The organism is Pseudomonas sp. xss_4, assembly GCF_043104125.1.
Taxonomy (GTDB): Bacteria; Pseudomonadota; Gammaproteobacteria; order Pseudomonadales; family Pseudomonadaceae; genus Aquipseudomonas; species Aquipseudomonas parafulva_B.
On record NZ_JBICKJ010000090.1, the window covers coordinates 55,564 to 168,592 of the forward strand.

Annotated in this window: 107 protein-coding genes and 1 pseudogene (1 of these 108 cut by a window edge); 55 read left to right on the forward strand and 53 right to left on the reverse strand. The window is 61.5% G+C overall.

Features of this window, described 5'->3' with window-relative positions; all coding sequences use genetic code 11:
- Window positions 1–53: 53 nt before the first annotated feature.
- The 12 genes from ndk to ACF8GB_RS19420 all read left to right on the forward strand — a co-directional run bounded on the left by ndk (window position 54) and on the right by ACF8GB_RS19420 (window position 12,149).
- Window positions 54–479: a nucleoside-diphosphate kinase gene (ndk, locus tag ACF8GB_RS19365; protein ID WP_023533373.1), complete on the forward strand. Its 426-nt coding sequence runs from the start codon at window positions 54–56 to the stop codon at window positions 477–479.
- Between the two features lie 28 nt (window positions 480–507).
- On the forward strand, window positions 508–1,653 hold the full coding sequence (gene rlmN, locus ACF8GB_RS19370) for a 23S rRNA (adenine(2503)-C(2))-methyltransferase RlmN (protein WP_078479078.1): 1,146 nt from the start codon (window positions 508–510) through the stop codon (window positions 1,651–1,653).
- A 13-nt stretch (window positions 1,654–1,666) separates the two neighbouring features.
- On the forward strand, window positions 1,667–2,428 hold the full coding sequence (pilW, locus tag ACF8GB_RS19375) for a type IV pilus biogenesis/stability protein PilW (RefSeq protein WP_058637458.1): 762 nt from the start codon (window positions 1,667–1,669) through the stop codon (window positions 2,426–2,428).
- The gene (locus ACF8GB_RS19380) at window positions 2,425–3,435 is read left to right on the forward strand and encodes a RodZ family helix-turn-helix domain-containing protein (RefSeq protein ID WP_078479077.1); all 1,011 of its coding nucleotides are present in this window, start codon (window positions 2,425–2,427) and stop codon (window positions 3,433–3,435) included. The genes pilW and ACF8GB_RS19380 overlap by 4 nt, the downstream gene beginning before the upstream one ends.
- 3 nt (window positions 3,436–3,438) lie before the next feature.
- Window positions 3,439–4,548, forward strand: coding sequence for a flavodoxin-dependent (E)-4-hydroxy-3-methylbut-2-enyl-diphosphate synthase (gene ispG / locus ACF8GB_RS19385; RefSeq protein ID WP_058637460.1), 1,110 nt, complete (start codon window positions 3,439–3,441; stop codon window positions 4,546–4,548).
- Window positions 4,549–4,573: 25 nt separating this feature from the next.
- Window positions 4,574–5,863 carry a histidine--tRNA ligase gene (hisS, locus tag ACF8GB_RS19390; RefSeq protein WP_058637461.1) on the forward strand — a complete coding sequence of 430 codons (1,290 nt, stop codon included), beginning with the start codon at window positions 4,574–4,576 and terminating at the stop codon, window positions 5,861–5,863.
- A 39-nt stretch (window positions 5,864–5,902) separates the two neighbouring features.
- Window positions 5,903–6,544: a tetratricopeptide repeat protein gene (locus ACF8GB_RS19395; RefSeq protein WP_058637462.1), complete on the forward strand. Its 642-nt coding sequence runs from the start codon at window positions 5,903–5,905 to the stop codon at window positions 6,542–6,544.
- Window positions 6,545–7,687, forward strand: a complete 1,143-nt coding sequence (gene bamB, locus ACF8GB_RS19400; RefSeq protein ID WP_058637463.1) for an outer membrane protein assembly factor BamB — start codon at window positions 6,545–6,547, stop codon at window positions 7,685–7,687.
- A gap of 115 nt (window positions 7,688–7,802) precedes the next feature.
- Window positions 7,803–9,266: a ribosome biogenesis GTPase Der gene (der, locus tag ACF8GB_RS19405; protein WP_023533412.1), complete on the forward strand. Its 1,464-nt coding sequence runs from the start codon at window positions 7,803–7,805 to the stop codon at window positions 9,264–9,266.
- Window positions 9,267–9,534: 268 nt separating this feature from the next.
- A complete protein-coding gene (locus ACF8GB_RS19410) occupies window positions 9,535–10,083 on the forward strand; it encodes a hypothetical protein (RefSeq protein ID WP_392527493.1) in 549 nt (182 codons plus the stop codon).
- 138 nt (window positions 10,084–10,221) lie between these two features.
- Window positions 10,222–11,370 carry a pyridoxal phosphate-dependent aminotransferase gene (locus tag ACF8GB_RS19415; RefSeq protein WP_058637465.1) on the forward strand — a complete coding sequence of 383 codons (1,149 nt, stop codon included), beginning with the start codon at window positions 10,222–10,224 and terminating at the stop codon, window positions 11,368–11,370.
- Entirely contained in the window at window positions 11,358–12,149 is a 792-nt protein-coding gene (locus ACF8GB_RS19420) for an amidohydrolase (protein WP_058604374.1), read from the forward strand. The genes ACF8GB_RS19415 and ACF8GB_RS19420 overlap by 13 nt, the downstream gene beginning before the upstream one ends.
- A 58-nt stretch (window positions 12,150–12,207) precedes the next feature.
- Here the strand turns inward: ACF8GB_RS19420 and ACF8GB_RS19425 are convergent, their stop codons facing one another.
- From ACF8GB_RS19425 to ACF8GB_RS19450, 6 genes are all read right to left on the reverse strand, one after another.
- A complete protein-coding gene (locus ACF8GB_RS19425; protein ID WP_392474868.1) occupies window positions 12,208–14,763 on the reverse strand; it encodes a PepSY domain-containing protein in 2,556 nt (851 codons plus the stop codon).
- Between the two features lie 190 nt (window positions 14,764–14,953).
- Window positions 14,954–16,117, reverse strand: coding sequence for a type III PLP-dependent enzyme (locus ACF8GB_RS19430; RefSeq protein ID WP_058637467.1), 1,164 nt, complete (start codon window positions 16,115–16,117; stop codon window positions 14,954–14,956).
- A gap of 468 nt (window positions 16,118–16,585) precedes the next feature.
- Entirely contained in the window at window positions 16,586–17,743 is a 1,158-nt protein-coding gene (locus ACF8GB_RS19435) for a betaine/proline/choline family ABC transporter ATP-binding protein (RefSeq protein WP_058637468.1), read from the reverse strand.
- Complete coding sequence (locus tag ACF8GB_RS19440) at window positions 17,740–18,393, reverse strand: ABC transporter permease (protein ID WP_023533317.1); 654 nt, start codon at window positions 18,391–18,393, stop codon at window positions 17,740–17,742. The genes ACF8GB_RS19435 and ACF8GB_RS19440 overlap by 4 nt, the downstream gene beginning before the upstream one ends.
- Complete coding sequence (locus ACF8GB_RS19445) at window positions 18,390–19,301, reverse strand: glycine betaine ABC transporter substrate-binding protein (RefSeq protein ID WP_058637469.1); 912 nt, start codon at window positions 19,299–19,301, stop codon at window positions 18,390–18,392. The genes ACF8GB_RS19440 and ACF8GB_RS19445 overlap by 4 nt, the downstream gene beginning before the upstream one ends.
- Window positions 19,302–19,314: 13 nt before the next feature.
- On the reverse strand, window positions 19,315–20,028 hold the full coding sequence (locus ACF8GB_RS19450; protein WP_027913703.1) for an ABC transporter permease: 714 nt from the start codon (window positions 20,026–20,028) through the stop codon (window positions 19,315–19,317).
- Between the two features lie 768 nt (window positions 20,029–20,796).
- On the opposite strand from ACF8GB_RS19450, the pseudogene ACF8GB_RS19455 reads away from it, so the two are divergent.
- The 5 genes and pseudogenes from ACF8GB_RS19455 to ACF8GB_RS19475 form a co-directional block, all read left to right on the forward strand.
- A pseudogene (locus ACF8GB_RS19455) lies at window positions 20,797–20,985 on the forward strand (Arm DNA-binding domain-containing protein); the annotation flags it as partial.
- Between the two features lie 173 nt (window positions 20,986–21,158).
- Window positions 21,159–22,007, forward strand: coding sequence for a tyrosine-type recombinase/integrase (locus ACF8GB_RS19460; RefSeq protein WP_392527520.1), 849 nt, complete (start codon window positions 21,159–21,161; stop codon window positions 22,005–22,007).
- Window positions 22,008–22,106: 99 nt separating this feature from the next.
- A complete protein-coding gene (gene tnpB / locus ACF8GB_RS19465; RefSeq protein ID WP_029614001.1) occupies window positions 22,107–22,466 on the forward strand; it encodes an IS66 family insertion sequence element accessory protein TnpB in 360 nt (119 codons plus the stop codon).
- A gap of 18 nt (window positions 22,467–22,484) precedes the next feature.
- Window positions 22,485–24,029, forward strand: a complete 1,545-nt coding sequence (tnpC, locus tag ACF8GB_RS19470; RefSeq protein ID WP_392527494.1) for an IS66 family transposase — start codon at window positions 22,485–22,487, stop codon at window positions 24,027–24,029.
- A 55-nt stretch (window positions 24,030–24,084) separates the two neighbouring features.
- Entirely contained in the window at window positions 24,085–24,345 is a 261-nt protein-coding gene (locus ACF8GB_RS19475; RefSeq protein WP_193754979.1) for a hypothetical protein, read from the forward strand.
- A gap of 15 nt (window positions 24,346–24,360) precedes the next feature.
- Here ACF8GB_RS19475 and ACF8GB_RS19480 read toward each other — a convergent pair whose 3' ends face one another.
- From ACF8GB_RS19480 to ACF8GB_RS19490, 3 genes are all read right to left on the reverse strand, one after another.
- Window positions 24,361–24,945, reverse strand: a complete 585-nt coding sequence (locus ACF8GB_RS19480) for a hypothetical protein (RefSeq protein ID WP_392527496.1) — start codon at window positions 24,943–24,945, stop codon at window positions 24,361–24,363.
- Window positions 24,946–25,017: 72 nt separating this feature from the next.
- A complete protein-coding gene (locus tag ACF8GB_RS19485; RefSeq protein WP_392527497.1) occupies window positions 25,018–25,860 on the reverse strand; it encodes an abortive infection family protein in 843 nt (280 codons plus the stop codon).
- 120 nt (window positions 25,861–25,980) lie between these two features.
- Window positions 25,981–26,538 (reverse strand): hypothetical protein, encoded by a 558-nt coding sequence (locus ACF8GB_RS19490; RefSeq protein ID WP_206597709.1) that lies wholly within the window; start codon window positions 26,536–26,538, stop codon window positions 25,981–25,983.
- Window positions 26,539–26,878: 340 nt separating this feature from the next.
- On the opposite strand from ACF8GB_RS19490, the gene ACF8GB_RS19495 reads away from it, so the two are divergent.
- Entirely contained in the window at window positions 26,879–28,468 is a 1,590-nt protein-coding gene (locus ACF8GB_RS19495; RefSeq protein ID WP_058637475.1) for a peptide chain release factor 3, read from the forward strand.
- Between the two features lie 109 nt (window positions 28,469–28,577).
- On the opposite strand, the gene ACF8GB_RS19500 is transcribed toward ACF8GB_RS19495, so the two are convergent.
- From ACF8GB_RS19500 to ACF8GB_RS19515, 4 genes are all read right to left on the reverse strand, one after another.
- Window positions 28,578–29,657 (reverse strand): polyamine ABC transporter substrate-binding protein, encoded by a 1,080-nt coding sequence (locus tag ACF8GB_RS19500; RefSeq protein ID WP_027913706.1) that lies wholly within the window; start codon window positions 29,655–29,657, stop codon window positions 28,578–28,580.
- Between the two features lie 51 nt (window positions 29,658–29,708).
- Entirely contained in the window at window positions 29,709–30,050 is a 342-nt protein-coding gene (locus ACF8GB_RS19505) for a cupin domain-containing protein (protein WP_058604382.1), read from the reverse strand.
- A gap of 28 nt (window positions 30,051–30,078) precedes the next feature.
- Window positions 30,079–31,485: an FAD-binding oxidoreductase gene (locus tag ACF8GB_RS19510; protein WP_196126873.1), complete on the reverse strand. Its 1,407-nt coding sequence runs from the start codon at window positions 31,483–31,485 to the stop codon at window positions 30,079–30,081.
- A gap of 63 nt (window positions 31,486–31,548) precedes the next feature.
- Window positions 31,549–32,349 carry an AraC family transcriptional regulator gene (locus ACF8GB_RS19515; RefSeq protein ID WP_058637477.1) on the reverse strand — a complete coding sequence of 267 codons (801 nt, stop codon included), beginning with the start codon at window positions 32,347–32,349 and terminating at the stop codon, window positions 31,549–31,551.
- Window positions 32,350–32,560: 211 nt separating this feature from the next.
- Between ACF8GB_RS19515 and ACF8GB_RS19520 the strand changes: the two genes are divergently transcribed.
- Window positions 32,561–33,460, forward strand: a complete 900-nt coding sequence (locus ACF8GB_RS19520; protein ID WP_078479070.1) for a hypothetical protein — start codon at window positions 32,561–32,563, stop codon at window positions 33,458–33,460.
- A gap of 221 nt (window positions 33,461–33,681) precedes the next feature.
- Here ACF8GB_RS19520 and ACF8GB_RS19525 read toward each other — a convergent pair whose 3' ends face one another.
- From ACF8GB_RS19525 to ACF8GB_RS19565, 9 genes are all read right to left on the reverse strand, one after another.
- On the reverse strand, window positions 33,682–34,650 hold the full coding sequence (locus ACF8GB_RS19525) for a peptide ABC transporter ATP-binding protein (RefSeq protein WP_058604386.1): 969 nt from the start codon (window positions 34,648–34,650) through the stop codon (window positions 33,682–33,684).
- Window positions 34,650–35,618, reverse strand: coding sequence for an ABC transporter ATP-binding protein (locus ACF8GB_RS19530; RefSeq protein ID WP_058637479.1), 969 nt, complete (start codon window positions 35,616–35,618; stop codon window positions 34,650–34,652). The genes ACF8GB_RS19525 and ACF8GB_RS19530 overlap by 1 nt, the downstream gene beginning before the upstream one ends.
- Window positions 35,619–35,629: 11 nt before the next feature.
- Complete coding sequence (locus ACF8GB_RS19535; protein ID WP_144964415.1) at window positions 35,630–36,556, reverse strand: ABC transporter permease subunit; 927 nt, start codon at window positions 36,554–36,556, stop codon at window positions 35,630–35,632.
- 9 nt (window positions 36,557–36,565) lie between these two features.
- Window positions 36,566–37,576: an ABC transporter permease subunit gene (locus ACF8GB_RS19540; RefSeq protein WP_058637549.1), complete on the reverse strand. Its 1,011-nt coding sequence runs from the start codon at window positions 37,574–37,576 to the stop codon at window positions 36,566–36,568.
- 88 nt (window positions 37,577–37,664) lie between these two features.
- A complete protein-coding gene (locus ACF8GB_RS19545; protein ID WP_058637481.1) occupies window positions 37,665–39,275 on the reverse strand; it encodes an ABC transporter substrate-binding protein in 1,611 nt (536 codons plus the stop codon).
- 69 nt (window positions 39,276–39,344) lie between these two features.
- On the reverse strand, window positions 39,345–40,724 hold the full coding sequence (locus ACF8GB_RS19550; protein ID WP_392527498.1) for an OprD family porin: 1,380 nt from the start codon (window positions 40,722–40,724) through the stop codon (window positions 39,345–39,347).
- A gap of 161 nt (window positions 40,725–40,885) precedes the next feature.
- Window positions 40,886–42,478 carry an ABC transporter substrate-binding protein gene (locus ACF8GB_RS19555; protein ID WP_392474871.1) on the reverse strand — a complete coding sequence of 531 codons (1,593 nt, stop codon included), beginning with the start codon at window positions 42,476–42,478 and terminating at the stop codon, window positions 40,886–40,888.
- A 138-nt stretch (window positions 42,479–42,616) separates the two neighbouring features.
- Window positions 42,617–44,242 carry an ABC transporter substrate-binding protein gene (locus ACF8GB_RS19560; RefSeq protein ID WP_197844010.1) on the reverse strand — a complete coding sequence of 542 codons (1,626 nt, stop codon included), beginning with the start codon at window positions 44,240–44,242 and terminating at the stop codon, window positions 42,617–42,619.
- 374 nt (window positions 44,243–44,616) lie between these two features.
- Entirely contained in the window at window positions 44,617–45,333 is a 717-nt protein-coding gene (locus tag ACF8GB_RS19565) for an SIMPL domain-containing protein (protein ID WP_058604393.1), read from the reverse strand.
- Between the two features lie 201 nt (window positions 45,334–45,534).
- Here ACF8GB_RS19565 and ACF8GB_RS19570 point away from each other — a divergent pair, with 201 nt between their 5' ends.
- The 4 genes from ACF8GB_RS19570 (at window position 45,535) to ACF8GB_RS19585 (ending at window position 49,939) form a co-directional block, all read left to right on the forward strand.
- Complete coding sequence (locus ACF8GB_RS19570) at window positions 45,535–46,791, forward strand: ATP-binding protein (RefSeq protein WP_058637485.1); 1,257 nt, start codon at window positions 45,535–45,537, stop codon at window positions 46,789–46,791.
- Window positions 46,791–47,351, forward strand: a complete 561-nt coding sequence (locus tag ACF8GB_RS19575) for a response regulator transcription factor (RefSeq protein WP_058637486.1) — start codon at window positions 46,791–46,793, stop codon at window positions 47,349–47,351. Before ACF8GB_RS19570 ends, ACF8GB_RS19575 begins: the two co-directional genes overlap by 1 nt.
- Window positions 47,352–47,579: 228 nt before the next feature.
- Entirely contained in the window at window positions 47,580–48,521 is a 942-nt protein-coding gene (locus tag ACF8GB_RS19580) for an AEC family transporter (protein WP_058637487.1), read from the forward strand.
- A 56-nt stretch (window positions 48,522–48,577) separates the two neighbouring features.
- Window positions 48,578–49,939, forward strand: a complete 1,362-nt coding sequence (locus ACF8GB_RS19585) for an amino acid permease (protein WP_145255758.1) — start codon at window positions 48,578–48,580, stop codon at window positions 49,937–49,939.
- A 15-nt stretch (window positions 49,940–49,954) separates the two neighbouring features.
- On the opposite strand, the gene ACF8GB_RS19590 is transcribed toward ACF8GB_RS19585, so the two are convergent.
- The 5 genes from ACF8GB_RS19590 to gatC form a co-directional block, all read right to left on the reverse strand.
- Complete coding sequence (locus ACF8GB_RS19590) at window positions 49,955–50,998, reverse strand: calcium/sodium antiporter (RefSeq protein ID WP_392527521.1); 1,044 nt, start codon at window positions 50,996–50,998, stop codon at window positions 49,955–49,957.
- 59 nt (window positions 50,999–51,057) lie between these two features.
- Complete coding sequence (locus tag ACF8GB_RS19595; protein ID WP_078479061.1) at window positions 51,058–51,432, reverse strand: septal ring lytic transglycosylase RlpA family protein; 375 nt, start codon at window positions 51,430–51,432, stop codon at window positions 51,058–51,060.
- A gap of 121 nt (window positions 51,433–51,553) precedes the next feature.
- Entirely contained in the window at window positions 51,554–52,999 is a 1,446-nt protein-coding gene (gene gatB, locus ACF8GB_RS19600; protein WP_058604399.1) for an Asp-tRNA(Asn)/Glu-tRNA(Gln) amidotransferase subunit GatB, read from the reverse strand.
- Window positions 53,000–53,010: 11 nt separating this feature from the next.
- On the reverse strand, window positions 53,011–54,462 hold the full coding sequence (gatA, locus tag ACF8GB_RS19605; RefSeq protein ID WP_058604400.1) for an Asp-tRNA(Asn)/Glu-tRNA(Gln) amidotransferase subunit GatA: 1,452 nt from the start codon (window positions 54,460–54,462) through the stop codon (window positions 53,011–53,013).
- Window positions 54,463–54,477: 15 nt separating this feature from the next.
- Entirely contained in the window at window positions 54,478–54,765 is a 288-nt protein-coding gene (gene gatC / locus ACF8GB_RS19610) for an Asp-tRNA(Asn)/Glu-tRNA(Gln) amidotransferase subunit GatC (protein ID WP_023533299.1), read from the reverse strand.
- Between the two features lie 206 nt (window positions 54,766–54,971).
- Between gatC and mreB the strand changes: the two genes are divergently transcribed.
- The 8 genes from mreB (at window position 54,972) to tldD (ending at window position 66,111) form a co-directional block, all read left to right on the forward strand.
- Window positions 54,972–56,009 carry a rod shape-determining protein MreB gene (gene mreB / locus ACF8GB_RS19615; protein ID WP_003255163.1) on the forward strand — a complete coding sequence of 346 codons (1,038 nt, stop codon included), beginning with the start codon at window positions 54,972–54,974 and terminating at the stop codon, window positions 56,007–56,009.
- Between the two features lie 206 nt (window positions 56,010–56,215).
- On the forward strand, window positions 56,216–57,247 hold the full coding sequence (gene mreC / locus ACF8GB_RS19620) for a rod shape-determining protein MreC (RefSeq protein ID WP_392527523.1): 1,032 nt from the start codon (window positions 56,216–56,218) through the stop codon (window positions 57,245–57,247).
- A complete protein-coding gene (gene mreD, locus ACF8GB_RS19625) occupies window positions 57,247–57,735 on the forward strand; it encodes a rod shape-determining protein MreD (protein WP_058637491.1) in 489 nt (162 codons plus the stop codon). The genes mreC and mreD overlap by 1 nt, the downstream gene beginning before the upstream one ends.
- A gap of 33 nt (window positions 57,736–57,768) precedes the next feature.
- On the forward strand, window positions 57,769–58,398 hold the full coding sequence (locus ACF8GB_RS19630) for a Maf family protein (RefSeq protein ID WP_392527499.1): 630 nt from the start codon (window positions 57,769–57,771) through the stop codon (window positions 58,396–58,398).
- A gap of 55 nt (window positions 58,399–58,453) precedes the next feature.
- On the forward strand, window positions 58,454–59,911 hold the full coding sequence (gene rng / locus ACF8GB_RS19635; RefSeq protein ID WP_058604402.1) for a ribonuclease G: 1,458 nt from the start codon (window positions 58,454–58,456) through the stop codon (window positions 59,909–59,911).
- An 82-nt stretch (window positions 59,912–59,993) separates the two neighbouring features.
- Window positions 59,994–63,803: a YhdP family protein gene (locus ACF8GB_RS19640; RefSeq protein ID WP_392527500.1), complete on the forward strand. Its 3,810-nt coding sequence runs from the start codon at window positions 59,994–59,996 to the stop codon at window positions 63,801–63,803.
- A 14-nt stretch (window positions 63,804–63,817) separates the two neighbouring features.
- Entirely contained in the window at window positions 63,818–64,669 is an 852-nt protein-coding gene (locus ACF8GB_RS19645; RefSeq protein WP_392527501.1) for a carbon-nitrogen hydrolase family protein, read from the forward strand.
- Window positions 64,670–64,671: 2 nt separating this feature from the next.
- Window positions 64,672–66,111 (forward strand): metalloprotease TldD, encoded by a 1,440-nt coding sequence (gene tldD, locus ACF8GB_RS19650; protein ID WP_058604405.1) that lies wholly within the window; start codon window positions 64,672–64,674, stop codon window positions 66,109–66,111.
- A 35-nt stretch (window positions 66,112–66,146) separates the two neighbouring features.
- Here the strand turns inward: tldD and yjgA are convergent, their stop codons facing one another.
- Window positions 66,147–66,668 (reverse strand): ribosome biogenesis factor YjgA, encoded by a 522-nt coding sequence (yjgA, locus tag ACF8GB_RS19655; RefSeq protein ID WP_023533376.1) that lies wholly within the window; start codon window positions 66,666–66,668, stop codon window positions 66,147–66,149.
- Between the two features lie 109 nt (window positions 66,669–66,777).
- Here yjgA and pmbA point away from each other — a divergent pair, with 109 nt between their 5' ends.
- The 6 genes from pmbA to ACF8GB_RS19685 all read left to right on the forward strand — a co-directional run bounded on the left by pmbA (window position 66,778) and on the right by ACF8GB_RS19685 (window position 72,013).
- Entirely contained in the window at window positions 66,778–68,124 is a 1,347-nt protein-coding gene (gene pmbA / locus ACF8GB_RS19660; RefSeq protein ID WP_144964403.1) for a metalloprotease PmbA, read from the forward strand.
- 156 nt (window positions 68,125–68,280) lie between these two features.
- Window positions 68,281–68,700, forward strand: a complete 420-nt coding sequence (locus tag ACF8GB_RS19665; protein WP_058637550.1) for a hypothetical protein — start codon at window positions 68,281–68,283, stop codon at window positions 68,698–68,700.
- Window positions 68,675–70,051, forward strand: a complete 1,377-nt coding sequence (locus ACF8GB_RS19670) for a lyase family protein (RefSeq protein WP_058637498.1) — start codon at window positions 68,675–68,677, stop codon at window positions 70,049–70,051. The genes ACF8GB_RS19665 and ACF8GB_RS19670 overlap by 26 nt, the downstream gene beginning before the upstream one ends.
- Window positions 70,052–70,078: 27 nt before the next feature.
- Window positions 70,079–70,501, forward strand: a complete 423-nt coding sequence (locus ACF8GB_RS19675; RefSeq protein ID WP_058637499.1) for a hypothetical protein — start codon at window positions 70,079–70,081, stop codon at window positions 70,499–70,501.
- A 1-nt stretch (window position 70,502) separates the two neighbouring features.
- Window positions 70,503–71,114, forward strand: coding sequence for a superoxide dismutase (locus tag ACF8GB_RS19680; RefSeq protein WP_058637500.1), 612 nt, complete (start codon window positions 70,503–70,505; stop codon window positions 71,112–71,114).
- An 11-nt stretch (window positions 71,115–71,125) separates the two neighbouring features.
- The gene (locus ACF8GB_RS19685; protein ID WP_078479449.1) at window positions 71,126–72,013 is read left to right on the forward strand and encodes a ZIP family metal transporter; all 888 of its coding nucleotides are present in this window, start codon (window positions 71,126–71,128) and stop codon (window positions 72,011–72,013) included.
- Between the two features lie 85 nt (window positions 72,014–72,098).
- On the opposite strand, the gene ACF8GB_RS19690 is transcribed toward ACF8GB_RS19685, so the two are convergent.
- The 10 genes from ACF8GB_RS19690 to ACF8GB_RS19735 all read right to left on the reverse strand — a co-directional run bounded on the left by ACF8GB_RS19690 (window position 72,099) and on the right by ACF8GB_RS19735 (window position 79,112).
- Complete coding sequence (locus tag ACF8GB_RS19690; RefSeq protein ID WP_058637501.1) at window positions 72,099–72,371, reverse strand: HPr family phosphocarrier protein; 273 nt, start codon at window positions 72,369–72,371, stop codon at window positions 72,099–72,101.
- A gap of 19 nt (window positions 72,372–72,390) precedes the next feature.
- The gene (rapZ, locus tag ACF8GB_RS19695) at window positions 72,391–73,245 is read right to left on the reverse strand and encodes an RNase adapter RapZ (protein ID WP_058637502.1); all 855 of its coding nucleotides are present in this window, start codon (window positions 73,243–73,245) and stop codon (window positions 72,391–72,393) included.
- Window positions 73,246–73,247: 2 nt separating this feature from the next.
- On the reverse strand, window positions 73,248–73,712 hold the full coding sequence (gene ptsN / locus ACF8GB_RS19700; protein ID WP_027913742.1) for a PTS IIA-like nitrogen regulatory protein PtsN: 465 nt from the start codon (window positions 73,710–73,712) through the stop codon (window positions 73,248–73,250).
- 12 nt (window positions 73,713–73,724) lie between these two features.
- Entirely contained in the window at window positions 73,725–74,033 is a 309-nt protein-coding gene (gene hpf, locus ACF8GB_RS19705) for a ribosome hibernation-promoting factor, HPF/YfiA family (RefSeq protein ID WP_058604411.1), read from the reverse strand.
- 81 nt (window positions 74,034–74,114) lie between these two features.
- Window positions 74,115–75,608 (reverse strand): RNA polymerase factor sigma-54, encoded by a 1,494-nt coding sequence (locus tag ACF8GB_RS19710; protein ID WP_058637503.1) that lies wholly within the window; start codon window positions 75,606–75,608, stop codon window positions 74,115–74,117.
- Window positions 75,609–75,783: 175 nt separating this feature from the next.
- Entirely contained in the window at window positions 75,784–76,509 is a 726-nt protein-coding gene (gene lptB / locus ACF8GB_RS19715; RefSeq protein WP_058604413.1) for an LPS export ABC transporter ATP-binding protein, read from the reverse strand.
- Window positions 76,510–77,034: a lipopolysaccharide transport periplasmic protein LptA gene (lptA, locus tag ACF8GB_RS19720; RefSeq protein WP_058637504.1), complete on the reverse strand. Its 525-nt coding sequence runs from the start codon at window positions 77,032–77,034 to the stop codon at window positions 76,510–76,512.
- Entirely contained in the window at window positions 77,021–77,593 is a 573-nt protein-coding gene (gene lptC, locus ACF8GB_RS19725) for an LPS export ABC transporter periplasmic protein LptC (protein ID WP_196121712.1), read from the reverse strand. The genes lptA and lptC overlap by 14 nt, the downstream gene beginning before the upstream one ends.
- 8 nt (window positions 77,594–77,601) lie before the next feature.
- Complete coding sequence (locus ACF8GB_RS19730) at window positions 77,602–78,126, reverse strand: HAD family hydrolase (RefSeq protein ID WP_027913745.1); 525 nt, start codon at window positions 78,124–78,126, stop codon at window positions 77,602–77,604.
- A gap of 11 nt (window positions 78,127–78,137) precedes the next feature.
- Window positions 78,138–79,112: a KpsF/GutQ family sugar-phosphate isomerase gene (locus tag ACF8GB_RS19735; RefSeq protein ID WP_058637505.1), complete on the reverse strand. Its 975-nt coding sequence runs from the start codon at window positions 79,110–79,112 to the stop codon at window positions 78,138–78,140.
- Window positions 79,113–79,359: 247 nt separating this feature from the next.
- On the opposite strand from ACF8GB_RS19735, the gene ACF8GB_RS19740 reads away from it, so the two are divergent.
- From ACF8GB_RS19740 to ACF8GB_RS19795, 12 genes are all read left to right on the forward strand, one after another.
- A complete protein-coding gene (locus tag ACF8GB_RS19740) occupies window positions 79,360–80,169 on the forward strand; it encodes an ATP-binding cassette domain-containing protein (RefSeq protein ID WP_023533446.1) in 810 nt (269 codons plus the stop codon).
- Complete coding sequence (gene mlaE, locus ACF8GB_RS19745; protein ID WP_058604415.1) at window positions 80,169–80,966, forward strand: lipid asymmetry maintenance ABC transporter permease subunit MlaE; 798 nt, start codon at window positions 80,169–80,171, stop codon at window positions 80,964–80,966. Before ACF8GB_RS19740 ends, mlaE begins: the two co-directional genes overlap by 1 nt.
- The gene (gene mlaD, locus ACF8GB_RS19750) at window positions 80,966–81,451 is read left to right on the forward strand and encodes an outer membrane lipid asymmetry maintenance protein MlaD (protein ID WP_023533426.1); all 486 of its coding nucleotides are present in this window, start codon (window positions 80,966–80,968) and stop codon (window positions 81,449–81,451) included. The genes mlaE and mlaD overlap by 1 nt, the downstream gene beginning before the upstream one ends.
- Before the next feature lie 9 nt (window positions 81,452–81,460).
- Entirely contained in the window at window positions 81,461–82,108 is a 648-nt protein-coding gene (locus ACF8GB_RS19755) for a phospholipid-binding protein MlaC (RefSeq protein ID WP_058637506.1), read from the forward strand.
- A complete protein-coding gene (locus tag ACF8GB_RS19760; RefSeq protein WP_058637507.1) occupies window positions 82,105–82,410 on the forward strand; it encodes a lipid asymmetry maintenance protein MlaB in 306 nt (101 codons plus the stop codon). The genes ACF8GB_RS19755 and ACF8GB_RS19760 overlap by 4 nt, the downstream gene beginning before the upstream one ends.
- A gap of 117 nt (window positions 82,411–82,527) precedes the next feature.
- Window positions 82,528–82,767: a BolA family protein gene (locus ACF8GB_RS19765; RefSeq protein WP_058637508.1), complete on the forward strand. Its 240-nt coding sequence runs from the start codon at window positions 82,528–82,530 to the stop codon at window positions 82,765–82,767.
- Window positions 82,768–82,790: 23 nt separating this feature from the next.
- Entirely contained in the window at window positions 82,791–84,056 is a 1,266-nt protein-coding gene (murA, locus tag ACF8GB_RS19770; RefSeq protein WP_058604417.1) for a UDP-N-acetylglucosamine 1-carboxyvinyltransferase, read from the forward strand.
- A 121-nt stretch (window positions 84,057–84,177) separates the two neighbouring features.
- Window positions 84,178–84,813, forward strand: coding sequence for an ATP phosphoribosyltransferase (gene hisG / locus ACF8GB_RS19775; protein WP_058604418.1), 636 nt, complete (start codon window positions 84,178–84,180; stop codon window positions 84,811–84,813).
- A 126-nt stretch (window positions 84,814–84,939) separates the two neighbouring features.
- On the forward strand, window positions 84,940–86,265 hold the full coding sequence (hisD, locus tag ACF8GB_RS19780) for a histidinol dehydrogenase (RefSeq protein WP_326383352.1): 1,326 nt from the start codon (window positions 84,940–84,942) through the stop codon (window positions 86,263–86,265).
- Between the two features lie 2 nt (window positions 86,266–86,267).
- Window positions 86,268–87,314: a histidinol-phosphate transaminase gene (hisC, locus tag ACF8GB_RS19785; protein WP_196126881.1), complete on the forward strand. Its 1,047-nt coding sequence runs from the start codon at window positions 86,268–86,270 to the stop codon at window positions 87,312–87,314.
- A gap of 121 nt (window positions 87,315–87,435) precedes the next feature.
- Window positions 87,436–88,716 carry a CynX/NimT family MFS transporter gene (locus ACF8GB_RS19790; RefSeq protein WP_392527503.1) on the forward strand — a complete coding sequence of 427 codons (1,281 nt, stop codon included), beginning with the start codon at window positions 87,436–87,438 and terminating at the stop codon, window positions 88,714–88,716.
- Window positions 88,717–88,791: 75 nt separating this feature from the next.
- Window positions 88,792–89,277: a nuclear transport factor 2 family protein gene (locus ACF8GB_RS19795; protein WP_392527504.1), complete on the forward strand. Its 486-nt coding sequence runs from the start codon at window positions 88,792–88,794 to the stop codon at window positions 89,275–89,277.
- Here ACF8GB_RS19795 and ACF8GB_RS19800 read toward each other — a convergent pair.
- Window positions 89,256–90,128 (reverse strand): hypothetical protein, encoded by an 873-nt coding sequence (locus tag ACF8GB_RS19800; RefSeq protein ID WP_058637513.1) that lies wholly within the window; start codon window positions 90,126–90,128, stop codon window positions 89,256–89,258. The genes ACF8GB_RS19795 and ACF8GB_RS19800 overlap by 22 nt on opposite strands.
- Window positions 90,129–90,164: 36 nt before the next feature.
- Between ACF8GB_RS19800 and ACF8GB_RS19805 the strand changes: the two genes are divergently transcribed.
- Window positions 90,165–90,500: a GIY-YIG nuclease family protein gene (locus ACF8GB_RS19805; protein ID WP_230375190.1), complete on the forward strand. Its 336-nt coding sequence runs from the start codon at window positions 90,165–90,167 to the stop codon at window positions 90,498–90,500.
- Here ACF8GB_RS19805 and yejK read toward each other — a convergent pair.
- Window positions 90,481–91,488 (reverse strand): nucleoid-associated protein YejK, encoded by a 1,008-nt coding sequence (gene yejK / locus ACF8GB_RS19810; protein ID WP_023533422.1) that lies wholly within the window; start codon window positions 91,486–91,488, stop codon window positions 90,481–90,483. The two genes, ACF8GB_RS19805 and yejK, sit on opposite strands and share 20 nt — an antisense overlap.
- Before the next feature lie 371 nt (window positions 91,489–91,859).
- Here yejK and ACF8GB_RS19815 point away from each other — a divergent pair, with 371 nt between their 5' ends.
- A complete protein-coding gene (locus ACF8GB_RS19815; protein WP_003255106.1) occupies window positions 91,860–92,141 on the forward strand; it encodes an HU family DNA-binding protein in 282 nt (93 codons plus the stop codon).
- A 50-nt stretch (window positions 92,142–92,191) separates the two neighbouring features.
- On the opposite strand, the gene rlmF is transcribed toward ACF8GB_RS19815, so the two are convergent.
- The 5 genes from rlmF to ACF8GB_RS19840 all read right to left on the reverse strand — a co-directional run bounded on the left by rlmF (window position 92,192) and on the right by ACF8GB_RS19840 (window position 98,780).
- Window positions 92,192–93,145: a 23S rRNA (adenine(1618)-N(6))-methyltransferase RlmF gene (gene rlmF, locus ACF8GB_RS19820; RefSeq protein WP_058637514.1), complete on the reverse strand. Its 954-nt coding sequence runs from the start codon at window positions 93,143–93,145 to the stop codon at window positions 92,192–92,194.
- Window positions 93,146–93,320: 175 nt separating this feature from the next.
- Entirely contained in the window at window positions 93,321–96,167 is a 2,847-nt protein-coding gene (locus ACF8GB_RS19825) for a valine--tRNA ligase (RefSeq protein WP_196124871.1), read from the reverse strand.
- Window positions 96,168–96,456: 289 nt separating this feature from the next.
- Window positions 96,457–96,804, reverse strand: coding sequence for a DNA polymerase III subunit chi (locus ACF8GB_RS19830; protein ID WP_197844003.1), 348 nt, complete (start codon window positions 96,802–96,804; stop codon window positions 96,457–96,459).
- A gap of 5 nt (window positions 96,805–96,809) precedes the next feature.
- Window positions 96,810–97,238: a DNA polymerase III subunit chi gene (locus ACF8GB_RS19835; RefSeq protein WP_058604426.1), complete on the reverse strand. Its 429-nt coding sequence runs from the start codon at window positions 97,236–97,238 to the stop codon at window positions 96,810–96,812.
- Between the two features lie 48 nt (window positions 97,239–97,286).
- Window positions 97,287–98,780, reverse strand: a complete 1,494-nt coding sequence (locus ACF8GB_RS19840) for a leucyl aminopeptidase (protein ID WP_078479044.1) — start codon at window positions 98,778–98,780, stop codon at window positions 97,287–97,289.
- Between the two features lie 301 nt (window positions 98,781–99,081).
- On the opposite strand from ACF8GB_RS19840, the gene lptF reads away from it, so the two are divergent.
- Together lptF and lptG are read left to right on the forward strand one after the other, a co-directional pair.
- Window positions 99,082–100,197, forward strand: coding sequence for an LPS export ABC transporter permease LptF (gene lptF / locus ACF8GB_RS19845; RefSeq protein WP_058604428.1), 1,116 nt, complete (start codon window positions 99,082–99,084; stop codon window positions 100,195–100,197).
- Entirely contained in the window at window positions 100,190–101,251 is a 1,062-nt protein-coding gene (gene lptG, locus ACF8GB_RS19850) for an LPS export ABC transporter permease LptG (RefSeq protein WP_023533306.1), read from the forward strand. The genes lptF and lptG overlap by 8 nt, the downstream gene beginning before the upstream one ends.
- A gap of 94 nt (window positions 101,252–101,345) precedes the next feature.
- On the opposite strand, the gene ACF8GB_RS19855 is transcribed toward lptG, so the two are convergent.
- The 5 genes from ACF8GB_RS19855 to gcvH all read right to left on the reverse strand — a co-directional run bounded on the left by ACF8GB_RS19855 (window position 101,346) and on the right by gcvH (window position 106,948).
- The gene (locus tag ACF8GB_RS19855) at window positions 101,346–101,834 is read right to left on the reverse strand and encodes an RDD family protein (RefSeq protein ID WP_058637520.1); all 489 of its coding nucleotides are present in this window, start codon (window positions 101,832–101,834) and stop codon (window positions 101,346–101,348) included.
- Between the two features lie 89 nt (window positions 101,835–101,923).
- Window positions 101,924–102,136 carry a cold-shock protein gene (locus tag ACF8GB_RS19860; protein ID WP_058637521.1) on the reverse strand — a complete coding sequence of 71 codons (213 nt, stop codon included), beginning with the start codon at window positions 102,134–102,136 and terminating at the stop codon, window positions 101,924–101,926.
- A gap of 358 nt (window positions 102,137–102,494) precedes the next feature.
- Window positions 102,495–103,616, reverse strand: coding sequence for a glycine cleavage system aminomethyltransferase GcvT (gene gcvT / locus ACF8GB_RS19865; protein WP_196126950.1), 1,122 nt, complete (start codon window positions 103,614–103,616; stop codon window positions 102,495–102,497).
- 81 nt (window positions 103,617–103,697) lie between these two features.
- Window positions 103,698–106,553, reverse strand: coding sequence for an aminomethyl-transferring glycine dehydrogenase (gene gcvP, locus ACF8GB_RS19870; protein WP_196124868.1), 2,856 nt, complete (start codon window positions 106,551–106,553; stop codon window positions 103,698–103,700).
- Window positions 106,554–106,564: 11 nt separating this feature from the next.
- Window positions 106,565–106,948, reverse strand: a complete 384-nt coding sequence (gcvH, locus tag ACF8GB_RS19875) for a glycine cleavage system protein GcvH (protein WP_058637524.1) — start codon at window positions 106,946–106,948, stop codon at window positions 106,565–106,567.
- Between the two features lie 555 nt (window positions 106,949–107,503).
- On the opposite strand from gcvH, the gene ACF8GB_RS19880 reads away from it, so the two are divergent.
- Both ACF8GB_RS19880 and ACF8GB_RS19885 read left to right on the forward strand, forming a co-directional pair.
- The gene (locus ACF8GB_RS19880; RefSeq protein WP_392527506.1) at window positions 107,504–109,489 is read left to right on the forward strand and encodes an S-type pyocin domain-containing protein; all 1,986 of its coding nucleotides are present in this window, start codon (window positions 107,504–107,506) and stop codon (window positions 109,487–109,489) included.
- Window positions 109,482–109,748 (forward strand): bacteriocin immunity protein, encoded by a 267-nt coding sequence (locus ACF8GB_RS19885; RefSeq protein WP_078479038.1) that lies wholly within the window; start codon window positions 109,482–109,484, stop codon window positions 109,746–109,748. The genes ACF8GB_RS19880 and ACF8GB_RS19885 overlap by 8 nt, the downstream gene beginning before the upstream one ends.
- Before the next feature lie 79 nt (window positions 109,749–109,827).
- Here the strand turns inward: ACF8GB_RS19885 and gltS are convergent, their stop codons facing one another.
- From gltS to ACF8GB_RS19900, 3 genes are all read right to left on the reverse strand, one after another.
- Window positions 109,828–111,027: a sodium/glutamate symporter gene (gene gltS, locus ACF8GB_RS19890; protein ID WP_078479037.1), complete on the reverse strand. Its 1,200-nt coding sequence runs from the start codon at window positions 111,025–111,027 to the stop codon at window positions 109,828–109,830.
- A 164-nt stretch (window positions 111,028–111,191) separates the two neighbouring features.
- Complete coding sequence (locus ACF8GB_RS19895; RefSeq protein ID WP_326384299.1) at window positions 111,192–112,700, reverse strand: sigma-54-dependent transcriptional regulator; 1,509 nt, start codon at window positions 112,698–112,700, stop codon at window positions 111,192–111,194.
- A 71-nt stretch (window positions 112,701–112,771) separates the two neighbouring features.
- On the reverse strand, window positions 112,772–113,029 hold the 3' portion of the coding sequence (locus ACF8GB_RS19900; protein ID WP_392527507.1) for a DUF5064 family protein. It continues 111 nt past the right edge of the window; only the last 258 of its 369 coding nucleotides appear in the window; its start codon lies off the right edge, out of view; it ends in the stop codon at window positions 112,772–112,774.

Below are 113,029 nucleotides of genomic sequence, written 5' to 3' on the forward strand. Positions count from 1 at the left end.
GCGTATAATTCGCGGGTTTAATTTTTCGTAACACTCATATTCTGGAGTTTTCCATGGCTGTTCAACGTACTTTCTCCATCATCAAGCCTGACGCCGTTGCCAAGAACGTCATCGGCAAGATCACCACTCGCTTCGAAGAAGCCGGCCTGAAAATCGTTGCCTCGAAAATCAAGCAACTGTCCAAGGCCGAGGCCGAAGGCTTCTACGCCGAGCACAGCGAGCGCGGCTTCTTCGGTGACTTGGTTGCCTTCATGACTTCCGGTCCGGTTGTCGTTCAGGTCCTGGAAGGCGAGAACGCCATTGCCAAGAACCGTGAGCTGATGGGCGCTACCAACCCTAAAGAAGCAGCTGCCGGCACCATCCGCGCCGACTTCGCCGAGTCCATCGACGCCAACGCCGTTCACGGTTCGGACTCCGAAGCTGCTGCCGCTCGCGAAATCGCTTACTTCTTCGCTGCTACCGAGGTAACCACTCGCTAAGCGAAAGCTTACGGGTGAGGGTGAATCCATGACGACATCGACTGACAAAATCAACCTGCTGGGTTTGACCCTGCAGGAAATGGAACAATTCTTCGATTCCATCGGAGAGAAGCGCTTCCGCGCCGGTCAGGTGATGAAATGGATTCACCACTTTGGCGTCGATGATTTCGCCGCCATGACGAACGTCGGCAAGGTCTTGCGTGAAAAGCTCGAGGCCGTTGCCGAAATTCGCCCGCCGGAAGTGGTCAGCGAAGACATTTCCGCAGACGGCACCCGCAAGTGGGTGATCCGCGTTGCCTCTGGCAGCTGCGTCGAAACCGTCTACATTCCCACCGACGATCGCGGCACCCTGTGCGTGTCGTCGCAAGCCGGTTGTGCCCTGGACTGCAGCTTCTGCTCCACCGGTAAACAAGGCTTCAACAGCAACCTCACCGCCGCCGAAGTGATCGGCCAGGTGTGGCTTGCGAACAAATCCTTCGGGACCGTGCCTGCCAAGATCGACCGCGCTATCACCAACGTGGTCATGATGGGCATGGGCGAACCCCTGCTCAATTTCGACAATGTCATCGCCGCCATGAAGATCATGATGGAAGATCTGGGCTATGGCATCTCCAAGCGTCGCGTCACCCTGTCCACCTCGGGTGTCGTGCCGATGATCGACGAGCTGGCCAAGCACATCGATGTGTCCCTGGCCTTGTCGTTGCATGCGCCCAATGACGAGCTGCGCAACAAGCTGGTACCGATCAACAAGAAGTACCCGCTCAAGATGCTGCTTGACTCGTGCATGGGTTACATGGCGACCCTGGGTGGCAAGCGTGTGCTCACCATCGAGTACACCCTGCTCAAGGACGTCAACGACCAGCCCGAGCATGCGGCGCAGATGATCGAACTGCTGCGCGACGTGCCGTGCAAGATCAACCTGATTCCATTCAACCCGTTCCCGCACTCCGGTTACGAGCGCCCCAGCAACAACGCCATTCGTCGTTTCCAGGACCTGCTGCACCACGGCGGCTACAACGTGACGACGCGCACCACCCGCGGTGATGACATCGATGCAGCCTGCGGTCAGCTGGTGGGGCAGGTCAATGACCGCACCCGGCGCAGCGAACGTTACATCGCCGTCCGGCAGCTGTCGGCAGACGCCGAGCGGTCGGACAGCCCGGCCGCCCACTGACCGGAGCTGGCCTATGAACCTGCGCGCTGCGCTGCCGATCCTTGCGCTTTCGCTGCTCGCCGGCTGCATGTCGGGTGGAGGGAGCGATGCGCAGGTGGCTGAACAGCGCAGGGTCGAGGCCGGGCGCGCTTATGTGCAACTGGGGCTGGGCTACCTGCAACAGGGGATGCTAGGCCAGGCCAAGGCGCCCTTGGCAAAGGCATTGGCGCTGGATGGCAACGATGCCGACGCGCATGCAGCCTTGGCATTGGTCTATCAGGCCGAAGACGAGCCTTTGTTGGCGGAGCGTCATTTCAAGCAAGCGCTCGCGGCGGGTGCCGGCACCACGCGAATTCGCAACAATTACGGCAGTTTCCTTTATGCTCAAGGGCGGTTTGCCGAAGCGCAGCAGATGTTTCGCCTTGCCAGCGCCGATACCCTGTATCCTGAGCGTTCACGGGTTTATGAAAACCTTGGCCTGACAGCCTTGAGGCTCGGCCAGCGCGATCAGGCCCACGCCTATTTGCAAAAAGCATTGCAGCTTAACCAGCGACAACCACAAGCGTTGCTGGAAATGGCTGAGTTGTCCTACGAAAACAGGCATTATGTGCCGGCCCGGGATTACTACGATCGTTTCAGCCGGTTGAGTGGCCACGATGCCCGGAGCCTGCTGCTGGGCAGCCGCCTTGCCAAGGTGTTCGACGAACAAGGCACGGTGGCCGAGTTGGGGCAGCAATTACAACGACTTTATCCCGGTACGCCGGAATATCAGCAATACCTGTCGGAGCAACGATGAACGCCGCGCATCCCGAAGTAGCTGTAGCGCCTGGCCAGAACCCTGGTGAGCTGTTGCGCCTGGCCCGTGAGAAACGGGGCTGGTCCCAAGCCGAGGTGGCCCGCAAGCTCAATCTTACTGTCAGCTCGCTCAACCATGTGGAAACCGGCGCCTTCGACAAGCTGCCCGGGCATACCTTCGCCCGAGGCTACATTCGCGCCTATGCCAAGTTGATGGAGCTGGACCAGGCCGCCTTGGTCGAAGCCTTCGATCGCTACACCGGCACTCACGCCAAAGGCAGCGACGTCCATTCGCTGGGGCGTATCGAAGAGCCTTCACGGTTGTCCCACAATATCCTGCGCGGGGTCAGCCTGTTGTTGCTGCTGGCTGTGGTGGGTGGCGGTTTCGTCTGGTGGCAGGACCAGGGCAGCATGCGCGGCAAGGACCTCTCTAGCGTTGCCCTTGAGCATGTTGAGGTCGAAAGCGCCGACGGCACCACCCAGATTCACCCGCTTGACGAACCCGAAGACCAAGCCGTCTCTGCCGCCCAGCAACCTGAAAGCGCCCCCCTGCCGCTGGCTCAGAGCACCGACGAGCAGCAGGCTGCAAGTACCAGTCAGGCACCGGCGGCCGACACGCCAGCCGCTGGGTCGGCTCCGGTAACTGGCACCGCAACGCCTCAGCCGGCTCCGGTGCCGGCCACTGCTACCCCTGTTGTCAGCGCGCCGACGGCAGCCACACCTGCGACAAGTGCAGACGCAGCCGAGCCCGCAGCTGCGCCAGCGGGCAGCGGCAAGGTCGCGATTGAGTTCGTCGCCGATTGCTGGACCCAGGTTTCCGATGGCAACGGCAAGGTGCTGTTCAGCGGCATCAAGCGCAAGGGGGATAACCTCGAGCTGACTGGCAAGGCGCCCTTTGCGCTACGCCTGGGCTTTGCCCGTGGCGCCAAGGTCAGCTACAACGGCCAGTCCGTCGACGTTGCCCCGTTCACCAGTGGCGAAACCGCTCGCCTGAAGTTGGGACAGTAATTCATGCACGGCCAATCCCCGATCAAACGTCGCGAATCCCGCAAGATATGGGTCGGCAATGTGCCGGTGGGTGGTGATGCGCCCATTGCAGTGCAGAGCATGACCAACACCGATACCAATGATGTCGCCGCCACGGTGGGGCAGATCCAACGTCTGGTCGATGCCGGTGTGGACATCGTTCGCGTCTCGGTACCTGACATGGACGCCGCCGAAGCCTTCGGCCGCATCAAGCAGCAGGTCAGTGTGCCGCTGGTCGCCGACATTCACTTCGACTACAAGATCGCCTTGCGCGTGGCCGAGCTGGGTGTGGACTGCCTGCGCATCAACCCCGGCAACATCGGTCGTGAAGACCGGGTCAGGGCCGTCGTGGACGCCGCTCGCGACCGCGGTATCCCGATTCGTATCGGGGTCAACGCAGGCTCACTGGAAAAGGACCTGCAGAAAAAGTACGGCGAGCCTACGCCCGCTGCCCTGGTCGAATCGGCGCTGCGTCATGTGGAGCACCTTGATCGCCTCGACTTCCAGGATTTCAAGGTGAGCGTCAAGGCGTCGGACGTGTTCATGGCCGTCGAAGCCTATCGCCTGCTGGCGCGGCAAATCGTGCAACCCCTGCACCTGGGGATCACCGAAGCCGGTGGCCTGCGTTCGGGTACGGTGAAATCTGCCGTTGGCCTAGGTATGCTGCTGGCCGAAGGCATTGGCGATACCATCCGCATTTCGCTGGCGGCAGACCCGGTGGAGGAGGTCAAGGTAGGCTATGACATCCTCAAGTCCCTGCATTTGCGTTCACGAGGCATCAACTTCATCGCCTGCCCGAGCTGCTCGCGGCAGAATTTCGATGTGGTAAAAACCATGAACGAGCTCGAAGGGCGCCTCGAGGACCTGCTGGTACCGTTGGACGTGGCCGTCATCGGCTGTGTGGTCAATGGCCCGGGGGAGGCCAAGGAAGCGCATGTCGGCCTCACCGGTGGTACGCCCAACCTGGTCTACATCGACGGTAAACCTGCGCAGAAACTGACCAACGACAACTTGGTCGATGATCTCGAAAGGCTCATCCGACAGAAAGCGGCCGAGAAGGTCGAAGCCGACGCGGCACTGATCGTCCGTGGCTGATACACAGAATTCGTAAGGATCATTCGTGAGCAAATCGCTGCAAGCCATCCGTGGCATGAACGACATCCTGCCTGAGCAGTCGCCGTTGTGGCGCTATTTCGAAGGTACCGTTGCCGGCCTGCTGGACACCTACGGGTACAGCCAGATCCGCACGCCCATCGTGGAATTCACCGAGCTGTTCAAGCGCTCGATCGGTGAAGTGACCGATATTGTCGAAAAGGAGATGTACACCTTCGAGGACCGCAACGGCGACTCGCTCACGTTGCGTCCGGAAGGGACGGCGGCCTGCGTCCGCGCGGTGCTGGAGCATGGCATCACCGGTAATGGCCAGGTGCAGAAGCTGTGGTACATCGGGCAAATGTTCCGCCACGAGCGCCCCCAGAAGGGCCGCTACCGGCAGTTCCACCAGATCGGTGTGGAGGTGTTCAACCTCGATGGCCCGGACATCGATGCCGAGTTGATCATGCTGACCTGGCGCCTGTGGGGCTTGCTGGGTATTCAGGATGCGGTCAAGCTCGAACTCAACAGCCTTGGCACCAGCCAAGCGCGCGCCCGCTACCGCGACGCGTTGGTAGAGTTCCTGTCCGCGCGCCTGGAGCAACTGGACGAAGACAGCCAGCGCCGCCTCAAGAGCAATCCGCTGCGCATCCTCGACAGCAAGGACACCAATACCCAGGCGGTGCTGGTCGATGCGCCGAAGCTCGAAGATTACCTGGACGAAGAATCCCGTGCGCACTTCGTAGGCCTGAAGGCCCGCCTGGACGCTGCCGGCATTCCATTCGTGCTCAACACCAAGCTGGTGCGGGGGCTGGATTACTACAGCAAGACCGTCTTCGAATGGGTCACTGACAAGCTTGGCGCCCAGGGCACCGTATGTGCCGGCGGCCGCTACGATGGGCTGGTGGAGCAAATGGGCGGCAAGCCTACCCCTGGCGTTGGCTTTGCCATGGGTATCGAGCGTCTGATTCTGCTGCTCGAAACCCTGGGCAAGGTACCGGACTCCATCAGCCGTCAGGTCGATGTCTACCTCTGCGCGTTTGGCGAGCAGGCCGAGTTGGCGGGCCTGCGACTGTCCGAAGCGGTGCGTGACCGTCTGCCCGGCCTGCGTCTGGCCGTGAATGCGGGCGGGGGCAGTTTCAAGAGCCAGTTCAAGAAAGCCGACAAGAGCGGCGCGCTGTTCGCCTTGATTCTTGGCGATGACGAGTTGGCCAAACAGGAAGTCGGCTTCAAACCCCTGCGTGGTCAGGGCGAACAACAGAACATTGCCTGGGATGCCCTTGCAGGGCACCTGGAAACCGCGATCGCACACGCGTAACGCGGTTCAACGAGCGAATAGGCGAAAAGGAGTATTGGGGTGTCGAGTACCGATGATGATGACCTGGCAGGGGTCAAGGACTGGTGGAACCGTAACGGCAAGCCGCTGCTGACCGGCGCGCTGCTCGCCGGCGTGGTGGTGCTGGGGTGGAACACCTGGCACAAGTACCAGAACAACCAGTCGCAAGGTGCCTCGCAGCTGTATCAGGCGCTGTTGGAAACCAGCCTCACGCCTACGGGTCAGCCGGACGCCACCCGGGTTGCGGAACTGGCCGGCAAGCTCAAGAGCGAGTTCGGCGGCACGACCTATGCCCAGTACGGCAGCCTGTTCGTGGCCAAGGTAGCGGTCGAGAGCGGCAAGCTCGACGATGCCGCTGGCGAGCTCAAGGCTATTGTGGACAAGCCAGCAGACGCCACCCTTGGCGAGATCGCACGCCAGCGTCTGGCCCGTGTGCTGGCTGCCCAGAACAAGGCCGAGGATGCCCTCAAGTTGCTGGATGGGGATGCCGAGAAAGCCTTCCTCGCCAGTCGCGAGGAGTTGAAAGGGGACCTGCTGGTACAGCTGGGCCGCGCTGCTGACGCGCACGGTGCCTACGAAAAGGCCAAGGCTGCGTTGTCCGACGAGGCGGCAGTGGGTGGCTTGCAGTTGAAGCTCGATGATCTGGCCAGAGGGGACGCGTAAGTGATCGGTTGGAAACAAGCAGCAGTGCTGACCTTGGCGGTATTGGCCGCAGGGTGCAGCAGCAACAGCAAGAAGGAACTGCCTCCTGCCGAGCTGACCAAGTTCACCGAGGAAGTGGTGCTCAAGAAGCAGTGGAGCCGCTCCATCGGTGATGGCCAGGGTGAAACCTACAATACCCTCGTGCCGGCCATCGAGAATGACCGGATCTATGCCTCCGACGTCACTGGGGATGTCTATGCCCTGGACCGCATCACGGGCAACGTGGTGTGGAACAAGGACCTTGACCTGCCGGTTTCCGGTGCGGTTGGCGTAGGCTATGGCCTGGTGATGCTCGGCACCCTCAAGGGTGAAGTGATCGCCTTGGATTCGAGCACCGGTGAGGAGCGCTGGCGCGCCCGCGTGACCAGCGAAGTGCTGGCGCCTCCGGCCAACAACGGTGATGTGGTGGTGGTGCAGACCCAGGACGATCGCCTGATCGGGCTGGATGCCGCCACTGGTGACCGTCGCTGGATCTATGAAAGCACCCCGGCGGTACTGACCCTTCGCGGCACCGGCGCGCCCGTCGTGACCAACCGCCTGGCAGTCGCGGGCCTTTCCACCGGCAAGGTCGTGGCAGTCGACATCAGCAATGGCGTACCTGTATGGGAAAGCCGTGTGGCGATCCCGCAGGGCCGTTCGGAGCTTGAGCGTGTCGTCGACATCGACGGCGGCCTGCTGCTTTCTGGTGGTACCCTGTACGTCAGCACGTACCAGGGGCGCGTTGCGGGCCTGGACTTGGAAAGCGGCCGCGTGCTCTGGCAGCGTGATGCCTCCAGCTACGTAGGGGTCGCCCAAGGCTTTGGCAACGTCTACGTGAGCGAAGCCTCGGGTACCGTGGAAAGCGTCGATGAGCGATCCTCTAGCGCCTTGTGGTCCAACGATGCCATGGCCCGTCGCCAGCTGACCGCCCCCGAGGTGTACAGCAGCTACGTGGCAGTAGGCGACTTCGAAGGCTACCTGCACCTGCTCAGCCAGGTCGACGGTCGCTTCGTTGGCCGTGAGCGTGTCGACAGCAGTGGCCTGCGCGCACGGCCACTGGTGGTTGGGGATACCATCTATGTCTTCGGCAACAGCGGCAAGCTCGAGGCACTGACTATCCGCTGAAGCTATGCTTGAAGCCGTGCGGCTTCAGGCTGCGGCGTAGGACACGCCGCCCGAACTCCGGCCGCTGCCTTGCAGCGGCCTTTGTATTTTCAAGAATTCAAGAGTGGAGAGCCGAATGGTTCCCGTAATCGCCCTGGTGGGCCGCCCGAACGTCGGCAAATCCACCATGTTCAACCGCCTGACCAAGACCCGCGATGCCATCGTGGGTGACCTGTCGGGCCTGACCCGTGATCGCCAGTACGGCGATGCCAGCTGGCAGGGTCGCTCCTTCATCCTCATCGACACCGGTGGCATCACCGGTGATGAAGTGGGCATGGACGAAAAAATGGCCGAGCAGTCGCTCATGGCCATCGAAGAAGCCGACTATGTGCTGTTCCTGGTCGATGCCCGTGCAGGCATGACGGCGGCAGACCAAATGATTGCCGAGCACCTGCGCAAGCGCAACAAGGCGGCGATCCTGGTCGCCAACAAGATCGACAATATCGACGCTGACGTTGCCCGCGCCGAGTTCTCGCCGATGGGCATGGGCAATGCCATTCCGGTAGCAGGCTCCCAGGGTCGAGGTATCAATGCGTTGATGGAGGCCGTACTCGGCCACTTGCCGCGCGATGCCGAAGAAGAAGCCTTGGACCAGGATGTCGCCGAAGGCGAAGAGGCCGTGCGCATCCCTGGCCCAAGCGAAAAGGATGGCATCAAGATCGCCATCATTGGTCGCCCCAACGTCGGCAAGTCGACCCTGGTCAACCGCATGCTCGGTGAAGAGCGCGTGGTGGTTTACGACGAGCCGGGTACCACCCGCGACAGTATCTACATCCCGTTCGAGCGTGATGGTGACAAGTACACCTTCATCGACACCGCCGGTGTGCGCAAGCGCGGCAAGATCCACGAGGAAGTCGAAAAGTTCTCGGTGGTCAAGACGCTGCAGGCGATCAAGGACGCTAACGTGGTGATCTTCGTCATGGATGCTCGCGAAGGTGTGGTCGATCATGACCTGAACCTGCTGGGCTTTGCCCTGGAAGCTGGCCGCGCCATCGTCATCGCCCTGAACAAGTGGGATGGCATGGAGCCGGGTGAGCGTGCCTATGTGAAGACCGAACTGGAGCGCCGGCTGTTCTTCGTTGACTTCGCCGATATCCACTTCATTTCGGCCCTGCACGGCACCGGCGTGGGCAACCTGTACAAGTCGGTGCAGGCCGCATTCACCTCAGCTGTGACCCGCTGGCCGACCAGCCGTCTGACGCAGATCCTCGAAGACGCCGTCAGCGAGCACCAGCCGCCGCTGGTCAATGGCCGTCGCATCAAGCTGCGTTATGCGCACTTGGGTGGGGCCAACCCGCCGCTGATCGTGATCCACGGCAACCAGACCGACAGCATTCCCAAGTCGTACTCGCGTTACCTGGAAAACACTTACCGTCGCGTGCTCAAGCTGGTCGGCACGCCGATTCGCATCGAGTACAAGGGCGGTGAGAACCCGTACGAGGGCAAGAAGAACACCCTCACAGACCGGCAGGTCAACAAGAAGCGTCGCTTGATGTCGCATCACAAGAAGGCTGAGAAGAAACGTCGCGATAAGCGATAGGCGCCTGCTGGGCGCGTCACGCTGCCCGTTCCATGCTTCGCCCCCCGTGCCGCGCGTCTCCAGCGCCGCACCCTGTTTCCTGTTTCCTCACGAGTACGGCCATGCCGCCAAGCTCGGGAGGAAACATTGATCTATGCCGCCTTCCACTTTGCACCGGTAGTTTGTGTGCGGGTAGTGCACGAGGCGCTGAGTCTGTGCTCCTCATTGGTGGCTCATTGGCTATTCACGTACCTGTGAATGCTGTGCTGGATCAATCAAAGGGAACATCATGAACGATATCTTTTTACAAAAAGCCAAGGGTAAGCTCTATCTGCTCAAGGATGGCGAACGTCACGCAATTATCGTCAATCATTTGAATGAACTGCAGGTAGCCGGAACGCTTGATACGCCCGAGTGCTTCGACATCGGAATGCTCGCTCACCCATCGCTCGAGGGGGGTATGGCGTTTGAATTTCGAACGTCAGCAGGCAAGCAGGTTACTGGACGTGGTGGGCGTGTCCTTCATGCATCGGACACAGAGCTGGGCACGCCCGGTCCTGCCCTGCAAATTATCCACCTGGCCGGGAACATTGACGGCGAGCCCAATGTGAATCAGGTTCGATTGCAAACCCTCGATGCCCGCCATGTCTCGGCCCACGATCGCGTGTTAGTCGGCTACAAAAAAGTCCCAGTTGGCTGGACCTGGTTCAGCATCAAGCCTAATGATACGAAAAACATACCTGTCTGGGAGAGCCAGCCAAGCGACAGGTTGCGTTTCCATACTACGGATGTGGCGCCCGCAGCGACTTTCATACTGGAGTTCGTCACCCAGGCATAGGGTGGAGCTAGCCCCGACAGTGATCGTCGGGAAAGCTTGTGACGTGCGACTCACGCTCTGACCGGCTTCTTACCGACGAAACGATCCGCTATGCTCGTGCTTTCTTCCCGTGCCGGCTGCACCAGGAGCGAGGGCGCCATGATCCCCAGCAAATTGCCGAACGTCGGCACGACCATCTTTACCACCATGTCAGAGCTCGCCGCCCAGACCGGGGCGCTGAACCTTTCGCAGGGCTTCCCGGATTTCAACGGGCCCCAGGCCCTGCTCGAGTCGGTGGGCCGACATGTCATGGCGGGTCACAATCAATACGCGCCAATGTCGGGCCTTGCAGCCTTACGCCAGCAGGTGGCCTTGAAGGTCAAGCGCCTCTATGGTGCGACGGTAGACCCCGACCATGAAGTGACGATTACGCCCGGCGCGACGGAGGCGATCTTCTGCGCTATCCAGGCTGTTGTGCGGCCAGGGGACGAGGTCATCATCTTCGACCCCTGTTACGACAGCTACGCGCCCTCGGTGGCACTGGCCGGGGGCCGTTGCGTGCATCTGCAGCTGGACCCCAGCGACTTTGCCATCGATTGGCAGCAGTTCGCGGACGCACTTACGCCACGCACACGTCTGGTCGTGCTCAACTCGCCCCATAACCCAAGCGGTGCCTTGCTGTCCCGGAAGGATCTGGACCAGCTGGCGCAGCTGATCGCCAATCGAGACATCTACGTACTGAGCGATGAAGTCTACGAGCACCTGGTCTATGACGACGTGCAGCATGCTTGCGTACTGGCTCACGAGCAGCTCTACAGACGTGCGTTCGTGGTCAGTTCCTTTGGCAAGACATATCACGTCACCGGCTGGAAGACGGGCTATGTCATCGCACCGCCGGCCCTCACCACCGAACTGCGCAAGGTGCATCAATACGTCAACTTTTGTGGCGTGACTCCTTTGCAGTACGCCCTGGCTGACTTCATGGCCGAGCATCCCGAACATGTCGATGCGTTACCGGCTTTCTATCAAGCCAAGCGCGACCTGTGCTGCGGCTTGTTGCAAGATTCGCGATTCAGGTTCACCCCCACGGCCGGCACTTATTTTCAGCTGGTTGATTATTCGCATATTCGTCCGGACCTCGATGACGTGCAGATGGCGACGTGGTTGACCCGCGAGCATGGTGTGGCCACCATCCCGATCTCGGTGTTCTATCAGCAAGCTGTTCCCGGTCAACGGCTGCTGCGCCTGTGCTTTGCCAAACGAGAGGAGACGCTGCGTCAGGCAGCGGAGAAACTATGCGCGATCTAAGTACGCTGCCAGACCTCAGGCTGGCTCTGGTGCAGACCACCCTGGCCTGGCACGACCGGGAAGCCAATTTCGCCCATTTCGACGTGCTGCTTGAGCAGGTGGGCGAGGTGGACCTGGTGATCTTGCCGGAAATGTTCACCACCGGGTTTTCCATGCAGTCCGAAAGCCTCGCCGAGCCGGAGAATGGCCCCACGTACAAGTGGCTCAAGGCTCAAGCGCAGAAGTGCAACGCCGTGGTCACGGGCAGCGTGATCATTCAGGCAGCCGATGGCAGCCACCGTAACCGCCTGCTCTGGGCACGGCCTGATGGCGAGATCCTGCACTACGACAAGCGTCACCTGTTCCGCATGGCCGGTGAGCACGAGCACTACACGCCGGGCGAGCGGCAGGTGCAGTTCGAGCTCAAGGGCTGGCGCATTCGCCCGCTCATCTGCTACGACCTGCGCTTCCCGGTCTGGAGCCGGGATGCCACCGACACCGACCTGCTGTTGTACACAGCCAACTGGCCGGCGGCGCGGCGCCTGCACTGGAACCGCCTGTTGCCGGCGCGAGGGATCGAAAACCTGTGCTATGTGGCGGCGGTGAACCGGGTGGGCATTGACGGCAAGAGCTTCGCGTACAGCGGTGACAGCCAGGTGCTGGATTTTCAGGGCGAGAGCTTGCTCAGTGCTGGAGAGGCCGATGGCGTGTTCACCGTGGTATTGAGTGCCTCGGAACTGGCCGCTTACAGAGCCAAGTTCCCGGCCAACCTGGATGCCGATACCTTCGAGCTGCACTGATCGCAGCGCCGGCATCCTGGAGGATTACTGCCAGGACGCCGGCTTTGCCTGTTGCCGATCAGTACACATCCCGCCGGTATCGCCCCTCCTCGATCAGCCGTTGCACGGCAGCATCTCCAAGCAGGCCTGCAAGTGCCGCATCGACGCCAGCGGCCATGCCCTGCAGGCTGCCGCAGACGTATACGCAGGCACCTTCATTCATCCAGCGTTCAAACAGCGCGGCCTGTTGCAACAACACATCCTGCACGTAGATTTTTTCGGCTTGGTCGCGAGAGAACGCCAGGTCCAGCCGTGCCAGATCCCCAGCGGCGAGCAACCCTTGCAGCTCCTTGCCACACAGAAAATCATGGGCGCGATTGCGTTCGCCGTACAGCAGCCAGTTACGCCGCTCGCCCGCAGCGACGCGGGCCCTTAGCAGACTGCGCAGGCCCGCAAGGCCAGTACCGTTGCCGATCAGGATCATCGGTACATTGCCCTGGGGCATATGGAAGCCACTGTTGCGCTTTAGCCTCAGGCTCAGTGTGCCATCGAGCGGCAGGTATTCGGTCAGCCAACCAGAGCCTACGCCCAAGTCGCCACTTGGGTGTCGCTCCTGGCGCACGATCAGCTCCAGCACCCCGTCACTGGCAATCGAGGCGATGGAATAGTCGCGGCTGCCGAGCGGCACCAGTGCGTCCACCACCGCCTGGGCATGAAGCCCGACCAGATGCCCACCGACGGCAGGTAACTGACGGTCTGCGAGTGCCTGAGCAAGCCTGACTACCACCCCCTCGACCTGCACGTGCGTGTCGGCGTCCAGCCCCAGGTCTCTGACGAAGGCATCGACCCTTGGCCGACCGTTGAGCGGCATAATCTCCACCAGGTCGCCGGCTTCCCACACGGCAGGCTTCTGCGCCTGCAGGCCGAGCAGATACACCGGCTGGCCCTGGCTGCCAGGGTTGAGCAGTTCACGGCGGGTCAGCGACCAGTTGCCGAAACGGGGGGCTTGCCAAGCGGATACCGGCGCGGTGCCGGTCAGCAGTGCCAGCGCCTGATGCCATTGCTGAAGGGCCGCCTGATCGGCGTTGTCGACCTCCACGGGGCTAAATGCACAGTGAGCACCACGCTCGGTCAACCACGCCTGAAGCCGGCGGGCGAACCCGCAGAACTGTGGGTATTGACGATCACCCAGCGCCAGCAGGGCATAGCTGAGTGTTTGCAAGGGCAAAGGCTGACCCAGCACGTTGCGCTCAAAGCCTCGCGCGTTGTCAGGGGCTTCTGCATCCCCGAAGGTGCTGACGACGAACAACGCACGGCGTGCCGCACGCAGATCCTCTTCACACAACGTACCCAACGCCCTGACCTGCGCCGGCAAGCCTGCCGCCTGTAGTTGCCCGGCGCTTTGCCAGGCCAGCTGCTCGGCCATACCACTCTGGCTGGCGTAGCCGATCAGCCAGCTCTCGCTGTTGACTTCATCGGGGGTCACGTGGCGGCGGGCAGCCCTAACCTGACGTTTCTTGCGCCGTCGATCCAGGTAGAGCAGCCAGCCTGTGACGAAGAAGACCGGCATGGCAAGGCTGGCCAAGGTCAGGACGATGCGCCCAACCAGGCCGAAGTATTCCCCGACATGCAGTGCGTACACGCTCTGGAGCAATTGGGCCTTGAATGATTTATCACTGTAGCGTTCGTGAAGGCTGACCTTGCCACTGGCAGGGTCCAGGACCAAGGTGTCGAAGGCCCTGGGATGGTCGGCGTTATCCAGCAGATAGAACAGATTGGCAGGTTGACCGCCGACTGGGGGCAGGCGCAGGTTGTAACTGGCAAGGCGTGGACCTGCGGCGTTGCGCAGGCTGGCCCAGATGGCGTCGTAGTCGACGTTCAGCGCCGGTGCCTTTGGGTCGATAGACGCAGCTCCGGAGCGCCGGTCTTTTTTCAGTTGCGGCTGCGGCTGCCCGGCGACCGGCGGATCGGCCAGTAGCCGGTTCAGACCCTCCCGGTACCATTCGTAGGACCAGAACAGGCCCGTCAGGGCGAACAACAGGTAGAAGAGCAGGCACCAGGTGCCTGCTACGGCGTGCAGGTCCCAGTTGAACGCACGGCCTTTTTTGGCCCAATCCAGCGTCAGCCAGGTTCGCCAGTTTGTGGCATGGCGCGGCCACCGCAGGTACAGGCCCGACAGGCAGAAGAACACCAGCAGCAGCGTCGAGGCACCGGTGATCTGCCTGCCCGTGTCGCCCATGGCCAGAAAGCGGTGAAGCGTAAGCATGAGGGTGAAGAAGCCTTGCCCCGACACTTCGCCCAGCAGCTGGCCCGTATACGGGTCTGCGTAGCGCAACGGACCGCGCCGCTCGCCCGGTGCAGGGGTGAAAAAGATCCTGGCAGCTTCGCCTTCACGAACATCGACCCACAGCATGGCGACCTTGTCGTGTTGCTGGGCTTCGACACGTTGCACCAACTCAGCAGGCGGCAGCACGCCGTCAGGCCGTACCTCTACGCGCAGCACATCGGCATTGAGCGCGCTCAGCAGTTCGTCCTGAAACGAATAGAGCGCCCCAGTGATACCCATTACTGCAAGTACCAGCCCGGCCGTGATGCCGAATAACCAATGCAGCTGGAACAGCGTCTTCTTCAGCACCTTCGTTCACCTTGTATCGCCGCCGCACCCTGCGTAGCGCTGGCGGATGTTAATGGAAGCTCCTGCACGCGGCAATTGAGATTCGTTCACATTCACAAGGTGATTAGCTGCTGGTGTGACGCCGGGGATCGAGGTGCGGTCGGCTTTATTGCGCAGGCATGAAAACGGGGCCTTTGGGCCCCGTCATGGATTACAGATAGTAGGCTTTGAGCGGCGGGAACCCATTGAACTCCACCGCGCTGTAGCTGGTGGTGTAGGCACCGGTCGACAGCCAGTACAGGCGATCGCCGATTGCCAGGTTCAGCGGCAGACCATACTTGTAGTGCTCGTACATGATGTCGGCGCTGTCACAGGTAGGGCCGGCGATGACCACTTCCTCGGTTTCGCCCTTTTTCTCGGTCCAGATCGGGAACTTGATGGACTCGTCCATGGTTTCGATCAGGCCCGAGAATTTGCCGACGTCGGTGTAGATCCAGCGCTCGACGGCCGTGCGCGACTTGCGTGCTACCAGCACCACTTCGCTGACCAGGATGCCGGCGTTGGCAATCAGCGAACGGCCCGGCTCCAGGATGATTTCCGGCAAGTCGTCGCCGAAGTCTTCCTTGAGGAAGCGAATGATTTCCTCGGCGTAGGTTTCCAGGCTGTTGGTACGGGTGATGTAGTTGGCCGGGAAGCCGCCGCCCATGTTGATCAGCTTCAGTTCGATGCCGTCTTCTTCCTTGAGCCGCTCGAAGATCACCTTCACCTTGGCGATAGCGGCGTCCCACACGCTGATGTCGCGCTGTTGCGAGCCCACATGGAAGGAGATGCCATAGGGCACCAGGCCCAGGTCACGGGCGAGGATCAACAGGTCCATGGCCATGTCGGTCTGGCAACCGAACTTGCGCGACAGCGGCCAGTCGGCAGTGGTGGAGCCTTCGGTCAGGATACGCACATACACCTTCGAGCCCGGCGCGGCCTTGGCGATGTTGCGCAGGTCGGCCTCGGAGTCGGTGGCGTACAGGCGCACACCCTTCTCGAAGAAGTAACGAATGTCCTTGGATTTCTTGATGGTGTTGCCGTAGCTGATGCGATCGGCGCTGACACCCTGGTTCATCACCTTGTCCAGCTCGTAGATGGAGGCGATGTCGAAGTTCGAGCCCTTGTCCTTGAGCAGGTCGATGATCTCGACGGCTGGGTTGGCCTTGACGGCGTAGTACACCTTGGCGAATTCGAACCCCGCGCGCAGGTCGTCATAAGCCTTGCTGATCATCTGGGTATCGATGAGTACGAACGGCGTTTCCTGCTTGTCGGCAAACGCCTTCATCTTCTGGAAGGTGTCGCGTGCGAAATAGTCTTCGACCTGGATCGACATGCTCAGGGACTCCATGGGCAAACTGAAAATTTAAGTGGCTGCAAACTGAACGCCCTCCGTATCCCCACTTTGGTTCGCCTACTCAGTACTTGAGCCGGATGGATCGTTTCCAGCATGGACGTTCGGCGCGCACTTTAGGGCGTGAACTCGGCAGAATCAACAGGCAATCCCTGGCGAATCGGCGATGTTCGAGTTGCCACGCCTGGGATTAACGACCCATGTGAACGGCTGGTGTTCCCCAGTGCGCGTCAGACGTAAAGAATTGTGGAATAGCCCTGGGCAGGGTGCGTAAACCCAAGCCCCTCCGCTTGGGCACGAGGCGCATTTGGAGATGATCGAGCGGTGCGGCAGGTAGGCTCGGGTGTTCATATTTATGGCCACCCGAGCCTGGTACTGGCGTTCAGAAAACGGTCCATGAATTTTTTATTCCGTCCGCCCTCGTCACGCCTTTTTTGCGATGAAAGGCTTTTAGGACGTCACCATCTCGGCGGGCGAGACAATGGTGGATTTCGCCCCGCGTGAGCGGCCCGAGCTCAGGTAGGCCGCAATCGACTCCTGGGTGACCTCGCCCAGGAACACCTGCTCGGCGTCCAGTACCGGCAGCCAGGCGCGGTTGAACTCGTACATGCGCGACAACAGGATACGCAGGTTTTCATCGTGTGCCGCCGTGGCGTTGAATGGCCGCAGGAAGTCGGCGCACGTGCCTTGCTGGCGGTGCATGTCGCGTCGGCGCACATAGCCGAGCGCCTTGTTCGTGGCGTCGGTCACCACCACGTAGCGGCGATCATGTTCGTCCAGCAGTTCCAGCGCATCAGCCACTGGGGTCTGCGGGCTCACCGCCGGGGCATTGTCAGCCGCATCTTCGGCACGGACCAGCAGTAGCCGCTTGAGGGTGCTGTCCTGGCCGACGAAGTTGCTCACGAAGTCATCGGCCGGGTGCGCCAGCAAGGTGTCTGGGTGATCCAGCTGCAACAGCTTGCCCGCCCGGAAGATGGCAATCTTGTCGCCCAGCTTGATAGCCTCGTCGATGTCATGGCTGACCATGATCACGGTCTTGTTCAAGGCCCGCTGCATCTCGAAGAATTCGTTCTGGATCATCTCCCGGTTGATGGGATCCACGGCGCCGAACGGCTCGTCCATCAACAGCACCGGGGCGTCGGCTGCAAGGGCGCGGATCACCCCGATCCGCTGCTGCTGGCCACCGGAGAGTTCGCGGGGGTAGCGCTGCAGGTACTGCTTGGGCTCGAGCTTGATCATGTGCATCAGCTCGCGGGCGCGCTCGGCGCAGCGCTGCTTGTCCCACCCGAGCAGGCGCGGCACGACGGTAATGTTCTCCTCGATGGTCATGTTCGGAAACAGGCCGATCTGCTGGATCACATAGCCGATGTGACGACGCAGGCTGACTTCGTCCAGGCCGCTGGTGTCTTCGCCATTGATGAACACCTGCCCCGAGGTGGGGGTAATCAGGCGGTTGATCATCTTCAGGGTGGTGCTCTTGCCGCACCCTGACGGGCCCAGGAACACGCAGATTTCGCCTTCGTTGACCGTGAGGCTGACCGCGTCCACGGCCTTGACGTCCTTGCCGTTGACGTTGAAGGTCTTGCTGAGGTTCTTCAGTTCGATCATGAGCGCATTCCTTCTGGAGTCAGGGCACGTTGCAGGGTTTGCAGGAGCAGGTCGGCGATGATCGCCAGCAGGCTGACCAGTACTGCGCCGACCAGCAGCATCGACATGTCGCTGCGGCTGATGGAGGTGAGGATGAGTACGCCCAGGCCACCGGCCCCAATGGTGGCGGCGATGGTCATCACGCCGATGTTCATCACCACGGCAGTACGCACGCCGGCGAGGATCACCGGTACTGCGATGGGCAACTCGACCATGCGCAGGCGTTGACCGAAGGTCATGCCGATGCCCCGGGCAGCCTCGCGAATACCGGGCTCGACGTTGGTCAGCGCCAGGTAGGTGTTACGCAAGATTGGTAGCAGGGAATAGAGGAACACCGCCGTGATGGCAGGCAGCGGGCCCAGGCCCTGGCCGAAGGTGGAGTAGAACGGCAACAGCAGCCCGAACAGGGCGATCGACGGGATGGTCAGCAGCACCGTGGCGCTGGCCTGCACGGGCCCGGCCAGGAAGGGGAAGCGGGTCATGACGATGCCCAGCGGCACGCCGATCAGGATGGCCAGGCCCACGGCCACGCCCACCAACATGATGTGCTGCCAGGTCAGCTGCAACACCAGGGCCCAGTCCAGGTGCGCGAAGGTATCGAACAATGTCATGGCGTCACCTCCTTCAGGGGATGTTCTCGCAGGAAGGCGGCTGCGACCGAGGAGGGGCTTTGGTGCTGCACATCGACCTTGGCGTTGAGTTGGCGCATGGTCTCGTCGTCCAATTGTTCGGCAAGGGGGGCGAGCAGGCTGGCCAACTGCGGATGAGCGTCGAGCACGGCCTTGCGCACCACCGGGCCTGCCGTGTAATCCGGGAAGTAGTGCTTGTCGTCTTCAAGCAGCTTGAGCTTGAACGCGTTGAGTCGGCCATCGGTGGTGTACACCAGGCCTGCGAACACCTGGGCATTGCGCAGCGCGGTGTAGACCAGGCCTGCGTCCATCTGACGGATGTTGGCGCGCTCCAGGTGCATGCCATATCGCGCCTGCAGGCCATCCAGGCCGTCGGGCCGGTTGGCGAACTCGGTGTCCAGCGCAACCACATGCTTGCGCGCCTGCTCGTCCATCAACACCTGGTTCAACTGGCTGATGGTGTTGACCTGCGGGTAGGCCTTGGCCACTTCGCTGGGCAATGCCAATGCATAGGTGTTGCTGAACTTGGAAGGCTTAAGCCAGACCAGTCCCTTTTCGGCATCCAGAGCCTTGACTCGGGCATAGGTGGCCGCCGCGCTGGGCATGCGTTCTTCCACATGGTTGTAGGACACCAGCGAGACCCCGGTGTATTCCCACATCAGGTCAAGCTGCCCGGTTTCCTGCGCCTGACGGGCCAGGCTGCTGCCCAGGCCGCCAGTGACGCGCACCTCGAAGCCATTGGCGCGCAGGTATTGAGCAGTGATTTCGGCCAGCACGGTCTGTTCGGTGAACACCCGGGCGCCGATACGGATCAACGGTTTGTCTGCCGCCTGGGCAAAACCCGCCGACAGCAGGACCGCGCCCAGGAGCAAGGCGATTGCGTTCTTCATGGTTTTCCTCGGGTTATTGGGCCAGGCCACGTTCCAGCCAGCGCTTGCTGGCGAACGTCACCAGTGCGTCCAGCAGCAATGCCAGCAGTGCCGTACAAGCGGCGCCCAGCAAGAGCTGGGGCTGGTTGTTAAGGGCAATGCCGGGGAAAATCAGGCTGCCCAGGCTGTTGGCACCGATTAGGAAGGCGAGCGGGGCGGTGCCCACGTTCAGCGCCAGTGCTACACGCACGCCACCGACGATGATGGGCACGGCATTGGGCAGCTCCACCTGCCACAACTGCTGGCGCGGCGTCATGCCGATACCGGTAGCGGCTTCCTTGAGCGAGGCGGGAACGTTTTTAAGCCCTTCGTAGGTGTTGCGCACGATGGGCAGGAGGGAGGCGAGAAACAGGGCGAAAATGGCAGGGCCTGCGCCGATACCTAGTACGCTCAGGGCGATGGCCAGTACAGCCAGGGGGGGGATGGTGTTGCCAATGTTGAAGAACTGCATGAACCGCTCGGCTTTGTCGACCCTATGCGGTCGACTCAAGGCAATGCCGGCGGGGATGCCCACGGCCAATGCCGCCGCCATCGAAGCCAGCACCAGAACCAGGTGCGCTTGCAGGTAGAACGTCAGATCATCGCGGTAGCGCGCGATCGTGTCGAGGCCGATCCAGTGGACCAGCAGGGCCAGGATGACGAGCACGGCGGCCCATCCCAACAGCCCTTTTCCGTAGCGTGTCGCCACAGGTGGACTCCTTCTTGTCGTCGGCGAGCACACTTCTTCTTGGCCAGCCCCGAGAGGCAGCGGTGGTGTGTTCGCGATTAGCAGCCCGATGCGAGCCATAGGCGCCGATCAGGCCATGAGCCAAACCCCGTCGGGTTCGAAAACGCTGGTGAAACCGTTCCCCAACCGAAGCGGTTTACAGGGGAGTGGACGTCTCCTCGGGCGCAAAGGTTCCCATCTCAGGGGGCGTTTGGCCAGCACTAATCACTGGTTAACAGCGATCTAGCAAGTGAAAAGAATCGATAAATGCAGCTGTAGACGTTGAAAGCACTGGTCTTGCACGTATTCGCGTTCTGCCTGTGCAGCGCCAGTTCCCATCCCCGCACGGCAGGCGTTTGCGCACCTTAGGTAGGCGCTGACTTGCCAGCGAGGGACGGGGCGGTACCCGACCGTCCGCCACTGGCCGATTTTCGCCGAGTCGAATTTCAGGTATGATGCTGCCCCTTTTTGATCCCCCAGTCAGGCGATTTCCCATGACCAACCAGGCCGCCGAAGTCGCACTTTCGCAATCATTTCCCACCCCGACCTTACCCTCTAGGTCAGGCTGCGACAGGCCCTGCCATATTCTCAAATAATCTACTGATTTTATTGAAGAATCTCTGAGCGCCCGCGACAATCAAAGACATCCGAAGACAGGCTGAGCCACTCAAGTTATGTACACAGCAGCGTACATAAATCAGCCCTTCGGAGACCTTGAAAAATTATGTACGCGAAATCCGGGGAGGGCTCATGGCAATCCCGGATACCTGGCTCAAAGCCAACAGCGGCAAACCTCGTGCGATCCGGGAAGAGAAGGCCGACCGCGACGGTTTAAGCGTGCGCATCACGCCCAAGGGCAAAATCACCTTCCAGCTGCGTTTCCGCTACGACGCGCGCCCCTGCCGTCTTGATCTTGGCACCTATCCCCTGATGTCACTCAAAGACGCCCGCGCGGAATCGCAGCGCCTGCGTGCCCAGCTGGAGCAGGGTATGACCCCAGGGTCGTTAGGCAACTGGAAAAGCAGGCGATCCTCCAGGCTGACTCCATCGAGTCCCTGTTCCGCCAGTGGTACGCGGCCTACTGCAAAGGCAACAAGAAGGGCCATCACGAAATCCTGCGCTCCTTCGAAATCCATGTGTTCCCCAAGATTGGCCATCTTCCTGCGGATAAGGTCACCCTGCATGAATGGTTGGTTCTTCTTGAAGCGCAGGCCAAGGTCAGGCCCGGCATAGCCGACCGCATCCTGGTCAATGCCAAGCAGATGCTCAAATGGGGCGTGAAGCGCCAACTCATCCCCAGTCATCCGCTCTCCGACATCAACGCCAAGGAAGACCTGCAGATCAAAAAGGTCGCAGGCTCTCGCTCCCTGTCCCCTGATGAAATCAGGCTCGTGTGGAAGGCCATCGAACAATCGCGCATGGCGACCAAGAACAAAATTTTCCTGAAGCTCTGCCTGATCTATGGCTGTCGCAACGGCGAGCTGCGTGTGAGCGAGAAGGGGCATTTTGATTTCAAGGCGATGGTCTGGACGGTGCCGCCTGCCAACCACAAATTAGGCAAGAATTCCGGGAAGGCGCTGCTGCGCCCTATCACCCCGGAAACGGAAACGCTGATCCGGCAGGCCATCGACTTGAGCAAGGGCAGCTCTTTCCTGTTCACCAACAGCGGCACAGATGAGCCGATGGGGACGGGGGCACCCCTGCAGTTGCCATACAACATCATGCAGTGGCTGCGCCGACACGAGAAATACGAGATGGCGCACTGGTCTGTTCACGACCTGCGCAAGACCGCGCGGACGAATTTTTCAACGCTGACCGAGCCACACATCGCCGAAATCATGCTCGGCCATAAGCTGCCCGGCAGCTGGCAGGTCTATGACCAGTACGACTATTTGGCTGAACAGAAGGAGGCCTACAGCGCCTGGTGCAAGCGCCTGGACAGCCTTACCCAGCAAGCTTGAGGGCCAAAGCAACGTAACCGCTCCATGAACCCCACATTCAAAGCGCGAAGCTGATCCGCAATGCTCTGCTCCCGATCTCTTTCTGGAGCCAGCCCCGTCATGATGCGACCCGACGCCAAAGTCGAAAAAGTCTATCTCTACCCCAAGCCCGTCGACTTCCGAAAGTCGATTGACGGCCTGGCCGCTCTGGTCGAACTGGATATCAAAGTGGCGGTGTTTGACCCCGTGCTTTTCGTGTTTCTCAACAAGCCGCGCAACCGCGTGAAGATCCTCTACTGGGAACGAAACGGCTTCTGCCTGTGGCTCAAGCGCCTCGAATCCGAGCGTTTCAAAACATCGCCAGACGCCACCGACGAGGCGATCATTCTGACCGTCCAGGAACTCAACTGGCTGCTCGACGGTTTTGACCTCTGGCGTAATCGTCCTCATCAGGTTTTGACGCCGCGCTACGTGGCATGACCCGGTATAATCCGGGCCATGATTTCTCTGCCCGATGACCTTCCTGATGATCCTGTTTTGCTCAAGCAACTGTTGCTTGAGGCCCTCAATCGTCAGGAGGAAACCGCTCAGGCTTATCAGACTCACATCGTCGACCTGAAAGAACAGATCAAGCTGTTGCGTGACCGTCTGTTTGGACGCAAGTCCGAGCAATCCGTAGAACCCAACACGCCACAGTTGGCCTTGTTCAATGAGCCTGAAAGCGAGCCAATGCCGTTGGTTGGCGACGCCGATGAGGAAGTCGTTGCACCCACAGTGCGTCGTGGCAAACGCAAGCCGTTGTCAGCCAATCTGCCGCGTATCGAAGTCATCCACGAACTGCCCGAACACGAACTGACCTGTGCTTGCGGTTGCCGCAAACATGCCATCGGGGAAGAAACCAGTGAGCAACTGGATATCGTGCCGATGCAGATCCGGGTCATCACACATATCCGCAAGATCTACGCTTGCCGTGGCTGTGAAGCCGCACCGGTCACCGCCGACAAGCCCGCCCAGTTGATCGAGAAAAGCATGGCCAACCCCAGCGTGCTGGCCATGCTACTGACCACCAAGTATGTCGACGGTTTACCGTTGCATCGGTTTGAAACGGTACTCAGCCGGCACGGTATCGATATCCCTCGGCAAACGCTGGCACGCTGGGTGATCCAGTGCAGCGAGCATTTCCAGCCACTTCTTAATTTGATGCGTGATCGGTTGCTGGAAAGTCCAGTGATTCACTGCGATGAAACCCGTGTCCAGGTGTTGAAAGAACCGGATCGAGATCCAACCAGTCAATCCTGGATGTGGGTGCAAGCCAGTGGCCCACCGGATCGAAAAGTTGTGCTGTTTGATTACACGTCCAGCCGTGCGCAGGAGGTGCCGTTGCGCTTGCTGGAAAGTTACCGTGGCTATGTCATGACTGATGATTACGCCGGCTATAACGCGTTGGCGTTGCAGCCGGGCGTGGAGCGACTGGCGTGCATGGCCCATGCGCGACGCAAGTTCGTGGACGCGCAAAAAGTGCAGCCCAAAGGTAAAACCGGACGGGCTGATATCGCGCTGGCGATGATCAACAAGCTGTGCGGCATCGAGCGCGAGCTCAAGGACGTCAGTGATGAACAGCGGTTTACTGGTCGACAGGAGAAAAGCCTGCCGATCCTGACACAACTGAAAAGCTGGCTGGATAAAACCCAGTCGCAGGTGACCGCACAAAGTGCGTTGGGCAAGGCAGTGCATTACCTGGCGAATAACTGGAGTCGACTGGAGCGCTATGTCGAAGCGGGTTACTTGCCCATCGATAACAATACGGCCGAAAGAGCGATCAAGCCGTTTGTCATAGGACGCAAGGCTTGGCTGTTCAGCGACACCGTCAACGGCGCCAGTGCCAGCGCGAAGATCTACAGCCTGGTCGAGACCGCCAAGGTCAACGGCCAAGAGCCTTACACGTGGCTGCGCCACGTACTTGAGCGGCTACCGCACGCCTCGTCGGTAGCAGACTACGAAGCGCTGTTACCGTGGAACTGCTCGCCAGAGATGCCACGGTAACTCGTTACCCCACTGTTGGGCAGGTGGGGTTTATGGATCACGTACAGACGGCGCCATGCCATCTCTGGTTCAGATTCTCCCAGGGCGCAGGCGCGCACCGGGCAGGGGCACCGTGCCCGATGTCATGGCTGCCTTCGAGCAGGCGCGCCATGCGCCGCGCAATCCGTTCCCGGACGTGATGGCAGCGTTTGAACGCGCTGCCGATTTGTTCCGAACCAAGGGAAAAGAGCAGCGGGAAGGTGAGGGGCTGGAAAAGCCCAAGCCGATCACGCCACCTCGCCACCGCAAAGGTGGCGAGCATGATCGGGAGAGGTAATAGCGGTGTGACTTGTTAAAGTGTTGTACGGATCTCTGCGATATAGTCATCAACTGATTTTGGCAGTATTGCGTCATTAATTCTTAATACCGCTCTCAGTAGATGTTCCCGTATTCCTGAGCGAACTTTTTTATCTCCAGACTTCTCAGCAGCCATTTTTACGTCTTGAAGAATAAGCGCGATATTCTCACAATCCTTCGCATTAAATTTTTTGTCGTAACCTATGTCGTCGATTACCCAGTTGTTGTAGGGTTTATTTTTGGGGGAGCAAGGGCATGTGGAAAATCTTTCACCTTGATAAAACTGCTCCCCGGCCCATACAAAACGCTCATCCTGATAAGGAATAGAAATCCCATACCGGTTTGTGGTGGGATACCATTCGTGCTTTGGGTTTTCGCAGCTTGCATATCTGGTGACAATATAAACCCCTAGATCTTTGGCGAGTAAGATGTATTTCTCCAGCAGTGAGTCCAGGCGGCTTTTGGTTAACCAGTTTGGGCTGGTGTCGTCCCAGCTATAGTATCCGTAGGAGTTTTCAACACCGGAAATACTCTTCAGTATTTCATCTCTAAGGGCTAGATAGAATTCGATCGTCGTCATTGTGCGCTCCCTTTCTTGACATTATCAGTAAACAACTGGTCGGTTTAAATCGTAAATCAAGTTCGGTGAAAATCACTTATGCGGTGTTTTCCGGCTTCTCTCATCCCATGTTTCGAGGACAAATGCGGCAATTGTGTGTGCCGAATGAATTGCCAGTTTTGCATGGCGCGGCTTGATGTTGTACGGTTTCTTTCCTGCTCCATGTGCAGAGCTGGCATGTGTCCGCAATGCACCGATACCGTTGACCGTTGCCATTATTCCGCTGACAATTTCTTGCAGGTCGCGATCTTCCAAAATTGATGCATCCAGCCCCAAATCGGCTCTGACGATTTTCCAGACAGATTGTAGGTCCTGCTTAGAGGGGAGAGTCAGGTGAGAGTGCTCTTCAATATAGACCTTAAAAACTGACTCCAGAATATTACAGGCGGCTGAAATCGCCTCGCGAGGGCTGGACTCGACATTTTTAATAGCTCTTTCGAATTCGAAGTCCAACGCTTGGATGTTTCGGTTTTTTATGAGTTCAGAGAGTGTTTTTGTTGCAAGGCCTTCACCTTTGGAAAGGACGCCGCCTGGAGAGTATGCTAGTCCAGCACGCTCCAGGGCCTTCTTTATATTTGATACTCGTTTCTTCTTGGCGTCGATTTGTTCCTGATTTACCCAAAAGGAGGTTTCCTCGGTTATGTCGTCCATGTATTTTTCAATGATGCGCCCCAAAATAAGCAGACGATCTATGCCATTTTCTTTGTTTATCCGTCGCAACCACTCTAGCGCCTTAACCGCTTTGCTTCCATCAGGCGGCTCTCCAGGCGCATCTGCGTACATGAATAAGCTGTCAAGGCTTGCATGAGTCTCAGACTCTGCAACCGTGTCCGCAATTGCTGAGATCAAATAAGATGGTATGTTGTAATTTTCCATGGACAATCCTATATGGGGTTCCTGAGTATCTTAATAGCAGGTTGTGTGTCGGGAGCATAACGTTCCGAACCACACTCGGTCGGCGAGTAGCATGAGGTTTCTTATGGTTTATGCAGTTCTTCAGTTTCTTTTGTATGCGCCTGTCCGAATTCGCCTGTCAATCTCGCGCTCTACTGCTCCCATTGCATAAGCTTTATTGCCGCCTGGAATCGAGGCTACGACTGAGTGGCCACAATTTTCACATATGAAATTTGTTTTCTTTTCTTCGTATGAAAACCTATTGCAAGAGCTGTCGTCATAAACAAGAGTGGCTTCGCATCGCGGGCAATAGCACCAGGGATCAAATATCCGATTAGAAATCCATTGCCAACGCCATTTTGCTCCGTACATGGAGTCTTCGATATACGAGTGATGCTCGGGTTTGGCTGGTTCGCCCCTAAGCCTGAAAAAAATGCAGGCCGCGCCTATGAGAGCGAATAAGAAAACGATAATCCATACCCAGCCTGGCAAAGCATATGAGGACATGAGGCTGCTCCAGCACCATGTCACGCCAGACCACACCCAGGAAAAGAATTCTACGGCATATGCTCTGGCGCTTGGAATTAACAACGGAACCACAGCAGCAATCACGGCAACAATGGTGCCATTTCGAATTGACTTGAAAGAACTCTCGCTCATGCTTCTCCCCGAGCCCGGCGTTAATGATGTCGTACAACTGTCCTTGTCACCCTGAAGCGCCTATCAAGCCTGGACGACGCAGCGGCCTAGGCGAGCCCTTAAAAATGCGACATGGAATGGCTGTACAAATCCGACGCTACCAATTTGCCATTAGCCCGTCCAGCAAGGGTTTCGGGCTCAATACGGGGAGTGGGAAGGCGGCGTTTGCAGGGTGGCAAACCGGGCGCTCCTGCCCAGCATTTGTTACAATGCGCGATTTCCTGCGCTGGCCTCTAGCAATTGGCCAAGGGCACCTTTTCAGCTGTGTACATAACAGCGTACACAATCGAGATCCAGAACGATGTCCGACAGCAAAATTGTCAACGAAGTCAACAGCCGACGCACGTTTGCCATCATTTCCCACCCCGACGCCGGTAAGACCACCATCACCGAGAAGCTGTTGCTGATGGGCAAGGCCATCTCCGTCGCCGGCACCGTGAAGTCGCGCAAGTCCGACCGCCACGCCACCTCCGACTGGATGGAAATGGAAAAGCAGCGCGGCATCTCCATCACCACCTCGGTGATGCAGTTCCCGTACCGCGAGCACATGATCAACCTGCTCGACACCCCCGGCCACGAAGACTTCTCCGAAGACACCTATCGCACCTTGACGGCCGTGGACTCGGCGCTGATGGTGCTCGACGGCGGTAAAGGTGTAGAGCCGCGTACCATTGCCCTGATGGACGTGTGTCGCCTGCGCGATACGCCCATCGTCAGCTTCATCAACAAGCTCGACCGTGACATCCGCGACCCGATCGAACTGCTCGACGAAATCGAAGCCGTTCTGAAGATCAAGGCCGCGCCGATTACCTGGCCTATCGGCTGCTACCGTGACTTCAAGGGTGTGTACCACCTGACCGGTGACTACATCATCGTCTACACGCCGGGCCATGGCCACGAGCGTACCGAAGCCAGGATCATTCGCAAGCTGGACTCGGACGAAGCCCGCGCTCACCTGGGCGACCAGTACGACGCGTTCGTCGAGCAGCTGGAGCTGGTGCAGGGCGCTTGCCACGCGTTCGACCAGGACGAATTCATCAACGGTCAACTGACCCCTGTGTTCTTCGGTACCGCACTTGGTAACTTCGGTGTCGACCACGTGCTCGATGCCGTCGTCGACTGGGCGCCGCGCCCGCTGGGCCGTGTTGCCCACGAGCGTACCGTCGAGCCCGTGGAAGAGAAATTCACCGGCTTCGTGTTCAAGATCCAGGCGAACATGGACCCGAAACACCGCGACCGTATCGCCTTCATGCGCATTTGCTCGGGCAAGTACGAAAAGGGCATGAAAATGCGCCACGTGCGGCTGAACAAGGACCTGCGCATCGGTGATGCGCTGACCTTCTTCTCTTCCGAGCGTGAGCAGCTCGAAGAAGCCTACGCCGGCGACATCATCGGTTTGCACAACCACGGCACCATTCAGATCGGTGACACCTTCACCGAAGGCGAGGCGCTGGGCTTCACCGGTATCCCGCACTTCGCCCCGGAACTGTTCCGCCGCGTGCGCCTGAAAGACCCGCTGAAATCCAAGCAGTTGCGTCAGGGCCTGCAGCAGCTGGCCGAAGAAGGTGCTACCCAGGTGTTCTTCCCCGAGCGCAGCAACGACATCATCCTCGGTGCGGTCGGTGTGCTGCAGTTCGACGTGGTGGCCAGTCGCCTGAAGGAAGAGTACAAGGTCGAGTGCGCCTATGAGCCCATCACCGTATGGTCGGCGCGCTGGATCGCCTGCGATGACAAGAAGAAGTTGGAGGAATTCCAGAACAAGGCCATGGAGAACCTGGCCATCGATGGTGGCGGGCACCTGACTTACCTGGCCCCTACCCGGGTCAACCTGTCGCTGATGGAAGAGCGCTGGCCTGACGTCAAGTTCCGCGCCACGCGCGAGCACCACTGAGCGTAAAGGGCCCGGCCACTTCGGTGGCCAGGCCGTTGGGCGAAGAGGGCGGCTCGACGCCCGTCTCGCTCATCTCAACCGTTTGACGCCGCCCCCGCAAGGGCAGGTATCAGTTGCCCGCCTTCACACTGGTCCAGATACGTGTCCTGATACGGTCAATCTTGGCTGGCATCGCTTCAAGCGCGTACAACTTGCCCATCACCGCTTCGCTCGGATAGATCATGGTGTTGGCCTTGAGCGCCGGGTCAACCAGCGCATCGGCTTGCAGGTTGGCGTTGGCGTATTGCACGTGGTTGCTGATGGCGGCCATCACCTGCGGCTCCAGCAGGTAGTTCATGTAGGCATACCCGGCCTTTTCGTCCGGCGCATCGGCGGGCATGGCCACCATGTCGAACCACATCGGCGCCCCCTCCTTGGGTATCGAGTAGCCGACCTTGACCCCGTTGTGGGCCTCCTCGGCGCGATTTTTTGCCTGGAGCACATCCCCCGAGAACCCGACCACGACGCAGACGTCGCCATTGGCCAGGTCCGCCGTGTACTTGGATGAGTGGAAATAGCTGATGTACGGCCGCACCTGCATCAGCAGCGCCTTGGCCTTGTCATAGTCGGCCGGGTTCTGGCTGTGGTGGGGCAGTCCCAGGTAGTGCAGGGCGATGGGCAGCAACTCGGGGCCATTGTCCAGTACCGCCACGCCACACCCTTTGAGCTTGCTCATGTACTGCGGCTTGAAGATCAGGTCCCAGGAATCGACCGGCGCGTCGTCGCCCAATACGGCTTTGACCTTGTCGATGTTGTAGCCAATGCCCGTGCTGCCCCAGAGGTACGGGAACCCGTACTGGTTGCCCGGATCATTGCCTTCCAGTGCCTTGAGTAGCACCGGGTTGAGGTTCTTCCAGTTGGGCAACTGCGACTTGTCCAGCCGCTTGAGGGCTTTGCCCTGGATTTGCCGGGCCATGAAATGGTTGGAGGGAAACACCACGTCGTAGCCGGAATTGCCGGTCATCAACTTGCCATCGAGGGTCTCATTGCTGTCGTAGACGTCGTAGGTGGGCACGATGCCGGTGGCTTGCTGGAACTGCTTCAAAGTGTCGGGCGCTATATAACTGGACCAGTTGTAGATCTTGACGGTTTCTGCCGCGCTGGCCACGCTGGCGGCCAGCATCAAGGGGGCGATGATTAGCGTGCGCATGTCGGGTCACCTTGCTTTGTGTGTTGTTATCGAAGGCAGGCGATCAGCGGATCAGAAGATGAGTACGTAGGTCTTGCGCACGGTTTCCTGGATATCCCAGGTGCCGGTGCTGTTGGCCGGTAGCATCAATGCGTCTCCGGCTTCTATGACCAGGGGCTCGCCATCGTCAGGGGTAAAAGTGCAGCGGCCCTTGATGAAATGGCAGAACTCCTGTTGCGTGATTTGCCGTCGCCAGCGCCCTGGGGTGCATTCCCAGATGCCCGTTTCCACGCCATCGCTGCGTTGCACGCACGTGATCGATGTCACCGCCACGGGCTGGCCGAGGGGTACGGCAACAGGGCTGCTGGACTGTAAAACGGCGCTGTCTGCCCGTTTGAACTGAGTGATGCTCATGACAGGTCGATCCTGTTTGGGTGAAGAATCAGTGCATGAAGCCTTCCATGAAATCTGCCAGCTTGGTGGCCAGTTGCCGTCTCCATGGCGGTGTCGCGGGGTTGGCCAGGGTGCGATCCTCGTGGACGAAGCTCTGGATGATGGCGTTGTACCCCAGCCAGCGGCTGGGCTCCGCAGGCCAGCTGGCCAAGCTCGATAGCGGCCTGTTGTCGTGTACCCAGGGCTGTCCGGTAAGCGCGTTCTGCTGATTCAGGATAAGTGCGGCCAGGGTGCGACCGCCCAGGTTGGTCGCGCCTACGCCTTCGCCGCCGTAGCCACCTGCCAACGCGATACCCCGCTGGCGGTCGCACAGCATGTGCGGCCGGAAGCGCCGCGCCATGCCCAGGTTGCCGCCCCACGAATGGGTGATGCGCACATGGCGCAGTTGTGGAAACAGCTCGCTGAACAGGTAGCGACGCAGCTCGATCTCATGGGCCTGGAGGTTGAAGTCCTCGCGTAACCTGCCACCGAAGCGGTAGCCACCTCGGGCACCGAACACCAGGCGATCGTCGGCGGTGCGCTGACCATAGGTCACTTGCCGGCTGCCCTCGCTGAAGGCTTGCCCCTGGTCAAGGCCGATCTGCGCCCACGTGGCTTGCGGCAAGGGTTCGGTGGCCACCATCAGGCTCTGAACCGGCAACTGGTGTTTGCCCAACGGCGGCAAGCTGGCGGCGTAGCCTTCCACCGCCGGGACGATCCAGTTGCACCGCAGGCGTGCCAACGGGGTGGTCACTTCGCCAGGCTGCCAGTCCAGCGCCGGTGTGTTCTCGTAAATTGGCACCCCCATGGCCTCGACCACGCTGGCCAGGCCACGGACGAGCTTGGCCGGCTGTATCGTGGCCGTGTGCGGACTGTAGATGGCGCCATAGGCGTTGCTCACGCGCAACTGGCCCTGCAGCTGTGCTGGGCGCAACCAGCGGTAATCGTCCTCGGTCATGCCCAGGTTGTACAAGTGGTCCAGGTAGGCACGCAGGCTTCGCTCCTGCTCGGGATACCGCGCCGCGCAGTACAACACGCCGCCCTTGCGGTAGTCGCAATCGAGCTGTTCGCGGTGCAAGACACGCTGTACTTCGTCCGGAATGTCATGCAGCAGGTCGATGCTGGCGCGGCGCTGCAGCGGCGACAGGCTGGCCAGCAGGCGATCTTCACCCAGCAAATTGCCCATCAGCCATCCGCCGTTGCGCCCCGAGGCACCGAACCCGGCGATGTTGGCCTCGATCACCACGATGTTGAGGTGCGGCGCCTGGCGCTTGAGGTAGTAAGCGGTCCACAGGCCTGTGTAGCCAGCGCCGATGATGCAGACGTCTGCCTCGACGTTTTCACGCAGGGCAGGTCGCGCACGCAGCGGCTCTTGCAGCTGGTCCATCCACAAGCTGAGGGTACGCAGGGGCTGCATGGGCCGGGCTCCACAAGCGATCAGGTGATGGAGCGATGCTAGTGGGCAACGGCAGCGGTTGTCTTACGTGCGTGCACGCGAGGAAATCTGTTTGAGGTAGGCCTTGGGCGTCAGCCCGGTATGCTCGCGAAAGCACTTGTAGAACGCGGACAGCGAGTTGAAACCGGCGTTGAACGCCAGGTCATCGATGGACGACTGGCCGTTGTCAGTTGCCAGGATCGTCATCAGGTGCTGCAGGCGTGCCTGGTTGACGTAGCGATAAAAGCTCTGGCCCAGCACCTGGTTCAACAGGTAGGAAATCTGATTGCGGCTGTAACCGCTGGCCTGAGCGACCTGTTGCAGGCTCAGCTCAGGATCCAGGTACGGGCGTTGTCGCTGGAAGTAGTGCTCAAGGTCTTGCGCCATGGTCGACAACTGACGCGGGGACAGCCCTAGCCGGCTGGTGGCGGGCCGAGAAGTACGACGGGTGCTGCCGGCACTTTGCTGACGCACGAGTGTGGCGTACTCATTGACCTGCCAGATCAGGCCGTCCTTTACCGTGATCGCCTCGCTGGACTGGAACGCCACCAGGCCGTCCCCGCCCTGCACGGTGACCTGGTACTGAATGTACGCCGTACAGCCATCGACGCGGATACGGTCGCTGTGCACGATGTCCTCGCCGGCGGCATGGGGCAGGCAGGCGCTCACGTACGCACGCAGCTCGGCATGGCTCAGCACGCGATTCTGGAAGAAGTCGTGGTATTGAATGTCGGGGTGGTACAGCGCCATCACGCCATCGAGATCGCGATACTTCCAGCACAGGTGGTAGCGCATCACGGTGTCGGCGGTGATCGGCGTCTGGGACGGGCCATCGGGCAGGGTCATGGCAGGATCATGCCTGTTCCCTGGCGTGGCGACAAGAATTGCAGAACACCTGATGCTAGAGGCCGATTCGCGCATTTTGCACGATCAATAATTAACCTGTTTTTGTAACTCATTGATTTAAAAGGGCGGGATTTTTTATGGCAACTGGCACAGCGGCTGCAACGTTTAATGCGCGAATGGACTTCTCGCTAACAACACAGGCGACCACATCATGATCTCATCTGCCGACTATCCCGTTGTCGATACTCAAAGCCGCTCAGGTGTTTCCTGGGCAGCGATCTTCGCTGGCGCAGCCGGTGCTGCTGCCATCTCTCTCCTTCTGGTAGTGCTCGGTGCAGGGCTCGGCTTTGCCGCGACCTCGCCGTGGGCAGATGAAGGGGCCAGTGCCAAAGCCCTGGGTATTTCCACCATTGTCTGGTTGCTGCTGACCCAGATCATCGCTTCGGGCATGGGCGGCTACATTGCCGGCCGTCTGCGCGTGAAATGGGCCAATCTGCACGGTGACGAAGTGTATTTCCGCGACACTGCACACGGCTTCCTGTCGTGGGCCGTGGCTACCTTGGTGACGGCCATGCTGGTACTGGGTACCGCCGGCAACATCGTCGGTGCAGGTGCCAGTGCAGCGACTCAAGCGGCCGGCATGACCGCCGCTGCCGGTGGTGCTGCCGCCTCCAATGCCTCGGACGAGTCCCTGGACTACTTCGTCGACGGCCTGTTCCGTGGCGAGGGCCCAGCGCCTGTCAGCGATGATGCGGCCAATGGTGTTGCCGCTCGCATCTTGGCCAAAGGTCTCGCCGGGGACGGCGCCCTGGCACCTGAAGACCGTGCCTACCTGGCGCAGCTGGTTGCCCAGCGCACCCGCCTGTCCCAGCCGGAAGCTGAAGCGCGCGTCGACCAAGTCATGGCTCAAGTTCAACAACTGAAGACCGATGCCAAGCAGGCTGCAGACACCGCCGCCAAAGTGGCTGCCTGGACTGCCCTGTGGACCTTCGTGGCCCTTCTGTGCGGCGCCTTCTTCGCCAGCCTCGCCGCGCTGTACGGTGGTCGTCGTCGCGACCAGGTCCAGTGGCTTGAAGGCGACTACGTCGCTCACCGCACTATTCAACGCTAAGTAAGGAGAACGAACATGCGCTCGATATTGCTATGGCTGCTGGGTGTACCGATTCCAATCATCATTCTGATTGCACTGTTCATGCACTGACGAAAAGGGCCGCTTAGCGGCCCTTTTCGTTTATGTCTTACTTGTCGATCTGTCGTCTTGCACCGGTTCTGAAAGCCAGTGAATTGGCAGCGGTCTTGCCGGCCCGCCGGACCGGCCGATCCATACCTTCATTAGAGAAACTGCTCCGCATAGTGACAAGCCACCTGCCGGGTCTCCACCTGCCTGAACGCCGGTACTTCATTGGCGCAGCGATCGGTCGCGTAGGGGCAGCGTTTGTGAAAAGCGCAGCCATCCGGCGGGTTGAGCGGGTTGGGCAGCTCGCCGGCAATGCGGATACGCGGTTTGGACGGATCTGGATGAATAGCGGGTGTGGCAGACAGCAGGGCCTGGGTATACGGATGCAGCGGCTTTTCGTAGATATCGGCTTTGGGCCCCATCTCCGCCGGTCTGCCCAGGTACATGACCAGTACATCGTCGGCCACGTGCCGTACTACCGCCAGGTTGTGAGAGATGAACACGTAACCGGTACCGTACTGCTGTTGCATGTCCATGAACAAATTCAGCACTTGGGCCTGGATCGACACATCCAGCGCAGACGTCGGTTCGTCGGCCACCAACACCTTGGGCTGCAACATCATGGCCCGTGCCAGCGCGATACGCTGGCGTTGTCCACCCGAGAACATGTGCGGATAGCGCTGGTAATGCTCCGGGCGCAGCCCCACCTGCTCCATCATCTTCTGCACCCTGTCACGCCGCTGCGCCTTGCTCAGCGTGGTGTTGATCAGCAACGGCTCGGCCAGTTGGTCACCGATCTTCTGCCGCGGGTTGAGCGAGGCGTAAGGGCTTTGGAAGACCATTTGTACGTCCCGGCGCAGTTGCTTGCGCTCGACCTTGCTGGCACCGGTTACCTCGGTACCTGCGATCTGCAGCGAGCCTGAGGTGGGCTGCTCGATCAGGGTCAGGGCGCGGGCCAGGGTCGACTTGCCGCAACCGGACTCACCGACCACCGCCAACGTCTTGCCCGCCTCCAGCTCAAACGAAACGCCATTGAGCGCGCGTACCAGCGCATGGCCCTTGAACAACCCGCGGGAGACTTCGTAATGCCGGGTCAGGTCCCGGGCCGATAGAACGACGGCCATCACGCCACCTCCTGGTTCAGTGGGTAGAAACAGCGGGCCAGGCTCTGGGCTTTGGGGTCCAGGGCCGGGCGCTGGTGTCGACAGTTGTCCTGCACATACGGGCAGCGTGGCGACAGCAGGCAACCCGTGGGGCGGTCATAGCGGCCCGGAACGATGCCGGGCAGGGTGGCCAATCGCTCGGCACCCAGGCTGTGCTCGGGAATCGCCGCCAGCAGGGCTTCGGTATAGGGGTGGGCAGGGATGTCGAACAGCTCTGGCACCTGGCCCACCTCCACAGCCTGGCCTGCATACATCACGCACACCCGGCGCGCGGTCTCGGCCACGACCGCCAGGTCATGGGTGATCAGGATCAGGGCCATGTTGCGCTCCTGCTGCAGGTTGACCAGCAGCTCCATGATCTGCGCCTGGATGGTCACGTCCAGCGCCGTGGTCGGCTCGTCGGCGATCAGCAGCTTGGGCTCGCCGGCAATGGCCATGGCGATGGCCACCCGTTGGCTCATGCCGCCGGACAGTTGATGCGGATAGGCGTCCAGGCGACTCTCGGCGGCCGGGATCTCGACCTTCTGCAGCAGTTCCAGGGCCCGTTGCCGCGCCGCCTTGCCCTTGAGGCCCAAGTGTTGGCGCAGCACTTCTTCGATCTGATAGCCCACGGTGTAGCTGGGGTTCAGGGCCGTCATCGGGTCCTGAAAGACCATGGCGATATCCTTGCCCACCACCTTGCGCCGTTGCCGGCCGCTGAGGGTGAGCATGTCGGTACCGTCGAAGGTCATGGCATCGGCGGTGATCCGACCCGGGGCCTCGATCAGGCCCATCAGGGCCATCATGGTCACCGATTTGCCCGAGCCGGACTCGCCGACGATGGCCAGGATTTCGCCGGATTGAACCTGCAAGTCCAGCCCGTCCACCACCGGCACGGCGTCCGCGTCGCCAAAACGCACGTTGAGGTTGTTGATCTGCAACAAAGACATGGCTGTGCTCCTCAGGCGGCGTTCTTGAGTTTGGGGTCGAGCGCATCGCGCAGGCCATCACCCATCAGGTTGATCGCCAGTACGCTGAGCAGGATGGTCAGGCCCGGCAGGCTCACCACCCACCAGGCGCGCTCGATGTAATCCCTGGCCGAGGCCAGCATGGTGCCCCACTCTGGCGTCGGGGGTTGCACGCCAAGGCCCAGGAAGCCCAGGGCGGCGGCATCGAGAATGGCCGAGGAAAAGCTCAAGGTGGCCTGCACGATCAGCGGCGCCATGCAGTTGGGCAGCACGGTCACGAACATCAGGCGCCACAGCCCAGCACCTGCCAGCCGGGCGGCGGTGACGTAGTCGCGGTTAAGCTCGCCCATCACGGCGGCGCGGGTCAGGCGCACGTACGAGGGCAGCGAGACGATGGCAATGGCGATCACGGTGTTGATCAGGCCAGGGCCGAGGATGGCGACGATGGCGACGGCCAGTAGCAGCGAGGGCAGGGCCAGCATCACGTCCATCAGGCGCATGATCGAAGGGCCGACGAAATGCGGGAAGAAGCCTGCCAGCAACCCGAGCAGAATGCCGGGGATCAGCGATATCACCACCGATGACAAGCCGATCAGCAAGGACAGGCGCGCCCCCTGGATCAAGCGCGAGAGCAGGTCGCGGCCAAGCTCATCGGTGCCCAGGATGAACTGCCAGGTGCCGCCCTCCAGCCACACCGGGGGAGTCAGTAGAAAATCGCGGTACTGCTCGCTGGGGTCGTGGGGTGCGACCCAGGGCGCAAACAGCGCGCAGAACACCACCACGCACATGAACGCCAGGCCCATCACCGCGCCCTTGTTGCGCGCGAATGCCTGCCAGAATTCCTTGTAGGGCGAGGGGTAGAGAAGGCTCTGGTCCACCGGGCTGACCGGGGACAGGTTTTTTGCAGTCGGGTTGGTCATGACGGGGCCTCAGCGCTGATGACGGATGCGTGGGTTGGCCAAGCCGTAGAGAATGTCCACGACGAAGTTGACCAGGATCACCAGGCAGGCAATCAACAGAATGCCGTTCTGGACCACGGGGTAGTCACGGGCACCGATGGCTTCGATCAGCCATTTGCCGATGCCCGGCCAGGAGAAGATGGTTTCGGTCAACACTGCACCGGCCAGCAAGGTGCCGACCTGCAGGCCGAACACGGTCAAGACGGGAATCAGGGCGTTGCGCAAGCCGTGCATGAACACGACCCGGGCCGGGGAAAGCCCTTTGGCGCGCGCCGTGCGGATGTAGTCCTCGCGCAGCACTTCGAGCATGGAGGAGCGCGTCATGCGCGCGATCACGGCCAGCGGGATGGTACCGAGGACGATGGCCGGCAGAATCAGGTGCATCACCGCATCCTTGAACGAGCCTTCTTCATCGCTGAGCAGGGTGTCGATGAGCATGAAGCCGGTCTTGGGTTCGATGTCATAGAGCAGGTCGATGCGCCCGGATACCGGGGTCCAGCCCAGGCTCACTGAGAAGAACATGATCAGGATCAGGCCCCACCAGAAGATCGGCATCGAGTAGCCGGCCAGCGAAATCCCCATCACCCCATGGTCGAACAGCGAGCCGCGCTTGAGCGCGGCGATCACCCCGGCCAGCAAGCCGACCACGCCGGCGAACAGCAAGGCGGCCATGGCCAGTTCGAGGGTGGCCGGGAACAAGGTGGTGAACTCGCTCCACACGCTCTCGCGCGTGCGCAGCGACTCGCCCAGGTCGCCCTGGGCCAGCTTGCCGATGTAGTCCAGGTACTGGGCTGGCAACGGTTTGTTCAGGCCTAGCCGTTCCATGGCCTCGGCATGCATTTGCGGGTCGACCCTGCGTTCGCCCATCATCACTTCCACCGGGTCACCGGGGATCAGGCGTATCAGCGCGAAGGTCAGCAAGGTGATGCCGAAAAAGGTCGGGATCAACAGGCCGAGGCGCCGGGCAATAAAACTCAACATGGTCGCAGTTACCTCATCAGGCCGCATGGCAGGTACCTGCCACGGCAGAGCCGCCATTGCCCACAGGGCAACGGCGGTCGTTGTTGTTCTACTTCACTCGGGTGGTAGCGAAGTTGTTGCTGGTCAGGGGGCTGATCACGTAGCCCTCCACGTTGTCACGCATGGCCGTGAACACCTTGGGGTGGGCCATGCTGATCCAGGGCTGGTCCTCATCGTACACCGTCAATGCCTCGCTATAGAGCCTGGCACGCTCGTCGTTGTCGCTCACCTCGCGGGCGCGGGTGATCAGTGCCTGGAATTTCGAGTTGCACCAGCGTGCATAGTTCTCGCCATTGCTGGCCGCCTCGCAGCTAAGCAAGGGGGTGAGGAAGTTGTCCGGGTCGCCGTTGTCGCCGGCCCAGCCACTGGACACCAGGTCCGCCTCGCCTTTCTTGGCACGGCGCAGCATTTCGGCCCATTCCATGACACGGATATCCAGCTTAAGGCCGATCTGCGCCAGGTCGGACTGAAGCATCTCGGCGGACAGTCGCGGATTTGGGTTGGTCGGGCCGCCGCCATTGCGGGTGAACAGGGTGATGACCGTGCCCTGGGGCACACCGGCTTGTTTAAGCAGCGCACGCGCCTGGTCCAGATCGCGTGGCGGGTTCTGGTTGGCGGTGTTGTAGCCGATCATCGAAGGGGGATACGGGTTGATGCCGACCAGCGCATTGCCTTTGCCGAACAGCTGGTCGACGTGGGTCTGGCGGTCGAATGCCATGTTGATCGCCTTGCGCACGCGTACATCACTCAGGTACGGATGCTGGGTGTTCATGGCAATGTAGCCGGTCACCAGCGCTTCGGTCTGCGCGACCTTCAGGCGCGGATCCGCCATGATCGACGGCACATCGTCCGGTTTGGGATACAGCGCAACCTGGCACTCGTTGGCGCGCAACTTCTGCAGGCGCACGTTACTGTCGGTGGCGATGGCGAAAACCAGGGCATCGGCGGGCGGCTTGCCACGGAAGTAGTCCGGGTTGGGCTTGAAGCGCACCTGGGCATCTTTGTTGTAGCGCTGGAAAATGAACGGCCCGGTGCCGATTGGCTTGCTGTTGAGCTCTGCCGTTTTGCCGGCTGCCAGCAACTGATCGCCGTACTCGGCGGAATAGATGGATGTGAAGCCCATGGCCATGTCGCGCAGGAAAGGCGCCTCGGGCCGGGTCAGGGTGATCACCACGGTGTAGTCGTCGGTCTTGTCCACCGACTTGAGCAACGATTTGAAGGCCATGCTCTCGAAGTAGGGGTAGCCGATGCTGGTCTTGTCGTGCCAGGGGTGGTTCGGGTCAAGCTGGCGGCGCAAGCTCCAAAGCACATCGTCGGCGTTCAGATCGCGGCTGGGCTTGAAATAGTCGGTGGTGTGGAACTTGACCCCACGGCGAAGGTGGAAGGTATAGGTCAGGCCGTCGGCAGAAATGTCCCAGCGCTCGGCCAGGGCTGGTTGTACATCCGTGGTGCCGGGCTTGAAGTCCACCAGGCGGTTGAAGAGGGTTTCAGCTGCAGCGTCGAACGTCACCGCCGTGGTGTATTGCACCACGTCGAACCCTTCGGGGCTGGCCTCGGTGCACACCACCAGCGGCTTGGCGGCCAGCTGAGACGTACTGCCCAGGATCAGCGTTGCCAGCAACAGGCGCAGTGCCGATGTCTTCTTGGTCACAGCTTGCATGGATCAATTCTCCCTGCGTTGTGCTCCAGCCTGACGCCCGACCCGCTGGCAAGCGGGCCGGGCGGCCGGTCAGAGGATGTTGAACGGAATGGTGGTCACGAGCCTGAATTCATTCAGGCTGCCATCGCCCTGTGCCTTGCTTGCGCGGTGCGTGGTGTAGGTAGCGCGGATGCTGGTGTCCTTGAGCGGTCCGCTCTGTACCGCGTAGCTGGTGCCGATGCCCCACTCGTAATGGGTCTCGCCATCGAGGCCTTGGACGTCGTAGGCGCTGCCTCGGTAATGGGTGCCGTCGATGCCCCAGCCACGCGCGTTGTACAGGTTGAATTTCAGCCCTGGCACGCCGTAGTAGGCCATGTTGAGCACATAGGATAGCTGCAGCGATTTCTCGTTCGGGCCGTTGAAGTCCGACAGCAGCGAGTTGGCCAGGTAGATGCCGTTGGTTTCGTGGAGGTAGTCGAAATACTCGTTGCCATTGACCTGCTGCCAGGCGGCGGTAAGGGTGTGGGCCTGATGGGTCAGGCCCAGCGACAGGCTGTAGGTGTCGTTGTCGATGTCGCCCATCTTGCGGCTGCCGGCGTCCACCGTCTTGTAGTAGTTAAGACCCGTGGACAGGCTGAGCACGGCGCTGTCGCCGAACAGGTGATTGGCGCCGAAATAGTACTGGTTCCAGAAATCTTCGACCTTGGTGGCGTACAGGCTGGTGGTCAGGCTCTTGAGGGGCTGGTAGTTGATACCGACCGTGCTGGCGCGGTCGGTTTCCACCCCGGCCGCCCCGTATTCGCTGCGGAACTTGCTCAGGCTCTGCTCGGTACGTGGCGATACCCGGTCGAAGGTACCCAGGTCGAACGTCAGGTTGTCGAATTCAGCGCTGTGCAGGAACGCGCCCTGGAAACTGGAGGGCAGGGCGCGGTTGCCGATGAAAGCGATCATCGGGGTATCGACGGCCTGACGACCGAGGGTCAGGGTGGTATTGGATATACGCGCCTTGACGTTACCCAACCCCAGTTTGCTCCACTGGCCGATGGCATCGCCGTCGCTGTGGGTCAGGGTACGGTTGTTGGGCCCTGCAATCGCTTCGCGATCCTGCTGCAGGGCGATGGCATTGTAGCCGGCTGCCTCCACGGCAAAGCCCACCGTGCCCTGGGTAAAGCCCGAGGTGTAATTGAGGATGGTGCCCTGCACCCAGTTTTCACGCGTGTGGGTGGGGTGACGGGTACCGTCGCTCTTGTAGTAGCGCCATAGCGGTGCGCGGGTGGCGCGTTCGCGGGCGTACCAGTTGCGCGTCGTCCCGCTCAAGCTCTGGCCATCGACGAAACCCTTGGCCTGCGCCTGGGCGCTTTGGGCTGCGACGGTGAGCGGCAGGTAGGCTTGGCTCTGTGGGTCGGCGTGGGCGGTGGAGGTTGCCGCGCCTATGGCTAACGCCAGCGCGCTCGAATTGAACAGTCTCACGATAGAAGCTCCTTTTCATTTCTAGTTATTGCCGGCCTTGTGGGCCGGGTGGGTGTTGCCGTGTTGCCTGGAGCGCCCCGGGATCACCGAGGCTGAAGCGGACGATGGTCAGGCATGGCGCGCGGGTCTCCCCACCTGCGCGCCACGCCTGCCCGGCGGTGCTAATCGACGCTGACGCCGGAAAAATCGTTGCGTCCGAACGGGCTGACCTTGAACCCGGACACTTGGGTGCTCAGGGGCTGATTGACAGTTGAGTGGGCCACTGGCGTGATCGGCACCTGCTGCTTGAGCCGCTGCTGGGCTTGCTGATAGAGCGTGGTGCGCTGGGCCTGGTCGGTGACCTGCTTGGCTTGCTTGACCAGGCTGTCGTACTGCGGGTCGCACCATTGCGAGTAGTTGTTGCTGCCAATGGCATCGCAGCTGTATAGCGTGCCCAGCCAGTTGTCGGGGTCGCCGTTGTCACCAGTCCAACCGATCAGCGCCACATCGTGCTCACCGCTCTTGAGGCGCTTGATGTATTCGCCCCATTCGTAGCTGACAATGCGCACTTTGAAGCCCAGCTTGCTCCAATCGGCTTGGAGCATTTCGGCCATCAGCTTGGCGTTAGGGTTGTAGGGGCGTTGCACCGGCATGGCCCACAGGGTGATTTCGGTGCCAGGCTTGACCCCGGCCTGCTCGAGCAGCTGGCGGGCTTTGTCCGGGTCATGGGGTGCATCGGTGATGCTGGTGTCGTAGGACCACTGTGTGGGCGGCATCGCGTTGACCGCCCGTTGCCCGGCTTGCTGGTACACCGCCTGCAGGATGGCTTGCTTGTTGACCGCCATGTCCATGGCCTGGCGCACCTCAAGCCGGTCGAATGGCGGGTGCTGGGTGTTGTAGGCGATATAGCCCAGGTTGAACCCTGCTTGCTGCAAGACCTGCACTTTGGGGTCCTGCTTGAGCCCTGGCAGGTCGGCCGGCCGCGGATGCAGGGTGACCTGGCACTCGTTGCGGCGCAGTTTCTGGATGCGCACCGACGGGTCGACATTGATCGAGAACACCAGGTTGTCGAGCTTCACCTGCTCGGGCGCCCAGTAGGCACGGTTGGCCTTGTAGCGGATCTGCGAGTCCTTCTGGTAACGCTGGAACACGAACGGGCCGGTGCCTATCGGTTGCTGGTTGATGTCGCTGGGCCGCCCGGTCTTGAGCAGTTGCTCGGCGTATTCGGCGGACAGGATCGATGCAACGCTCATGGCCAGGTTCTGGATGAACGCGGCGTCTACCGTGTGCAGCGTGAACACCACGGTGTATGGGTCGGTCTTTTCGACGCCTGCAATGTTCTTGTCCAGGCCCATGCTGACAAAGTAGGGAAACTCGGTGGGGTAGGCCTTGCGAAACGGGTGCTGCCTGTCGAGCATGCGGTTGAAGGTGAACAGCACGTCGTCTGCGTTGAAGGGACGGCTGGGGGTGAAGGCCTTGTTGCTGTGAAAGCTCACGCCTTCGCGCAGGTGAAAGGTGTAGCGCAGGCCGTTCTCGCTGACTTCCCAGCGGGTGGCCAGGGCAGGGTGCACCGCCGTGCCGCCGCGTTCGAACTCCACCAGGCGGTTGTAGATCGGCTGGGCGGCGTCATTGTCGGTGGCGGTGGTGTATTGGGCGGTATCGAAACCGGCCGGGCTGCCTTCGGAGCAGAACACCAGGTTGTTGGCCAGCACCGCTGGCGTCTGGCCGAGGAGGGTCAGGGCGAGCAGTGTAGAAAGTCGGGTCACGTGGCGCATGCTAAGTCCTTTTGGGTGCGGGGCCGGCTCCGGGCACGAATCGCGGCAACAGTTCGCCTGTCCCGCACGCTTGGCAGCGGGACGACGGGGTATGGATTGGGTGGGTCAGGCGCCCGTCAGGCGGGCGCAGCCCTCAGGCTATTTGTCCACGCTGACGCCGTAGAACGCGTTCAGGGCAAATGGACTGATCTTGAAGTCCTTCACCTTGGCACTCATGGGCTGGTAGACGGTGGAGTGGGCGATCGGGGTGATCGGCACCTGTTCCTTGAGGATGTGCTGGGCTTTCTGATAAAGCTCGGTGCGCTTGGCCTGGTCGGAGGTGGCCTTGGCCTGCTTGATCAAGTCATCGTAGGGCTTGTAGCACCACTTGGAGAAGTTGTTGCCGTCGATGGCGTCGCAGCCATACAAGGTGCCCAGCCAGTTGTCAGGGTCGCCATTGTCCCCGCTCCAGCCAATGAGCATGGCGCCCTGTTCGCCCGCCTTGGAGCGCTTGATGTACTCGCCCCATTCATAGCTGACGATCTTGGCCTTGATACCGACCTTGGCCCAGTCTGCCTGGAGCATCTCGGCCATCAGCTTGGCGTTGGGGTTGTACGGGCGCTGGACCGGCATGGCCCAAAGAGTAATTTCGGTGCCGTCCTTGATGCCGGCTTCCTTGAGCAATTGGCGGGCCTTGTCGGGGTCGTAGGGAGCGTCCTTGATGCTGCTGTCATACGACCACTGGGTCGGTGGCATGGCATTGACCGCCAGCTGGCCTGCCCCCTGGTAGACCGACTCGATGATTTTCTGCTTGTCCACGGCCATGTCCAGCGCCTGGCGCACCTTGAGTTGAGCCATGGGGTTGGGCTGGTTGCTGCCCTTGACCTGGTCCATCACGTTGTAGGCGATGTAGCCCAGGTTGAAGCCCGCCTGCTGGGGCATCTGCAGCTTGGGGTCCTGCTTGAGCGGGGCGATATCGGCCGGGCGCGGGAACAGCGTGACCTGGCACTCGTTCTTCTTGAGTTTCTGCATGCGCACCGAAGCATCGGTGGTGATGGCGAAGATCAGGTTGTCGATCTTCACGTCCTCGGGTTTCCAGTAGTCCTTGTTACCCTTGAAGCGAATCTGCGCGTCTTTCTGGTACTTGCTGAACACGAACGGGCCGGTGCCGATCGGCTTCTGGTTGATGTCGGCGGCCTTGCCATTCCTGAGCAACTGGTCGGCGTACTCGGCGGACTGGATGGACGCAAAGCTCATGGCCAGGTTCTGGATGAAAGCGGCGTCGACGTCGTTGAGAGTGAACTTGACCGTATGGTCGTCCAGTTTCTCGACGCCGGCGATGTTCTTGTCCATGCCCATGTCGGTGAAGTATGGGAACTCGGTGGGGTAGGCCTTGCGGAACGGATGGTCCTTGTCGAGCATGCGGTTGAACGTGAACAGCACGTCGTCCGCATTAAACGGGCGGGTGGGCTTGAAGTAATCGGTGGTGTGGAACTTCACGCCTTCGCGCAGGTGGAAGGTGTAGGTCTTGCCATCCTCCGCCACCTCCCAGCGCGTTGCCAGCCCAGGAATGACCGCGGTGCCGCCTCGCTCGAACTGAGTCAACCGGTTGAAAACCGTTTCGGCAGAGGCGTCGAAATCGGTACCGGTGGTGTATTGCCCCGGGTCGAAACCGGCCGGGCTGCCTTCTGAACAGAACACCAGGTTGGAAGCGGCGAAGGCCGACGGCGCGCCGGTGAGCAAACCTGCGCCTAGCAGGAACGGAATGACTGCATGTTTGAGCATGTTGGCCTCATTGTTGTCATTGTTCAGAAGAGGCGGCCTCGTGAGCCGACCTGCGGATACTTATGCAGGGGTGGGCCCAATGCAATATGCACAAGGTTAGTCGGGACTTGAAATGTGGCACGGCAGTACATGAATGTCGCATCGGTGTAACTTTTGACGGAGTTAAACGTTTGCGAGGGCAGAATGGTGGCTTTTTGCAGAATATTGCTGATTAAGGGAAGATGTCGGGAAAGGCTTAAGAGGGTGTAGGAAATCTCTTAAAATGCGGGCTACCCGTTAGGGGAAGAAGAAAAGCCCTGGCGGGCCAGTGAAGGCGCCAGGGCATCTGCTGCTGGTCAGGGGCTGGCCTTGGACCTACCCCTGCCACCTTGCGGTCAGGGCATCTGAACTTCGATCAAGCCATCGGCATTCATGCTCACTTCGCTGGTGCCCGCCTCGATGTCCGGCGCGGGCGCAGCCTCGTCTGCTGCCATGGCTTTCATCGCCATCGGCGCACTGCGCAGGTAAGGACGTGGGTAGCCGCTGCTGTTCAAGTTGAGGCTGACCACCTTGTAACCGCTGCCGCCCAGGGCTTCGGTGGCCAACTGGGCGCGCGCCTTGAACGCGTCGACGGCCTCCTTGAGCAGCGCGTCTTCGCTGGACTTGCGGGTAGCCGGTGCGATGGAGAAGTCCATGCCGCCCATTTTCAGGTCTTGCAGCAGCTCGGCGGTGAGCTGTGAAAGCGCCGGGAAGTCCGCGCTTTCGAGCCGCAGCTCGGCACGCTCGCGCCAGCCGGTGATTTTCTGGCCCTTGGTGTCGTACACCGGGTAGCTGTTGCGGCTGCCCTGGCTGATCTTGACGTCCTTGACCTGGCGCGACTGCTGCACGGCCTTGTTCATGGTCTCGGTGATCTGCTTGGCAAGCTTGCTCGGGTCGGTGTTCTGCGCTTCGCTGTAGAGGGTCACGACCATCAGGTCGCGTGCCACTTCCTTGCTCACTTCGGCGCGCAGCGACACCTGGTTGAAGCGCGGTTCATCGGCGGCCAGCGCTGGCAGGCTGGCCAGCAGACCGCAGGACAAGAGAAGGGCAGCGCCGCGACGTTGGATTAGCATAAGGTGCTCCTTGGCAGATGAAAGCGTGGGGTGTGGCCATCCATTCCACGCATGGCCCATCAGACCGGGAACAGTGTAGTGGGTTCAGCGCTGGCCCCATGAAGCTGTGACAAAGTGTGGCGGTTTGCCGCATCACTGCAGCAGCATGTCCCGCTTCGGTATACTCCAGCCGATTTTCTGGAGCACTCATCAGGAGAGCTCATGCTCGCCGCCGTACAACCGCTGTCCGCTACACGCCAGAACCTCTGGCGACTGACCGTCATTCGCGTTCTTGTGTTGGCCGCCCAGGCCGGCTCGGTGGGCGTTGCCTACTGGACCGAGCTGTTGCCACTGCCCTGGCTGTCGCTGGCCGGCACCCTGGCCTTGTCCTCGCTGCTGTGCGCCTTCACGGCGCTGCGCCTGCGCTTGTCGCTGCCGGTCACCGAACTCGAATATGCCCTGCAACTGGCGTGCGACCTGTTGATACACAGCGCCCTGCTGTACTACTCCGGCGGCTCGACCAACCCCTTCGTGTCCTACTACCTGGTGCCGCTGGCGATCGCGGCGGTTACGCTGCCCTGGCTGTATTCGCTGATTCTGTCGGGCATCGCGCTGACGGCCTACAGCCTGCTGCTGGTGCAGTTCTACCCGCTCGAAGGCCTGCCGCTGGCACGGGACAAGATGCAGGTCTACGGCATGTGGCTGAGCATTGCGCTGGCCGCCGCGGTGATCACGTTCTTTGCCGCGCGCATGGCCGAGGAACTTCGGCGCCAGGAGCACCTGCGCTCGGAGCGCCGCGAAGAAAGCCTGCGCGATGAGCAGTTGCTGGCCGTGGCCACCCAGGCTGCGGGCGCAGCCCACGAGCTGGGTACGCCGCTGGCGACGATGAGCGTGTTGCTCAACGAGATGCGCCAGGATCACACTGATCCGCTGCTGCAGGAAGACCTGCAGATCCTTCAGGACCAGGTCAAGCTGTGCAAGGAAACCCTGCAACAGCTGGTTCGCGCAGCCGAGGCCAATCGCCGGCTGGCCATCGTCGAGCAGGACGTCACCGTCTGGCTCGACGAGGCCCTCAACCGCTGGCACCTGATGCGCCCGGAAGCCAGTTACCGCTTCCAGCGCCTGCGTGATGGTCTTGTCCCCCGGCTGACGCCACCGCCTGACCTGACCCAGGCGCTGCTCAACCTGTTGAACAATGCCGCCGACGCCTGTCCCGATGACCTGGAGGTGCGCCTGGACTGGGATCACCAGGACATCGTCATCAGCATCCGCGACCATGGCCCTGGCGTACCGCCAGCCATCGCCGAAGCCATTGGCAAACCTTTCATTACCACCAAGGGCAAGGGCTTCGGCCTGGGCCTGTTCCTGAGCAAGGCCAGCGTCACCCGTGCGGGTGGCTCAGTGAAACTCTATAGTCATGAACAAGGTGGCACCCTGACCGAATTGCGCCTGCCCTACGGCATGCGAGGAGAAGCATAATGAGTGAAGAAAACCAGGTCGAAACCGAAGAGCTGCCGCACCTGCTGCTGGTGGACGACGATGCTACCTTTACCCGGGTGATGGCCCGGGCCATGAGCCGCAGGGGCTTTCGGGTGAGCACCGCCAGCTCGGCCGAAGAAGGTTTGATCCTGGCCCAGCAAGACCTGCCGGACTACGCCACGCTCGACCTGAAAATGGACGGGGATTCGGGCCTGGTGCTGCTGCCCAAGCTGCTGGAGTTGGACCCGGAAATGCGGGTCGTCATCCTGACCGGGTACTCGAGCATCGCCACGGCAGTGGAAGCGGTCAAGCGCGGCGCCTGCAACTACCTGTGCAAACCGGCTGACGCTGACGACGTGCTGGCGGCCTTGTTGTCCGAGCACACCGACCTGGACACCCTGGTGCCGGAAAACCCCATGTCCGTGGACCGTCTGCAGTGGGAACACATCCAGCGTGTGCTCAATGAGCACGAGGGCAACATCTCGGCGACCGCGCGCGCGCTGGGCATGCACCGCCGGACATTGCAGCGCAAATTGCAGAAGCGGCCAGTGCGGCGCTGAATGCTGCTGCAGGCGCGATCTTGGCGGACGCCGGACCGGCCGCGATGAGCCCAGATGTACTGGGGCTGCGAGTTTGAAATCCTGCGGCCGCTGTGCGGCCCATCGCGTCCGGTTCAGTACTTCAGCAGGGCCGCTTGCAAGGCCATATCGGCACAATGCCCGCAAATCCTGGCCGTTGGCGTATCATTAGCCCCCTAACGGCAACCCCCCTTCCAGGATTGTGCGCCCATGCTTGCCCTTCTCATCCAGACGCTGAACATCACGGCGCCCGTTTTCGCCATGTTGTTTCTGGGCGTGTTGCTTCGCCGTATCCACCTGATCGACGACAACTTCAACAGGGTCGCCTCGCAACTGGTGTTCAACGTCTGCATGCCGGCCTTGCTGTTTCTGGGCATCTATCATGCCGACCTGGCGGCTGCGGTCCGGCCTGGGATCATGCTCTATTTCACGGTGGCCACCCTGGCCGGATTTGCCATCGCCTGGGGCATGGCCGTCTGGCGCAGCCCGTGGGCCGACCGAGGCATCTACACCCAGGGGGCCTTTCGCGGCAACAACGGCGTGATTGGCCTGGCACTGGCCGCAAGCTTGTACGGCGACTATGGCATCTCATTGGGTGCAGTGTTGGCCGGGTTGGTGATCCTGTTGTACAACTCGTTGTCTGCCATCGTGCTGGCGGTCTACAGCCCCGATCTGAAGTCCGACCCGTGGAGCATCCTCAAAAGTATCCTGAAAAACCCGCTGATCCTCAGCGTGCTGGTCGCCATTCCCATGGCCTACGGCCAAGTCCCGTTGCCAAATTGGCTGCTTACCTCCGGTGATTACCTGGCGCAGATGACGCTGCCCCTGGCCCTGATCTGCATTGGCGGCACCCTGTCGCTGACGGCTCTGCGCGACAGCGGCCGGCTGGCCGTGGACGCCAGCCTGGTAAAAATGGCCTGGCTGCCGCTGATCGGTACCCTTGGCGCCTGGCTTTGTGGTTTTCGCGGGGCCGAACTGGGCATCCTGTTCCTCTACATCGGCAGCCCTACCGCAGCGGCCAGCTACGTGATGGCGCGTGCGGCCAACGGCAACCATGAACTGGCCGCTTCGATCATCGTGATCACCACGCTAATGGCCGCGATCACCACCAACATTGGTATTTTCATCTTGCAGTGGGGCGGCTGGATCTAGATCCTTGACTGCAAACAACAGCAACAGCATTGCCTCACTGAGCGAAAGGACACTTCATGCAAGACCAGAGCACGCCCGAGCGGTTACAGCGCGGGCTGAAGAATCGTCACATCCAGCTGATCGCGCTCGGCGGCGCCATCGGCACAGGGTTGTTCCTGGGCATCGCCCAGACCATTCAGCTGGCCGGCCCCTCGGTCTTGCTGGGCTATGCCATTGCTGGCCTGATGGCTTTCCTGATCATGCGCCAGCTTGGGGAAATGGTCGTGGAAGAGCCGGTCGCCGGTAGCTTCAGCCATTTTGCCCACCAGTACTGGAGCGAGTTCGCAGGCTTCGTGTCTGGCTGGAACTACTGGGTAGTCTACGTGTTGGTCGGCATGGCCGAGCTGACGGCGGTGGGTATCTACGTCCAGTACTGGTGGCCTGAGTTTCCAACCTGGGCCACGGCCGCGATCTTCTTCGTGGTGATCAACCTGATCAACCTCACCCAGGTGAAGGTTTATGGTGAGATGGAGTTCTGGTTCGCCTTGGTAAAAATCGTGGCCATCGTCAGCATGATAGGCTTCGGCGCCTGGTTGCTCAGCACCGGCAGCGGCGGCCCGGATGCCAGTGTGGCCAACCTGTGGCAATACGGCGGGTTCTTCCCCAACGGCGTGACCGGCCTGGTCATGGCCCTGGCCGTGATCATGTTTTCGTTCGGTGGTCTGGAACTGGTAGGCATCACGGCCGCCGAAGCCGACAATCCGCGCCAGAGCATACCCAAGGCCACCAACCAGGTGGTCTACCGGATCCTGATCTTCTACATCGGCGCGCTTGCGGTGCTGCTTTCGCTGTACCCCTGGCAGAAAGTGGTACAAGGCGGTAGCCCGTTCGTGATGATTTTCCATGAACTGGACAGCGACCTGGTCGCGACCGTCCTCAACATCGTGGTCCTGACAGCGGCGCTGTCGGTTTACAACAGCTGCGTGTACGCCAACAGCCGCATGCTGTTCGGCCTGGCCAGCCAAGGCGATGCCCCACGTCAGTTGCTCAAGGTCAGCCGCAGCGGTGTACCCCTGGCAGCTTTAGGCATTTCTGCCCTGGCCACGGGCCTGTGCGTGGTGATCAATTACCTGATGCCCGGCCAAGCCTTTGGCCTGCTGATGGCACTGGCGGTGTCGGCATTGGTGATCAACTGGGCCAGCATCAGCATCACCCACCTCAAGTTCCGCAAGGCCAAGCGCGCGGCAGGGGTACAGCCCTTCTACCAGAGCTTGGGTCATCCGTTCACCAACTACCTATGCCTGGCCTTCATCGTGCTGATTTTGGTGGTGATGTACCTGACGCCACCTATTCGCATCTCTGTGATGTTGATCCCGGGCTGGATCCTGCTGCTGTGGGTAGCCTTCAAGTTGAAGAAGGCTCGTCAGGCCAGCCGCTGACCTGACGCTCGGTACTCAATGCTGGCGGCGCCAGGCGCGCACCGTGGTGTACACCAACACCACCGCCAGCACGGGCAATACATAGAGCAGCATCAGGCGCTCCAGGCGCTCGGCCAGGGGCATGCCCATGGTGAACGCGGCGATGTGCAGGCCGTAGGCCAGGTACAGGCACAGGAACACCAGTCCTTCGGCCCGGGTGATGCGATAACCCGAATAAAACACCGGCAAGCTCAACGCGGCCACGCCCAGCATGACGGGCAGGTCGAAATCCAGTGCATTGGGCGAAATCGACAAGGGCTCGGGGGTCACCACGGCGGTCAGGCCCAACACGCCCAGCAGGTTGCACAGGTTGCTGCCGATCACCGTGCCCACGGCGATCTCGCGTTCACCGCGCAAGGCAGCGATCAGGGCTGCCGCCAATTCCGGCAACGATGTGCAGATGGCCACCACCGTAAGGCCGATGACGCGCTCGGACAGGCCCAGGTCGGTGGCCACCTCCACGGCCGCGTCGAGCAGCAGATGACCGGCCAGGCTCAGCAGCCCCAGGCCTGCCATCACCAACAGCAGCGCTGCGCACCAGAAGCGCGCCGGGCTTTGTGGCACCGATGGCGGGGCAGGGTAGGTGCGTGCGTAGTGACGGGACTGGTGCCAGAGCATGGCCAGATAACCCACCAGCCCCAGCAGCAGCAACACGCCTTCAACGCGGCCCAGATAGCCATTGGCAGCCAACCCGTAGACCAAGGCACTGGCCAGGATCATCAACGGGATATCCAGGCGTACCAGCTGGCGAGAGACGCGAAGTGGAATGACCAGGGCTGCCAGGCCAAGAATGGCCAGCACATTGAAGATGTTGCTGCCGATGACGCTGCCCACGGCAACGTCCGGTGCGCCTTGATAGGCGGCCTGCAGGCTGAGGGTCAACTGGGGTGCGGTGCTGCCGAATGCCACCAGGCTCAGCCCGATGATCAGCGGCCGGACATGAAGGCGTTGCGCCAGGCGCAGTGCAGCCCGTACCAGCAGTTCGGCGCCTGCGACCAACAGCAGCAAGGCGATGCCCAGCTGCAGCAGGCTGAACGTGGGGAGGGTGGCCAGATCGAAAATGGTAGGGCTCCTGGGCGTCAGTCACTAAGACCTTGTACTCGCACGCGCGCTGTTCCGCTACGCACCATGCCGATTTTTTCAGCGGCAGCCCGAGACAGGTCGATCAGTCGACTGCGGGCGTGCGGGCCGCGGTCATTGATACGGACCACGACGCTACGTCGATTGGCCAGGTTGGTCACCAGCACCCGGCTGCCGAACGGCAGGTTGCGATGAGCCGCCGTCAGGCCATGCTGATTGAACGCCTCGCCGCTGGCGGTGCGTTTGCCGTGATGGCGGGCACCGTAGTAGGAGGCAGTACCCGTGCGGTCATATCCTCGCGGGTCGATGTCATGGCTGGCGCAGCCTGCCAGACAGGAAAAGAGGGCCAAACTGGCCAGAGAACGTTTCAACATGCAGGTACTCCAGTGCGCCGCAGCTTGTGACCGGGCGCGGGACAAACCAAGGTTGACCAGGGTGCGCTGGTCAGCCTCGGCTGGTCTGTCAGCGAGGGCGAGCCCCCGCTGGAGGGTACGGTCAACCTTCGAGCTTGGCCTTGAGCAGCTGATTCACCTGCCCAGGGTTGGCCTTGCCCTTGGATGCCTTCATGGCTTGGCCGACGAAGAAGCCGAACATCTTGCCGCGCTTGGCCTCGTCGGCGGCGCGGTACTGTTCGACCTGTTCGGCGTTGGCCGCCAGCACCTCGTCGAGCATCGATTCGATAGCGCCACTGTCGGTGACCTGCTTGAGGCCGCGGCTTTCGATGATGGTGTCGGCATCGCCTTCACCGGCGGCCATGGCCTCGAACACGGTCTTGGCGATCTTGCCGCTGATGGTGTTGTCGCGGATGCGCACCAGCATGCCGCCCAACTGTGCGGCGGTGACCGGGGCCTGGTCGATCTCGATGCCGAGCTTGTTGAGCAGGCTGCCCAGCTCGACCATGACCCAGTTGGCGGCCATTTTGGCGTCGCCCCCGAGCTTGACCACCTCCTCGAAGTAGTCCGCCTGTTCACGGCTCGAGGCCAGTACGTTGGCATCGTACGCCGACAGCCCGTACTGGCTCTGGAAGCGCTCGACTTTCTGGGTGGGCAGTTCCGGCAAGCCGGCGCGCACGGTTTCCAGGAAGCTGTCCTCGATGACCACCGGCAGCAGGTCCGGGTCGGGGAAGTAACGGTAGTCGTTGGCTTCCTCCTTGCTGCGCATGGAGCGGGTTTCGTCCTTGTTAGGATCGTACAGGCGCGTTTCCTGAACCACCTTGCCGCCGTCCTCGATCAAGTCGATCTGGCGTTGGATTTCGCTGTTGATCGCGCGCTCGATGAAGCGGAACGAGTTGACGTTCTTGATCTCGCAGCGAGTGCCAAACTCGGTCTGGCCCTTGGGCCGGATCGACACGTTGCAGTCGCAGCGCAGCGACCCTTCGGCCATGTTGCCGTCGCAGATGCCCAGGTAGCGCACCAGCGCATGAATGGCCTTGACGTAGGCCACCGCTTCCTTGGCGCTGCGCATGTCGGGCTCGGACACGATTTCCAGCAGCGGGGTGCCGGCACGGTTCAGGTCGATGCCGGTGGAACCGCTGAAATCTTCGTGCAGGCTCTTGCCCGCATCTTCTTCCAGGTGGGCGCGGGTCACGCCAATGCGCTTGATGGTGCCGTCTTCCAGGGCGATGTCCAGATGGCCCTTGCCCACAATGGGCAGGTCCATCTGGCTAATCTGGTAGCCCTTGGGCAGGTCAGGGTAGAAGTAGTTCTTGCGCGCGAACACGTTGCGCTTGCCGATTTCGGCATCGATGGCCAGGCCGAACATGCACGCCATGCGTACCGCTTCCTGGTTCAGGACCGGCAGTACACCTGGCATGCCCAGGTCGACCAGGCTCGCCTGCGTATTGGGTTGCGAGCCAAACGTGGTGGCACTACCGGAAAAGATTTTCGACTGGGTGGCGAGCTGAGTGTGGATTTCCAGCCCGATCACAACTTCCCATTGCATGTGTCTGTTCCTCAGAAGCCGTTAGGGGCGCGGGTGTGCCAATCGGTCACCTGCTGGTAGCGATGGGCTACGTTAAGCAGGCGGCCTTCCTGGAAGTAGGGCGCCAGCAACTGCACGCCCACCGGCAGGCCATCGACGAAGCCGGCTGGCATCGAGAGCCCTGGCAGGCCCGCGAGGTTGGCCGTGATGGTGTAGACGTCCTCGAGGTAGGCGGCAACCGGATCGCTGCTCTTGGCGCCCAGTTTCCAGGCCGGGTTGGGGGTGGTCGGGCCGAGAATCAGGTCGACGTCCTTGAAGGCAGCCATGAAGTCGTTCTTGATCAGGCGGCGAATTTGCTGGGCCTTCACGTAGTAGGCGTCATAGTAGCCCGCCGACAGGGCGTAGGTGCCGACCATGATCCGGCGCTGCACTTCGGCGCCGAAGCCTTCGCCACGGGAACGCTTGTACAGGTCGGTCAGGTCCTTGGGCGCTTCGCAGCGATGACCGAAGCGAACACCGTCGAAACGCGACAGGTTCGAGGACGCTTCTGCCGGGGCGATCACATAGTACGCCGGGATGGCGTGCTGCATGTTCGGCAGGCTGATTTCCTTGACCACCGCGCCGAGCTTTTCCAGTTCCTTGACGCTGGCCTGTACGAGGTCGGCAATGCGCGGGTCCAAACCAGCACCGAAGTACTCCTTCGGCAGACCGATGCGCAGCCCTTGCAGCGAATCACCCAGGGTGGCGCTGTAGTCGGGAACCGGCTCCTCGATGCTGGTCGAGTCCTTGGCGTCGAAGCCGGCCATGCCTTGCAGCAAAAGCGCGCAGTCCTCGGCCGTGCGGGCCAGCGGGCCGCCCTGATCCAGGCTTGAGGCATAGGCGATCATGCCCCAGCGCGAGACGCGCCCGTAAGTGGGCTTGAGGCCGGTGAGGTTGGTCAGCGCGGCCGGCTGACGGATCGACCCGCCGGTGTCGGTGCCGGTGGTCACCGGCAACAGGCGCGCGGCTACGGCAGCGGCCGAGCCGCCGGACGAGCCACCAGGTACGTGCTCGAGGTTCCAGGGGTTCTTCACCGCGCCGTAGTGGCTCGATTCGTTGGCCGAACCCATGGCGAACTCGTCCATGTTGGTCTTGCCCAGCGTCACCATGCCGGCTTCGGCAAGCTTGGCCACCACGGTGGCGTCATAGGGCGCCTTGAAGGTGTCGAGCATCTTCGAGGCGCAGCTGGTGCGCACGCCCTGTGTGCAGAACAGGTCCTTGTGGGCAATGGGCGCGCCCAGCAACGCCCCACCTTCGCCAGCGGCACGGCGGGCATCGGCGGCACGTGCCTGGCCCAGGGCCAGCTCGTCGGTCACGGTGATGAAGCTGTTGAGCTGTGGGTCGAGCTGCTTGATACGGTCCAGCAGGGCGCTGGTCAGCTCTTCGGAGGAAAACGACTTGTCGGCGAGTCCGCGGGCGATCTCGGCCAGGGTCAATTGATGCATGGCAGGCTCTATCCCTTACTCGATGACTTTCGGAACCAGGTACAGACCGTTCTCGGTCTGCGGGGCGACGGCCTGATAAGCGTCGCGCTGGTTGTGCTCGGTGACCTGGTCGGGGCGCAGGCGCTGGCTGGCCTCCAGGGGGTGAGCCAGGGGTTCGATGCCGGCGGTGTCCACCGCTTGCATCTGGTCGACCAACCCGAGGATGCTGTTCAAGGCGTCGGTAATGCGTGGCAGTTCGCCATCATTTAGGCCCAGTCGGGCCAGATGGGCGATCTTTTCCACGTCGCAGCGTTCAAGCGCCATGGGGATCTCCAGAAGGATAGAAAGAACGGATTCAGTGTCCGCAATGAGGAACATGTCAGCTTTTTGGCGGTCCAATGGCCGCGATCATCGGCTGGCATGCTCGGAAAAACAGCCAATTTAACATATTGGCTCCTTGCCCAAAATCCCTGCCATTGTTAGAGTTTGCCGCACTTTTTTACCCACGCTTTCCCCAGGGTCACTTTCCCATGTTCAAGAAACTGCGTGGCATGTTTTCCAGCGATCTGTCCATCGACCTGGGTACTGCCAACACCCTAATTTACGTGCGTGAGCGCGGTATCGTCCTGAATGAGCCCTCGGTTGTTGCCATCCGTACCCATGGCAATCAGAAAAGCGTCGTCGCCGTCGGTACCGAAGCCAAACGCATGCTGGGCCGTACGCCTGGCAACATCGCAGCCATTCGTCCGATGAAGGACGGCGTGATCGCCGACTTCAGCGTCTGCGAAAAAATGTTGCAATACTTTATCAACAAGGTTCATGAGAACAGCTTCCTGCAGCCCAGCCCTCGCGTGCTGATCTGCGTGCCGTGCAAGTCCACCCAGGTTGAGCGCCGCGCCATTCGCGAGTCGGCCCTGGGTGCAGGTGCCCGCGAAGTGTTCCTGATCGAAGAACCCATGGCCGCTGCCATCGGTGCCGGCCTGCCGGTCGAAGAGGCCCGTGGCTCCATGGTCGTCGACATCGGCGGCGGTACCACCGAAATCGCGCTGATCTCGCTCAACGGCGTGGTGTATGCCGAATCGGTGCGCGTCGGTGGCGACCGCTTCGACGAAGCCATCGTGACCTACGTGCGCCGTAACTACGGCAGCTTGATCGGCGAATCCACCGCCGAGCGCATCAAGCAGGAAATCGGTACTGCCTACCCGGGCGGTGAAGTGCGTGAAGTCGATGTCCGCGGCCGTAACCTGGCCGAAGGCGTACCGCGTGCGTTCACTCTGAACTCCAACGAAGTGCTCGAAGCGCTGCAGGAGTCGCTGGCGACCATCGTCCAGGCGGTCAAGAGTGCCCTGGAGCAATCGCCACCTGAACTGGCTTCCGACATCGCCGAACGTGGCCTGGTGTTGACCGGCGGCGGCGCACTGCTGCGTGACCTGGACAAGCTACTGGCCCAGGAAACCGGGCTGCCGGTCATCGTCGCCGAAGATCCGCTGACCTGTGTCGCACGCGGGGGCGGTCGAGCCCTGGAAATGATGGATAAGCACGCAATGGACCTGCTCTCGAGCGAGTGACGCTTACTCGCTGCTCGTGAGCCCCGGTTTACAGGTAGCACGCACAGTGCTACCTGTATGTGCTGGCCGGTGCCCGTTTGGGTGCCTCATCCATCAATTCGCAACCAGGCTGGTGCCTTGTCCCATGTCCAATGACTTCCTGAGTCGTCCACGAGGAACGGCCCATTAAACCGCTTTTCTCCAAGGGCCCCTCGCTGGGCGTTCGCCTGCTCGTCCTGGTGGTGGTGTCGGTCGCGTTGATGGTCGTCGACGCGCGCTTCGACCTGCTCAAGCCTGTCCGCAGCCAGATGGGCCTGGTGCTCATGGAATCGTACTGGATCACCGACTTGCCGCAACGCGCCTGGCAAGGGGTGGCGGGCCAGTTCGGCAGCCGCAACGAGCTGATTGCCGAAAACGAGAAACTCAAGACCGAGGCCCTGCTGCTGCAAGGCCGCCTGCAGAAGCTGGCGGCGTTGACCGAGCAGAACGTGCGCCTGCGGGAGCTGCTCAATTCCTCGGCGCTGGTCGACGAAAAGGTCGAAGTTGCCGAGTTGATCGGTGTCGACCCCAACCCCTTCACCCACCGCATCCTGATCAACAAGGGTGAGCGCGATGGCGTGTTTCTCGGTCAACCGGTGCTCGACGCCCGCGGCTTGATGGGGCAGGTGGTCGAACTGATGCCCTATACCTCGCGGGTCTTGCTGCTCACCGACACCACCCATAGCATTCCCGTGCAGGTCAACCGCAACGGTTTGCGCGCCATCGCCAGCGGTACCGGTAACCCTGAGCGCCTCGAGCTGCGCCATGTGGCCGATACGGCGGACATCAAGGAAGGCGACCTGCTGGTCAGCTCCGGCATGGGCCAACGTTTCCCCGCCGGTTATCCCGTGGCCACCGTCAACGAGGTGATCCACGATTCCGGCCAGCCATTCGCCATCGTGCGCGCCATCCCCACCGCGGCGCTCAACCGTAGCCGTTACATGCTGCTGGTGTTCAGCGACCGGCGCACGCCCGAGCAGCGCGCCACCGATGCCGCGATTGCCCAGGAAGAAGCGGACCGCAAGGGGGGGGCGGTTCCTGCTCAGGGTACTGGTACGACCGGTCAAGGCACGCCTGTGAACGGCACGCCCGCAAACACCGCCCCTGCCGCGACCCCTGCGCCTGCCACCCAGCCCGGTACGCCTGCAACCGCGCCTGCTGCGCAGCCTGCAAGCCCGGCCGCAGCACCCGCTGTGCCCACTCAACCCCGGAGGCAGTGATGGCCGCATCGCGCCGCAACAATGGTTGGGTCATCTGGCTGACGTTTGTCGTCGGCCTGCTGCTCAGCGTCTCGCCCATGCCGCAGTTCATGGAAGTCTTTCGCCCCATGTGGCTGGCGTTGCTGGTGTCGTTCTGGACCTTGAACGTGCCGCACAAGGTCGGCATGGCCACAGCGTTCATGCTTGGCCTGGCCGAGGACGTGCTGTACGGCACCCTGTTGGGGCAGAACGCGTTGATCCTCACCCTGATCACATTCCTCGTGCTGTCCCTGCAACAGCGCCTGCGCATGTTCCCCATGTGGCAGCAAAGCCTGATCATTCTGGTGGTCTTCGGCATTGCGCAGTTGCTTCAGCTGTGGCTCAGCGCCCTGACCGGCAACCGCCTGCCAACCCTGGCGCTGGTCTGGTCGGCCGTGATCAGCGCGCTGCTCTGGCCATGGATCAGCTTTGCCTTGCGCGATCTTCGCCGACGCTTGCACATCAATTGACGGCTTGGTGGCCGCTGACAGGGAGATGTCCGAATGACCCCGCTATACCTGGCTTCCGGCTCTCCACGGCGGCGTGAGCTGCTGACGCAGATCGGTGTGCCCTTCAGGGTGGCCAGCGCGCCCATCGATGAAACCCCGCTGCCTGGCGAAAGCGCAGAGGCGTATGTGCAGCGCCTGGCCAAAGCCAAGGCTGCAGCCGGTCGCGCCAGTCTCGAACCTGCCAAGATGGCGAACGCAGGCGCTGTGGTGCTGGGCGCTGACACGGCCGTGGTGCTTGACGGCCGCATTCTCGGCAAGCCCGAGCACCGTGACGACGCGCTTGGCATGCTGGCCCGGTTGTCTGGCCGCGAACACCAGGTATTGACGGCAGTGGCGCTCGATGACGGCAAGCGTGTGGAGAGCCTGTGTGTCAGCAGCACTGTCCGCTTTCGCCTCATCGACCAGCAGGAGGCCCAGCGCTACTGGGCCCGCGGCGAGCCAGCGGACAAAGCGGGCGGCTATGCCATCCAAGGGCTGGGCGCGGTATTCGTCACCGGGCTGGTGGGCAGCTATTCGGCCGTGGTCGGTCTGCCATTGAGTGAAACGGCACAGTTGCTCGAGCGCTTCGGCATCGCTTGCTGGCAACCGGCGGCCTCGACACCTGAGGTGACACGCCCGCAGTAGCCAGCACCGTTTGCGCCATCCATCATTAGAACAAGACCCTGGACGAGAACCTGCCATGAGCGAAGAGATCCTGATCAACATCACCCCGATGGAGTCACGCGTGGCGGTGGTGGAAAACGGGGTACTGCAGGAAGTGCACGTCGAGCGCACCCAGCGTCGCGGCATCGTCGGCAATATCTACAAGGGCAAGGTGGTCAGGGTGCTGCCCGGCATGCAGGCGGCGTTCGTGGACATCGGGCTGGAACGGGCCGCATTCATCCATGCCTCGGAAATTTCGCAGCGCGAAGGCTCGGCGGTGGAAAACATCACCGCCCTGGTCCATGAAGGCCAGGCGCTGGTGGTGCAGGTCACCAAGGACCCCATCGGCAGCAAGGGCGCGCGGCTGACCACCCAGTTGTCGATCCCGTCGCGCTACCTGGTCTACATGCCCCGCAGCAGCCACGTGGGCATTTCGCTCAAGATCGAGGACGAGGCCGAGCGTGAACGCCTTAAACGCGTGGTCAGCGACTGCGTGGACAGCGAGAATATACAAGGGGCCGGCGGCTTCATCCTGCGCACCGCCGCCGAGGGCGCGCGGGCTGAGGAAATCCTGCAGGACATCCGCTACCTGCGACGGTTATGGGAGCAGATCGGGGCGCAGATCAAGACCTGTGGCGCACCCCTGGTCATCTACGAGGACCTGGGCCTGGCGCTGCGTACCCTGCGCGACCTGGTCAACCCGAAGATCGAAAAAATCCGCATCGACTCTCGGGAAACCTTCCAGCGCACCACGCAGTTCGTGCAAGAGCTGATGCCTGAAATCGCCGACCGTCTCGAACACTACCCAGGCGAAAGGCCCATCTTCGACCTGTACGGTGTCGAAGACGAAATCCAGCGCGCCCTGGATCGCAAGGTGCCACTGAAGTCGGGTGGCTACCTGGTGGTCGATCCGGCCGAGGCGATGACAACCATCGACGTCAACACCGGCGCTTTCGTGGGCCACCGCAACCTGGAAGAAACCATCTTCAAGACCAACCTGGAGGCCGCCACCGCCATTGCCCGGCAACTGCGGCTGCGCAACATTGGCGGCATCATCATCATCGACTTCATCGACATGGAGGACGAGGATCACCAGCGCCAAGTGCTGCGAACGCTGGAAAAACAGCTGGAGCGCGACCACGCCAAAACCAACATCATCGGCATCACCGAGTTGGGCCTGGTACAGATGACCCGCAAGCGCACCCGGGAGAGCCTTGAGCAGGTGCTGTGCGAACCGTGCCAGGCCTGCCAGGGACGAGGCAAGCTCAAAACCCCCGAAACCATCTGTTACGAGATTTTTCGCGAAATCCTGCGTGAAGCCCGCGCTTACCAGGCTGAAGGCTATCGCGTGCTGGCCAATCAGAAGGTGGTCGATCGCCTGTTGGACGAAGAGTCTGGCAACGTGGCTGAACTCGAGGCCTTCATCGGGCGAACCATTCGCTTCCAGGTCGAGTCGATGTATTCGCAAGAGCAGTATGACGTGGTGCTGCTCTGAGGCCTGCTGAAACCCGACGCGCTTCGGTCGGCATGGCGAAAACGGCACCACGGGCCATTATGCATATACGACCTGGAGGGCCATGGCCATGGGACGTCTAAGCCGCGTTCTGAGTGTCCTGACCCGTTGGGGATTGGGGGCTTGCGCCTTGCTGCTTATCGCAGTGGCGCTGTACGCCAGCCTCGGCCGGGCCTTGGTGCCGCTGGTGGCCGAGTACCGCAGCACGGTGCAGGCCAAGGTCGCCGAGGCACTGGGTGTGCCCGTGCACATTGGCGCGCTCCAGGGCCGCTGGAGCAGGCTGTCGCCGGTGCTGACCGTACACGACCTGCAAATCGGTGAAGGCGCCACGGCCTTGCGGCTCGATGACGTCATCGTGGTGCCGGATGTCTGGGGCAGCCTGGTCGCACGTCAAGTGCGCCTGGCGCGCATCCAGCTGGCCGGCCTGCAACTGATCGCCCGCGAGGATGAAACCGGCGAGTGGAAGCTCGAGGGCCTGCCCAAGCAGGACGACGCACCGCTGCAACCCGAACAATTGCTCAAGGACCTGCGCCGGCTCGGGCGGGTCGATGTGTTCGACAGCCAGGTCACCCTGCACGCCTGGCAGCGTGATCCGCTGACGCTGACCTATGTCAGCGCAGGCTTGCTGGCAGGGCCTTCGCGGCAATCGCTGGACCTACGGGCAACCTTGCCAGATGGCCAACCCCTGACGCTGAGCGCGCGCAGCCGGGCTTCGGCCGAGGCCTGGCGTGACGCGCAGGTAGACGGCTACCTCAACCTGCCGCACAGTGACTGGGCGCGCTGGTTGCCGCCTCGGCTGTTGGGGCAGTGGCATGCTCAGGTGCTTCAGGCTGGCGGCGAGGCCTGGTTCGACTGGCGCGACCGCCAGTTGCACCAGGGCGCCGTACGCCTGAATGCGCCGCACCTTGAAGGGGCCTATGACACGCGCAAACCGGCCAAGGTAGACAATCTGGCCCTCAATGCCTGGTTCGAGCGTCAGGATGAGGGCTTCGACGTCGTTGTCGACTCGCTGGCGATGGACCTTGGCGACACGCATTGGGCGTCGCGGCTGCGGTTGAGGCAGCGCAACGGTGCTGCGCCGGCTGATGAAAGCTGGCAGGTGCAGGCCGATCGTCTGGAGCTGACCCCCCTCACGCCGTTGATCCACGCCTTGGCGCCCATGGGCCAGCAGGCGCTGGCGGTGGTCGATGGCCTCAATGTCACAGGTGCCTTGCGCAACGTGCAACTGACGGCCCGGCCCCATGCCGACGGTGATCGCCGGTTGGCGTTCGAAGGCAACCTGGAGCGCGTGGGTTTCGATGCGTATCACGGTGCCCCGGCTGCCGGTAACGTGAATGGCAGCATCAGCGGCGACCTTGGGCACGGCGAGCTGCGTCTGGATACCGACGCGTTCATGCTGCACCTGGATCCGATCTTCGCCAAACCCTGGCACTACCAGAAAGCCAATGCGCGCCTGACCTGGACGCTGGACAAGGCAGGTTTCACCCTGATTGCCCCTTATCTGAAGGTCGTGGGCGAGGAGGGCAAGATAGCAGGCGACTTCCTCATCCGCCTGTTGTTCGAGCAAGGCCGTGAAGACTACATGGACCTGCGTGTCGGTCTGACCGATGGCGATGGCCGCTACACCGCCAAGTACCTGCCTGAGGTATTGAGCCCGGCCCTGGACCAATGGCTGCGCAGCGCAATCGTCAAAGGCAGCGTCGACCAGGGTTATTTCCAGTACCAAGGCTCGCTCAGTCACGGCGCCAGGCCCGAAGCCCGCAGCATCAGCCTGTTCTTCAAGGTGCATGATGCCACCTTGGACTTCCAGCCCGGCTGGCCACAGGTACAGCATGTGGACGGGGACGTGTTCATCGAGGACAGCGGTGTGCGCATCAAGGCACAACGCGGCGTGCTGCTCGATACCAAGGTCAGCGACGTGAACGTCGACATTCCACATGTGGAAGGCAACGGTGATAGCCACTTGCACTTGGACGGCAATTTCGACGGTGGCCTGGTGGACGGGCTCAAGATACTCAAGCAAGCGCCCATCGGCACCCATGAGATCTTCGCCGGCTGGGAAGGCGAGGGCCCCCTCAAAGGCAAGGTCAAGCTGGACATACCGCTGGCCCATGGGCAGCAGCCCAAGGTAAAGGTGGATTTCGCCACGCGCGATGCGCGGCTCAAGATCGCTTCGCCTGAGCTTGAGCTCACGCGCTTGAAGGGCGACTTCAGCTTCGACTATGACAAGGGCCTCAGTGGCAAGGGCATTTCCCTGCAGGCATTCGGCAAGCCGGTCACTGCGCAGATCGCGGCTGAAGGCGAACCGGGGCAGATGCAGACACGAATCAGTGCCAGCGGTCGGGTTTCGCTGCAGGCGCTGACCCAATGGCTGCATTTCGACCAGTCACTGCCAGCCTCGGGCGAGCTACCGTACCAGCTGCAGTTGAGCATTGGCGCACGTGAAAACCTGTTGAGCGTCGATTCGGACCTCAAAGGCCTGTCGATCGACCTGCCGGCACCCTTTGGCAAAGCGCCCGCCGACAGCCGGGCCAGCCGTTTCAGCATGAACCTGCAAGGCGCGCAACGGCGCATCGACGCCGCCTACACCGATCTCGCCCGGCTGGCCTATGTGGCACCCGCCGAGCACCTGGACCAGGGTGCTGGCGAGTTGCTGCTTGGCGCTGGGCAAGCGCAGCCTCCTGGCGGGCGCGGCCTGCGCGTTCGTGGGCACCTCGATACCCTGGACCTTGACCCTTGGCAGGCTCAGGCGCAAAAGCTCGGAGGCGACGATCCCGGCGGCAGTGCGCGGCAGACTTTGCAGAGCGTGGACCTGAGCATAGGAACCCTAAAGGCTTACGGTACGGAACTGAACCAGTCGAGAGTGCGCCTGGCACGTGGGTCGGCGGCCTGGGACGTGCGCCTGGACAGTCGGCAGGTGGTGGGTGACGCGCGCGTGCCAGACGCCGAAGGCGCCCCTATCGTCGTGCGGCTGCAAACCTTGCGCCTGCCTGCAGGCAGTGCCGACCAGGCGCAGGACGAAGACGGCGCCGATCCGCTGGCGTCCTTCGACCCGCGCAAGGTGCCGCCGCTGGACGTACGCATCGACAGGTTCTACCGCGGTGACGATCTGTACGGCAGCGCTGCGATCAAGCTGCGCCCGACCCGTACCGGTGTGAACGCCAGCGACATCGATCTGAACCTCAAGGGGCTGCGTATCGACGGCAGCGGTGGTTGGGATGGCGCGGGCGGCACGAGCTGGTACAAAGGCCGCGTGCAGGGCAAGCAACTGGGCGATGTGCTCACGGCCTGGGGCTTTGCCCCGACGGTAACCAGCCGGGACTTTCGCATGGACGTGGACGGGCGGTGGCCGGGATCCCCGGCGGCGATCAGCCTGAAACGCTTCTCCGGCAGCCTCGATGCGGTGCTGCACAGCGGGCAGTTCGTCGAGGTAGACGGTGGGGCGCAAGCGTTGCGGGTATTTGGCTTGTTGAACTTCAACGCCATCGGCCGGCGCTTGCGCCTGGACTTCTCCGACCTGTTCGAAAAGGGCCTGGCCTACGACCGACTCAAGGGGCTGCTGGTGGCCAGTGAAGGGGTCTACGTAACCCGCACGCCGATCAAGGTCACCGGCCCGTCGAGCGATTTCGAACTCGATGGTACGCTGGACATGGTGCGTGAGCGGGTCGCTGCCAACCTGCAGGTCAGCCTGCCGGTCACCAACAACCTCCCCCTGGCAGCGTTGATCGTCGGCGCCCCGGCCGTGGGCGGCGCACTGTTTCTGGTCGACCGCCTGATCGGCGACCGGGTGTCGCGCTTTGCCAGCGTGCATTACCGGGTAGTTGGGCCGTGGAAAGAGCCTAAGATTACCTTTGTGAAACCATTCCAGAAATAGCGTCAGGAGAGTCGATGAAGGCTGCGGTAATCCAGATGGTCAGCCAGGATGATGTGCAGGGTAACCTGCGTCAGGCGAGCAGGCTTTTGGAGCAGGCGGCTTCAGGTGGCGCCAGGCTGGCTGTGCTGCCAGAGAACTTCGCTGCCATGGGGCGTGCAGACGCTGCGGCCATCGGCCGCGCCGAGGCCCTTGGCGAAGGCCCGATCCTGCCCTGGTTGAAACGCGTGGCCTGCGACCTCAGGTTATGGATTGTCGCAGGCACCATTGCCCTGCCACCGAATGGTCAGCCCCGGGCCAAGCCACATGCCTGCTCGTTGCTGATCGACGAGCATGGGCAGCAGGTGGCGCGGTACGACAAGTTGCACCTGTTCGATGTGGATGTTGCCGACAATCGTGGCCGTTATCGTGAATCCGATGACTATGCCCCAGGTGCGCAAGTGATGGTTGCCGATACGCCGGTCGGGCGGTTGGGCCTGAGCGTGTGCTACGACCTGCGCTTTCCCGAGTTGTACAGCCATCTGCGGGCAGCCGGGGCGGAGCTGATCAGTGCACCGTCGGCCTTCACGGCGGTGACTGGGGCGGCGCATTGGGACGTGCTGATCCGCGCACGCGCCATCGAGACACAATGCTACATGCTGGCCGCAGCCCAAGGCGGGCTACACCCCGGCCAGCGCCAGACCCACGGCCACGCGGCGATCGTCGACCCATGGGGGCGCATCGTGGCGCAACAGGCGCAAGGCGAAGCGGTACTGCTTGCCGAGCGCGACAGTGACGAACAGGCGTCCATTCGGGCGCGCATGCCGGTGATCGATCACCGGCGCTTCTTCTTGCAGGGCGCATTGCGGCCTGCGCACACTTCGGAGTGACTATGAGCCAGATGTTATCCACCGTCAGCGAGCAGCTCCTGACCCCAGGCGGCTTGACCCTGGACAGCCTGCAAAGTGTGCTGGGTGAATTGGCCGGCCCTGGCATCGACGCCGCTGACCTGTATTTCCAGGGCCAGATTTCGGAAACCTGGGCGCTGGAGGATGGGATTGTCAAAGAGGGCAGCTTCAACCTCGACCAGGGGGTCGGTGTTCGTGCCCAGGCCGGCGAAAAAACCGGTTTCGCCTACAGCAATGCCATCAACCTCGAAGCCTTGACCTCTGCCGCACGCGCCGCGCGGTCGATTTCCCGTGCCGGTCAGAACGGCACGGTCCAGGCGTTTCGTGCCCAGGACGTGACCACGCTCTACCCGGCGGATAACCCATTGGACGTGCTCAGCCGTGCCGAGAAGGTCGAGCTGCTCAAGCGTGTCGATGCCGCCACCCGCGCGCTGGACCCGCGTATCCAGCAGGTCAGCGTCAGCATGGCGGGCGTCTGGGAGCGAATTCTGGTCGCGGCCGCCGACGGCAGCCTGGCGGCCGACGTGCGGCCCCTGGTGCGCTTCAACGTCAGTGTCATCGTCGAGCAGAACGGCCGTCGCGAACGCGGCGGGCAGGGCGGCGGCGGGCGCACCGACTATCGCTTCTTCACTGAGGAGCGAGTAATGGGCTATGCCCGCGAAGCACTGCGCCAGGCGTTGGTGAACCTGGAAGCCGTTGCCGCGCCTGCCGGCACCTTGCCCGTGGTGTTGGGGCCTGGCTGGTCCGGCGTGCTGCTGCACGAGGCGGTCGGCCATGGCCTGGAAGGCGATTTCAACCGCAAGGGCAGTTCGGCATTCAGCGGCCGGATAGGCCAGAAGGTCGCGTCCAGCCTCTGCACCATCGTCGATGATGGCACCCTGGAAGGTCGGCGTGGGTCCTTGAGCGTGGACGACGAGGGGACGCCAACCGAGTGCACCACCCTGATCGAAAACGGCGTGCTCAAGGGGTACATGCAGGACAAGCTCAACGCGCGCCTGATGGGCATGGCGGTGACGGGCAACGGTCGGCGGGAATCCTATGCCCACTTGCCGATGCCGCGCATGACCAACACCTACATGCGAGCCGGTGAGAGTGACCCACAGGAAATCATCGCTTCGGTGAAGAAGGGCATCTACTGCGCGAATTTAGGTGGCGGGCAGGTGGACATCACCAGCGGCAAGTTCGTGTTCTCGACCAGCGAGGCCTACCTGATCGAGGATGGCAAGATCACCGCACCGGTCAAAGGCGCGACCTTGATTGGCAATGGCCCGGAGGCGATGAGCCGTGTGTCGATGGTCGGCAACGACCTGTCGCTCGACAGTGGGGTAGGCACATGTGGCAAGGACGGGCAGTCCGTGCCGGTCGGAGTAGGCCAACCGACCTTGAAACTCGATGCGATCACGGTGGGCGGTACCGGGGCGTGAGGGTCGGCTGGGGCCGCATGGCGGCCCCGCCGCGATCAGCGCAGCCCGCGCTGCAGCTCGTCCAGATCGCGAATGTACTTGAACACCTTGCGCGAAGCGGCAGGGGGTTTGTTCCTGGCCTTCTCGTGCTGGGCATGGCGCACCAGCGAGCGCAACTGCTGGCGGTCGGTCTCCGGGTATTCGTTGACGAACCGTTCGAGGTCCTCGTCGTTGCCGTCGATCAACCGATCACGCCAGCGTTCAAGACCGTGGAAACGCTCGTTGTACTGGCGAGTGGAGCTGTCCATCTGTTCCAGCAGGGCATGAATGGCGTCCAGGTCCTGGACACGCATCAGCTTGCCGACGAACGACATGTGGCGTTTGCGAGCCCCATGTGCGGTGTGCTTGCTGGCTTCGGCCAATGCCTTGCGCAGTTCATCGGTCAAGGGCAGGCGCGCCAGGGTATCGGCCTTGAGGGTGGTGAGCCGCTCGCCGAGTTCGACCAGCGCATGCAGTTCGCGCTTGATCTGGGTTTTGCTTTTTTCGCCGTCGAAGGCGTCGTCGTTTGAATCAACCATGGTGGCAGTCCGCTAAAGATCGCCGCCATGATAACCAGTCGGGGGCCGCTTGTCCGGCCCGGCCGTTGAATGGCCCTTGCCGAACGCAGAATTCTGAGTGGAGAAAACCATGAGTGCAGTCCAGAGTATCGGCCCGAACGATCTGCCAGCCTTGCAAGAGCAGGTCGAAGCGATCATTGCCGAGGCCCGCCGCCAGGGCGCCAGCGCCTGCGAGGTGGCGGTGTCGCTGGAGCAGGGCCTGTCCACCACGGTCCGCCAGCGCGAGGTCGAGACGGTAGAATTCAACCGTGACCAGGGCTTTGGCATCACCCTGTACGTGGGGCAGCGCAAAGGCTCGGCCAGCACCTCGGCCAGTGGTCCGGATGCCATTCGCGAAACCGTTGCAGCCGCGCTGGCCATTGCCAAGCACACCTCCGAGGACGAATGCGCCGGGCTTGCCGACGCCGCCCTGATGGCCCGCGATATCCCGGACCTCGACCTTTATCACGACTGGAACCTGGAGCCGGAGAAGGCCATTGAAATGGCCTTGGCATGCGAAGCTGCGGCCTTCGACGCTGATCCTCGGATTCTCAATGCCGATGGCACCTCGCTCAACACCCACCAGGGGTGCAGGGTGTATGGCAACAGCAACGGCTTTGTCGGTGGCTACGCCTCCACGCGTCACAGCCTGAGCTGCGTGATGATCGCCGAGGGCGATGGGCAGATGCAGCGTGACTACTGGTACGACGTCAATCGCCAAGGCCATCTGCTGGCTGACCCGCGCAGTATTGGCATCCGTGCCGCCCAACGGGCTGCCAGTCGCCTGGGCGCACGGCCGGTGCCGACCTGTGAGGTGCCGGTACTGTTCTCGGCCGAATTGGCAGGCGGGCTGTTCGGCAGCTTCCTGTCGGCGGTTTCCGGTGGGAACCTGTACCGCAAGTCCTCCTTCCTGGAGGGCGCCCTCGGCCAACAATTGTTTCCAGCCTGGCTGACCTTGGACGAGCGCCCTCACATTCCGCGCGCATTGGGCAGCGCAGCCTTCGATGGTGATGGCCTGGCGACCTATGCCAAACCGTTCGTGGACAAAGGCCAATTAGTGTCCTACCTGCTCGGTACCTACTCAGGACGCAAACTGGGTCTGCCCAGCACCGCCAACTCAGGCGGCGTGCACAACCTGTTCGTCACCCATGGCAGTGACGACCAGGCGGCATTGATCCGGCGCATGGGGCGCGGCCTGCTGGTTACCGAATTGATGGGGCATGGCCTGAACATGGTGACAGGGGACTATTCCCGGGGCGCGGCTGGTTTCTGGATCGAGAATGGGGAGATTCAGCACGCTGTCCAGGAAGTCACCATCGCGGGCAACATGAAGGACATGTTCCAGCAGATCGTGGCCATTGGCAGCGACTTGGAGACCCGTAGCAACATTCACACAGGCTCGGTGCTGATTGAGCGGATGATGGTTGCTGGCAGTTGATCCTTTTCATTTGAGACCGTGGGGCCGCTGTGCGGCCCATCGCGGCGGTCCTATCTATTAACGGCAAAAAATCAATCAGCGGATACTCAACACCATCTACCGGTTGAACTGATTCTATTTATCAATTAATAATGAATATCATTTCACAGCTACACGATGATGTTCATGACTACCGCCCTCCGCGAACTGCCCTATCTCGAAAACTGGCGCTGGCTCAGTCGCCGGATCCGCTGTGCCCTCGAGCCCGATGAGCCGCGCCTGATCGAACATTACCTGGCGGAAGGGCGTTACCTGGTGTGCTGCACCCAAACGTCCCCCTGGACCGTGGCATTGACGTCCTTTCGCCTGCTGCTCGATACCGCCTGCGACCGCATGTTGCCTTGGCATTGGCGCTGCCAGTGCCTGGATCAAGCCTGGCGGCCACTGTTGATCCTGCGCAACCTCGACCGGCAGGAGCAGAACCAACGCTGGCAGCCCTATGCCCTGCAACTGGCCAATTGCCGTTTGCTGCCCTCGATTTCCCCCGATGAATTGATGCAAGGATCCGATGATGACCAATACCCGCATCGAGCGTGACAGCATGGGCGAGTTGCACGTGCCGGCAGACGCGCTGTACGGCGCGCAGACCCAGCGTGCGGTCGACAACTTCCCCATCAGTGGCCAGCGCATGCCTGGCCAGTTCATACGCGCGCTGCTGCTGGCCAAGGCAGCGGCGGCCAACGCCAACGTCGAACTGGAGCAGTTGTCCGCGCAGCAAGGCCGGGCGATCGTCACGGCGGTACAGCAACTGCTGGCAGAAGACTTCAGCGTGCATTTCCCGGTCGATGTGTTCCAGACCGGTTCCGGGACCAGTTCCAACATGAACGCCAACGAAGTGATTGCAACGCTGGCCAGCCGGGGCTCAAGCGAGGCGATCAATCCCAATGATCACGTCAATTGCGGGCAGAGCAGCAACGACATCATTCCGACCACCATTCATGTCAGCGCCGCCCTGGCGCTTCACGAGCAACTGCTGCCAGCGCTAAGCCACCTCGTGCAGGTGATCGAAGCCAAGTCGGTCCAGGTTCGTCCGTATATCAAGACAGGCCGCACGCACTTGATGGACGCCATGCCTGTGCGCATGAGCCAAGTGCTCGATGGTTGGGCGGCGCAGGTCACCGGGGCCAAGGCGCATATCGAGGCCACCTTGCCCAGCCTGCAGGCCCTGGCCCAAGGGGGCACGGCCGTAGGCACCGGCATCAATGCCCACCCTGATTTCGCCGCCGGCTTCGCCCGTCACCTCAGCGCGCTGACTGGCGTAGCGTTTCGCCCTGCCCAGAATCTGTTTGCGGTAATCGGCTCCCAGGACACTGCCGTTGCACTGTCCGGCCAGCTCAAGACCACGGCGGTGGCGCTGATGAAGATCGCCAACGACCTGCGCTGGATGAACTCAGGGCCATTGGCGGGCCTGGGTGAAATCGAGCTGCAGGGCTTGCAACCCGGCTCTTCGATCATGCCTGGAAAGGTCAACCCGGTGATTCCTGAAGCCACCGCCATGGTCGCCGCCCAGGTTATCGGCAATGACGCAACGATCGCGGTAGCGGGTCAGTCCGGCAACTTCGAGCTCAACGTCATGTTGCCGGTCATTGCCCGTAACCTGCTCGAAAGCATCGAACTGATGGCCAATGCCAGCCGGTTACTGGCAGACAAGGCCATTGCCACATTCAAGGTCAATGAACACAAACTCAACGAGGCGCTGGCGCGCAACCCGATCCTGGTCACGGCGCTGAACCCGATCATTGGTTACCTCAAGGCAGCCGAAATCGCCAAGGCCGCTTACGCGCAAGGGCGCCCCATCATTGATGTGGCGCTCGAACACACCGACCTTTCCCGTGATCGGTTGCAGGCCTTGCTGAACCCGGAAAAGCTGACCGCCGGTGGTATCTGATGGGTGAAATGGCCCTGGAGGCTCGTCATGCAGCACTGGAAACGCATCACGCAAATCGCCAATCACCTGTTCTCGCAAGGTGAGCTGGTGGACGCTCGCGAACACTACCTCCAGGCCCTGGCATTGGCCCAGGTGCTGTTCACGCGCTGGCAGGATGCCGATGAAGCCGTGGCCTCATTGGTGATTGCGCATCACAACCTGGCCGACTTGCACCTGCGCCTGCAGCAGCCCCATGAAAGCGCCGATTACCTGTGCGCCGTGCACCAACGGCTATTACAGGCCAGTCAGGACGTGTGCCTGCCACCGGCGCTGCGTGATGCAGCACTGCGCCACAGCGCCCGCACCTATACCGAGTTGTTGAGTTTCATCGCCGAACATGGCCAGTACCCGCGCACCGAGCACCTGCTCAATCGGCCCTGTTCACTTCAACCTGCCCACGGAGTCCATTGACATGCCCCATGCATTGCCTGCACTGCCCTATGCCTACGATGCGCTGGAACCGCACATCGACACGCAGACCATGGAAATCCATCACACCAAGCATCACCAGACGTACGTCAATGGCCTCAACGCAGCGGTCGAGAACAGCGAATGGGCCGACTGGCCTGTGGAAAAACTGGTGGCGGCGGTCGAGCAGTTACCTGAAAAGATGCGAGGCGCCGTGATCAACCATGGCGGCGGACATGCCAACCACAGTCTGTTCTGGACGGTGATGTCCCCCCGTGGTGGAGGTGAACCCCAGGGCGAGGTAGCCCGTGCCATCGAGACACAATTGGGTGGCTTCGAGGCATTCAAGGAAGCCTTCACCAAGGCCGCTCTGACCCGCTTCGGCAGTGGCTGGGCCTGGCTCAGCGTTACACCGCAGCAGACCCTTGTGGTCGAGAGCAGCGGCAACCAGGATAGCCCGTTGATGCACGGCCATACGCCGATTCTCGGCCTGGACGTCTGGGAGCACGCGTACTACCTGAAGTATCAGAACCGTCGGCCTGAGTACATTGGCGCTTTCTACAACGTCATCGACTGGGCGCAAGTGAACCGCCGCTACCTCGATGCCATGAAATGAGCCAGGCAGGCATGCGCCCCGAAGTGATGTCCGTCAACAGCGTGCGCTTGTTCAGGCTGGCGCTTGGCACCCTGTTGCTGCTGGCCGGCACCGCGTTGCTGGTGGCGCGCGCACTTGCCTGGCTCGACCTGGACCCACGTATGTTGCGGGCGTTGGAGGGCGGCGCGCTATGCGCATTGGGGACGGCCCTGGGTGCGGTCCCCGTACTGGTAGTTCGCACCATGCCCGTGGCGCTGGCGGACACCCTGTTGGGCTTTGGTGCTGGCGTCATGCTGGCGGCCACGGCCTTCTCGCTGCTGGTGCCTGGGCTGGAGGCCGCTCAGGCAATCGGCTTTGGTGCATGGGGAGCCGGCGCCCTCATCAGCGCGGGCCTGTTGACAGGTGCGCTGTGCCTTTATCTGGTGGACTTGAAACTCTCGGCAGGCTCACCCTCAGGGCTGACCTCTGGCGAACCGGTCATCGCCTCGCGCATGTGGCTGTTCGTTTTCGCCATCATCGCCCACAACATTCCAGAGGGCATGGCCATAGGCGTATCAGCGGGCGGGGGCATGGCAGACGCTGATAGCCTGGCAATGGGCATCGCCTTGCAGGATGTACCGGAGGGGCTGGTCATTGCGCTGGTACTTGCCGGCGCAGGCATGTCACGCTTCAAGGCCTTTCTCATCGGCGCCGCCTCCGGTCTGGTGGAGCCAGTGGCGGCCGTTATCTGCGCCTGGCTTGTGAATGTGGCGCAACTGCTCTTGCCGCTGGGCCTCGCCTGCGCTGCAGGTGCGATGCTGCTGGTCGTGACCCAGGAAATCATCCCCGAATCACGCAGCCACGGTAATCACCGCCTGGCCAGCCTGGGGCTGTGCATCGGTTTCTGCCTGATGATGGTGATGGATACTGCGCTGTCCTGAAGCGCCCGCGAGACTTCGGGCGCAAGGAGGAGGGTGGCGCACTTGGCGACGGTCGATGGAAACGCGTGCTGGCCGTGCTGAGGGTTCACTCCCCCTCGTCGAAATAGTTGTTGATCAACTCGACCAGTGCCTCCATGGCTTCACTGTCCTGCTCGCCTTCGGTATGCAGGTAGACCTGAGTGCCTTTGCCCGCCGCCAGCATCATGACCCCCATGATGCTCTTGCCATCGACCAGCTTGTCCGGTGCACGACCCACCCTGACCTGGCAGGGAAAGCGACCGGCCACCCCGACGAATTTGGCTGCCGCCCGGGCATGCAGACCCAGTTTGTTGATGATGGTGATTTCGCGGGCGGGCATGAGCTGGCGGATCCTTGGGCTAGAGGTCGCGGTGGCGAACCTGGACGTTTTTCAAAGATTGCTGGAGCAACTGGCCCAGCCGTTCGGTGAGGTACACCGAGCGATGATGGCCGCCAGTGCATCCGATGGCGATGGTGACATAGGCACGGTTGCTGGCGGCGAACCGTGGCAGCCACTTGAGCAGGTAGCTGGAAATGTCGGTGAACATCTCTTCGACGTCCGGCTGGGCGGCGAGGTAATCAATCACGGGCTGTTCAAGGCCGGAGTGCCCGCGCAGCTCTGGCTTCCAGTAGGGGTTGGGCAGGCAACGCACGTCGAACACCAGGTCGGCATCGACCGGCATACCCCGCTTGAAGCCGAATGACTCCACTAGAAAAGCCGTACCCGGCTCTGGCTTGTCCAACAGGCGTAGTTTGATCGAGTCGCGCAACTGATAGAGATTCAGGCGGGTGGTATCGATCTTGAGGTCGGCCAGATCGGCGATCGGCCCCAGCAAATCCCGTTCGACGCGGATCGCCTCGGCCAGTGAGCGATCAGCATTGGTCAACGGGTGGCGCCGGCGGGTTTCGGAGAAGCGCTTGAGCAACGTGTCTTCGTCGGCATCGAGGTACAGCACGTCGCACTGGATGTGACGGGCACGCGCTTGTTCAAGCAGTTCGGGAAAACGCGACAAATGGCTCGGCAGGTTACGCGCGTCAATCGATACGGCAACCTTGGGCTGCGGCAACTCGGTGTTGAGCAACGCGCTTTCCGCCAACTGCGGCAGCAACCCGGCGGGCAGGTTGTCGATGCAGTAGAACCCGTTGTCTTCAAGGACATCGAGGGCCGTGCTCTTACCGGAGCCTGACCGGCCACTGACGATGATCAAGCGCATGTTCAATGCTCGTTCTGCACGTCCAGGACGACCTGGAACAAGGCCTCGCTGCTCTGGGCTGCACGCAAGCGATCACGAACGTCCTTGCGATCGAGCATGCTGGCTATCTGGCGCAGCAGTTCAAGATGGGCGTCGGTGGCCGCAACCGGAACCAGCAGAACGAAAAGCAGGTCCACGGGCGCGCCATCGATCGCGTCATAATCAATAGGCGCGTCGAGGTGCAGAAGGGCGCTGACCGGTGAGGAGCACCCTTCAAGGCGGCAATGGGGAATGGCGATGCCATTACCGAAACCGGTAGAGCCCAACTTTTCCCGGGCCACCAGTTTTTCGAAGACGTCTTGCATTTCAAGTTCAGGCACTTGATCGGCAATCAGGGTGGCGACCTTTTCAAGGGCGCGCTTCTTGCTGCCGCCCGGCACGTTCACGAGGGAACGGCCGGGGGTCAGGATGGTTTCAAGTCGGATCATGGATGAGGGGGATCAGCGGGCTGCTGCACCTTGCAGCAGGCTTTGCTGTTTTTCCTTGTGTTTTTTCAGTTGGCGGTCGAGCTTGTCGGCCAAGGCGTCGATCGCTGCATACATGTCTTCGTGTTCGGCGTTGGCTACCACTTCACCGCCAGGAATCTGCAAGGTCGCTTCGACCTTCTGCTGCAGCTTCTCGACTTTCATGATGACCTGCACGTTAGTGATCTTGTCGAAGTGACTCTCCACGCGGGCGAGCTTTTCGAGCACGTAATCGCGCATTGGCTGGGTGACTTCTACATGCTGTCCACTGATATTGACTTGCATACAGCTTCTCCTTTTGTTGCCCGTGCATCAAAGAGGCAGGTGTTGCACCTGCCACACAAACGCGGTGGCACATCTCAGGGGCTACATCAATCGCTTGCGCTCGCTCGAGGGTGCGATACCCAGGGACTCGCGGTACTTGGCGACGGTGCGACGGGCGACCTGGATGCCTTGTGCCTCCAGTAAACCAGCGATCTTGCTGTCACTCAATGGCTTTTTCTGATTTTCCGCCGCAACCAGTTTCTTGATGATCGCGCGGATCGCCGTGGACGAGCATTCACCGCCCTCGGAGGTGCTGACGTGGCTCGAGAAAAAGTATTTCAGCTCGTAGATGCCACGCGGCGTGTGCATGTACTTCTGGGTGGTGACCCGGGAAATGGTCGATTCGTGCATGCCCACGGCTTCTGCGATGTCATGCAGCACCAGCGGCTTCATTGCCTCGTCGCCGTGGTCCAGGAAGCCGCGCTGGTGCTCGACGATCTGCGTAGCCACCTTCATCAAGGTTTCATTACGACTTTGCAGGCTCTTGATGAACCAGCGGGCTTCCTGCAGCTGGTTGCGCATGAAGGTGTTGTCGGCACTGGTGTCGGCGCGGCGCACGAACCCGGCGTATTGCGCGTTCACGCGCAGACGTGGCACCGCCTCCTGGTTCAGTTCCACCAGCCATCGCTCGCTGTCCTTGCGCACGATCACATCCGGCACCACGTACTCGGGCTCGCTGGACTCGATTTGCGACCCTGGGCGGGGGTTAAGGCTCTGCACCAGTTCGATGACCTGGCGCAGCTCGTCTTCCTTGAGTTTCATGCGGCGCATGAGCTGGCTGTAGTCGCGGCTTCCCAGCAGATCGATGAAGTCGCTGACCAGGCGCATGGCCTCGGTCATCCACGGGGTGCTGGCCGGCAGCTGGCGCAGTTGTAGCAACAGGCATTCGCCCAGCGTACGGGCGCCCACACCGGCAGGTTCGAATTGCTGGATGCGGTGCAGCACTGCCTCGACTTCGTCCAGCTCGATGTCGAGCTCGGGGTCAAACCCTGCACAAATCTCGTCCAGGCTGTCTTCCAGGTAGCCCTGGTTGTTGATGCTGTCGATCAAGGTGACTGCAATGAGGCGGTCGGTGTCGGACATCGGGGCAAGGTTCAACTGCCACAGCAGGTGGCTTTGCAAGCTCTCCCCAGCCGAAGTGCGGGTAGTGAAATCCCACTCGTCGTCGTCATTGCTCGGCAGGCTGCTGGCGCTTGTCTGGTAGATGTCTTCCCAGGCGGTGTCGACGGGAAGCTCGTTGGGAATGCGTTCGTTCCACTCGCCGTCCTCGAGGTTCTCGGCGCTGGCAGTGGTTTCCTGGAAGCTGTTGTCCTGAACGTCGCTGGTGGGTTTGTTCTCGGCGTTATCCGCCATGGGGTCGGTGTTGTCGAAGTCGTCGCCGTCTTCCTGGCGCTCGAGCATCGGATTGGACTCCAGGGCTTCCTGGATTTCCTGCTGAAGGTCCAGGGTGGAAAGCTGGAGCAGGCGGATGGCCTGTTGCAACTGCGGTGTCATCGTCAGTTGCTGGCCCATTTTTAGGACGAGCGATGGTTTCATGGCAGATGCTTTGTACCTTGTTCGCCGGCGCACATGCGCCTTCCACTACACGAGGGCGCCGGGGCGCCATTTCAAGCAAGATTTATGCCTTAAATTGTAGCGTTTGCCTAGAGCACTGTAACAACTTGGCCCAAGTTGTGGGCGTCTTTGTCCGTGCCCAAGGCGCGCGTCTTGATCAAAGCCTGAACTCGTGCCCCAGGTAAACTTCTTTCACCAGGTCATTGGCCAGGATGGTCTGGGCATCGCCCTCGGCGATCAGGCGACCGTCGTTGACGATGTAGGCCGTTTCACAGATATCGAGCGTTTCACGCACGTTGTGGTCCGTGATCAGCACACCGATGCCCTTGGCCTTGAGGTGATGAATGATCTGCTTGATATCGCCGACCGAAATCGGGTCTACGCCTGCGAAGGGCTCGTCGAGCAGAATGAATTTTGGCGCGGTTGCCAATGCCCGCGCAATCTCGACCCGTCGGCGCTCACCACCGGACAGGCTCATGCCCAGGTTGTCGCGAATGTGGGTGATGTGGAATTCCTGGAGCAGACTTTCGAGCGCCTGGCGCTGGCCCTCGCGGTCGAGGTCCTTGCGGGTTTCCAGGATCGCCTTGATGTTGTCGGCCACAGTCAGCTTGCGGAAGATCGACGCTTCCTGCGGAAGATAGCCGATACCGGCCTGGGCGCGACCGTGCATGGGCTGGTGGCTGACATCGAGGCTGTCGATCAGCACGCGCCCCTGATCGGCCTGAACCAGGCCGACGATCATGTAGAAGCACGTGGTCTTGCCGGCGCCGTTGGGGCCGAGCAGGCCGACGATCTGACCGCTGTCGATCGACAGGCTGACGTCTCGCACGACCTGGCGGCCCTTGTAGCTCTTGGCCAGGTGCTGGGCTTTGAGGGTTGCCATTTACTCGGCCTTCTTCTTGGGCTGGATCACCATGTCGATGCGCTGACGCGGCGTGGTTACGTTGCCACCCCGACCGGCAGTGGCCACTTGTGTCTGGGTGTTGTAGACGATTTTCTCGCCTTCGGTGGTGTTGCCTTCGTTCTCCACCTTGGCTCGGTCGGTGAGTACCACCAGGTCTCTCTGGGCCTGGTACTGGATGGTAACGCCCCAGCCTTTCATCTTGTCCGCCTTGGACGCGCTTTGTTGCTGCTCGAAATAGGCCAGGTTGCCCACCGAGGTGACCACGTCGATATCGCCACCGTTCGTGCGAGTGATGGTCACGGTGTTGCCTTTGATCATCATCGAGCCCTGGGTGATGATCACGTCACCGGTGTAGGTGGCCACGCCTTTCTTGTCGTCCAGGTGCGCATTGTCGGCCTGGATGCGAATCGGCTGGTCACGGTCATTCGGCAGGGCGAGGGTGCTCGCGCTTCCCAGTGCTGCGCTCAGGCTGAGCAAAAGGGGGAGGGTTTTAACGAGCCTCATACTGTCCTCTTACGTTAGAGAGCAGGTCCATCCTGCCTTCTTTCAGGTACGCTTTCATTCCTTTGCCCGTGGTCGTCCCACCGGCGCCGTCGATTCTAACGGCTTGCTCGGTCTGCGCATATTGCTTCTGCGGGAACACGGTCATGCGCGAGCTGGTGATTATGGTCTCACGCTTCTGTTCGTCAGTGCGGGCAACGCGCACATTGTCGATCAACTCGACCTCGCTGCCATCGGGGTTGACCTCGGCGCGGGTGCTTTGTACATGCCACGGAAACGCCGTGCCGCGGTACAGGTGCAAGTCCGGCGTGGTCAACATCGTGACCTCGCTGGCCTTGAGATGTTCGACTTTGTCGGCGGTCATTTCGTACTGGAGCCTGCCATCGGGCAGAAACTGGACGCTCTGGGCGTTAATGGCGTAGTAGTCGATGGCGCTTTCGTCGACCTGGGCGACTGGCTTCTCCAGGAAACTCTCCGGGCTGACGTTCCAGTAGCCGACGGCCACCAGCAGGGCCGCAATGACCCCGAGCAGCACGATGTTTCTGGCTTTCTTGCTGAACATGGGCAACCTTAAAGGTAGTTGGCGTTGGCAGCATCCAGGGTGCCCTGGGCCTGCATGATGAGTTCGCAGAATTCGCGCGCGGCACCTTCGCCCCCGCGGGCCTGGGTCACGCCATGAGCGTGTTCGCGCACGAACGGCGCCGCATTGGCCACGGCCATGCCCAGTGCCACGCGACGAATGACCGGCAAGTCCGGCAGGTCGTCGCCAAGGTAGGCCACCTGATCATAGCTCAGGCCCAGCTCGGCGAGCAGGCCGTCGAGCACCACGAGTTTGTCCTCGCGCCCCTGATACAGATGCGCGATACCCAGGTTCTTCGCCCTGCGCTCGACGACCGGTGTCTTGCGTCCGCTGATGATCGCGGTGGTGACGCCTGACGCCATCAGCATCTTGATGCCATGCCCGTCGAGGGTATTGAAGGTCTTGAACTCGCTGCCGTCCTCAAGAAAATAGAGTCGCCCATCGGTGAGCACGCCATCGACGTCGAAGACCGCCAGTTTGATGGCCTTGGCGCGTTGCATCAGATCCTGATTCATCGTGGAGCTCCTCACAGTACGCCAGCGCGCAGCAGATCGTGCATGTTCAGGGCGCCGGTGGGGCGGTCGTGGGCGTCCACCACCACCAGGGCGCCAATCTTGTTGTCTTCCATGATTTTCAATGCCTCGGCAGCCAGCATTTCAGCCCGGGCGGTTTTGCCGTGTACGGTCATCACCTCCTCGATCAAGGCGGTGCGCACGTCGATGTTGCGGTCCAGGCTGCGGCGCAGGTCGCCGTCGGTGAAGACGCCGGCCAGGGTGCCATCGTTTTCGATGATCACGGTCATGCCCAGGCCTTTGCGGGACATCTCGAGCAGGGCGTCCTTGAGCAGCGTGCCGCGCGTGACCCTGGGCAGGTCGTCGCCGGCATGCATCACGTTCTCGACCTTTAGCAGCAGCCTGCGTCCAAGTGCACCGCCGGGGTGCGAGAAAGCAAAGTCTTCGGCCGTGAACCCGCGTGCTTCGAGCAGGGCGATGGCAAGGGCATCCCCCAGTACCAGCGAGGCGGTAGTAGAGGATGTGGGTGCCAGGTTCAGCGGGCAGGCTTCCTGGGCGACGCTGGCGTCAAGGTTGACGTCGGCGGCCTGGGCCAGGGAAGAGGCCGGGTTGCCGGTCAGGCTCACCAGCTTGATGCCCAGGCGCTTGATCAGTGGTAGCAAGGTGATGATTTCGGCAGTGCTGCCGGAGTTCGACAGCGCGAGAATCACGTCGTCGCGGGTGATCATGCCCATGTCGCCGTGACTGGCTTCGGCCGGGTGCACGAAGAAGGCTGGCGTGCCGGTGCTGGCCAGGGTGGCGGCGATCTTGTTGCCGATATGCCCGGACTTGCCCATGCCGACCACCACGACCCGGCCCTTGCTGGCCAGGATCAGCTCGCAGGCCTTGACGAAGTCGTCGCCGATACGCTCGATCAGGGCCGTGACGGCCTCGAGTTCCAGGCGCAGGGTGCGCTGGGCGGATTGGATCAGCTCGCTGGATTGGCTCATGTCGAAAAAGCAGTGTCTGATAAAAAGGCGGCGATTATAGCGGTAATGATTGAAACCCTCACGCTTTCGATTGTCGTAGGCAATATCCCCAAACGCTGTCGACTAGCTGAACAGCGGACGGTACGGCCTTGGGGCGGCGTTCAGAGCGGTGTTATAGTTCGCGGCTATTCGGCCTGGCCCGGGGCGTGTGCCTTCCCGATGAAGGCTGACGTCCACTAGGACAGGGCTGCACTAGCAAGGAGTCTAGATGAGTGTGGATAGCGCCTGCGCGGTCGAGTTGAAGGGGGTTACCTTCAAACGCGGTTCACGCAGCATTTTCAACAATGTCGACATCCGTATCCCACGCGGCAAGGTCACCGGCATCATGGGGCCATCGGGTTGCGGCAAGACCACGTTGCTTCGTCTGATGGGTGCGCAACTGCGCCCTGCAAGCGGGGAAGTGTGGGTGGCCGGGCAGAACCTGCCGGCGCTTTCACGCAGTGACCTGTTCGATGCACGCAAGCAGATGGGCGTGCTGTTCCAGAGCGGCGCCCTGTTCACCGACCTCGATGTCTTCGAGAACGTGGCGTTCCCCCTGCGCGTGCACACCCAACTGCCAGACGAGATGATTCGCGACATCGTGCTGATGAAACTGCAGGCAGTAGGCTTGCGCGGCGCCATCGACCTGATGCCGGACGAACTGTCCGGCGGCATGAAGCGGCGCGTGGCCCTGGCCCGGGCCATCGCACTGGACCCGCAGATCCTCATGTACGACGAGCCCTTCGTGGGCCAGGACCCGATCGCCATGGGCGTGCTGGTGCGCCTGATCCGCCTGCTCAACGATGCCCTGGGCATTACCAGCATCGTGGTGTCCCATGACCTGGCAGAAACTGCCAGCATCGCCGACTACATCTATGTGGTGGGCGATGGCCAGGTGCTGGGGCAAGGTACCCCGGACGAATTGATGGGTTCGGATAACCCGCGCATTCGCCAGTTCATGAAAGGCGATCCCGATGGCCCCGTGCCGTTCCACTTCCCTGCGCCCGATTACCGCGCCGACCTGCTGGGGGCGCGCTGATGCGTCAGAAATCCATTCTTGAACGTGTGCGCCTGCTGGGGCGCTCGGCCATTGACGTGCTGGCGGTGCTGGGGCGGTCCTGCCTGTTTCTGTTCCATGCGCTGGTTGGGCGCGGCGGCATCGGCGGCGGCTTTCAGTTGCTCACTCGCCAACTGTATTCGGTGGGTGTGCTGTCCTTGGCCATCGTGGTGGTCTCGGGCATGTTCATCGGCATGGTGCTGGCCCTGCAGGGCTACAGCATCCTTACAAAGTACGGCTCCGAGCAGGCAGTAGGGCAGATGGTCGCCCTGACCCTGCTGCGCGAACTGGGCCCGGTCGTTACCGCCTTGCTGTTCGCAGGCCGGGCCGGTTCTGCTCTGACGGCCGAGATCGGCAACATGAAGTCGACCGAGCAGCTTTCCAGCCTCGAGATGATCGGCGTCGACCCCCTCAAATACATTGTTGCGCCGCGCCTATGGGCAGGGTTCATCTCGCTGCCGTTGCTGGCGCTGATCTTCAGCGTGGTCGGTATCTGGGGTGGCTCGTGGGTGGCGGTCGACTGGCTGGGCGTCTACGAGGGGTCTTTCTGGGCCAACATGCAGAACAGTGTCTCCTTCACCGACGATGTGCTCAACGGGCTTATCAAGAGCCTGGTGTTCGCCTTCGTTACTACCTGGATTGCCGTGTTCCAAGGGTACGACTGCGAGCCCACTTCTGAAGGGATCAGCCGTGCCACTACCAAGACCGTGGTCTATGCCTCGCTGGCTGTACTGGGTCTGGACTTTATTCTGACCGCTTTGATGTTTGGAGATTTCTGATGCAAAACCGCACCCTGGAAATCGGTGTCGGCCTGTTCCTCCTGGCCGGCATTCTGGCGTTGCTGATGCTGGCCCTGCGTGTCAGTGGCCTATCGGCCAGCCCGGCCACCGATACGTACAAAGTCTATGCCTACTTCGACAACATCGCCGGTTTGACTGTCAGAGCCAAGGTGACCATGGCCGGGGTTACCATCGGCAAGGTCACCGCCATCGACCTGGACCGTGATTCGTACACCGGTCGGGTGACGCTGCAACTGGACAAGTCGGTGGATAACCTGCCGACCGACTCCACGGCGTCGATCCTGACGGCCGGGCTGCTTGGCGAGAAATACATCGGTATCAGCGTGGGCGGTGAGGAAGACGTACTCAAGGAGGGTGCGACCATTCACGACACCCAGTCGTCGCTGGTACTCGAAGACCTGATTGGCAAGTTCCTGCTCAACTCCGTTGGCAAGGAACCCAGAGACGCGCAACCGGACAACTGAGGAGTTTCCATGATATCGATTCTGCGACGTGGCCTGCTGGTTCTGCTGGCGGCTTTCCCCTTGCTGGCCGTGGCGGCACAATCGCCCCACGATGTAATCCAGAGCACCACCAACGAGCTGTTGACTGATCTGAAGGCCAACAAGCAGCAGTACAAGGCCAACCCCAATGCGTTCTACGAGTCGCTCAATCGGATTCTCGGTCCGGTGGTCGATGCCGACGGTATCTCCAGGAGCATCATGACCGTCAAGTATTCGCGCAAGGCCACGCCTGAGCAGATGCAGCGTTTCCAGGAAAACTTCAAGCGCAGCCTGCTGCAGTTCTACGGCAATGCCCTGCTCGAATACAACAACGAAGGAATCGTGGTCGACCCGACCAAGGCCGATGATGGCAAGCGTGCCAGTGTTGGCATGAAGGTCACCGGCAACAACGGCGCGGTATACCCGGTGCAGTACACGTTGCAGAACATCGCTGGCGAGTGGAAGGTCCGCAATGTGATTGTCAACGGCATCAACATCGGCAAGCTGTTCCGTGACCAGTTCGCCGATGCCATGCAGCGCAACGGCAACGACTTGGACAAGACCATCGACGGCTGGGCCGGTGAAGTGGCCAAGGCCAAGCAGAGCGCCGACAGCTCGCCGGAAAAGGCTGTCAAATGAGCCAGGCCGCCACCGCAAGCATGACCGAGCCTGGCGTACTGCGCCTGGCCGGCGTGCTGGACTACCGCAGTGGCCCTGCGCTGCGCAAGCAGGGCCAGGCGCTGATCAAGGCCAGCGGTGACGCGCAGTTGATCATCGACTGCACGGCTGTGGAGCGCTCCACGAGCGTGGGTCTGTCGCTGTTACTGGCTTTCCTGCGCGACGCCCAGGCCGCTGGCAAGCGTTGCCAGGTGCGTGGCATGCCTGATGACATGCGCGACATCGCCCAGGTTTATGACCTCGACGAGGTGCTGGCGAGCTGAAGCGCTAGCGGTAGAATCGCCCCTCGGTCAGTGAACCCCTTCGTTGGGCTTCGCAGGCGAGGGGCTTTTTTGTATGATGGCCGACCCGTGCGCATCGGGCGCCGATTGAGGTTGAGCATGCAGGCCCTAGAAGTTAAAAGCTTCCTTGAAGAAAAATTGCCGGGTTCCCGGGTCGAAGTTGAAGGCGAAGGCTGCAACTTCCAGTTGAACGTGATCAGCGACGAGCTGGCTGGCCTTAGCCCGGTCAAGCGTCAGCAGGCGATCTACGCCCACCTCAATCCATGGATCGCCGATGGCAGCATTCATGCGGTAACCATGAAATTTTTCAGCAGCGCAGCTTGGGCTGAGCGCACCTGAGCCACAAGGCGGCGAGATTCCAAATGGACAAACTGATTATCACTGGTGGCGCTCGTCTTGACGGCGAGATCCGCATTTCGGGTGCGAAAAACGCCGCCCTGCCGATCCTGGCCGCCACCTTGCTGGCCGATGGCCCGGTCACCGTAGGCAACCTGCCGCACCTGCACGACATCACTACCATGATCGAGCTGTTCGGGCGCATGGGCATCGAGCCTGTGATCGACGAAAAGCTGGCTGTGGAAATCGACCCGCGCAGCATCAAGACCCTGGTCGCGCCGTATGAACTGGTCAAGACCATGCGTGCCTCGATCCTGGTGCTCGGCCCCATGGTCGCCCGCTTCGGTGAAGCCGAAGTGGCCTTGCCCGGCGGTTGCGCCATTGGCTCACGCCCGGTCGACCTGCACATCCGCGGCCTGGAGGCCATGGGGGCAACGATCGAAGTCGAGGCCGGCTACATCAAGGCCAAGGCGCCTGAAGGCGGGCTGCGTGGTGCGCACTTCTTCTTCGATACCGTCAGCGTGACCGGCACCGAGAACATCATGATGGCCGCAGCCCTGGCCAAAGGCCGCAGCGTGTTGCAGAACGCCGCGCGCGAGCCTGAAGTGGTCGACTTGGCCAACTTCATCAATGCCATGGGCGGTAACGTGCAGGGCGCGGGCACCGACACCATCACCATCGATGGCGTGGAGCGTTTGGGTTCGGCCAACTACCGGGTCATGCCCGACCGTATCGAGACCGGTACCTACCTGGTCGCCGCTGCCGTGACCGGTGGCCGCGTCAAGGTCAAGGACACCGATCCAACCATCCTTGAAGCCGTACTGGAAAAACTCAAGGAAGCCGGTGCCGATATCAACACCGGCGCGGACTGGATCGAGCTGGACATGCACGGCAAGCGGCCCAAGGCTGTCAACCTGCGTACCGCGCCCTATCCTGCGTTCCCGACCGACATGCAGGCGCAGTTCATCTCGCTCAACGCCATCGCCGAAGGCACTGGCGCTGTCATCGAGACAATCTTTGAAAACCGCTTCATGCACGTGTATGAAATGCACCGTATGGGCGCGCAGATCCAGGTCGAGGGCAACACGGCTATCGTCACTGGCGTCAATGCGCTCAAGGGCGCCCCGGTCATGGCCACCGACTTGCGCGCATCGGCCAGTCTGGTACTGTCGGCCCTGGTTGCCGAGGGCGACACCCTGATCGATCGCATCTACCACATCGACCGTGGTTACGAGTGCATCGAGGAAAAACTGCAGATGCTGGGCGCGAAGATCCGTCGCGTTCCGGGCTAGGAGCCCGTTGGCGCAGTGTAGGAAGGCTTGCAGCCTCGCTTGCCCTGCCTGCGCCTCATGAATTGAATGCCGCCAGGTCGTTGACCTGGCCAGCAGTAGCCGCTTAAGGACTGACGTTCCAATGCTGACCATCGCGCTTTCCAAAGGCCGAATTCTCGACGATACCCTGCCGTTGCTGGCCGAAGCCGGTATCGCACCCACCGAGAACCCGGACAAGAGCCGCAAGCTGATCATTCCCACCACGCAGGACGACGTGCGCTTGCTGATCGTGCGTGCCACCGACGTGCCGACCTATGTCGAGCATGGCGCCGCCGACCTGGGCGTGGCTGGCAAGGACGTGCTGATGGAGTACGGCGGCCAAGGTCTCTACGAACCGCTGGACCTGCAGATTGCCCGCTGCAAGCTGATGACGGCCGGGGTGGTCGGTGCGCCAGAGCCCAAGGGGCGTCTGCGGGTGGCCACCAAGTTCGTCAACGTGGCCAAGCGTTACTATGCCGAGCAAGGCCGCCAAGTCGACATCATCAAGCTGTACGGTTCCATGGAGCTGGCGCCGCTGATCAACCTGGCCGACAAGATCATCGACGTGGTCGATACCGGTAACACCTTGCGTGCCAACGGCCTGGAACCCCAGGAGATGATCGCCGACATCAGTTCCCGCCTGGTGGTCAACAAGGCCTCCATGAAAATGCAGCACGCCCGTATCCAAAGCCTGATCGACACCCTGCGCAAAGCGGTCGAATCGCGACACCGCGGTTGACTTCTGCGCGCGACCTTCGCTGTCGCGCCCGTCTATCCGCGTCATAGCCACTTTTCTCAGGTGCCCGCGCGGATGGACTGGTAGCCTAGGGCGCCTGAGCATTCGCTATCAACCGAGGCCCTCGCCATGACCGTGTCCACTGCAATTGCCCGTCTCAACGCTGCTGACCCGGACTTCGCCCGACATCTGGATCATCTGCTGAGCTGGGAGAGTGTGTCCGATGAGGCGGTCAACCAGCGCGTGCTCGACATCATCAAGGCTGTGCGCGAGCGCGGCGACGACGCCCTGGTAGAGTTCACCCAGCGCTTCGATGGCCTGCAAGCCGACTCCATCCAGGACTTGATCCTCGATCGTCAGCGGCTTGAGCTCGCACTGACCCGCATCACCGACACCCAGCGTGCGGCCCTTGAAAAAGCCGCCCAGCGCGTGTGCCTTTACCACGAGCGGCAAAAACAGGACTCCTGGCAGTACACCGAAGCCGATGGCACGGTGCTGGGCCAGAAGGTCACCCCGCTGGATCGCGCCGGGTTGTACGTACCTGGCGGCAAGGCGTCCTACCCCTCATCCGTGCTGATGAACGCCATTCCAGCCAAGGTGGCGGGTGTGGGCGAGGTGGTCATGGTGGTGCCCACACCGCGTGGCGAGGTCAACGAACTGGTGCTGGCCGCGGCCTGTATCGCCGGTGTCGATCGAGTGTTCACCGTCGGTGGCGCCCAGGCGGTGGCTGCCCTGGCCTATGGCACTGCCAGCGTACCCAAGGTCGACAAGATCGTCGGCCCAGGCAACATCTATGTCGCCACGGCCAAGCGTCATGTGTTCGGGCAGGTCGGGATCGACATGATCGCCGGCCCCTCCGAGATCCTGGTGGTGTGTGACGGCCAGACCGATCCTGACTGGATCGCCATGGACCTGTTCTCCCAGGCCGAGCACGACGAGGACGCCCAGGCCATCCTGGTAAGCCCGGACGCCGCTTTCCTCGACCGCGTCGCGGCGAGCATCGACAAGCTGCTGCCGACCATGGAGCGGGCCGACATCATCGAGAAGTCGGTCAATGGGCGGGGTGCATTGATCCAGGTGCGCGACATGCAGCAGGCCATCGAGGTGGCTAACCGTATCGCGCCTGAGCACCTCGAGTTGTCAGTGGCAAATCCACAGGCGTGGCTGCCGCACATCCGTCATGCCGGCGCCATCTTCATGGGGCGTCACACCAGCGAGGCGCTGGGTGACTACTGCGCGGGCCCGAACCATGTATTGCCCACCTCCGGCACTGCACGCTTCTCGTCGCCGCTGGGGGTCTATGACTTCCAGAAACGTTCATCGATCATCTTCTGTTCGGAGCAGGGCGCGTCCGAACTGGGGCGCACGGCCTCCGTGCTGGCCCGCGGCGAGTCGCTGACCGCTCACGCGCGCAGCGCCGAATACCGCATTCTGACTACCGAGAAGGGGAACTGAACATGAGTCGATTCTGGAGCCCTTTCGTCAAGGCGCTGGTGCCCTATGTCCCTGGTGAGCAACCCAAGCTTGCCCGCCTGGTCAAGCTGAACACCAACGAGAACCCCTATGGCCCGTCGCCCAAGGCGCTCGAAGCCATGCGCGGTGAAATCAACGACAGCCTGCGCCTTTACCCTGATCCCAATGGCGATCACCTGAAGCAGGCGGTAGCGGACTACTACGGCATCACCGCTGCCCAGGTGTTTGTCGGCAACGGCTCGGACGAGGTGCTGGCGCACATCTTCCATGGCCTGTTCCAGCACGATGCACCTCTGCTGTTCCCAGACATCAGCTACAGCTTCTATCCAGTGTATTGCGGGCTGTACGGTATTGCCTACGAGCAGGTGCCTCTGGACGAGCAGTTCCAGATTCGCGTCGAGGATTACCGCAAGCCCAATGCCGGCATCATTTTCCCCAATCCCAATGCGCCGACTGGCTGCCTGATGCCGTTGCAGGCCATCGAGCAGCTGTTGCAGCAGAACCCGGATTCGGTGGTGGTCGTCGATGAGGCCTATATCGATTTCGGCGGTCAGACGGCGATCAGCCTGGTAGGCCGTTACGACAATTTGCTGGTCACCCAGACCCTGTCGAAATCGCGCTCCCTGGCCGGCCTGCGGGTGGGCCTGGCGGTAGGTCATCCGGACCTGATCGAGGCGCTGGAGCGGATCAAGAACAGTTTCAACTCCTACCCGCTGGACCGCGCCGCCATCGTCGGTGCGGCAGCGGCATTCGCCGATCGCGCTTATTTCCAGCAGACCTGCCAGAAAGTGATCGACAGTCGCGAAGCGCTGGTGGGCGAGTTGCAAGCGCGTGGCTTCGAGGTGCTGCCATCGGCAGCCAACTTCGTCTTCGCCCGCCATCCCCAACACGATGCCGCCGCCCTCGCGGCCCGGCTGCGCGAGCAAGGGGTGATCGTACGTCACTTCAAGCAGGCGCGGATCGATCAGTTCCTGCGCATCACCATTGGCACTCCTGAAATGAATCAGGCGTTGCTCGACGCACTGGTCTGACGCCGTTGCGTTCGCCATGTCCTGCAAGGGTCATGGCGAATGTCTTTTTCAAGGTTATCGAACCACGAGTGCGGACCAGGCGACGCACCTGATCCTGCTCGCCTTCTGACACGAGTTACCAATGCCTGAACCTAGAACGCCCAAAACCCCCGCAGTGGATCCTGACCGCGACCCGTTGCTCATCGACGCCGAGGCGGACGACGAGCAGGTACAGCGCCAGCCGCCGATCAGGCACAAGCCCTGGCTGTTGTTACTCGGCCTGGTACTGGTGGCCTTGAACCTGCGCCCTTCGTTGTCGAGCATGGCGCCGGTGCTGGGGCAGGTTTCCGACGGGCTGGGGCTCAGCGCAGCTCAGGCAGGCCTGCTGACGACATTGCCGGTGCTGTGCCTGGGCTTGTTCGCGCCGCTCGCGCCCATGCTGGCGCGCCGTCTGGGCAGCGAACGGGTGGTGCTGGGCATTCTGGCGACCTTGGCGCTGGGCATCGTACTGCGCAGTGTCCTGAGCACGACAGGTCTGTTTCTGGGCAGCCTGGTGGCCGGTGCCAGTATCGGCATCATCGGTGTACTGCTGCCGGGTATCGTCAAGCGCGACTTTCCACAGCATGCCGGCACGCTGACCGGCGTCTATACCATGGCGCTGTGCCTGGGGGCGGCGGTGGCGGCGGGAGCGACCGTGCCGTTGGCGCACGCTTTGGGCGACAACTGGGCCCCGGCACTGGGGTTCTGGATGCTACCGGCCGTGCTGGCCATGCTGGTATGGCTGCCGCAGGCGCGCAACGGTCATGGCGTGCACAAGGTCGCCTATCGCGTGCGTGGCCTTTGGCGTGATCCGCTGGCATGGCAGGTCACCCTGTACATGGGGCTGCAGTCCTCGCTCGCCTACATTGTCTTCGGCTGGCTGCCCTCGATTCTGATTGGCCGCGGCCTCAGTCCAACCCAGGCGGGCCTGGTGCTGTCGGGGTCGGTGATCATGCAGCTGGTCAGCTCGCTTGCGGCACCTTGGCTGGCCACCCGTGGGCGTGATCAGCGCCTGGCGATCGTGGTGGTCATGCTGGTGACCCTGTGCGGGCTGTTCGGCTGCCTTTACGCGCCCTTGTCGGGGCTGTGGGGCTGGGCAGTGCTGTTGGGCCTGGGCCAGGGCGGCACCTTTGCCCTGGCACTGACCTTGATCGTGCTGCGCTCAAGGGATGCGCATGTGGCGGCAAACCTCTCCAGCATGGCTCAGGGCGTTGGCTACACGCTGGCGTCGATGGGCCCGTTCGCCGTGGGCCTGGTGCATGACCTGACCGGAGGCTGGAATGCTTTGGGTTGGGTGTTTGCCGTGCTCGGTGCGGGGGCCATCGTGTTCGGCCTGGGGGCCGGGCGCGCGTTGCATGTGCAGGTTACCAGCGAGAAGGTCTGATAGCTTCGCGGTGGTACTGGCGTAACCCGGCGAGGCAGATTATCGTGCGGTTTTCACCCTCAGGAAGCCCCTTTGATGAGCGATGCCAACCGCGAGTTGATCACCCGTTTCTACCAGGCTTTCCAGCGGCTTGATGCCCAGGCCATGGCCGCCTGTTACAGCGATGACGTGGTGTTCAGTGATCCGGTCTTCGGCACGCTGCGTGGCAAGGACGCCGGCGACATGTGGCGGATGCTGACCCGGCGCGCCAAGGATTTCTCCCTGCGCTACGACAACGTGCGTGCCGATGAGCGCGGTGGTTCGGCGCAATGGATTGCCACTTACGTTTTCGCCCAGACCGGACGAGGCGTGGTCAACACCATCCAGGCACGTTTTGAAATCCGCGATGGGCTGATACTCCGGCATGAAGACAACTTCGACCTGTGGGCCTGGTCCCGCCAGGCCTTGGGTGCGCCAGGGCTGCTGCTGGGCTGGACACCCTGGCTGCAAGCGAAAGTACGCCACCAGGCATTCAAGGGCTTGCGCGCGTACCAGCACGCTCAAGGGGCGGCGACCGCCTGATCAGGCTCGTGATAGGTGAACGTGGCACGCTCGCCGGCCTGCCAGGGTAGCCGTATCTTGATCACGGGTATGAAGCCGCCATGGGTGCGGTGCCAGTCTTTTTGATCAGCTTGAGCTTGCTCCAGGGCACCGTACTCCCCGTCGATGTAGAAGAATGACTGGATGGGCAGCTCGCTCGCGTGGGCTTCATCCCAAGCGCCGATCACTATCTCGTTCCAGACAAAGGGCAGCTCGTCAGCAAACAGGCGTTGCGCGCGCAGGGTCTGGTGGAAGGCTTGTGCACGTTCCGGTACGCGCGCCCGGCGTATGTCGAAGGCGCATTGACGCTTATAGTCGCCGGTCAGCCTGAAGCGTGCGATCCAGTCTTCGGCCGTATGCACGCCTTGCTCATGGCAGGCCGCTTCACGTTCGGGTGTCTGTCGATTGTCACCGCATCCCCGGTTGTCTCGTTCCCATGTGTCGCCGTCGGTGGGCCATGCGCAGAGCATTTCATAGCGCAGGGAGCCGGCGGGTCGCTGCAACAGCGGATACAAGGTGAAGCCACTGCGACCATCGGCGGGCAGGCCAGTGGTCGGCAAGTCACTGCGCAGGTAGGAAAACGAAACACCACCTTTGTCCTTGCTGTTCTGGCTATGATGCCAGGTGTGATAGTGCGGGGATGGAAGCGTGGATCTCAGCAAGACGCCGGAGCAGGCATGGGCCGGCACGGCATTGCCCTCGCACTGGGTGGGGATGGCGTTATAGTTTTCCTGCATGCGGGCGGCGGTCTGGGCGCCAATCGAAGCCTGTGCGCTGGCGGTTGCAGCGAGTAGCGCAGTGGCCAGCAGTGAACGAATCTGTGAATGGAGCATGGTGAGCCCTCGTCGAGTGGGCTCATGAAGTTAATGATGGACACAGCCGTTGTGGTGAGTGAAAACGTGCCGGATCAGGTAATAAAACCTTGGTATGTGTACCTGGTCAGGGCGGCCAATGGCGCGCTTTACTGTGGCATCAGCGATGACCCGCGGCGGCGCTTCGAGGCGCACTGCAAAGGCCAGGGTGCACGCTTTTTCAAGACCAGCCCTGCCCAGGCCCTGGTCTACGTGGAGCGGTGGCCGGACAAAGGCGAAGCCTTGCGCCAGGAAAGGCTGGTCAAGCGCTTGCGCAAGTCGGCGAAAGAGGCACTGGTGTCCTCCTACAACGCCGAACCTGCCTGCGGTGCAGTCAGTCCTTGCGACGCTTGAGCTGATCCACGAGCGTTGTGGGCAGACCCTTGATGATCAAGGTGCCAGCCGCTTCGTCGTACTCCACCTTGTCACCCAGCAAATGGGCCTCGAAACTGATCGACAGCCCTTCGGCACGGCCGGTGAAGCGCCGGAATTGGTTGAGGGTGCGCTTATCGGCAGGAATCTCCGGTGACAGCCCGTAGTCCTTGTTGCGGATATGGTCGTAAAAAGCTTTGGGCCGATCTTCATCGATGAGGCTGGACAGTTCTTCGAGCGTCACAGGCTCGCCCAGCTTGGTCTGCGTGGTGGCGTAGTCCACCAGCGTCTGGGTTTTTTCACGGGCAGAGGCCTCGGGCAGGTCCTCGCTTTCCACGAAGTCACTGAACGCCTTGAGCAACGTGCGCGTCTCGCCCGGCCCGTCCACACCTTCCTGACACCCGATGAAGTCACGGAAGTAATCCGAGACTTTCTTGCCATTCTTGCCCTTGATGAACGAGATGTACTGCTTGGAGTTCTGGTTGTTCTTCCATTCCGAAAGGTTGATGCGCGCCGCCAGGTGCAACTGACCCAGGTCCAGGTGCCGCGAAGGCATGACATCGAGTTCGGCGTTCACGGCAACGCCTTCGCTGTGGTGCAGCAGTGCGATGGCCAGGTACTCGGTCATGCCTTGCTGATAGTGCGCAAAGAGCACGTGCCCGCCGGTGGACAGGTTGGATTCTTCCATCAGCTTTTGCAGGTGCTCCACGGCCAGCCGGCTGAAGGCGGTGAAATCCTGCTCCTGGTCCAGGTACTGCTTCAACCAGCCACTGAGCGGGTAGGCACCGGACTCGCTGTGAAAGAACCCCCAGGCCTTGCCCTGCTTGGCGTTGTAGCTGTCATTGAGGTCAGCGAGCAGATTCTCGATGGCGTCGGAGGCTGCCAGCTCGGCGTCACGGGCGTGCAGCACGGCAGGGCTACCATCGGGCTTTTTGTCGATCAGGTGAACGATGCAATGTCGGATTGGCATGGGATTCTCGGCCAGCTGCAAAAACGCTGAAGTTTACCTCAGACGCTCGGTGATTCAGTGGCCGGATCGTAGCAGAAATGAAGGTTGGCGGTTTTTTGCACAGATTCGCGGCGTTTTCATCAGTAGGGCCTGAAAACCTGCATTAAATCAGGGGCGGCAGCGGATATTTATCCGCTGCTGTGGTAGTTTTGCGCGGTCTTGCGCCCCTGTTGTGGCGCATTGCTGCAGTACGCGCTCGGCGTGTCGAACCAAACGCTGATTTGCGTATCTACATACCCAATTGGCGCGGCCCTCCAATCTCGTCGGGGCTGGCCCGATAACGTCGTCGTTCGCTGCATAACCATCGAATTTGATAGGGAAGGAACACCACCATGGCATTGACCAAAGACCAACTGATTGCCGACATCGCCGAATCGATCGCAGCGCCTAAAGCCACCGCCAAGAACGCTCTGGAGCAACTGGGCCAGATCGTTGCCGACCAACTGGAAAACGGCGCTGAAATCACCCTGCCAGGCATCGGCAAGCTGAAAGTCTCCGAGCGTCCTGCCCGTACCGGCCGCAATCCTTCGACTGGCGCCGCCATCGAAATCGCTGCCAAGAAAGTCGTCAAGTTCGTACCGGCCAAAGTGCTGACCGACGCCATCAACAAGTAATTGTCGATGCGGTGACCTAACCGCGCTCGGGTTGCCCGAGCGCGGTTTTTTCATGCCTGTGAAATGTGCTTGGCGCGCCATGCCTTGCGTGCAGCATCGTCATGGAAGCTCCAGGCGAGCATGCGGCTTTGTTTCTGCCCTTGGCCCATTTCGACAACGCGCACCGCCGCGGCCCCGGTCTTTTTCAAGACGGCCTCCAGCGCCGGCAGGTTACTGGCCTTCGATACCAGGCTGGTGAACCACAGTGTCTGGCTGGCGTAGGGCGCGCTCTCGTGGATCAATTGGGTGACGAAGCGGATTTCACCGCCTTCGCACCACAGCTCGTTGTTCTGGCCTCCGAAGTTCAGCACGGGCAGCTTGCGCTTGGGGTCCTGCTTGCCCAAGTTCTTCCATTTGCGCTGGCTGCCACGGGTGGCTTCCTCGCGTGAGGCATGGAAGGGCGGATTGCACAGGGTCAGATCGAAGCGCTCATCGTCCTTGAGCAGGCCGCTGAGGATATGCGCAGGGTTGCTCTGCTGGCGCAGGTTGATGACCTTGTCCAGGCCATTGGCCTGAAGGATCGTCCTGGCCGACGCCAATGCTATGGGATCGATGTCCGAGCCCAGGAAGCGCCAGCGGTAATCGCTATGGCCCAGCAGCGGGTAGATGCAGTTGGCACCCACGCCGATGTCGAGCACGCGCACCTGGGCGCCTTTGGGGGGCTGGCCTGCGTTGTCGGCAGCCAGCAGGTCGGCGGCCACATGAATGTAGTCGGCGCGACCGGGGATCGGCGGGCACAGGTAGTTGGCCGGGATGTCCCAGTGCTGGATCCCGTACTGGGCTTTGAGCAGGGCACGGTTGAACACTCGCACGGCTTCGGGGTTGGCGAAATCGATGCTGGGTTTGCCATGGGGATTGGTGAGGGTGAAGCGCGCCAGATCAGGGTGGGCCTTGATCAGGCTCGGGAAGTCGTAGCGGCCCTGGTGGCGGTTGCGTGGGTGCAGGGTGGGTTTATTTTGAGTCATGCTCGGGTCCGGTGCTGCATGTGCTGGCCAGGGGGCCGCTGTGCGGCCCATTCGCGGCACAAGGCCGCTCCCACAGGATAGTGGGGCTCCTTGAAGGCAGCGCCGTTCCTGTGGGAGCGGCCTTGTGCCGCGAAACGAGGGCGAAGCCCTCGCTGGTCAGGTCAGCATTGTCAGGTTACAGCGCTGCAATCCGCGCATGCTGCTCGGTGAAGTTCGCCAACGCCTGCTCGGACTCGGCCAGCTTGGCACGTTCCTTCTCGATGACGGCAGGCGGTGCCTTGTCGACGAATGCGGCGTTGGACAGCTTGCCACCCACGCGCGCCACTTCGCCTTGCAGGCGCTGGATTTCCTTGTTCAGGCGGGCCAGTTCGGCATTTTTGTCGATCAGCCCGGCCATCGGTACCAGCACCTGCAGGTCGCCCACCAACGCCGTGGCGGACAATGGCGCCTCGTCGTTGTCGCCCAGCACGGTGAACGATTCGACCTTGGCCAATTTCTTGAGCAAGGCTTCGTTTTCCTGCAGGCGACGCTGGTCGTCGGCGCTGGCGTTCTTCAGGTACAGCGGCAGGGGCTTGCCGGGGCCGATGTTCATTTCGGCGCGAATGTTGCGCAAGCCGACCATCAGCTCCTTGAGCCACTCGATGTCGCCTTCGGCAGCCACGTCGATGCGTGCATCATTGGCCTGGGGCCAGGGCTGCAGCATGATGGTCTTGCCTTCGACGCCGGCCAGGGGCGCGATGCGCTGCCAGATCTCTTCGGTGATGAACGGCATGAACGGGTGGGCCAGGCGCAATGCCACTTCCAGCACGCGAACCAAGGTACGGCGCGTGCCACGGGCGCGCTCCACAGGGGCCTGCTCGTCCCACAACACCGGCTTGGAAAGCTCCAGGTACCAGTCGCAGTACTGGTTCCAGATGAATTCGTACAGCGCCTGGCTGGCCAGGTCGAAGCGGAACTGCTCAAGCTGACGGGTCACTTCGGCTTCGGTGCGCTGCAGCTGCGAGATGATCCAGCGGTCGGCCAGCGACAGCTCGTAGGCTTCGCCGTTCTGGCCGCAGTCCTCACCCTTGTCCAGCACGTAGCGGGCAGCGTTCCAGATCTTGTTGCAGAAGTTGCGGTAGCCTTCGACGCGGCCCATGTCGAACTTGATGTCGCGACCGGTCGAGGCCAAGGAGCAGAACGTGAAGCGCAGGGCGTCGGTGCCGTAGCTGGCAATGCCCTCGGGGAACTCGGCCTTGGTCTGCTTGGCGATCTTCTCGGCCAGCTTGGGCTGCATCATGCCGCTGGTGCGTTTTTCCAGCAGGGCATCGAGGGTGATGCCGTCGACGATGTCCAGCGGGTCCAGCACGTTGCCCTTGGACTTGGACATCTTCTGGCCCTGGCCGTCACGCACCAGGCCGTGCACGTACACGGTCTTGAACGGAACCTGGGGCGTGCCGTCCTCGTTCTTGATCAGGTGCATGGTCAACATGATCATGCGCGCAACCCAGAAGAAGATGATGTCGAACCCGGTCACCAGTACATCGGTGGAGTGGAATTTCTTGAGGAACTCGGTTTGCTCCGGCCAGCCCAGGGTCGAGAAGGTCCACAGGCCCGAGCTGAACCAAGTATCGAGTACGTCGTCATCCTGACGCAGGTTCACGTCCGCGCCGAGGCCGTGCTTGCTGCGCACTTCCTCTTCGTTGCGCCCGACGTAGACCCGGCCCGCCTCGTCGTACCAGGCCGGGATACGATGGCCCCACCACAGCTGACGGCTGATGCACCAGTCCTGGATGTCGCGCATCCAGGAGAAGTACATGTTCTCGTACTGCTTGGGCACGAACTGGATACGACCATCTTCGACCGCAGCAATGGCAGGCTCGGCCAGTGGCTTGGTGGAAACGTACCACTGGTCGGTCAGCCACGGTTCGATGATGGTGCCCGAGCGGTCACCCTTGGGCACTTTCAAGGCATGGTCGTCGATGCCGACCAGCAGGCCCTGGGCTTCCAGGTCGGCAACGATCTGCTTGCGTGCAACGAAGCGATCAAGGCCGGCATACTGGGACGGCAGGGCGGTGTCTACCTGGTCATTGAGCGAACCATCGAGGTTGAACGCCTGAGCCGCCGGCAGCACCACGGCATTCTTGTCGAAAATGTTCAGCAGCGGCAGGTTGTGACGCTTGCCGACTTCATAGTCGTTGAAGTCGTGGGCCGGGGTGATCTTGACGCAACCGGTGCCGAACTCAGGGTCGCAGTAGTCATCGGCGACGATGGGGATGCGACGGCCAACCAGCGGCAACTCGACGAACTTGCCGATCAGGGCCTGGTAGCGTTCGTCGGTGGGGTTAACCGCGACGGCAGCGTCACCCAGCAGGGTTTCCGGACGCGTGGTGGCGACCACCAGGTAATCCAGCCCCTCGGCGGTGGTGGCACCGTCGGCCAGCGGGTAGCGCAGGTTCCACAGGTGGCCTTTCTCGTCGTGGCTTTCCACTTCCAGGTCGGAAATGGCGGTGTGCAGCTTGGTGTCCCAGTTGACCAGGCGCTTGCCCCGGTAGATCAGGCCGTCTTCGTGCAGGCGCACGAACGCTTCCTTGACCGCTTCGGACAGGCCATCGTCCATGGTGAAGCGCTCGCGGCTCCAGTCTACTGAGGAGCCAAGGCGACGAATCTGCCGGCTGATGTTGCCGCCCGACTGGTCCTTCCACTCCCAGATTTTTTCCAGGAACTGTTCGCGGCCCAGGTCATGACGGTTCAGGCCCTTGGCTTCGAGCTGGCGCTCGACCAGCATCTGCGTGGCGATGCCCGCGTGGTCGGTACCCGGCTGCCAGAGGGTGTCGCGACCCTGCATGCGACGGAAGCGGATCAGGGCGTCCATGATCGCGTTGTTGAAGCCATGACCCATGTGCAGGCTGCCGGTCACGTTTGGCGGCGGGATCATGATGGTGTAGGACTCGCCTGCACCTTGTGGGGCGAAATAGTTCTCGGCTTCCCAGGTGTTGTACCAGGAAGTTTCGATGGCGTGCGGCTGGTAGGTCTTATCCATGCGCGGCGGGACCCTGTGCATTTATTCGGGAAAGCCGGGAAGTATAACCAAGCCGAAGGGCGCAGGCGACAAGCGGCTGCTGGGTGGCCAAGCGGTCTTCATCGCAGTTGGCGTTAGCGATTGGCGCGTTGGAGCGGCCTCGTGCCGCGATGGGCCGCGAAGCGGCCCCAGTATTTGAATCACAACATATAAAATGGGGCCGCTGCGCGGCCCATCGCGGCACGAGGCCGCTCCTACCAGAGGGGCGTAGCTTGCAGGGGTTGTAAAGGCCAGGTGCTCAGCAGCCCTTTCACTCCGAACGTTTGATCAACCGCTCGATGCGCGCATCGAGGCGACGCTTGATCTCGTTTTCGATGTGCGGGGTAAAGTCGTTGATCACATCCTGCATGATCATCTGCGCTGCAGCGCGCAGTTCGCTTTCAAGGTGCAGCAGGGTGTCCTGGCGACGTGCTTGCGGGTCATCAAGGGGGTTGTCGCTGACAGCCGGGGCGGCAGCGCTGTCAACGAGCGAGGGCGCCTGTTCCACCGTGTCGGTGAGCAAAGGCGGTTGCAGGTCGGCATCGCCAAGCAGTTGGCGAATCGACTCGAGGTCGTCGAGCAGGTGGGTGGAGCCGGGCAGGGGAGCGTGCTTGTCCATCGTTATCAAAATCGCTGTAAGCGGTGGTCTTGCAGAGCATAGCCTTGTTCACGGTAGAAACGGAATCGCTCACGCGCCGATTGGCGGATGGCGGCCTCTTCAACCACGATCTCGGCAACCCGCTCGAACTGGCTGACAAAACCGGGAACATTGGCGCCCAGGTTGATCAACAAGTCCTGGTGCCCCTGTGCATGATCCCCGACACCAAGCGCCACGCGCGCATCGGCGTGGTCTTCGGCCAGGTCATGGGGCACGAAGGCTTCGCCCCTGAATGCCCACAAACGCTTGTCCAAGGCGGCACGCTGATCGTCATCCTGGCAATGCAGGTAGACGCGATGGCCCAGCCGCCAGGCTTTGTCGCACAGCTTGCAGGCGAAATCCAGGCGCGCCTCCAGCGAATCGGTGGGCAGTATATAGAAGTCGACTTTGCTCATGTGGGTTCCGTTGGCCGGCAGCGCCCGAGGCACTGCCGGCGCTCGCCGTCAGGCGCCGGCACGGTCCAGCAGGTACTGGGTCAACAGGGGCACCGGCCGACCGGAGGCACCCTTGTCCTTGCCGCCGCTGATCCAGGCGGTACCGGCGATATCCAGGTGCGCCCAGTCATAGGCCTTGGCGAATCGCGACAGGAAGCAACCGGCGGTGATGGTGCCGGCTTTCGGCCCGCCAATGTTGCCCATGTCGGCGAACGGACTGTCCAGTTGTTCCTGGTACTCATCGAACAGCGGCAATTGCCAGGCGCGGTCATCGGCGCGCTTGCCCGCCTCGAGCAGTTGGCTGACCAGCTCGTCGTTGTTGCCCATCAGGCCGCTGGTGTGGCTGCCCAGGGCGACGATGCAGGCGCCGGTGAGCGTGGCGATATCGATCACTGCCTGGGGCTTGAAACGCTCGGCGTAGGTGAGGGTATCGCACAGCACCAGGCGACCTTCGGCGTCGGTGTTGAGAATCTCCACGGTCTGGCCGCTCATGGTGGTGACGATGTCACCGGGGCGAGTGGCGCCGCCGCTGGGCATGTTCTCGGCACAGGCGAGCAGGCACACCAGGTTGATGGGCAGCTGCAGTTCCAGCACCGCACGCAGGGTACCGAACACGCTGGCTGCGCCGCACATGTCGTATTTCATCTCGTCCATGCCGGCACCGGGCTTGAGGCTGATGCCGCCGGTGTCGAAGGTGATGCCCTTGCCCACCAGCACGTAGGGCTTGTCACCTTTCTTGCCGCCTTGGTAGTTGAGCACGATCAGACGCGGAGGTTGATCGCTGCCCTGGCCGACGGCGTAGAACGCGCCCATGCCCAGGTCCTTGATCTTCTTCTCGTCCAGCACATCGACTTTCAGGCCCTTGTGCGCCTTGCCCAGCTCCTTGGCCTGCTCGGCCAGGTAGCTTGGATGGCACAGGTTGGGAGGCAGGTTGCCCAGGTCACGGGTATAGGCCATGCCGGTGGCAATGGCACTGGCGTGGCGCACGGCGCGCTCCACGTCGGCCTGGTTGAGTTTGGTGGTGAGCAGGGTGACTTTCTTCAGCGCCCGAGGCTCGGCCTTCTGGCTTTTGAAACGATCGAATACGTACTCGCCATCGAGTAGGGTTTCGCCCAGCAGGCGATATTTGCCGTAGCCTGTATCGCGGTTGCTCAGCGCAATGTCATCGAGTGCCAGAACGGCGTCGGCGCCATTGAGGCCCTTGAGCACACCGGCAACGCTGGCCACCAGCTTGCGCCAGGTGCGATCACCCAGTGCCTCATCCTTGCCGCTACCCACCAGCAGCACACGCTCGGCCTTCAGGCCCGCAACGGCGTGCAGCAGCAGCGTCTGGCCAGGCTTGCCGACCAGGTCGCCACGCTTGAGCGCAGCGCTGATGGCGCCCTCGCTTGCCAGGTCCACGGCCTGGGCCACGGTGCCCAAGGCACGTTTTTCACCGACTGGGATGACCAGCGTTGCGGTCTTGACCGATGCAGCGGCTACGCTTTTTACAACCAGTTCCATCTCAGGGTCCCCGAATGATCGATACGTGTGGCGCCGTGCTGGCCGGCGCTTTGAACGCGACTGGCTGCGCGGTGGCAGGCCAGTGGAAAAGCTGCCAGTTTGAGCCTGCGGCCGGCGTGCTGACAACCCCGGCGTGCTGTGCGATGCGCGGCCAAGTGACAGGCGCGGTCAATCACAGGATAATGCGCGCACTTTATATGGAGGTTCGCCTTGGGCGAACCAGCATTGGCCTTGGATGTACTAAGTCATCGTCTGGTGCCATCGATTGGCAGTCCGTGCTGACAACCCAGGAGTGTCTGGTTTGATCGTCTTTCGTTATCTATCCCGCGAGGTCCTGGTGACCTTGAGCGCCGTCAGCGCCGTGCTGCTGGTGATCATCATGAGCGGGCGCTTCATCAAATACCTGGCCCAGGCTGCACAGGGGGTGCTCGACCCTGGCGTCCTGTTCCTGATCATGGGGTTCCGCCTGCCGGGCTTCCTGCAACTGATCCTGCCGCTGGGGTTGTTCCTGGGTATTCTGCTGGCCTATGGCCGGCTGTACCTGGAAAGCGAAATGACCGTGCTGTCGGCCACCGGCATGAGCCAGCAGCGCCTGCTGGCCATGACTATGGCGCCTGCGGCACTGGTGGCGCTGCTGGTGGCCTGGTTGAGCCTGAGCCTGGCACCCCTGGGCGTGGCCCAGGTGCAGAAGATCATCAGCCAGCAGGATGCCCTGACCGAATTCGACACTTTGGTGCCGGGCCGCTTCCAGACCCTGCGCGATGGTTCGCGGGTGACCTACACCGAGCAGCTTTCCGATGACCGGGTAAACCTGGGCGGCGTGTTCATCTCGGAAAAACGCTTCAACCAGGACAAGACCAAGGACCGCGCCCCGTCGGTGCTGGTGGCCGAGCGCGGGCACCAGGAAATCCAGGCTGACGGCAACCGTTACCTGGTGCTCGAAAACGGCTACCGGTACGACGGCAACCCAGGCCAGGCCGACTACCGCGCCATCAAGTACGACACGTATGGCGTGTTGTTGCCCAAGCCTGAAGTCAGCGAGGAGGTCACCGAGCGCGAGGCGATCCCCACCACCGATCTGTTCGGTGCCCAGGATTTGCGAGAGCGCGCCGAACTGCAATGGCGCCTGTCCCTGCCGATCCTGGTGTTCATCGTGACCCTGCTTGCCGTGCCGCTGTCGCGGGCCAACCCCCGGCAGGGGCGGTTCCTCAAGCTGCTGCCAGCCATCCTCCTGTACATGGCGTACCTGACAATGCTGATTTCCGTGCGCGGTGCACTCGAGAAGGGCAAGTTGCCCATCGCCCTTGGCATGTGGTGGGTGCATGGGCTGTTCCTGCTCATCGGCTTGGGCCTGATGTACTGGGAACCCCTTCGCCTCAAGCGCGCAGCCCGTCGTGCGGAGGTGGCCCGTGGCTAAGCTCGATCGTTATATCGGCCAGAGCGTGCTGGTGGCTATCCTGGCTGTGCTGGGCATCATCCTGGGGCTGGCCTCGCTGTTTGCCTTCATCGACGAAATGGGCGACCTGAGCGATACCTACACGGTGCTCGAAGCAGGCAAGTATGTGCTACTTACCGCGCCGCGGCGGCTGTACGACATGCTGCCGATGGCGGCGCTGATCGGCTGCCTGATCGGCCTGGGTACGCTGGCCAGCAGCAGTGAGCTGACCATCATGCGCGCCGCTGGGGTGTCGATCGGTCGTATCGTCTGGGCGGTGATGAAACCGATGCTGGTGCTGATGCTGGTTGGTCTGCTGATCGGCGAATACGTGGCACCGGTCACCGAAAACAAAGCCCAGGCCGATCGCTCCCTGGCCCAGGGTGGCGGTGAAGCGCAAAGCTCCAAGCGTGGCATGTGGCACCGGCAGGGCGAGGAGTTCGTGCACATCAACTCCGTGCAGCCCAACGGCCTTCTGCTGGGTGTGACCCGCTACCGGTTCGACGACCAGCGCAAGATCATCAGCTCCAGCTTTGCGCGCCGGGCGCGTTACGAAAACGATCACTGGCTGCTGACCGATGTGCGCACCACACTGTTCCATGGCGACCGTACCGAAGTCGTGCAAAACCCTGAAGAACAATGGGATGTGTCGGTCACGCCGCAGTTGCTCAACACGGTGGTGCTGGCGCCTGAATCGCTGTCGATCACCGGCCTGTGGGACTACATCCACTACCTGTCCGACCAAGGGCTGAACAACGCCCGCTACTGGCTGGCCTTCTGGACCAAGGTCCTGCAACCGGCCATTACGGCAGCCCTGGTACTCATGGCCATTTCGTTCATTTTCGGGCCGCTGCGATCGGTGACGCTTGGCCAGCGTGTCTTCACCGGCGTGCTGGTGGGCTTCGTGTTCCGTATTGCCCAGGACCTGCTGGGCCCATCCAGCCAGGTGTTCGGCTTCCCGCCTTTGCTTGCGGTGGTGCTGCCAGCCGGCATCTGTGCTGTGGCAGGCTTGTGGTTGTTGCGCCGCGCTGGATAAACCCGCTGCGCAGCCGCATGGCTGCGTGCTTGACCCTAGGGGCCGCTATAGCGGCCCCTCGTGTTTCAGGGCCGCTGCCGCTTGAGTAGAGCGCTCATTTCTTCGGCTTGGGGACTCGAACCAGTTGGCTCTCGGAGTAGATGTCGTGCCAGCTGCGTTTGCGCTTGTCGACCAGGGCCCAGAAGAAACCCAGCCCCAGGCATAGCCACGAGGCGATGGAAACGACAAACCGCAACAGCGCCTGCCAGAGCGTGATGGGCGAGCCATCGGCGTTCTGCACACGCACGCCCCAGACCTGCATGCCTAGTGTTTGCCCGCCATGGGTCCAGAACTTGGCGAAGAAACCGAATAGCACGAACAGCAGCACCGTGGACAGCAAAGGGTCGCCGTCCAGCGCGCCTGCTTCGGTGAGTTCGCGCATACGCTGCTGGCCGATGATCGCCATCTGGACCATCTTGTAGAGGCCTGCGGTGACGATCAGCAAGGCCGTGCACAGCAAAAAATCATAGAACACCGCAGCCAGACGCCTGCCGAGGCCGACCGGAGGGAAATCACCTTGGGGATGCAGCACAGGCTTGGACATGCAGAATAGCTCCATCACGCAAAGCCGCCATTCTACGGGCAAAAAAAAGCCCCTGCACTGAGCAGGGGCTTTTTTGGGGGTAACAAGGCTTATTCAGCTACCTGTACCTTGTCAGCCTGCATACCTTTCTGGCCTTGTACGGCTTCAAAAGTAACTTTCTGGCCTTCTTTCAGGCTCTTGAAGCCGTTGCCTTCGATGGCGCGGAAGTGCACGAAAAGATCAGCACCGCTTTCTGGGGTGATGAAGCCGAAACCTTTTTCGTCATTGAACCACTTGACGGTACCGTTCTGACGCTGAGACATGGTCTTATTTCCTATGAAACTTAGGTTTGGATGACAGTTTTCTTTCGCTTTCAAACAAGCAAAAGAGTACTGGGCTGGGTTGCAGGAAAGTAAGAGACGTCGAACGGGTTGTAGCAGATTGCGGCTACTGGCCCAGGTCACGAACTGTTGCGACCCATGCAAACACAGTGCGTTGACTCTACGCCAACTACCGAGCGAAAAACAAGCCTTGCAGCGGGTGTAAAAGTGACTGTTTTACAACCCTTGGTCAAATCGCCGAAAAGTGCATGGCGCCTGGCCTGGCGCCATGTTCGCAGTGGCGCGCGCCACGTTCGTAAACGAAGATACCGAGCACTGCCACGTCGTCGATGAAACTGCCTTAACCGCGATAGTAACGGGGCGCTACGAACGGCGTTTTACTGACTTTCAAGGCCACCTTCTTACCGCGCACAAGGGCATATAAAAGCGTGTCCAGGGCGGCATGTTCGGTGTCGACATACCCCATCGCCACAGGGGCGCTGAGTGTGGGCCCAAAGCCGCCACTGCAGATGGTGCCGACCAGGGTACCTTCTGCATCGACAATCTCGGCGCCTTCGCGCACAGGTGTGCGTTCCTGGGGCAGCAAACCAACCCGCTTGCGTTTTACACCCTCACGTTGCTGGCCGAAGATGGCCTGCGCGCCCGGAAAGCCGCCGGCACGGGCACCATCGGCCCGACGTGGCTTGGACATTGCCCACACCAGGTTGGCTTGCACGGGCGAGGTGTCGCTGCTCATGTCATGGCCATACAGGCACAGGCCAGCTTCCAGGCGCAACGAGTCACGGGCCCCTAGGCCGATCGGCTGGACCTCTGGCTGCTTGAGCAGCTCCCTGGCGAGCGTCTCTGCGCCCGCCACCGGCACGGAGATCTCATAACCATCCTCCCCGGTGTAACCCGACCGACTGACCCAGCACGGATGGCCCAGTAACGTGACAGGACGCACCTGCATGAACGTCATGTCAGCCACTTCATGCGCCAGACGCTGCAGAACCTTGACCGCTGCCGGCCCTTGCAAGGCGAGCAGGGCACGCTGGTCGAACAGCGGCTGGACCTCGCAACGTTGGCCGATATGCCGCTGCAGATGCGCCAGGTCCTGATCCTTGCAGGCGGCGTTCACCACCAGCAGCAGTGTTTCGTCACCCAGATTGGCGACCATCAGGTCGTCGAGGATGCCCCCGTGTTCGTTGGTGAACATGGCATAGCGCTGCATGCCAACGGGCAGGTCGATGATGTCGACCGGTACCAGCGTTTCCAGGGCACTGGCAGCGTCGCGACCTTTGAGCAGAACTTGCCCCATGTGCGAGACGTCGAACAACCCGGCTTGTTCACGGGTGTGCAGGTGCTCTTTGAGCACGCCCAGAGGGTACTGCACCGGCATGTCGTAGCCCGCGAAGGGCACCATGCGCGCACCCAGTTCCAGGTGCAGGGCATGCAGTGGGGTTTTGAGCAGTGTTTCGGACATCGATGACTCCTTGCATGGGTTTCGGTCAATGTCCGGGGACATTGACCGCCAGGCGAATGACACACTCAGGATCCGGCGCTGTCAGACGTCCTGGTAGCTTTCGATCGACGGGCAGGCACAGACCAGGTTGCGGTCGCCAAAGACGTTGTCGACCCGGCTCACAGGCGGCCAGTACTTGCTTTGCACCAGGCCAGGCAGCGGGTAGACCGCTTGCTCGCGGGAGTAGCCATGGGCCCATTCGCCCACCAGTTCCGCTGCGGTGTGCGGCGCGTTCTTGAGCGGGTTGTCGTCCTTGTCCAGCGTGCCGTCCTCTACCGCGCGGATTTCCTCGCGGATCTGGATCATGGCTTCGCAGAACCTGTCCAGCTCTTCCCGGGATTCGCTTTCGGTCGGCTCGATCATCAGTGTGCCTGCCACCGGGAACGACATGGTCGGGGCATGGAAGCCGTAGTCGATCAGGCGCTTGGCCACGTCGTCGACGCTGATGCCACTGCTGTCCTTGAGCGGGCGCAGGTCCAGGATGCACTCATGGGCGACCAGGCCATTGCTGCCGGTGTACAGCACCGGGTAGTGCTCCTCCAGGCGGCGAGCGATGTAGTTGGCATTGAGGATGGCCATCTGCGAAGCCCGCTTGAGCCCCGCGCCCCCCATCATGCGAATGTACATCCAGGTGATCGGCAGGATGCTGGCGCTGCCGAAGGGTGCGGCGCATACCGCGCCTTCGGCAGTGCCCAGGGCGGCATGGCCCGGCAGGAAGGGCGCCAGGTGCGATTTCACGCCGATCGGCCCTACGCCCGGCCCACCGCCGCCATGGGGAATGCAGAAGGTCTTGTGCAGGTTCAGGTGCGACACATCGCCCCCGAACTTGCCCGGCGCGCACAGGCCGACCATGGCGTTCATGTTGGCGCCGTCGATGTAAACCTGGCCGCCGTTGTCGTGGACGATGGCGCAAATCTCGCCGATCGCTTCCTCGAACACCCCATGGGTGGACGGGTAGGTGATCATCAGCGCCGCCAGGCGTTCGCGGTGCTCGATGGCCTTGGCACGCAGGTCGGCGACGTCAACGTTGCCGCGCGCGTCGCAGGCCGTGACCACCACCTGCATGCCGGCCATGTTGGCCGTTGCCGGGTTGGTGCCATGGGCTGAAGAAGGGATCAGGCAGATATCGCGATGCCCTTCGTTACGGCTGCGATGATAGGCGCGGATCGCCAATAGGCCCGCGTACTCGCCCTGAGAACCGGCGTTGGGTTGCAGCGATACGGCATCGTAGCCCGTGGCTGCGCAGAGCATGGCCTCCAACTCCGACGTCAATTGCAAGTAGCCCTGGCTCTGCTGCGCTGGGGCGAAGGGGTGCAGGTTGCCGAATTCTGCCCAGGTGACCGGGATCATTTCGCTGGCCGCGTTGAGCTTCATGGTGCACGAGCCCAGCGGGATCATGCTGCGGTCCAGGGCCAGGTCCTTGTCGGCCAGCTTGCGCAGGTAGCGCATCAACTCCGTTTCGCTGTGGTAGCGGTTGAACACGGGGTGTTCGAGGAACGTCGAACGACGCAGCAAGGCCTCGGGCAGTAGTGTACCGCTGCTGGCGGCCAGCGCCTGGAAGTCAGGCTGCGTTTGACCAGCGCCGAACAGCTGCCACAGCGCCTGCACATCGGCCGGAGTGGTGGTTTCGTCCAGCGATACACCTACATGGCCGGCATCGACCTGGCGCAGGTTGATGCCTTGGGCGCGCGCTTTCTCGTGCAGGCTGAGGGTGGCATCGCCGGTAGCCAGGGTCAGGGTATCGAATGCCGTGTCGCTCACGACCGGCACAGCCATTGCCCGCAGGCCCTGTGCCAGGATGGCGGTCAGGCTGTGGGTACGTTGGGCAATGCGCTTGAGGCCTTCAGGGCCGTGATAGACGGCGAACATGCTGGCAATATTGGCAAGCAGCACCTGGGCGGTGCAGATGTTGCTGGTGGCCTTTTCGCGGCGAATGTGCTGCTCACGTGTCTGCATGGCCAAGCGCAGGGCCGTCTTGCCGAAGCGGTCTATCGACACGCCGACCAGGCGCCCTGGCATGTCGCGCTTGAAGGCATCGCGGGTCGCGAAGTAGGCCGCATGCGGCCCGCCGAAGCCCAGGGGCACACCAAAGCGCTGGGCGCTGCCGATGGCCACGTCGGCCTCGAACTCGCCAGGTGGGGTCAACAGAGTCAAGGCCAGCAGGTCTGCCGCCACGGCCACCAACGCATTGGCGTGATGGAACCGCTGCACCACCTCCCGGTAATCGAAGATACCACCGGTGCTGGCGGGGTACTGCAGCAAAGCGCCGAAGAATGGGCTGGCATCATCGAGCGCCTGCTCGTCGCCCACCAGCACCTCGATGCCCAAGGGCTCTGCGCGGGTACGCAGTACATCGAGGGTCTGCGGGTGGCAATGCATCGAGGCAAAGAAGCGGTTGCTGGCCTTGTTCTTCGACAGGCGCTTGCAGAACGTCATGGCTTCGGCAGCCGCCGTGGCTTCATCGAGCAGCGAAGCATTGGCGATCGGTAACCCTGTGAGGTCGCTGATCAGGGTCTGGAAATTGAGCAAGGCTTCCAGCCGGCCCTGGGAAATTTCTGGCTGGTAGGGCGTGTACGCGGTGTACCAGGCCGGGTTTTCCAGCAGATTGCGCAGGATGGGCGCGGGCGTGTGGGTGTTGTAGTAACCCTGGCCTATGTAACTTTTGAAAAGTTGGTTCTTGCCGGCGATGGCCTTCAGGGCGGCGAGCGCATCCGCTTCGCTGTGCCCATCGTCCGTGCCCAGCACGCTGGTACCCTTGATGCTGGCGGGGATGACGGCGTCGGTCATGGCCTCCAGTGAATCGAAGCCCAGAGTGGCGAGCATGGCCTGCTCGTCTTCGCTGCGTGGCCCGATGTGACGGGCAATGAACTCATTGGCAGTGCCGAGGTTGATCGTCATGGCGTGGTTCCTCAGGCGTCGTCGTTGGCGTTGAGCAGGCGGTCGTAGGCACCCTGGTCGAGCAGGGCGCTCACAGCGCTGGCGTCGGCAGGCTTGAAGCGGAAGAACCAGCCTTCGCCCAGCGGGTCCTCGTTGACCAGCTCGGGGCTATCTTCAAGCTGGGCGTTGACCTCAATCACTTCGCCGGCCAGCGGCATGTACACGCCGCTGGCAGCCTTGACCGACTCGACGGTGGACGCTTCGCTGCCTTTTTCATAGTGACGCAGCTCCGGCAGCTGCACGAACACCACATCGCCCAGTGCATTCTGGGCATAGGCGGTGATCCCTACGGTGACGCTGCCATCGGCTTCTACGCGCAGCCATTCGTGGTCGTCGGTGAAACGCAACTCGCTCATGAAAAATCCTCGTGGACCGGGTGGCACGATTAGGTTCGCGCTCTGGTGGGTTTTCAGTAAGCAATAAGGTGGCCAACTGTGCATGGACCCATGAAAGCGGGGGAGGGAGTGCTGGCTCGCTGATTACCGAATAGGCTTCTGTAACGAAATCGATACGCTCAAGTCTTGGTTATCCCTTTGGGCGCCGTTCATCTCTCAGCGCGGCGTGGGATGGGCGGTGTACCGTTTTCGATACGGTGTATTGAATTTGATACGGCTGATTTCCTATTCCAACTTGAGAAATGCATGACGCTGCACAGCAATAGTCAAACATTAAATCTGGCAAACAATAACCAGAGTTCCCTGACGGGGTCGACAACGTTTTAGCAGGATCTACTTCCTGTATAACTTTAGTTGTCGGGAACTTTGACCCTCTCATTGCCCGCATGGATCGCCTGTACGGTTCACGCGTGATCCTCTACATGCCTGAGTGACAAATCAGGCGGATCGCTCATGACGACCGTCAGGCATATTCATGATGCCTGGCTTGTTTGTAAGCTTGATTAAGGATGATGTATGACACGCAAGCGCAGGCAAGTTGAATTGCCTCCTACCTATGTGGGAGGTACACCCTCAGGGCCCAATCTTCTTCCTCCCGGCTATTCAGGGCCATTGTTTCCCGCCGACCAGTATCACCCAGGCAGTACAATAATTGAACATTTCCGGTATGTGATAAACAGTGAACCGCAGATTCTGGAAACTGTAAATGACCATGCCAGTGCAGTATTTACCCAAGCGCTGGGACGTGTGGCTCAAACCCTCGAGCATGATGTCGCTTTGGTAAAACAGACGCTAGGGCCGCCACCCGCGTCTACCGCCGGCATGCTCGCACACGACATTGCCGCGCGTAACCTGTTGATCGCGCGTAAAGTTGAAGACCGTCATGTTCAGACTGAAGTAGCAGACCGATATTTTGGATCGACGCCACTGGGCAAGACGCGAAAAGACTATATCGACGCCACCTACAGATGGTTTGAAAAAGGTGTCGTGCGAAAGGACGATTTGCGCACGCTGATCCAGGAATCGTTCACGGCTGCCTATCAAACGCAACTGCGCGATGCCGAAATTCAAATGCTCCAGGGTCAAATCGGCGCATTGCAGCACGCGCTTGCACAAGCCGAGGCGCAGGCGCTCGCTGACGCGCAGGCGCAGCGGATAGCCGAGGCTCAGGCACGCGCCCAGGCTGAGGCACAGGCACGTGCCGAGGCTCAAGCACGGGCACGTGCTGAGGCCCAAGCCCAGGCACGCGCTCAGGAGCAGGCCCTCAAACAAGCACAGGCCCTGGCAAAAGCAAAAGCCGAGGCCGAGGCTATTGCGCGTGAAGCCGCCGCCAAAGCCGCCGCTGAAAAAACCCTGGCCGAGCAAACCCTCAAACAGGCCAATACCTACCCAGTGCCGCTGGCCATCGCAAAGGCACAGGCGCATCTCAGCCTGTCCGCTGGCGCTACGCCGGTTAGCCTCGCTGCTGGCGTTTCGCTTGGAGCCGCTGTACGCGGTGCCATCTGCGCGTTGAACGCCGCCTCGTTGGAAGCGGTTGCCACCCCGTTCCTGATCGGCATTGCCGCACTGTTGCATGCGCCCAAGCTGGGTAATGGGGAGCGCAAGGCAAAGGTGTTGCCGCTTGGCAACTATCTGCTGAGTGTGCCCCTGACCGAATTGTCGATCGAGCTTGATTCCGCCGCTCAAACGCAGGCGGTCGAGCGGGCAGTGATCGACCTGCCGTTGCGCATGGGCGAGGTGCAGACGCTGGGCGGGCCAATCGAACTGTTCGTGGCCAATACCGATGGCCAGGTGATCCCTTCTGCAGTGCCCGTATTGAAGGCCGCTTACGACGCCCAGAGCGGTCAGTACACGGTCGTCACCGACGATGTGCCGCCCAGAACCCTGACCTGGACACCGGCGATCGAACCGACAGACAGTTCGACAAGCCTGCCACCTGCACCGCCGTCTCCTACCCACCTCATTGGCCCCATCCTCGAACCCCTTCAAGGGCGGTTGGACACGTATCCGGACTTGCCGGACTTAGGGTTCGATGACGTTGTCATCATATTCCCAAGCGACTCCGGGCTGCCACCGCTCTACGTGATGTTCAAGAGCCGTCGGAACATGCCGGGGGTGGTGAAAGGTAAAGGACAGCTGATCACAGGCACCTTTTTGACGGCGGGGAACCGCGAGGGGGTGCCGATTCCGCAGCAAGTTGCCAGTAAATTGAGGGGTAAGAAGTTTAGCAGTTGGGCGGCGTTCAGGCGTCGCCTGTGGCAGACTATTGGAAGAAGCCCGTTGTTCGAGAGCGAGTTTACGCCAGCTGAATTGTTAAGTATGCGCAGGGGGCTTGCGCCGTTGGCAGAACTTGACGAGCGAGTTGGAAAAAAGATCAAATATGAAATTCACCATGTGAAACGTATTGCTGATGGCAGAGATGTGTATGACATTGACAACCTGAGAATAGTATCACCAAAATTCCATCAGTCCCTGCATAAGCGGAATCGAAACGATGCCTAAAGAAATAAGTGATTATACTGAGCGAGAATTTTTTCAATTGGTGTATGCCTTATATCACAGTGACCCTCAGTACTTCCCTAATGACAGGGAGCATACTCGTGGCGTACTTGAATTTGAACGCCTTGTCCAGCACCCCGCAAAATCAAATCTGATTTACCGCCCACACAGGGTCGGGATTGAATCCTCCCCTAAAGCGGTAGTTGACGAAGTGAAACGGTGGCGCGCTGAGCAGGGGCTTCCAGGTTTCAAGCCATCCTGAATCCAAAACAGACGACTCCCGCAGCTCATCGTGCGGGAGTCTTTCAGCTTACCGGTTCGGCAACGCCATCACAGGTTCATTATTGAAAAAACGGCAGCGCCAGATACACCTTGATCACCACCACATTGATCAAGTCAATGAAGAACGCCCCCACCATCGGCACCACCAGAAATGCCACGTGCGAAGGCCCGAACCGCTGGGTCACCGCTTGCATGTTCGCGATTGCGGTAGGCGTTGCACCCAGTCCGAAGCCGCAATGGCCGGCGGACAGGACAGCCGCGTCGTAGGTGCGGCCCATGACCCGGAAGGTGATGAAGATGGCAAACAGCGCCATCAGCAGGGTCTGCGCCGCCAGCAGCACAAAGAAAGGCAGTGCCAGTGCAGCCAGGTCCCACAGTTTCAACGACATCAACGCAATGGCCAGAAACAACGACAGGCTCACATTGCCCAGTACCGACACTTCCCGCTCGAACACCTGATAAAAGCCGAAGGCTGACAGGCCATTGCGCAGCAGTACGCCCACGAACAATACGCAGACGAAGTTTGGCAACTCGAAGGCAGTGCCCTTGAGCAGCTCATTTAGCACGGTACCGGTCAACAGGCTCACTGCAATCAGGGCAAGCGTCTCGATCACGGAAAACGAGGTGATCAGGCGTTCTTTCTCCGGCTGCTCGAAGCCTGAGGGCAACTGAGGCGTGTTATTAGCCAAGCCAGGGGTCGCGACCCGCTTGATCAGTAGGCGGGCCACGGGACCGCCAATCAAGCCGCCCAAGACCAGCCCGAACGTGGCGGAGGCCAATGCCAGCTCCGAGGCCGAGGCCAGGCCGAACTTTTCAGTGAAGGTGGCGCCCCACGCAGCACCGGTGCCATGGCCTCCCGACAGGGTGATCGAGCCGGCCAGCAGACCCATCAACGGGTCCAACCCCAGCGCCGTGGCCAGACCGATGCCCAAGGCGTTCTGCACCACCAGCAGGCCGGTCACCACCGCCAGGAACAGGACCACCGCACGCCCACCTTTTTTCAGGCTGGCAAAATCGGCGTTCAGGCCGATGGTGGCGAAGAATGCCAGCATCAAAGGTGTCTGCAGGGAGGTGTCGAAGTGAACTTGCACATCGAAGGTGCGCAGCACCAGCAGGGCAATCGCGACCACCAGGCCACCGGCGACCGGTTCAGGGATGTTGTAGGCACGCAGAAAACCTATGCGTGCGACCAGACCGCGACCTAGCAGCAGCACCAGGGAAGCGGCCACCAGCGTGCCGTAAAAATCGAGTTCGAACATCAGGTACTCTCGTTGAATCCATAACGGACCGCTGACCGCTCTGGGGCGGTCTGGCGGGGTGACAGGCAGGATTGCACTGGCACCATTCTACGAGGCGTGACGAAAGACGTATCCGGGGAACGCCTAGGAAAAGTCTGCTAAAACAGAGGGAATTGTCGTCAACCTCAGGTTTTTCCAGGAATTCCGTATTTGCGCAGGCGTTGGGCAATGGCGGTATGTGAGGTCTGCAGCCGGGCCGCCAGCAATCGGGTCGAGGGGTAGCTGGTATACAGCCGTTGCAACAGCTCACGCTCGAAATCACCCACGGCCTGTTCCAGGCTGGCCACGTCGCCCTCATGGGTGCGACTGACAGACGTGCCAGCGATGTCCAAATCGCCGATGTCCACCAGGTTGCTTTCGCAGATAGCGGCGGCGCGAAAGATCACGTTCTGCAATTGCCGCACATTGCCCGGCCAAGGGTTAGCCAGCATGGCGCTGTGGGTGGCGGAGGTGAGCCTGCAGGCAGGCCGCTGGATCTGTGTGCAGGCCTGCTGCATGAAGAAGTGCGCGAGCATCAGGATGTCCTGGCCGCGGTCACGCAGGGGAGGGACTTGCAGGTTCAACACATTGAGGCGGTAGAACAGGTCCTCGCGGAACGTGCCCTCGGCCACCATCTGCTCCAGGTTACGGTGGGTCGCGCTGATGATACGCACGTTGACCTTCACTTCCCGGTCGCCCCCCACGCGGCGGAAACTCCCGTCACTGAGAAAACGCAGCAGCTTGGCTTGCAGGTAGGGGGACATCTCGCCGATCTCATCGAGAAACACCGTGCCCTGGTTGGCCAGCTCCATCAGCCCTGGCTTGCCGCCGCGCTGAGCGCCAGTGAAGGCGCCTGGTGCATAACCGAACAGTTCGCTCTCGGCCAGGCTTTCAGGCAAGGCAGCGCAGTTCAGGGCCAGAAAGGGGGCCGCGTGACGGCTGCTGATCGCGTGGCAGGCGCGGGCCACCAGTTCCTTGCCGGTGCCGGTCTCGCCATGCACCAACAGCGGTGCATCCAGGGTGGCCACGCGCAAGCCCCGAGCCTTCAGGGTACGGATGGCGGGTGATTCGCCCAACAGGGCGTCGAAACCCTCGGCATGATCGTGGCGCAGGGCTGATAGCCGCTCACCCAATCGCGTGGGCGGGTAAAGTGTCAGCAGGCCGCCGGTGTGGGTGATTGGCATGGCGTCGAGCAGCAGGCTCTGGCCATTGAGCTGCATTTCGCGCATGGGCAGGTGAAAGTTGCTGTCGAGCAACGCTTGCAGCAGGCCCGGGTCGCCAAACAACTCGCCTACGCAGCGCCCGGCCGACTCCCGACCACACAACGCCACCAGCGCAGGGTTGGCCAGCAACACCTTGCCGGCCCTGTCCACCGCCAGCACTGGGTCGCTCATGGCGGCCAGCAGTGCATCGAGCTGCAGGTGACGACGTTGCCCCGGCAGGATGTCGACCACCTCCACTGCCTTCACACCCTGTACGTCGAACAAGGCGTCATGCAGCTCTTCCAGCACGGCGGGGCTGAGGGTCGGTGCGTCGATGTAGACGTTCGGCGGCACCATCTCCACGGCATCGAGGTTGAGGTTGCGCGCACCGAGCAGCGCCAGGACTTCCTGAGTGATGCCGACGCGGTCGATGAAGCTGACATGGATACGCATGGGGCAATACGAAATGGCCGGGTAGGGCGCTAGTATGCCTCAAGCGGATCCTGCTCGTGACGGGTCGCGTCCTACTCCAGATGCTCAGGCTTGATGGGGTCACCGGACTTCACGTCCAGCTTGGCGCGGATGTCCTCGAACATCCAGTCGTAGATCCTGTGGGGTGAAGCCAGGCTTTCGAATTTCTTCGGTGGGGCCAGGTAAGCCTGGGCGCGGCGACTCAGTTGCATCAGAAAACTGGGCAGCACCTGATCCTTGGGCAGAAAGAAAGCCTCGTCGACAGGCTTGCCCTCGATACTGCCCCTCATGCGGAACTGAATGCCCCTGCC

Excerpts from the sequence above, each read along its gene's own strand:
- ndk (WP_023533373.1), top strand. The coding sequence starts at position 54 with ATGGCTGTTCAACGTACTTTCTCCATCATCAAGCCTGACGCCGTTGCC.
- rlmN (WP_078479078.1), top strand. The coding sequence starts at position 508 with ATGACGACATCGACTGACAAAATCAACCTGCTGGGTTTGACCCTGCAG.
- pilW (WP_058637458.1), top strand. The coding sequence starts at position 1,667 with ATGAACCTGCGCGCTGCGCTGCCGATCCTTGCGCTTTCGCTGCTCGCC.
- ACF8GB_RS19380 (WP_078479077.1), top strand. The coding sequence starts at position 2,425 with ATGAACGCCGCGCATCCCGAAGTAGCTGTAGCGCCTGGCCAGAACCCT.
- ispG (WP_058637460.1), top strand. The coding sequence starts at position 3,439 with ATGCACGGCCAATCCCCGATCAAACGTCGCGAATCCCGCAAGATATGG.
- der (WP_023533412.1), top strand. The coding sequence starts at position 7,803 with ATGGTTCCCGTAATCGCCCTGGTGGGCCGCCCGAACGTCGGCAAATCC.
- ACF8GB_RS19410 (WP_392527493.1), top strand. The coding sequence starts at position 9,535 with ATGAACGATATCTTTTTACAAAAAGCCAAGGGTAAGCTCTATCTGCTC.
- ACF8GB_RS19415 (WP_058637465.1), top strand. The coding sequence starts at position 10,222 with ATGATCCCCAGCAAATTGCCGAACGTCGGCACGACCATCTTTACCACC.
- ACF8GB_RS19420 (WP_058604374.1), top strand. The coding sequence starts at position 11,358 with ATGCGCGATCTAAGTACGCTGCCAGACCTCAGGCTGGCTCTGGTGCAG.
- ACF8GB_RS19430 (WP_058637467.1), bottom strand. The coding sequence starts at position 16,117 with ATGTCGATCCAGGTCGAAGACTATTTCGCACGCGACACCTTCCAGAAG.
- ACF8GB_RS19435 (WP_058637468.1), bottom strand. The coding sequence starts at position 17,743 with ATGATCGAACTGAAGAACCTCAGCAAGACCTTCAACGTCAACGGCAAG.
- ACF8GB_RS19440 (WP_023533317.1), bottom strand. The coding sequence starts at position 18,393 with ATGACATTGTTCGATACCTTCGCGCACCTGGACTGGGCCCTGGTGTTG.
- ACF8GB_RS19445 (WP_058637469.1), bottom strand. The coding sequence starts at position 19,301 with ATGAAGAACGCAATCGCCTTGCTCCTGGGCGCGGTCCTGCTGTCGGCG.
- tnpB (WP_029614001.1), top strand. The coding sequence starts at position 22,107 with ATGATGCGACCCGACGCCAAAGTCGAAAAAGTCTATCTCTACCCCAAG.
- tnpC (WP_392527494.1), top strand. The coding sequence starts at position 22,485 with ATGATTTCTCTGCCCGATGACCTTCCTGATGATCCTGTTTTGCTCAAG.
- ACF8GB_RS19475 (WP_193754979.1), top strand. The coding sequence starts at position 24,085 with ATGCCATCTCTGGTTCAGATTCTCCCAGGGCGCAGGCGCGCACCGGGC.
- ACF8GB_RS19480 (WP_392527496.1), bottom strand. The coding sequence starts at position 24,945 with ATGACGACGATCGAATTCTATCTAGCCCTTAGAGATGAAATACTGAAG.
- ACF8GB_RS19485 (WP_392527497.1), bottom strand. The coding sequence starts at position 25,860 with ATGGAAAATTACAACATACCATCTTATTTGATCTCAGCAATTGCGGAC.
- ACF8GB_RS19490 (WP_206597709.1), bottom strand. The coding sequence starts at position 26,538 with ATGAGCGAGAGTTCTTTCAAGTCAATTCGAAATGGCACCATTGTTGCC.
- ACF8GB_RS19495 (WP_058637475.1), top strand. The coding sequence starts at position 26,879 with ATGTCCGACAGCAAAATTGTCAACGAAGTCAACAGCCGACGCACGTTT.
- ACF8GB_RS19500 (WP_027913706.1), bottom strand. The coding sequence starts at position 29,657 with ATGCGCACGCTAATCATCGCCCCCTTGATGCTGGCCGCCAGCGTGGCC.
- ACF8GB_RS19505 (WP_058604382.1), bottom strand. The coding sequence starts at position 30,050 with ATGAGCATCACTCAGTTCAAACGGGCAGACAGCGCCGTTTTACAGTCC.
- ACF8GB_RS19510 (WP_196126873.1), bottom strand. The coding sequence starts at position 31,485 with ATGCAGCCCCTGCGTACCCTCAGCTTGTGGATGGACCAGCTGCAAGAG.
- ACF8GB_RS19515 (WP_058637477.1), bottom strand. The coding sequence starts at position 32,349 with ATGACCCTGCCCGATGGCCCGTCCCAGACGCCGATCACCGCCGACACC.
- ACF8GB_RS19520 (WP_078479070.1), top strand. The coding sequence starts at position 32,561 with ATGATCTCATCTGCCGACTATCCCGTTGTCGATACTCAAAGCCGCTCA.
- ACF8GB_RS19525 (WP_058604386.1), bottom strand. The coding sequence starts at position 34,650 with ATGGCCGTCGTTCTATCGGCCCGGGACCTGACCCGGCATTACGAAGTC.
- ACF8GB_RS19530 (WP_058637479.1), bottom strand. The coding sequence starts at position 35,618 with ATGTCTTTGTTGCAGATCAACAACCTCAACGTGCGTTTTGGCGACGCG.
- ACF8GB_RS19535 (WP_144964415.1), bottom strand. The coding sequence starts at position 36,556 with ATGACCAACCCGACTGCAAAAAACCTGTCCCCGGTCAGCCCGGTGGAC.
- ACF8GB_RS19540 (WP_058637549.1), bottom strand. The coding sequence starts at position 37,576 with ATGTTGAGTTTTATTGCCCGGCGCCTCGGCCTGTTGATCCCGACCTTT.
- ACF8GB_RS19545 (WP_058637481.1), bottom strand. The coding sequence starts at position 39,275 with ATGCAAGCTGTGACCAAGAAGACATCGGCACTGCGCCTGTTGCTGGCA.
- ACF8GB_RS19555 (WP_392474871.1), bottom strand. The coding sequence starts at position 42,478 with ATGCGCCACGTGACCCGACTTTCTACACTGCTCGCCCTGACCCTCCTC.
- ACF8GB_RS19560 (WP_197844010.1), bottom strand. The coding sequence starts at position 44,242 with ATGCTCAAACATGCAGTCATTCCGTTCCTGCTAGGCGCAGGTTTGCTC.
- ACF8GB_RS19565 (WP_058604393.1), bottom strand. The coding sequence starts at position 45,333 with ATGCTAATCCAACGTCGCGGCGCTGCCCTTCTCTTGTCCTGCGGTCTG.
- ACF8GB_RS19570 (WP_058637485.1), top strand. The coding sequence starts at position 45,535 with ATGCTCGCCGCCGTACAACCGCTGTCCGCTACACGCCAGAACCTCTGG.
- ACF8GB_RS19575 (WP_058637486.1), top strand. The coding sequence starts at position 46,791 with ATGAGTGAAGAAAACCAGGTCGAAACCGAAGAGCTGCCGCACCTGCTG.
- ACF8GB_RS19580 (WP_058637487.1), top strand. The coding sequence starts at position 47,580 with ATGCTTGCCCTTCTCATCCAGACGCTGAACATCACGGCGCCCGTTTTC.
- ACF8GB_RS19585 (WP_145255758.1), top strand. The coding sequence starts at position 48,578 with ATGCAAGACCAGAGCACGCCCGAGCGGTTACAGCGCGGGCTGAAGAAT.
- ACF8GB_RS19595 (WP_078479061.1), bottom strand. The coding sequence starts at position 51,432 with ATGTTGAAACGTTCTCTGGCCAGTTTGGCCCTCTTTTCCTGTCTGGCA.
- gatB (WP_058604399.1), bottom strand. The coding sequence starts at position 52,999 with ATGCAATGGGAAGTTGTGATCGGGCTGGAAATCCACACTCAGCTCGCC.
- gatA (WP_058604400.1), bottom strand. The coding sequence starts at position 54,462 with ATGCATCAATTGACCCTGGCCGAGATCGCCCGCGGACTCGCCGACAAG.
- gatC (WP_023533299.1), bottom strand. The coding sequence starts at position 54,765 with ATGGCGCTTGAACGCTGCGACGTGGAAAAGATCGCCCATCTGGCCCGA.
- mreB (WP_003255163.1), top strand. The coding sequence starts at position 54,972 with ATGTTCAAGAAACTGCGTGGCATGTTTTCCAGCGATCTGTCCATCGAC.
- mreD (WP_058637491.1), top strand. The coding sequence starts at position 57,247 with ATGGCCGCATCGCGCCGCAACAATGGTTGGGTCATCTGGCTGACGTTT.
- ACF8GB_RS19630 (WP_392527499.1), top strand. The coding sequence starts at position 57,769 with ATGACCCCGCTATACCTGGCTTCCGGCTCTCCACGGCGGCGTGAGCTG.
- rng (WP_058604402.1), top strand. The coding sequence starts at position 58,454 with ATGAGCGAAGAGATCCTGATCAACATCACCCCGATGGAGTCACGCGTG.
- ACF8GB_RS19640 (WP_392527500.1), top strand. The coding sequence starts at position 59,994 with ATGGCCATGGGACGTCTAAGCCGCGTTCTGAGTGTCCTGACCCGTTGG.
- ACF8GB_RS19645 (WP_392527501.1), top strand. The coding sequence starts at position 63,818 with ATGAAGGCTGCGGTAATCCAGATGGTCAGCCAGGATGATGTGCAGGGT.
- tldD (WP_058604405.1), top strand. The coding sequence starts at position 64,672 with ATGAGCCAGATGTTATCCACCGTCAGCGAGCAGCTCCTGACCCCAGGC.
- yjgA (WP_023533376.1), bottom strand. The coding sequence starts at position 66,668 with ATGGTTGATTCAAACGACGACGCCTTCGACGGCGAAAAAAGCAAAACC.
- pmbA (WP_144964403.1), top strand. The coding sequence starts at position 66,778 with ATGAGTGCAGTCCAGAGTATCGGCCCGAACGATCTGCCAGCCTTGCAA.
- ACF8GB_RS19665 (WP_058637550.1), top strand. The coding sequence starts at position 68,281 with ATGATGTTCATGACTACCGCCCTCCGCGAACTGCCCTATCTCGAAAAC.
- ACF8GB_RS19670 (WP_058637498.1), top strand. The coding sequence starts at position 68,675 with ATGACCAATACCCGCATCGAGCGTGACAGCATGGGCGAGTTGCACGTG.
- ACF8GB_RS19675 (WP_058637499.1), top strand. The coding sequence starts at position 70,079 with ATGCAGCACTGGAAACGCATCACGCAAATCGCCAATCACCTGTTCTCG.
- ACF8GB_RS19680 (WP_058637500.1), top strand. The coding sequence starts at position 70,503 with ATGCCCCATGCATTGCCTGCACTGCCCTATGCCTACGATGCGCTGGAA.
- ACF8GB_RS19685 (WP_078479449.1), top strand. The coding sequence starts at position 71,126 with ATGCGCCCCGAAGTGATGTCCGTCAACAGCGTGCGCTTGTTCAGGCTG.
- ACF8GB_RS19690 (WP_058637501.1), bottom strand. The coding sequence starts at position 72,371 with ATGCCCGCCCGCGAAATCACCATCATCAACAAACTGGGTCTGCATGCC.
- rapZ (WP_058637502.1), bottom strand. The coding sequence starts at position 73,245 with ATGCGCTTGATCATCGTCAGTGGCCGGTCAGGCTCCGGTAAGAGCACG.
- ptsN (WP_027913742.1), bottom strand. The coding sequence starts at position 73,712 with ATGATCCGACTTGAAACCATCCTGACCCCCGGCCGTTCCCTCGTGAAC.
- hpf (WP_058604411.1), bottom strand. The coding sequence starts at position 74,033 with ATGCAAGTCAATATCAGTGGACAGCATGTAGAAGTCACCCAGCCAATG.
- ACF8GB_RS19710 (WP_058637503.1), bottom strand. The coding sequence starts at position 75,608 with ATGAAACCATCGCTCGTCCTAAAAATGGGCCAGCAACTGACGATGACA.
- lptB (WP_058604413.1), bottom strand. The coding sequence starts at position 76,509 with ATGGCAACCCTCAAAGCCCAGCACCTGGCCAAGAGCTACAAGGGCCGC.
- lptA (WP_058637504.1), bottom strand. The coding sequence starts at position 77,034 with ATGAGGCTCGTTAAAACCCTCCCCCTTTTGCTCAGCCTGAGCGCAGCA.
- lptC (WP_196121712.1), bottom strand. The coding sequence starts at position 77,593 with ATGTTCAGCAAGAAAGCCAGAAACATCGTGCTGCTCGGGGTCATTGCG.
- ACF8GB_RS19730 (WP_027913745.1), bottom strand. The coding sequence starts at position 78,126 with ATGAATCAGGATCTGATGCAACGCGCCAAGGCCATCAAACTGGCGGTC.
- ACF8GB_RS19735 (WP_058637505.1), bottom strand. The coding sequence starts at position 79,112 with ATGAGCCAATCCAGCGAGCTGATCCAATCCGCCCAGCGCACCCTGCGC.
- ACF8GB_RS19740 (WP_023533446.1), top strand. The coding sequence starts at position 79,360 with ATGAGTGTGGATAGCGCCTGCGCGGTCGAGTTGAAGGGGGTTACCTTC.
- mlaE (WP_058604415.1), top strand. The coding sequence starts at position 80,169 with ATGCGTCAGAAATCCATTCTTGAACGTGTGCGCCTGCTGGGGCGCTCG.
- mlaD (WP_023533426.1), top strand. The coding sequence starts at position 80,966 with ATGCAAAACCGCACCCTGGAAATCGGTGTCGGCCTGTTCCTCCTGGCC.
- ACF8GB_RS19755 (WP_058637506.1), top strand. The coding sequence starts at position 81,461 with ATGATATCGATTCTGCGACGTGGCCTGCTGGTTCTGCTGGCGGCTTTC.
- ACF8GB_RS19760 (WP_058637507.1), top strand. The coding sequence starts at position 82,105 with ATGAGCCAGGCCGCCACCGCAAGCATGACCGAGCCTGGCGTACTGCGC.
- ACF8GB_RS19765 (WP_058637508.1), top strand. The coding sequence starts at position 82,528 with ATGCAGGCCCTAGAAGTTAAAAGCTTCCTTGAAGAAAAATTGCCGGGT.
- murA (WP_058604417.1), top strand. The coding sequence starts at position 82,791 with ATGGACAAACTGATTATCACTGGTGGCGCTCGTCTTGACGGCGAGATC.
- hisG (WP_058604418.1), top strand. The coding sequence starts at position 84,178 with ATGCTGACCATCGCGCTTTCCAAAGGCCGAATTCTCGACGATACCCTG.
- hisD (WP_326383352.1), top strand. The coding sequence starts at position 84,940 with ATGACCGTGTCCACTGCAATTGCCCGTCTCAACGCTGCTGACCCGGAC.
- hisC (WP_196126881.1), top strand. The coding sequence starts at position 86,268 with ATGAGTCGATTCTGGAGCCCTTTCGTCAAGGCGCTGGTGCCCTATGTC.
- ACF8GB_RS19790 (WP_392527503.1), top strand. The coding sequence starts at position 87,436 with ATGCCTGAACCTAGAACGCCCAAAACCCCCGCAGTGGATCCTGACCGC.
- ACF8GB_RS19795 (WP_392527504.1), top strand. The coding sequence starts at position 88,792 with ATGAGCGATGCCAACCGCGAGTTGATCACCCGTTTCTACCAGGCTTTC.
- ACF8GB_RS19800 (WP_058637513.1), bottom strand. The coding sequence starts at position 90,128 with ATGCTCCATTCACAGATTCGTTCACTGCTGGCCACTGCGCTACTCGCT.
- ACF8GB_RS19805 (WP_230375190.1), top strand. The coding sequence starts at position 90,165 with ATGGACACAGCCGTTGTGGTGAGTGAAAACGTGCCGGATCAGGTAATA.
- yejK (WP_023533422.1), bottom strand. The coding sequence starts at position 91,488 with ATGCCAATCCGACATTGCATCGTTCACCTGATCGACAAAAAGCCCGAT.
- ACF8GB_RS19815 (WP_003255106.1), top strand. The coding sequence starts at position 91,860 with ATGGCATTGACCAAAGACCAACTGATTGCCGACATCGCCGAATCGATC.
- rlmF (WP_058637514.1), bottom strand. The coding sequence starts at position 93,145 with ATGACTCAAAATAAACCCACCCTGCACCCACGCAACCGCCACCAGGGC.
- ACF8GB_RS19825 (WP_196124871.1), bottom strand. The coding sequence starts at position 96,167 with ATGGATAAGACCTACCAGCCGCACGCCATCGAAACTTCCTGGTACAAC.
- ACF8GB_RS19830 (WP_197844003.1), bottom strand. The coding sequence starts at position 96,804 with ATGGACAAGCACGCTCCCCTGCCCGGCTCCACCCACCTGCTCGACGAC.
- ACF8GB_RS19835 (WP_058604426.1), bottom strand. The coding sequence starts at position 97,238 with ATGAGCAAAGTCGACTTCTATATACTGCCCACCGATTCGCTGGAGGCG.
- ACF8GB_RS19840 (WP_078479044.1), bottom strand. The coding sequence starts at position 98,780 with ATGGAACTGGTTGTAAAAAGCGTAGCCGCTGCATCGGTCAAGACCGCA.
- ACF8GB_RS19855 (WP_058637520.1), bottom strand. The coding sequence starts at position 101,834 with ATGTCCAAGCCTGTGCTGCATCCCCAAGGTGATTTCCCTCCGGTCGGC.
- ACF8GB_RS19860 (WP_058637521.1), bottom strand. The coding sequence starts at position 102,136 with ATGTCTCAGCGTCAGAACGGTACCGTCAAGTGGTTCAATGACGAAAAA.
- gcvT (WP_196126950.1), bottom strand. The coding sequence starts at position 103,616 with ATGTCCGAAACACTGCTCAAAACCCCACTGCATGCCCTGCACCTGGAA.
- gcvP (WP_196124868.1), bottom strand. The coding sequence starts at position 106,553 with ATGACGATCAACCTCGGCACTGCCAATGAGTTCATTGCCCGTCACATC.
- gcvH (WP_058637524.1), bottom strand. The coding sequence starts at position 106,948 with ATGAGCGAGTTGCGTTTCACCGACGACCACGAATGGCTGCGCGTAGAA.
- ACF8GB_RS19880 (WP_392527506.1), top strand. The coding sequence starts at position 107,504 with ATGACACGCAAGCGCAGGCAAGTTGAATTGCCTCCTACCTATGTGGGA.
- ACF8GB_RS19885 (WP_078479038.1), top strand. The coding sequence starts at position 109,482 with ATGCCTAAAGAAATAAGTGATTATACTGAGCGAGAATTTTTTCAATTG.
- gltS (WP_078479037.1), bottom strand. The coding sequence starts at position 111,027 with ATGTTCGAACTCGATTTTTACGGCACGCTGGTGGCCGCTTCCCTGGTG.
- ACF8GB_RS19895 (WP_326384299.1), bottom strand. The coding sequence starts at position 112,700 with ATGCGTATCCATGTCAGCTTCATCGACCGCGTCGGCATCACTCAGGAA.